115 protein-coding genes (2 of these 115 cut by a window edge) are annotated in these 115,343 nt (G+C 31.2%); 102 read left to right on the top strand and 13 right to left on the bottom strand.

Translation table 11 applies throughout. From position 1 onward, the window contains the following. Positions 1 to 585: the end of a hemolysin family protein gene (locus BUE10_RS16295; RefSeq protein WP_073486739.1), read on the top strand. It extends 690 nt beyond the left edge of the window; the window shows 585 of its 1,275 coding nt (coding positions 691-1,275); its start codon lies off the left edge, out of view; it ends in the stop codon at positions 583 to 585. Positions 586 to 732: 147 nt separating this feature from the next. Next, entirely contained in the window at positions 733 to 1,734 is a 1,002-nt protein-coding gene (gene obgE, locus BUE10_RS16290) for a GTPase ObgE (protein WP_073486737.1), read from the top strand. Positions 1,735 to 1,824: 90 nt separating this feature from the next. Here the strand turns inward: obgE and BUE10_RS16285 are convergent, their stop codons facing one another. From BUE10_RS16285 to BUE10_RS16275, 3 genes are all read right to left on the bottom strand, one after another. After that, on the bottom strand, positions 1,825 to 2,880 hold the full coding sequence (locus tag BUE10_RS16285; RefSeq protein WP_143055978.1) for a hypothetical protein: 1,056 nt from the start codon (positions 2,878 to 2,880) through the stop codon (positions 1,825 to 1,827). A gap of 1 nt (position 2,881) precedes the next feature. Next, positions 2,882 to 3,913, bottom strand: coding sequence for a hypothetical protein (locus BUE10_RS16280; RefSeq protein ID WP_073486733.1), 1,032 nt, complete (start codon positions 3,911 to 3,913; stop codon positions 2,882 to 2,884). A gap of 202 nt (positions 3,914 to 4,115) precedes the next feature. Further along, a complete protein-coding gene (locus tag BUE10_RS16275) occupies positions 4,116 to 4,646 on the bottom strand; it encodes an outer membrane beta-barrel protein (RefSeq protein WP_073486731.1) in 531 nt (176 codons plus the stop codon). A 312-nt stretch (positions 4,647 to 4,958) separates the two neighbouring features. Here BUE10_RS16275 and BUE10_RS16270 point away from each other — a divergent pair, with 312 nt between their 5' ends. Beyond that, the gene (locus tag BUE10_RS16270; RefSeq protein WP_073486729.1) at positions 4,959 to 7,103 is read left to right on the top strand and encodes a S46 family peptidase; all 2,145 of its coding nucleotides are present in this window, start codon (positions 4,959 to 4,961) and stop codon (positions 7,101 to 7,103) included. 283 nt (positions 7,104 to 7,386) lie between these two features. On the opposite strand, the gene BUE10_RS16265 is transcribed toward BUE10_RS16270, so the two are convergent. After that, positions 7,387 to 13,872: an alpha-2-macroglobulin family protein gene (locus BUE10_RS16265; RefSeq protein ID WP_073486727.1), complete on the bottom strand. Its 6,486-nt coding sequence runs from the start codon at positions 13,870 to 13,872 to the stop codon at positions 7,387 to 7,389. A gap of 215 nt (positions 13,873 to 14,087) precedes the next feature. Here BUE10_RS16265 and BUE10_RS16260 point away from each other — a divergent pair, with 215 nt between their 5' ends. After that, positions 14,088 to 15,443 carry a UDP-N-acetylmuramate--L-alanine ligase gene (locus BUE10_RS16260; protein ID WP_073486726.1) on the top strand — a complete coding sequence of 452 codons (1,356 nt, stop codon included), beginning with the start codon at positions 14,088 to 14,090 and terminating at the stop codon, positions 15,441 to 15,443. Positions 15,444 to 15,567: 124 nt separating this feature from the next. Here BUE10_RS16260 and BUE10_RS16255 read toward each other — a convergent pair whose 3' ends face one another. Next, entirely contained in the window at positions 15,568 to 16,200 is a 633-nt protein-coding gene (locus BUE10_RS16255; RefSeq protein WP_073486724.1) for a DUF1287 domain-containing protein, read from the bottom strand. A 106-nt stretch (positions 16,201 to 16,306) separates the two neighbouring features. Here BUE10_RS16255 and radC point away from each other — a divergent pair, with 106 nt between their 5' ends. The 3 genes from radC to BUE10_RS16240 are packed head-to-tail and all read left to right on the top strand — an operon-like array spanning position 16,307 to position 18,429. Further along, entirely contained in the window at positions 16,307 to 16,996 is a 690-nt protein-coding gene (radC, locus tag BUE10_RS16250) for a RadC family protein (RefSeq protein ID WP_073486900.1), read from the top strand. Between the two features lie 3 nt (positions 16,997 to 16,999). Next, on the top strand, positions 17,000 to 17,686 hold the full coding sequence (locus BUE10_RS16245) for a YjjG family noncanonical pyrimidine nucleotidase (protein ID WP_073486722.1): 687 nt from the start codon (positions 17,000 to 17,002) through the stop codon (positions 17,684 to 17,686). Positions 17,687 to 17,688: 2 nt separating this feature from the next. Next, positions 17,689 to 18,429: a hypothetical protein gene (locus BUE10_RS16240; RefSeq protein WP_073486720.1), complete on the top strand. Its 741-nt coding sequence runs from the start codon at positions 17,689 to 17,691 to the stop codon at positions 18,427 to 18,429. A 13-nt stretch (positions 18,430 to 18,442) separates the two neighbouring features. Here BUE10_RS16240 and BUE10_RS16235 read toward each other — a convergent pair whose 3' ends face one another. Beyond that, complete coding sequence (locus BUE10_RS16235; RefSeq protein WP_073486718.1) at positions 18,443 to 19,720, bottom strand: replication-associated recombination protein A; 1,278 nt, start codon at positions 19,718 to 19,720, stop codon at positions 18,443 to 18,445. Positions 19,721 to 19,881: 161 nt separating this feature from the next. Between BUE10_RS16235 and BUE10_RS16230 the strand changes: the two genes are divergently transcribed. Further along, positions 19,882 to 20,655: a rhomboid family intramembrane serine protease gene (locus tag BUE10_RS16230; RefSeq protein ID WP_073486716.1), complete on the top strand. Its 774-nt coding sequence runs from the start codon at positions 19,882 to 19,884 to the stop codon at positions 20,653 to 20,655. 60 nt (positions 20,656 to 20,715) lie between these two features. Further along, positions 20,716 to 21,222: a hypothetical protein gene (locus BUE10_RS16225; RefSeq protein ID WP_073486714.1), complete on the top strand. Its 507-nt coding sequence runs from the start codon at positions 20,716 to 20,718 to the stop codon at positions 21,220 to 21,222. A gap of 2 nt (positions 21,223 to 21,224) precedes the next feature. Here BUE10_RS16225 and BUE10_RS16220 read toward each other — a convergent pair whose 3' ends face one another. The 6 genes from BUE10_RS16220 to BUE10_RS16195 form a co-directional block, all read right to left on the bottom strand. Beyond that, positions 21,225 to 22,025 (bottom strand): DUF2490 domain-containing protein, encoded by an 801-nt coding sequence (locus BUE10_RS16220; protein ID WP_073486712.1) that lies wholly within the window; start codon positions 22,023 to 22,025, stop codon positions 21,225 to 21,227. 41 nt (positions 22,026 to 22,066) lie between these two features. Beyond that, the gene (gene rlmB / locus BUE10_RS16215; RefSeq protein WP_073486710.1) at positions 22,067 to 22,801 is read right to left on the bottom strand and encodes a 23S rRNA (guanosine(2251)-2'-O)-methyltransferase RlmB; all 735 of its coding nucleotides are present in this window, start codon (positions 22,799 to 22,801) and stop codon (positions 22,067 to 22,069) included. An 85-nt stretch (positions 22,802 to 22,886) separates the two neighbouring features. Next, positions 22,887 to 24,068, bottom strand: coding sequence for a hypothetical protein (locus BUE10_RS16210; RefSeq protein ID WP_073486708.1), 1,182 nt, complete (start codon positions 24,066 to 24,068; stop codon positions 22,887 to 22,889). Positions 24,069 to 24,085: 17 nt separating this feature from the next. Further along, on the bottom strand, positions 24,086 to 25,552 hold the full coding sequence (locus BUE10_RS16205) for a SusD/RagB family nutrient-binding outer membrane lipoprotein (protein ID WP_073486706.1): 1,467 nt from the start codon (positions 25,550 to 25,552) through the stop codon (positions 24,086 to 24,088). Between the two features lie 3 nt (positions 25,553 to 25,555). Continuing rightward, on the bottom strand, positions 25,556 to 28,807 hold the full coding sequence (locus BUE10_RS16200) for a SusC/RagA family TonB-linked outer membrane protein (protein ID WP_073486704.1): 3,252 nt from the start codon (positions 28,805 to 28,807) through the stop codon (positions 25,556 to 25,558). An 84-nt stretch (positions 28,808 to 28,891) separates the two neighbouring features. After that, positions 28,892 to 30,595, bottom strand: coding sequence for a BamA/TamA family outer membrane protein (locus BUE10_RS16195; protein ID WP_073486702.1), 1,704 nt, complete (start codon positions 30,593 to 30,595; stop codon positions 28,892 to 28,894). Between the two features lie 183 nt (positions 30,596 to 30,778). Between BUE10_RS16195 and rpsL the strand changes: the two genes are divergently transcribed. From rpsL to ctlX, 37 genes are all read left to right on the top strand, one after another. Further along, complete coding sequence (gene rpsL / locus BUE10_RS16190; RefSeq protein WP_007136570.1) at positions 30,779 to 31,162, top strand: 30S ribosomal protein S12; 384 nt, start codon at positions 30,779 to 30,781, stop codon at positions 31,160 to 31,162. Positions 31,163 to 31,185: 23 nt separating this feature from the next. Then, the gene (gene rpsG / locus BUE10_RS16185) at positions 31,186 to 31,662 is read left to right on the top strand and encodes a 30S ribosomal protein S7 (RefSeq protein WP_056200545.1); all 477 of its coding nucleotides are present in this window, start codon (positions 31,186 to 31,188) and stop codon (positions 31,660 to 31,662) included. 10 nt (positions 31,663 to 31,672) lie between these two features. Continuing rightward, positions 31,673 to 33,829 (top strand): elongation factor G, encoded by a 2,157-nt coding sequence (gene fusA, locus BUE10_RS16180; protein ID WP_073486700.1) that lies wholly within the window; start codon positions 31,673 to 31,675, stop codon positions 33,827 to 33,829. A gap of 11 nt (positions 33,830 to 33,840) precedes the next feature. After that, on the top strand, positions 33,841 to 34,146 hold the full coding sequence (gene rpsJ / locus BUE10_RS16175; protein WP_007803605.1) for a 30S ribosomal protein S10: 306 nt from the start codon (positions 33,841 to 33,843) through the stop codon (positions 34,144 to 34,146). A 403-nt stretch (positions 34,147 to 34,549) separates the two neighbouring features. After that, positions 34,550 to 35,167, top strand: a complete 618-nt coding sequence (rplC, locus tag BUE10_RS16170) for a 50S ribosomal protein L3 (RefSeq protein WP_007803612.1) — start codon at positions 34,550 to 34,552, stop codon at positions 35,165 to 35,167. Next, positions 35,167 to 35,796 (top strand): 50S ribosomal protein L4, encoded by a 630-nt coding sequence (gene rplD / locus BUE10_RS16165; protein WP_053470827.1) that lies wholly within the window; start codon positions 35,167 to 35,169, stop codon positions 35,794 to 35,796. The genes rplC and rplD overlap by 1 nt, the downstream gene beginning before the upstream one ends. 7 nt (positions 35,797 to 35,803) lie before the next feature. Continuing rightward, the gene (rplW, locus tag BUE10_RS16160) at positions 35,804 to 36,094 is read left to right on the top strand and encodes a 50S ribosomal protein L23 (protein WP_012022489.1); all 291 of its coding nucleotides are present in this window, start codon (positions 35,804 to 35,806) and stop codon (positions 36,092 to 36,094) included. A gap of 9 nt (positions 36,095 to 36,103) precedes the next feature. Then, on the top strand, positions 36,104 to 36,928 hold the full coding sequence (gene rplB, locus BUE10_RS16155; protein ID WP_035650459.1) for a 50S ribosomal protein L2: 825 nt from the start codon (positions 36,104 to 36,106) through the stop codon (positions 36,926 to 36,928). Between the two features lie 6 nt (positions 36,929 to 36,934). Continuing rightward, positions 36,935 to 37,213, top strand: a complete 279-nt coding sequence (gene rpsS / locus BUE10_RS16150; protein ID WP_012022488.1) for a 30S ribosomal protein S19 — start codon at positions 36,935 to 36,937, stop codon at positions 37,211 to 37,213. A 6-nt stretch (positions 37,214 to 37,219) separates the two neighbouring features. Then, positions 37,220 to 37,633 carry a 50S ribosomal protein L22 gene (gene rplV, locus BUE10_RS16145; protein ID WP_007803631.1) on the top strand — a complete coding sequence of 138 codons (414 nt, stop codon included), beginning with the start codon at positions 37,220 to 37,222 and terminating at the stop codon, positions 37,631 to 37,633. 5 nt (positions 37,634 to 37,638) lie between these two features. After that, positions 37,639 to 38,397, top strand: a complete 759-nt coding sequence (gene rpsC / locus BUE10_RS16140; protein ID WP_012022487.1) for a 30S ribosomal protein S3 — start codon at positions 37,639 to 37,641, stop codon at positions 38,395 to 38,397. Positions 38,398 to 38,416: 19 nt separating this feature from the next. Continuing rightward, the gene (gene rplP / locus BUE10_RS16135) at positions 38,417 to 38,842 is read left to right on the top strand and encodes a 50S ribosomal protein L16 (protein WP_017495016.1); all 426 of its coding nucleotides are present in this window, start codon (positions 38,417 to 38,419) and stop codon (positions 38,840 to 38,842) included. A gap of 12 nt (positions 38,843 to 38,854) precedes the next feature. Next, positions 38,855 to 39,046: a 50S ribosomal protein L29 gene (gene rpmC, locus BUE10_RS16130; protein WP_008464297.1), complete on the top strand. Its 192-nt coding sequence runs from the start codon at positions 38,855 to 38,857 to the stop codon at positions 39,044 to 39,046. Between the two features lie 17 nt (positions 39,047 to 39,063). Further along, on the top strand, positions 39,064 to 39,324 hold the full coding sequence (rpsQ, locus tag BUE10_RS16125) for a 30S ribosomal protein S17 (RefSeq protein ID WP_007803646.1): 261 nt from the start codon (positions 39,064 to 39,066) through the stop codon (positions 39,322 to 39,324). Between the two features lie 2 nt (positions 39,325 to 39,326). After that, positions 39,327 to 39,695, top strand: coding sequence for a 50S ribosomal protein L14 (gene rplN / locus BUE10_RS16120; protein WP_007803649.1), 369 nt, complete (start codon positions 39,327 to 39,329; stop codon positions 39,693 to 39,695). Positions 39,696 to 39,706: 11 nt separating this feature from the next. After that, positions 39,707 to 40,021 carry a 50S ribosomal protein L24 gene (gene rplX / locus BUE10_RS16115; protein ID WP_007803650.1) on the top strand — a complete coding sequence of 105 codons (315 nt, stop codon included), beginning with the start codon at positions 39,707 to 39,709 and terminating at the stop codon, positions 40,019 to 40,021. 2 nt (positions 40,022 to 40,023) lie between these two features. Next, the gene (gene rplE / locus BUE10_RS16110) at positions 40,024 to 40,575 is read left to right on the top strand and encodes a 50S ribosomal protein L5 (RefSeq protein ID WP_012022484.1); all 552 of its coding nucleotides are present in this window, start codon (positions 40,024 to 40,026) and stop codon (positions 40,573 to 40,575) included. 3 nt (positions 40,576 to 40,578) lie between these two features. After that, a complete protein-coding gene (rpsN, locus tag BUE10_RS16105) occupies positions 40,579 to 40,848 on the top strand; it encodes a 30S ribosomal protein S14 (RefSeq protein ID WP_031456037.1) in 270 nt (89 codons plus the stop codon). Positions 40,849 to 40,952: 104 nt separating this feature from the next. Then, the gene (gene rpsH / locus BUE10_RS16100) at positions 40,953 to 41,351 is read left to right on the top strand and encodes a 30S ribosomal protein S8 (protein ID WP_029272051.1); all 399 of its coding nucleotides are present in this window, start codon (positions 40,953 to 40,955) and stop codon (positions 41,349 to 41,351) included. Positions 41,352 to 41,369: 18 nt separating this feature from the next. Beyond that, complete coding sequence (gene rplF / locus BUE10_RS16095) at positions 41,370 to 41,912, top strand: 50S ribosomal protein L6 (RefSeq protein ID WP_073486698.1); 543 nt, start codon at positions 41,370 to 41,372, stop codon at positions 41,910 to 41,912. Between the two features lie 11 nt (positions 41,913 to 41,923). Next, entirely contained in the window at positions 41,924 to 42,274 is a 351-nt protein-coding gene (gene rplR, locus BUE10_RS16090) for a 50S ribosomal protein L18 (RefSeq protein WP_053470830.1), read from the top strand. A 3-nt stretch (positions 42,275 to 42,277) separates the two neighbouring features. Further along, positions 42,278 to 42,802, top strand: a complete 525-nt coding sequence (gene rpsE / locus BUE10_RS16085) for a 30S ribosomal protein S5 (protein WP_085950926.1) — start codon at positions 42,278 to 42,280, stop codon at positions 42,800 to 42,802. A gap of 12 nt (positions 42,803 to 42,814) precedes the next feature. Further along, positions 42,815 to 42,997, top strand: a complete 183-nt coding sequence (rpmD, locus tag BUE10_RS16080; protein WP_017495010.1) for a 50S ribosomal protein L30 — start codon at positions 42,815 to 42,817, stop codon at positions 42,995 to 42,997. Between the two features lie 11 nt (positions 42,998 to 43,008). Further along, positions 43,009 to 43,461 carry a 50S ribosomal protein L15 gene (gene rplO, locus BUE10_RS16075; RefSeq protein ID WP_017495009.1) on the top strand — a complete coding sequence of 151 codons (453 nt, stop codon included), beginning with the start codon at positions 43,009 to 43,011 and terminating at the stop codon, positions 43,459 to 43,461. Between the two features lie 13 nt (positions 43,462 to 43,474). Then, the gene (gene secY / locus BUE10_RS16070; RefSeq protein ID WP_053470831.1) at positions 43,475 to 44,821 is read left to right on the top strand and encodes a preprotein translocase subunit SecY; all 1,347 of its coding nucleotides are present in this window, start codon (positions 43,475 to 43,477) and stop codon (positions 44,819 to 44,821) included. 7 nt (positions 44,822 to 44,828) lie between these two features. Then, the gene (gene infA, locus BUE10_RS16065; RefSeq protein WP_007136545.1) at positions 44,829 to 45,044 is read left to right on the top strand and encodes a translation initiation factor IF-1; all 216 of its coding nucleotides are present in this window, start codon (positions 44,829 to 44,831) and stop codon (positions 45,042 to 45,044) included. A gap of 12 nt (positions 45,045 to 45,056) precedes the next feature. Then, on the top strand, positions 45,057 to 45,173 hold the full coding sequence (gene ykgO / locus BUE10_RS16060; RefSeq protein WP_002987490.1) for a type B 50S ribosomal protein L36: 117 nt from the start codon (positions 45,057 to 45,059) through the stop codon (positions 45,171 to 45,173). Between the two features lie 2 nt (positions 45,174 to 45,175). Continuing rightward, positions 45,176 to 45,550: a 30S ribosomal protein S13 gene (gene rpsM / locus BUE10_RS16055; RefSeq protein ID WP_012022478.1), complete on the top strand. Its 375-nt coding sequence runs from the start codon at positions 45,176 to 45,178 to the stop codon at positions 45,548 to 45,550. Positions 45,551 to 45,558: 8 nt separating this feature from the next. Next, positions 45,559 to 45,942: a 30S ribosomal protein S11 gene (gene rpsK, locus BUE10_RS16050; RefSeq protein WP_053470832.1), complete on the top strand. Its 384-nt coding sequence runs from the start codon at positions 45,559 to 45,561 to the stop codon at positions 45,940 to 45,942. Positions 45,943 to 46,031: 89 nt separating this feature from the next. Further along, positions 46,032 to 46,637 (top strand): 30S ribosomal protein S4, encoded by a 606-nt coding sequence (gene rpsD, locus BUE10_RS16045; protein WP_029272055.1) that lies wholly within the window; start codon positions 46,032 to 46,034, stop codon positions 46,635 to 46,637. Positions 46,638 to 46,658: 21 nt separating this feature from the next. Next, a complete protein-coding gene (locus BUE10_RS16040; protein ID WP_008464329.1) occupies positions 46,659 to 47,651 on the top strand; it encodes a DNA-directed RNA polymerase subunit alpha in 993 nt (330 codons plus the stop codon). A 62-nt stretch (positions 47,652 to 47,713) separates the two neighbouring features. Continuing rightward, positions 47,714 to 48,172 carry a 50S ribosomal protein L17 gene (gene rplQ / locus BUE10_RS16035; protein WP_073486696.1) on the top strand — a complete coding sequence of 153 codons (459 nt, stop codon included), beginning with the start codon at positions 47,714 to 47,716 and terminating at the stop codon, positions 48,170 to 48,172. A gap of 242 nt (positions 48,173 to 48,414) precedes the next feature. Further along, positions 48,415 to 49,533 (top strand): glutamine-hydrolyzing carbamoyl-phosphate synthase small subunit, encoded by a 1,119-nt coding sequence (gene carA / locus BUE10_RS16030; RefSeq protein ID WP_073486694.1) that lies wholly within the window; start codon positions 48,415 to 48,417, stop codon positions 49,531 to 49,533. 102 nt (positions 49,534 to 49,635) lie between these two features. Next, the gene (eno, locus tag BUE10_RS16025; protein ID WP_053470835.1) at positions 49,636 to 50,928 is read left to right on the top strand and encodes a phosphopyruvate hydratase; all 1,293 of its coding nucleotides are present in this window, start codon (positions 49,636 to 49,638) and stop codon (positions 50,926 to 50,928) included. Positions 50,929 to 51,083: 155 nt separating this feature from the next. Beyond that, positions 51,084 to 52,361, top strand: a complete 1,278-nt coding sequence (locus BUE10_RS16020; protein ID WP_073486692.1) for a citrate synthase — start codon at positions 51,084 to 51,086, stop codon at positions 52,359 to 52,361. Between the two features lie 63 nt (positions 52,362 to 52,424). Beyond that, a complete protein-coding gene (locus BUE10_RS16015) occupies positions 52,425 to 53,339 on the top strand; it encodes a dimethylarginine dimethylaminohydrolase family protein (RefSeq protein ID WP_073486690.1) in 915 nt (304 codons plus the stop codon). Between the two features lie 89 nt (positions 53,340 to 53,428). Continuing rightward, complete coding sequence (ctlX, locus tag BUE10_RS16010) at positions 53,429 to 54,364, top strand: citrulline utilization hydrolase CtlX (RefSeq protein WP_073486688.1); 936 nt, start codon at positions 53,429 to 53,431, stop codon at positions 54,362 to 54,364. Positions 54,365 to 54,440: 76 nt separating this feature from the next. Here the strand turns inward: ctlX and BUE10_RS16005 are convergent, their stop codons facing one another. Further along, positions 54,441 to 55,067 (bottom strand): MarC family NAAT transporter, encoded by a 627-nt coding sequence (locus tag BUE10_RS16005; RefSeq protein WP_053470839.1) that lies wholly within the window; start codon positions 55,065 to 55,067, stop codon positions 54,441 to 54,443. A 151-nt stretch (positions 55,068 to 55,218) separates the two neighbouring features. Here BUE10_RS16005 and BUE10_RS16000 point away from each other — a divergent pair, with 151 nt between their 5' ends. The 56 genes from BUE10_RS16000 to BUE10_RS15725 form a co-directional block, all read left to right on the top strand. Next, on the top strand, positions 55,219 to 55,584 hold the full coding sequence (locus BUE10_RS16000; RefSeq protein ID WP_056200582.1) for a CoA-binding protein: 366 nt from the start codon (positions 55,219 to 55,221) through the stop codon (positions 55,582 to 55,584). 176 nt (positions 55,585 to 55,760) lie between these two features. Continuing rightward, positions 55,761 to 56,381 carry a recombination mediator RecR gene (gene recR, locus BUE10_RS15995; protein WP_073486686.1) on the top strand — a complete coding sequence of 207 codons (621 nt, stop codon included), beginning with the start codon at positions 55,761 to 55,763 and terminating at the stop codon, positions 56,379 to 56,381. Positions 56,382 to 56,451: 70 nt separating this feature from the next. Further along, a complete protein-coding gene (locus tag BUE10_RS15990; RefSeq protein ID WP_073486684.1) occupies positions 56,452 to 57,240 on the top strand; it encodes a polysaccharide biosynthesis/export family protein in 789 nt (262 codons plus the stop codon). 16 nt (positions 57,241 to 57,256) lie between these two features. Then, positions 57,257 to 59,701 carry a polysaccharide biosynthesis tyrosine autokinase gene (locus BUE10_RS15985; RefSeq protein WP_073486682.1) on the top strand — a complete coding sequence of 815 codons (2,445 nt, stop codon included), beginning with the start codon at positions 57,257 to 57,259 and terminating at the stop codon, positions 59,699 to 59,701. Between the two features lie 10 nt (positions 59,702 to 59,711). Beyond that, a complete protein-coding gene (locus BUE10_RS15980; RefSeq protein WP_073486680.1) occupies positions 59,712 to 60,695 on the top strand; it encodes an SDR family oxidoreductase in 984 nt (327 codons plus the stop codon). Positions 60,696 to 60,717: 22 nt separating this feature from the next. Beyond that, entirely contained in the window at positions 60,718 to 62,109 is a 1,392-nt protein-coding gene (locus tag BUE10_RS15975) for a UDP-glucose 6-dehydrogenase (RefSeq protein ID WP_073486678.1), read from the top strand. 85 nt (positions 62,110 to 62,194) lie between these two features. After that, positions 62,195 to 62,659 carry a UpxY family transcription antiterminator gene (locus BUE10_RS15970; protein WP_073486676.1) on the top strand — a complete coding sequence of 155 codons (465 nt, stop codon included), beginning with the start codon at positions 62,195 to 62,197 and terminating at the stop codon, positions 62,657 to 62,659. A gap of 855 nt (positions 62,660 to 63,514) precedes the next feature. Then, positions 63,515 to 64,522: a mannose-1-phosphate guanylyltransferase gene (locus BUE10_RS15965; RefSeq protein ID WP_073486674.1), complete on the top strand. Its 1,008-nt coding sequence runs from the start codon at positions 63,515 to 63,517 to the stop codon at positions 64,520 to 64,522. A gap of 11 nt (positions 64,523 to 64,533) precedes the next feature. Further along, positions 64,534 to 65,580: a dTDP-glucose 4,6-dehydratase gene (rfbB, locus tag BUE10_RS15960; RefSeq protein ID WP_073486672.1), complete on the top strand. Its 1,047-nt coding sequence runs from the start codon at positions 64,534 to 64,536 to the stop codon at positions 65,578 to 65,580. A gap of 43 nt (positions 65,581 to 65,623) precedes the next feature. Next, positions 65,624 to 68,047, top strand: coding sequence for an SLBB domain-containing protein (locus BUE10_RS15955; RefSeq protein ID WP_073486671.1), 2,424 nt, complete (start codon positions 65,624 to 65,626; stop codon positions 68,045 to 68,047). 6 nt (positions 68,048 to 68,053) lie between these two features. Beyond that, a complete protein-coding gene (locus tag BUE10_RS15950) occupies positions 68,054 to 69,118 on the top strand; it encodes a GumC domain-containing protein (protein WP_073486669.1) in 1,065 nt (354 codons plus the stop codon). After that, the gene (locus BUE10_RS15945) at positions 69,118 to 70,092 is read left to right on the top strand and encodes an SDR family oxidoreductase (RefSeq protein ID WP_073486667.1); all 975 of its coding nucleotides are present in this window, start codon (positions 69,118 to 69,120) and stop codon (positions 70,090 to 70,092) included. The genes BUE10_RS15950 and BUE10_RS15945 overlap by 1 nt, the downstream gene beginning before the upstream one ends. A 46-nt stretch (positions 70,093 to 70,138) precedes the next feature. Further along, the gene (locus tag BUE10_RS15940) at positions 70,139 to 71,413 is read left to right on the top strand and encodes a nucleotide sugar dehydrogenase (protein ID WP_073486665.1); all 1,275 of its coding nucleotides are present in this window, start codon (positions 70,139 to 70,141) and stop codon (positions 71,411 to 71,413) included. Positions 71,414 to 71,431: 18 nt separating this feature from the next. Then, the gene (locus BUE10_RS15935; protein ID WP_073486663.1) at positions 71,432 to 71,830 is read left to right on the top strand and encodes a sugar 3,4-ketoisomerase; all 399 of its coding nucleotides are present in this window, start codon (positions 71,432 to 71,434) and stop codon (positions 71,828 to 71,830) included. Further along, positions 71,827 to 72,249 (top strand): sugar 3,4-ketoisomerase, encoded by a 423-nt coding sequence (locus tag BUE10_RS15930; RefSeq protein ID WP_073486661.1) that lies wholly within the window; start codon positions 71,827 to 71,829, stop codon positions 72,247 to 72,249. The genes BUE10_RS15935 and BUE10_RS15930 overlap by 4 nt, the downstream gene beginning before the upstream one ends. Further along, entirely contained in the window at positions 72,242 to 72,799 is a 558-nt protein-coding gene (locus BUE10_RS15925) for an acyltransferase (protein ID WP_073486659.1), read from the top strand. Before BUE10_RS15930 ends, BUE10_RS15925 begins: the two co-directional genes overlap by 8 nt. Positions 72,800 to 72,819: 20 nt before the next feature. Continuing rightward, on the top strand, positions 72,820 to 73,923 hold the full coding sequence (locus BUE10_RS15920) for a DegT/DnrJ/EryC1/StrS family aminotransferase (protein WP_073486657.1): 1,104 nt from the start codon (positions 72,820 to 72,822) through the stop codon (positions 73,921 to 73,923). 2 nt (positions 73,924 to 73,925) lie between these two features. Continuing rightward, positions 73,926 to 75,410: an O-antigen translocase gene (locus BUE10_RS15915; protein WP_073486655.1), complete on the top strand. Its 1,485-nt coding sequence runs from the start codon at positions 73,926 to 73,928 to the stop codon at positions 75,408 to 75,410. Between the two features lie 28 nt (positions 75,411 to 75,438). After that, positions 75,439 to 76,674, top strand: a complete 1,236-nt coding sequence (locus tag BUE10_RS15910) for a glycosyltransferase (protein ID WP_073486653.1) — start codon at positions 75,439 to 75,441, stop codon at positions 76,672 to 76,674. 65 nt (positions 76,675 to 76,739) lie between these two features. Continuing rightward, positions 76,740 to 77,861: a non-hydrolyzing UDP-N-acetylglucosamine 2-epimerase gene (gene wecB, locus BUE10_RS15905; protein WP_073486651.1), complete on the top strand. Its 1,122-nt coding sequence runs from the start codon at positions 76,740 to 76,742 to the stop codon at positions 77,859 to 77,861. Next, positions 77,862 to 78,983: a glycosyltransferase gene (locus tag BUE10_RS15900; protein WP_073486649.1), complete on the top strand. Its 1,122-nt coding sequence runs from the start codon at positions 77,862 to 77,864 to the stop codon at positions 78,981 to 78,983. It abuts the gene before it with no gap. A 4-nt stretch (positions 78,984 to 78,987) separates the two neighbouring features. Next, on the top strand, positions 78,988 to 80,112 hold the full coding sequence (locus BUE10_RS15895) for an EpsG family protein (RefSeq protein ID WP_073486647.1): 1,125 nt from the start codon (positions 78,988 to 78,990) through the stop codon (positions 80,110 to 80,112). A 72-nt stretch (positions 80,113 to 80,184) separates the two neighbouring features. After that, complete coding sequence (locus tag BUE10_RS15890) at positions 80,185 to 81,327, top strand: glycosyltransferase family 4 protein (RefSeq protein WP_073486645.1); 1,143 nt, start codon at positions 80,185 to 80,187, stop codon at positions 81,325 to 81,327. Positions 81,328 to 81,338: 11 nt separating this feature from the next. After that, positions 81,339 to 82,475 (top strand): right-handed parallel beta-helix repeat-containing protein, encoded by a 1,137-nt coding sequence (locus tag BUE10_RS15885; protein WP_073486643.1) that lies wholly within the window; start codon positions 81,339 to 81,341, stop codon positions 82,473 to 82,475. Positions 82,476 to 82,610: 135 nt separating this feature from the next. After that, positions 82,611 to 83,798 (top strand): glycosyltransferase family 4 protein, encoded by a 1,188-nt coding sequence (locus tag BUE10_RS15880; protein ID WP_073486641.1) that lies wholly within the window; start codon positions 82,611 to 82,613, stop codon positions 83,796 to 83,798. Then, entirely contained in the window at positions 83,786 to 84,391 is a 606-nt protein-coding gene (locus BUE10_RS15875; protein WP_073486639.1) for a sugar transferase, read from the top strand. Before BUE10_RS15880 ends, BUE10_RS15875 begins: the two co-directional genes overlap by 13 nt. Continuing rightward, positions 84,378 to 84,998: an acetyltransferase gene (locus BUE10_RS15870; protein WP_073486637.1), complete on the top strand. Its 621-nt coding sequence runs from the start codon at positions 84,378 to 84,380 to the stop codon at positions 84,996 to 84,998. The genes BUE10_RS15875 and BUE10_RS15870 overlap by 14 nt, the downstream gene beginning before the upstream one ends. After that, the gene (locus BUE10_RS15865; protein ID WP_073486635.1) at positions 84,991 to 86,139 is read left to right on the top strand and encodes a DegT/DnrJ/EryC1/StrS family aminotransferase; all 1,149 of its coding nucleotides are present in this window, start codon (positions 84,991 to 84,993) and stop codon (positions 86,137 to 86,139) included. The genes BUE10_RS15870 and BUE10_RS15865 overlap by 8 nt, the downstream gene beginning before the upstream one ends. A gap of 4 nt (positions 86,140 to 86,143) precedes the next feature. Then, the gene (gene rfbC / locus BUE10_RS15860) at positions 86,144 to 86,692 is read left to right on the top strand and encodes a dTDP-4-dehydrorhamnose 3,5-epimerase (RefSeq protein ID WP_073486633.1); all 549 of its coding nucleotides are present in this window, start codon (positions 86,144 to 86,146) and stop codon (positions 86,690 to 86,692) included. Further along, on the top strand, positions 86,692 to 87,540 hold the full coding sequence (gene rfbD, locus BUE10_RS15855) for a dTDP-4-dehydrorhamnose reductase (protein WP_073486631.1): 849 nt from the start codon (positions 86,692 to 86,694) through the stop codon (positions 87,538 to 87,540). The genes rfbC and rfbD overlap by 1 nt, the downstream gene beginning before the upstream one ends. A 67-nt stretch (positions 87,541 to 87,607) precedes the next feature. Continuing rightward, positions 87,608 to 88,492, top strand: coding sequence for a glucose-1-phosphate thymidylyltransferase RfbA (gene rfbA / locus BUE10_RS15850; protein ID WP_073486629.1), 885 nt, complete (start codon positions 87,608 to 87,610; stop codon positions 88,490 to 88,492). 86 nt (positions 88,493 to 88,578) lie between these two features. Then, entirely contained in the window at positions 88,579 to 90,546 is a 1,968-nt protein-coding gene (locus BUE10_RS15845) for a polysaccharide biosynthesis protein (RefSeq protein ID WP_073486627.1), read from the top strand. A 147-nt stretch (positions 90,547 to 90,693) separates the two neighbouring features. After that, entirely contained in the window at positions 90,694 to 91,554 is an 861-nt protein-coding gene (locus tag BUE10_RS15840) for an ABC transporter permease (RefSeq protein WP_073486625.1), read from the top strand. A 49-nt stretch (positions 91,555 to 91,603) separates the two neighbouring features. Then, positions 91,604 to 92,869: an ABC transporter ATP-binding protein gene (locus BUE10_RS15835; RefSeq protein ID WP_073486623.1), complete on the top strand. Its 1,266-nt coding sequence runs from the start codon at positions 91,604 to 91,606 to the stop codon at positions 92,867 to 92,869. Between the two features lie 21 nt (positions 92,870 to 92,890). Then, positions 92,891 to 93,778: a glycosyltransferase family 2 protein gene (locus tag BUE10_RS15830; protein WP_073486621.1), complete on the top strand. Its 888-nt coding sequence runs from the start codon at positions 92,891 to 92,893 to the stop codon at positions 93,776 to 93,778. A 168-nt stretch (positions 93,779 to 93,946) separates the two neighbouring features. After that, on the top strand, positions 93,947 to 94,813 hold the full coding sequence (locus BUE10_RS15825) for a glycosyltransferase family 2 protein (protein WP_073486618.1): 867 nt from the start codon (positions 93,947 to 93,949) through the stop codon (positions 94,811 to 94,813). Between the two features lie 77 nt (positions 94,814 to 94,890). Next, positions 94,891 to 95,814 carry a glycosyltransferase family 2 protein gene (locus BUE10_RS15820; RefSeq protein WP_073486617.1) on the top strand — a complete coding sequence of 308 codons (924 nt, stop codon included), beginning with the start codon at positions 94,891 to 94,893 and terminating at the stop codon, positions 95,812 to 95,814. A 4-nt stretch (positions 95,815 to 95,818) separates the two neighbouring features. Further along, positions 95,819 to 96,667, top strand: coding sequence for a glycosyltransferase family 2 protein (locus BUE10_RS15815; protein WP_073486616.1), 849 nt, complete (start codon positions 95,819 to 95,821; stop codon positions 96,665 to 96,667). 21 nt (positions 96,668 to 96,688) lie between these two features. Further along, entirely contained in the window at positions 96,689 to 97,534 is an 846-nt protein-coding gene (locus BUE10_RS15810) for a glycosyltransferase family 2 protein (RefSeq protein ID WP_073486615.1), read from the top strand. Then, on the top strand, positions 97,531 to 98,418 hold the full coding sequence (locus BUE10_RS15805) for an FkbM family methyltransferase (RefSeq protein ID WP_073486614.1): 888 nt from the start codon (positions 97,531 to 97,533) through the stop codon (positions 98,416 to 98,418). The genes BUE10_RS15810 and BUE10_RS15805 overlap by 4 nt, the downstream gene beginning before the upstream one ends. Next, positions 98,415 to 99,362: a glycosyltransferase family 2 protein gene (locus BUE10_RS15800; protein ID WP_073486613.1), complete on the top strand. Its 948-nt coding sequence runs from the start codon at positions 98,415 to 98,417 to the stop codon at positions 99,360 to 99,362. The genes BUE10_RS15805 and BUE10_RS15800 overlap by 4 nt, the downstream gene beginning before the upstream one ends. A gap of 8 nt (positions 99,363 to 99,370) precedes the next feature. Further along, on the top strand, positions 99,371 to 100,270 hold the full coding sequence (locus tag BUE10_RS15795; protein WP_073486612.1) for an alpha-1,2-fucosyltransferase: 900 nt from the start codon (positions 99,371 to 99,373) through the stop codon (positions 100,268 to 100,270). Then, positions 100,267 to 101,424: a glycosyltransferase gene (locus BUE10_RS15790; protein ID WP_073486611.1), complete on the top strand. Its 1,158-nt coding sequence runs from the start codon at positions 100,267 to 100,269 to the stop codon at positions 101,422 to 101,424. The genes BUE10_RS15795 and BUE10_RS15790 overlap by 4 nt, the downstream gene beginning before the upstream one ends. Then, positions 101,408 to 102,424, top strand: a complete 1,017-nt coding sequence (locus BUE10_RS15785) for a glycosyltransferase family A protein (protein WP_073486610.1) — start codon at positions 101,408 to 101,410, stop codon at positions 102,422 to 102,424. The genes BUE10_RS15790 and BUE10_RS15785 overlap by 17 nt, the downstream gene beginning before the upstream one ends. Positions 102,425 to 102,431: 7 nt before the next feature. Continuing rightward, the gene (locus BUE10_RS15780) at positions 102,432 to 103,070 is read left to right on the top strand and encodes a CatB-related O-acetyltransferase (protein ID WP_159439063.1); all 639 of its coding nucleotides are present in this window, start codon (positions 102,432 to 102,434) and stop codon (positions 103,068 to 103,070) included. Beyond that, positions 103,063 to 103,725 carry an acylneuraminate cytidylyltransferase family protein gene (locus BUE10_RS15775; protein ID WP_073486608.1) on the top strand — a complete coding sequence of 221 codons (663 nt, stop codon included), beginning with the start codon at positions 103,063 to 103,065 and terminating at the stop codon, positions 103,723 to 103,725. Before BUE10_RS15780 ends, BUE10_RS15775 begins: the two co-directional genes overlap by 8 nt. A gap of 20 nt (positions 103,726 to 103,745) precedes the next feature. Next, positions 103,746 to 104,786, top strand: coding sequence for an N-acetylneuraminate synthase (gene neuB, locus BUE10_RS15770; protein WP_073486607.1), 1,041 nt, complete (start codon positions 103,746 to 103,748; stop codon positions 104,784 to 104,786). Continuing rightward, positions 104,779 to 105,912: a UDP-N-acetylglucosamine 2-epimerase gene (gene neuC / locus BUE10_RS15765; RefSeq protein WP_073486606.1), complete on the top strand. Its 1,134-nt coding sequence runs from the start codon at positions 104,779 to 104,781 to the stop codon at positions 105,910 to 105,912. Before neuB ends, neuC begins: the two co-directional genes overlap by 8 nt. 32 nt (positions 105,913 to 105,944) lie before the next feature. Next, complete coding sequence (locus tag BUE10_RS15760; RefSeq protein WP_073486605.1) at positions 105,945 to 107,378, top strand: MBOAT family O-acyltransferase; 1,434 nt, start codon at positions 105,945 to 105,947, stop codon at positions 107,376 to 107,378. Beyond that, on the top strand, positions 107,378 to 108,259 hold the full coding sequence (locus BUE10_RS15755; protein WP_073486604.1) for a hypothetical protein: 882 nt from the start codon (positions 107,378 to 107,380) through the stop codon (positions 108,257 to 108,259). The genes BUE10_RS15760 and BUE10_RS15755 overlap by 1 nt, the downstream gene beginning before the upstream one ends. Before the next feature lie 10 nt (positions 108,260 to 108,269). Beyond that, complete coding sequence (locus tag BUE10_RS15750; protein ID WP_073486603.1) at positions 108,270 to 109,643, top strand: hypothetical protein; 1,374 nt, start codon at positions 108,270 to 108,272, stop codon at positions 109,641 to 109,643. A gap of 6 nt (positions 109,644 to 109,649) precedes the next feature. Continuing rightward, positions 109,650 to 110,786, top strand: a complete 1,137-nt coding sequence (locus BUE10_RS15745; RefSeq protein ID WP_073486602.1) for a glycosyltransferase family 4 protein — start codon at positions 109,650 to 109,652, stop codon at positions 110,784 to 110,786. Between the two features lie 75 nt (positions 110,787 to 110,861). Then, entirely contained in the window at positions 110,862 to 111,977 is a 1,116-nt protein-coding gene (locus BUE10_RS15740; RefSeq protein ID WP_073486601.1) for a glycosyltransferase family 4 protein, read from the top strand. Positions 111,978 to 111,990: 13 nt separating this feature from the next. Next, positions 111,991 to 113,109: a glycosyltransferase family 4 protein gene (locus BUE10_RS15735; protein ID WP_073486899.1), complete on the top strand. Its 1,119-nt coding sequence runs from the start codon at positions 111,991 to 111,993 to the stop codon at positions 113,107 to 113,109. After that, entirely contained in the window at positions 113,106 to 114,179 is a 1,074-nt protein-coding gene (locus tag BUE10_RS15730; RefSeq protein ID WP_073486600.1) for a glycosyltransferase, read from the top strand. The genes BUE10_RS15735 and BUE10_RS15730 overlap by 4 nt, the downstream gene beginning before the upstream one ends. 2 nt (positions 114,180 to 114,181) lie before the next feature. After that, positions 114,182 to 115,343, top strand: partial view of an O-antigen ligase family protein gene (locus tag BUE10_RS15725; protein ID WP_073486599.1) — the 5' portion only. It continues 185 nt past the right edge of the window; only the first 1,162 of its 1,347 coding nucleotides appear in the window; it begins with the start codon at positions 114,182 to 114,184; its stop codon lies beyond the right edge, outside the window.

The raw sequence follows: 115,343 nt of genomic DNA, 5'->3' as shown, positions 1-115,343 counted from the left end.
ACCAAAATAAAAGAATTGGTTGTTCAGGATCTGCATACGGTTTATCCGGTTTACAATGAAAATTATGATGATATTGTTGGTGTTGTAACGCTGAAAAATATATTTGCCAATATCGAAAATGATAATTTTGATTTTGCTGCTATAATTTCTGATGCACCTTATTTAATGGAGCAGACAACGGCTTATAAAGCGTTAGAAAATTTCAAAAAAACGGGTGTTCACTTTGCTTTAGTTTCAGATGAATATGGTGTTTTTCAAGGTTTAATTACTTTGAATGATATTCTTGAAGCTTTGGTTGGTGATGCGTCTGAATTTTATAAAGATGAATTTCAGCTTATAGAAAGAGAAGACGGATCATGGCTGGTTGACGGACATTATTCATTACACGATTTCTTAACGTATTTCGAATTAGACGAATTAACAAACGATTACGAAGTAAACACCGTAAGCGGCATGATTATGACCGAACTTTCGCATATTCCAAAAGAAGGTGAAAAACTAATTTGGCAAAAATTCGTTTTAGAAGTTGTCGACATGGACGGCGTAAAGATTGATAAAGTGCTGGTAAAAGCGCTTAAAGAGTAGAGGAAATAAAATAGTTTTCAGTGGCAGTTTTCAGTTGCAGTTTGTGCTGAAAATCTAGACTGAGACTGAAAAGTAAATAAAATAGAGTTTAGATATAGAATTTAGAGCAATCTGAAATCTAAAATCTAAAATCTGAAATTCAGAAAAATGACAGAAGGAAATTTTGTAGATTACGTTAAGATATATGTTTCGTCCGGAAAAGGGGGAAAAGGATCTACGCATTTACATAGAGAGAAATTTATTGAAAAAGGCGGCCCGGACGGTGGTGATGGTGGTCGAGGCGGACATGTGTATTTAGTGGGAAATAAAGGACTCTGGACATTATTTCATTTAAAGTTTGCGCGTCATATTAAAGCGGGACACGGTGGAGACGGTGGAGGAGACCGCAGCACGGGAGCAGATGGAGATGATAAATTTATTGAAGTGCCGCTGGGAACTGTTGTAAAAGACAAGGAAACCGGAGAAGTGCTTTTTGAAATCACGGAAGATGGTGAAAAGAGAATTCTTGCAAAAGGAGGAAAGGGAGGTTTAGGAAACTGGCATTTTAGAAGTTCGACAAACCAAACTCCGCGTTATGCACAGCCAGGTTTACCAGGCTTAGAAATGGACGTTATTCTGGAACTTAAAGTTCTGGCAGATGTTGGATTGGTTGGTTTTCCTAATGCAGGAAAATCTACTTTATTATCTGTATTGACTTCTGCAAAGCCTAAAATTGCCGATTATCCTTTTACAACCTTAAAACCAAACTTAGGAATTGTAGCTTACAGAGATTATCAATCTTTTGTAATTGCTGATATTCCGGGAATTATTGAAGGCGCTGCAGAAGGAAAAGGTTTAGGACATTATTTTCTTCGCCATATTGAGCGTAATTCAACTTTACTATTTTTAGTTCCGGTTGATACGCCGGATATTAAAGCAGAATATGATATTTTGGTAAATGAATTAACGAAGTATAATCCTGAAATGCTGGACAAAGAACGTCTTTTGGTTATCTCAAAATGTGATATGCTGGATGACGAACTTAAAGCAGAATTGAAAGCAGAATTAGACGTTTCGTTTAAAGATATTCCTTATATGTTTATTTCATCTGTTGCACAGCAAGGTTTGACAGATTTGAAGGATAAACTTTGGAAAATGCTTAATGAATAAAAAAGATAGTTTTCTTAAAACAAAAACCACTAACAAATAATACTTGTTAGTGGTTTTTTTAATTTAGCTAAAAAGTATTTGTGAATACATTTAGTTTTTATAATATTCTATTCTTCTTTCAGCGATTGCGTCTGGAACTTCATTTTTTTGATTAACGTACATTTTGCAAAGAGTCCAGTTATTAGTGTTGTCAAAAGTGTAATCAAATAATATAGAAACAAGTATTTCGTCTCCCACATCGTTATCGTAACAAGTCATAGTTGTAACATTTCCAAAATCATCATATTGGTACACTACCTTGTTGCTGTCTAATTCATTATGGGTATGTTTGCTGTCAACAAGTTTTTCCATTTCAATTACCTTGTTGTTTTTGATTTTATAAGTTTCCTGGTATAGAAACTCCTTCCTCTTATAAACAGTCATTTTAACGAGTTGGTCTCCATTATCATAAACATAATTGACGTTTAAAGTATTGTCGTTATAAATCGCCCGATCATAAAATGCTTCTGTGCTGCGATCGTTATATATGTCAAGCGGAATAATAATCTGCTTTTTAATAATCTGTCCTTTCGGATTGTAGAAAAATAAAGTCCTGCGGTCGAATTTTAAAGAATCTTCTTTTGGAAATTCTTCACTAATATAATCATTAAAATAGAGCTCTTCAGTAATCTTTTGATTTTCTGTTTTGTACTCATATTTCATCTCTTCTTTTGAGTCGTCATATGTATGTGTTCTGTTTGGATTCATTCCGAACAAAAAGTTGCATTGCAGCGCCATTTTCTGTTTATTAAAAAAATCAACTGAATCAATTTGAAATTTAAAAACCTGGCCTTTTTCAAATTCTTCGCTTAAGCTAGAAATTCTTTTATCAGAACGTTCAGTGATCATGCCGTATGTATTGAATTTTTTATAGTATAATTCACGATCATATTCGTCAGTAGCATAATAATTATGAAGCACAGGATTGTATTTTAAAAATAAGTTTGAATCCCAGCGTTTGTCATTAATATCTCTTAAAACTGTTTTCACAGATTTCACGTTGCCTTTTAAACCAAATTTATCCCAGTCATTTTTAAAGATATATTCAGAGCCAACTTGAGCAAAACCATAATTTACGAATAGGAGAGTCAGAAATAAAGTTTTCATTCTATTCATAATAAGTGATTTCTTTGGTTATTAAAGTTTCTTGCTTGGTCTGTTTTTTTCCGTTTTCAGAAAATGTGGTTGAAATATTTAATTTGATCCAGTTTCCGTTTGTATCATATTCATATTTATAAACCCTGTTTTCAATGTAATTGTTTCTGTTAGTAATGGTTCTCTGGCTTATCTGACCATCTTTAAGTATGGCAGAATCGGTTTTAGGTCCTTCTACAAGAACTTGTTTTATTAAAACATTTTTAGGGTCGTAATTATAATTTGCTTTGTAAGCCAGAGTTTTATAAAAACAGCTTTCTTCGATAAGATTATCTTTAAGGTCGTATTTATAGCTGTATTTAACGGGTATTTCTTTTGGAGTAATTAAAAAACTAAGAAGTTCTCCATATTTTGCTTCTTCTATAACTCTGTTTTTAGTGTCATATTTAAAATAAGACCGGGTTCCTATCTTTTTTTTATCCATTTTAGGCCCATAGAATGAATATGTGACAGCTTCTGTTTTTTTACCTGCCGCATTATATTTATACGACCAGTAATCATTACTGAGATAAGAATCCTCTTCTTTTTGAATTTCTTCCTGAGAGATTTTATCTTCTTTATCATTAAACTTTTTAATAAAATGTACTCCCATTGAGCTAGTATAAAAAGATTTTTCAAGTTTTCCTTTATCGTTATAAACCAAGCTATCGCCGCCTATTGTATCCATTGGAAAATAAACCGGAGGATAAAGCTGTACTTTTTTGGTCAGTCTTCCTAAAGGATTAAAAGTTTCATATAAACCATAAATATTCGGGTTTAAAAGTCTTTTAATATTTTGCTGTTTTGGAGTATTTTCGATTGTGAAAAAACAGGTTTTAATTGTTTTCACTTTTCCTTTCAGTCCTCTTTCTTTTAATTGTGTTTTGGATTCAGATTTTTCAATTAGAAATTCCTGAACTATTTGCGAATTTAAATGACCGCTTATGAGAAAAACTATAAGTATAATCTGTTTTTGAAAGCAGTTGTATAGAGATTTTTTTATCATAAAATGAAATATGACTTTTTAAGTTGTTGGATTTTTTGTTTTGGGAAAGATAAAACATTTATTTTTCAAAAATAATTTTTTTAAAAGGTGATGACCACATAAAAAAGAAAACCCGACAATTTCCATTGTCGGGTTTTATACTTTTTGCGCGAAAAAACAAAAAGTATAAAGGATTTTACTTTCTAACTTAAATCCTGTGAAATTATAGTCCAAAGTTTTTAGAGATTCCAATGTTTAAAGTTTTTCCAAAATTGAAACCTAAACGCTGTTCTCTCGCAGTTTCTTTTCCGCTAAGATTATCGTAGCCAATTCCTCCAATAGAAAAATTTAAACCAAATCCGTTTTTCATATTGATAAATAAGGCTGGCGTTAAACTAGCATAAACACCTTTAGTTTTATCAATACTTCTTTCTTGGTATCCAACTCCTAAATCAGTGTAGAAAGAAAATAAATCAGAAAGAGGCACTGAGTAACGAGTAAAAGCGCCAACTCTGTATGCTTCTTCTCTTTTAGATCCAGATTCTTTATAGTTCAGGATTGAACCTTCAACTCCTAAAGTCCATTTGTCTGTAAATTGATATCCTGCTTTTGGAGAAAATTCAAAATTTTCATATTTATCATCTCCAATTTTTTCTGAACCAAATCCAACATTTCCGCCAAGTAAAATTGATCCCTTTTGCGCACTCATCATAGTTGTCACTAATAGTACAACTGCTACTAATAATTTTTTCATTTTTATTTTTTTAATTAGAAAGGCAAATTAAAGGAATAATTATTTGTAAGAAATGGATTAAATTAAATATTTTTAATTGAAGGTTAATTTTTACAATTTTTATTAAGATTTAAAATCATGATTTCATTAAAGCTAGAATTTTATAAGTTTAATTGGCTTTTATCTTTTTATATTCTAATAATTTTTCTTTTTCATCAAATTATGAATTTCGCAAAATCATCTTCATATTTATTTATTATGTTTTGTTTTTAGATCGAATGTTTATTTTTTTTGCGAAAATGAGTTATATTCGCAGTACTTAAACAAAATAACATGAAAAAAATAGTTTTATTCTTGACCATGTGCCTTATGGCTTTTCCTGTAAGAGCTGATGAGGGAATGTGGTTCTTGATGTTTATCGAAAGATTGAACCATAGAGATATGGAGAAAATGGGCTTGCAATTAACAGCCGAAGAAATTTATAGTATTAACCACCATAGTTTAAAAGATGCAATTGTACAGTTTAATGGTGGGTGTACTGCTGAAATCGTTTCTAAAAGCGGACTGGTTTTAACAAATCACCATTGCGGATATAACGCGATTGCAGAACTTTCTACTGCAGAACAAAACTATTTGAAAGATGGTTTTTGGGCAAAAGATAAAAGTGCCGAAATGAAACCTAAATCTTTATACGTTCGTTTCTTTGTTCGTATGGACGATGTTTCTAAAAGGATTTTATCAAAAGTAAATGATACTATGACGGAAACTGAAAGAAACAAAATCATTCAGCAAGAGATTAGTTTAATTGAAAAAGAAAATAGTGAAAACGGAAAGTATACAGTTTCTGTTCGTCCGTTCTTTCAAGGAAATGAATATTACTATTTTGTTTACCAAGATTACACAGATGTTCGTTTAGTGGGAACACCTCCGGAAAGTGTTGGTAAATTTGGAGGAGACACTGACAACTGGGAGTGGCCTCGTCAAACAGGAGATTTTTCTATGTTTAGAGTTTATGCTGATAAAGACGGAAATCCTGCAGCATATTCTAAAGATAATGTGCCTTTACAGCCAAAACATTATTTGCCTGTAAGTATTAAAGGTGTAAAAGAAAATGATTTTGCGATGATTTTGGGTTACCCAGGAAGAACAAATCGCTGGATGCCGGCAGGCGGAATAGAGCAGAATATAAAATATGCTTATCCTGCGTGGGTTGAAGGTGCTAAAACCGGAATGGATGTAATGAAAAAGTATATGGATACAGATGCAACAGTTCGTTTGAAATATGCATCTAAATATGCTTCGACAGCAAACTACTGGAAAAACCGTCAAGGTATGATCGATGCTTTAACAAAAGCGGGAACGGTAGATACAAAATCAGAGCAGGAAGATAAGTTTTATGAGTGGGCAAGCAAACCTGCTAATAAAGATAAGTATGAAAATGTAATTCCTACTATTAACGATTATTACAGAGAAACAAATTTAAAAGCGCGTCACGATAATTACTTAACGCAGCTTTTGCGTACTTCCAGCTATGCGGCTGGTCCTGCAAATTTAGGAAATGAGCTGATTGCTTATTATAAAGAAAATGACGCAAAAAGAGCAGAGATGTTACCGAAGATTAACACAATGATTGACAATATCTATGGTAATTTTTATGCTCCGCTTGAAAAAGATGTATTGACAGCGCAATTAAATTTATATGCTTCTAAAGCTGCTGAATATGGACTTGCTCCGGAAATTGCTAAAATGAAAACTGCTAATAATGGTGACTTTACTGCTGACGTAGCCAAAGCAACTGAAATTAGCTATTTTACAACTAAGGAAAAAGTATTAGCATTTATGGCTGATCCAAAACCTTTGGCAATTGTACACGATCCATTATATATTATTTCTAATGATTTATTGACAAAGTCGCGTGCAAAAACAGATGACCAAAAGAAAGCGGATGATGGTTTTGCAACTGCTTACCGTGAACTTGTTGAAGGTTTAAGAGAATCAAAATTAAACGCAATTAAATATCCTGATGCAAACTCTACTTTGAGATTGACTTACGGAAAAGTTCGCGCTTTACCTGCGGATCCTCGTAACGATGCTGCGATCAACAATTATACAACTATGGAAAGCATGGTGAAAAAGTATAAAGCGGGAGACCAGGAATTTGATTTACCAAAACGTTTGTTAGAATTAAACAAAGCAAAAGATTTTGGACAATATGCTGATAAAGCAGGTTACATGCCAGTAAACTTCTTGACTGATAATGATATTACCGGAGGAAACTCAGGTTCACCGGTTTTAAACGGTAAAGGAGAATTAATTGGAATTGCTTTTGATGGAAACATTGAAGCGATGGCAGGAGACGTAATTTTTGATCCTAAATTACAAAGAACTATTAACGTTGATATTCGTTATGTACTTTGGATTATTGATAAATACGCTGGCGCTAAAAATATTATTGACGAATTGACGATTTCTAAATAATCTCAGTTTCATTATAAAAGTAAACCCGACAGATTTTAAATCTTGTCGGGTTTTTTGTTGTTTTTAATTTTGAAAAAGAATGTCATCCTGAGCGAAGTCGAAGGCTTGTATGTTGTGAAGGGCTTCGACTTCGTTCAGCCTGACATAATGTAATTATGAAAATTTATTGTCACCCTGAGCGAAGTCGAAGGCTTGTGTGATGAGAAAGGTTTCGACTTCGCTCAGCCTGACATTCAGATTCAGTAAACCCGGCAGGTTTTTAAAACCTGCCGGGTTTGTTACATCAATTAACTTTTACCCGAATTCCTTTTGTATGACTCGCAAACTCCGGAGCATACATACTTTGAATTGTGGTAATTCCGTTTGAGAATTCACCGCTGTTATTTACTCTAATATCATATTCTAACACATAAGTCCCTTTATCAATTTCATCAAAAAAGAAATGCGTTGCAGCATCTTTTGTACTTATATAATATTCTAAACTATCTGAGGATTTATATTCTGAAAGAACATTTACGGGCTCAAAACAAGAAGCGCGCATATCTTTTAAATGAACATATTCTGTGTCTTCTTTTGACGTAATAATTAAACGTACCGTAACCAAATCTCCGGTTTTTAAAGAATTTTTTGCTGTAATTCTTTCCAGTTCATCTCCTTTTAAAGTGCTTTTCTTTAGATAAAGTTCTTTTGAAACAGATAAAACGGCTCCCGAATTGTTTTTGATTTTATCCAAATCTTCAAAATACTGCCAGTAAATACCGCCAAATCCCGGAACTTTTGATTTATTCTGAATGCTGATAGAAGCCATTTCTTTTTTAACTTCTTCACCTTTCCAGTTTAATTTGATATAACCAGTTTCGGCTTCTTTTTGATTTTCGGCTAGTTTTTTGGTCATGATTTTTTCGTCACCCAATTTTATAACTGTATTATCTTTTACAGAAAGCCAATCTGTTCCTTGCAATAATAAAGCATAAATGGCTTCGCTGGTTGATTTTGTCGTTGGCCAGTTTTTAGTTTGTTTGTTTTTAAGCAGCCAGATTTTCATCGCATCTACAGATTTGGTGTCTTGCGTAACTTCGGCGAAAGCCTCAACCAATAAAGCCTGAGTTTCAATAGGAGCCTGATACCAATACCAGCCAGATTTGTTGGCAATCCAGTACATTCCCCAATCTTCATTGTTTGAAGAAGTTTCTTTTAGGCTTTCAATGATTTTTTTAGCAGTTTCTTTTTCTCCAAAACGGTTTAAAGTTAAAGCCGCCAATCCTTTTTCGTAAAGTGAATAACCAAGCCATTCTTTTTTAGCTGTTTCGAGATATAATTTAGTAACCTTTTTTAAAGTGTCAGACAATGGATATTTATCCAGATAAAAACTTCTGGTATACAAATAATGAAGGTCAGAATACGGATTAATCCAGATTAGTTTGTCGGTTGTTTTTAAGTTTTTGGTTCTAAAACTATGATAGCCTAAAAATTTATTGTCTAAAAATGGAATTGCTGTTTTTGAAATTTCATTGGTTTTTGCAGTATTGTCTTTACTCAATTTTGCTAAATGACCTAAACCAGCCAGAATATGTCTGGTGATGTATTCACTTTCATAACCGCCGTCAAACCAAGAAAACCCCCCAGATACTTTTTGTTTTTGTTTTAATTTTTCGAATGCAGTTTCCTGAGAAGTTTTCATTTTCTCCAGATCAAATAAAAGCGCAATATTCTTTTTCTTTTCATCTTCATTTTGAGCATCATTTAACCAAGGCGTTTCGGCTAAAATTATTGATTTTAATTCGTCGTTTTCTTCTAGTTTAGAAATTGGTTTTCCTTTTTTTCTCCACTCTTCAAAAACAGTCGCAATTTTCGGGTTACTTGAAATTATTTCTGATGCTAAAGCATTGGCATAAAAACGTGCAAAAGTTTGTTCTGCACATTCGTGTTCGTATTCCATTAAATACGGTAAAGATTGAATCGCAATCCAGGTTGGGTTTGAAGTGTATTCAAACGTAAACTGGTGGTTTCTTAATGTTGTAGAATTATTGTTTTTTAAGTTTTCGAATGTATATTCTTTAGTCGAATTCTCACGAACCCAAACCGGAATGCTTTCTGTAACGAGCATATTGTTGGTCAAAACAGGAATAATGTTTTCTTCTCCATCTGAAAAATTTCCAGATTTTGCCAAAATTTTATATTGAATTCCCTGCAAGCCTTCTGGAATTGTAACAGTCCAATTTACAGTTGTATTTCCGTAAGCAGGAATCGTGAAATTTCGAATGTTTTTTGTGTTTAATAATTTTGCATCGATTGGCTGCATTGTCGCGGCATCAAAAAACTGCAAATTGGCGATTCCGACTTTCGCGTCAGCGGTAACATTCGAGATTTTGGCACTAATAACAATTGTATCTTTTTCTCTAAAAAAGCGTGGAAAATTTGGCATCAACATCAACTCTTTTTGTGTAATAACGCTTTTCTCCAAATAACCGGAAACAGCGTCTTTGTTATGGGCCAATAAACGAAGTTTCCAGGCAGTCAATGCTTCTGGAGAAGTAAAGTTAAAACTCACTTTTCCATTAGAATCTGTTTTTAAATTCGGAAAAAAGAAAGCAGTTTCAGAAAGGTTTTTTCTGGCTTTTACTTGTGTTAAAGCTTCGAGAGCACTCTTTGTTGTAACAATTATTACTCCATTTACTGCTCTGCTTCCATAAAGAGCTGCTGCTTTATCATCTTTTAAAACATCAATTGATAAAATGTCATTTGGGTTTAAATTTTTTATTTCACTTACTATTTGTCCATCAACTACATATAAAGGATTGGCCCCTTTAACTGTTGACGCTCCTCTAATTTGAACGCCTTGTGCGATTCCTGCTAATTGTTGTGAAAATCCAGCGGAATCATAAACAGCATTGTCTTCTGAAAGAACTTCGGAGCTTATAATTTGGGTAGCAGAAGCCATTATTGACTTCTTTTTTTGCGTGCCATAACCAACTACAACAACTTCTTCTAAGTGATTTGATTCTGCTGTTAATTGAAAATTGATGGTTTTATCTTTATAAACAATTGCAGATTGATTTTTATAACCAATATAGGCGAAAACAAGTTCTTCATTTTCTTTTGCTTCAATTTCATAATATCCGTCAAAATCAGTACTCGTGCTTCTTTGCGTACCTTTGATAGTTACGCTCACGCCTGGAAGAGGCAATTGATCCTGATCAGTTACAATACCAGAAATCAATTTAGCATTTAATGGCTTTGTGATTTTTTTTGTTAATTGTCTTTGATATTCTCTTTGTAAATAAATTACATCATTGCTGGTGTTGGCAAAATCAAATCCAAACCAGATTAGTTTTGTGCTTTCATTTTTTAGTTCAATACGCTTAGATGGAGTGTTTAAATTAGGAATTGTGGTATATGTTTTTTCGTAACCTAAAAGCGCTTTGTAACTATGCCCAATATTATATTGATCAAGATTTAAGCTTGGCCAGTTTTTGGTAGTAAATTGATCTAATGAGCTGTCATACATTGATGCTAAAACTTCGGATTCTTTTTTTGCAGCTGTTCCGGTTAATTTAAAAGACCAGTTTTCGTTGCTTCCGGGCTGAATTTTAGTTCGAAATGTTTCTACATCAAATTTAAATTCAGGCTTTTCTCTTTTTAAAATAACAAAAACATTATTGTCAAATTTTTGATTCTCGTATATGCTTGTGAAATCAATTATTACCCCATTTTGAAATTCTTTTTTTATCGGGACCTTAACTAACGCTTCATTATTTTGAAGGTGATATATTTCTTCTGAATATAATTTGTTTTCATAATTAGCCGTCCCAGTAATATATAATTCTGGAAGAACAGAAGTTAGTTTTATTAAAACAAAACCGTCTTTTAAGGCATCTTGATTTATTTGCGTTACATTAAATAAACGACTTGTATCAAATTTGTCACTGCTTTGAAAAAGTCTGAAATTTGAATTACTTTCTATTAAATTACCAAAACTATCTTTTGCAGAAAAGACAATTTTATAGTCACCTGATTTATAATTTGAAATGAAATCTAAAGCCAGAGTTTTGTCTTTTTGTGTATCTATATTTTTAGAATACAATAAGGTTTCGGTTGTTTTTTCTTTTGAATTTTGATTGTTTTCGTATGGAAATAATTTTTCAAAATCAGAATTTGAAATAGATTCTATTTCAGGATTAGGAAATACTCTGCCCTTAAATTTTGTAGAGAATGGGTTGAGATAGTAAATTTTTATTTCTCCTTTAATTGCAGTAAATTCTCCATTTAAATTAGTACTTACAAGTTTAATCTCATTTTTATTTTTAGTCGAGATTTCATTATCGATTACAGCATTTAATTCTAAGTCGTGGTAACCAACTTTTACAAATGTACTGGCATCATGAGTTTCTCCGTTGATATCAGTAACAGAAGCTTTTATTTCATAATTAAAAACAGGCAATAGTTCTTTCTTAGAATTTTTAGCAGGAACGGCTGTAAAATCAATTGAAAATTTTCCTGAGGCATCAGTTTTAGTTTCTTCAACAGCCAAAACTTCATTTTCAACTTCCTGATTATAGAAATGTCTTAAATAAGTCGTATGTCGGATAACAGTATAACTTACTTCTGCATCAGAAATATTACTTCCTGCAAAAGCTTTTGCAGTTCCTTTTACTTTAACTAGTTGATTAAGCTGAAAGCTTTCTTTTTTAGGTTCAAAAGTTACCTCAAATTTTGGACGTTTGTATTCCTCAACCTGAAAATCGATTTGGGAAGTTTCAAAATCTACATTTTCCCAAAATGGATGTTCATCTTTTGTTTTATCATAAACTTTATCATTTTCATAGTCAGTAGGTTCATCGGCAGTAATTAAAAAACTACCTGTCAGGCCAGATTTTGGAAGAACAAATTCACCGGAAAAAGAACCAAACTCATTTGTTGTAACATCAAATTCTTTAATTTCTGTATTGTTAGGGTCTTCAACAATAATTTGAAATGTTGTAAAGGGAACTACAGCCGATTTGTTTTTAATTTTTTGTGTCGCAATTCCTTTATAGTAAACGGTTTGTCCCGGACGATAAATTGCACGGTCTAAATAAAATTCTACTTTTCCTTTAAAATTATTCTGATCCTCATTTTTATCATTGTATTGGTTATTGTAAGCAAGATATTTGTTTTCAATATAAAGAGTATCTTTTGGTGTGTAAACAGTAATTGGCTGATAAGTATACTGGTTAATTTTCTTTTCAAAAACCGCAATTCCGTTTTTATTTGTTAGAACATTAATTGACTGAGATTTGACATTTACATTTTCTAATGGTTTTCCAGTTTTTCGATCTAGAACCTGATACGTTTCCGATATGTCATTTTGAGTTCCTAAAATTATAAAGTCAGAAACTGTAATAGTTTCAAAGGCGTAAGCTTTCCTGTCATTAGAATCAGATTCACTTTCAAAATATACTAAATAAGAACCTGTCTCTAATTGTGGCAGTAAAACTTCTGTTGAATATTCAAAAAAATCTTTTTTATTGGTTAATGTATAAGATTGAGAAATTGCAGGTTTTGTTTTTTGAGTGATTGAATCTCTAATACCATCTCTTGTGATATAAGATTTTGTGAGTTCAATAAGCTGTGTTTGTGAAATTTTGAAAAAAGAAATTTTAAGTTTTTCGATATTTTTATATTGAACAAAAGCGCGCGTGTTTTCGTTATTGTAAACATATTTTTGAAGCTGTATATTTAAATTTTTATACAAAATGTTTTCCTTTTGTTGTATGGCAAGTTTATAAGCATTTGATCTATTGTTGATTTGTAAAATGCTGTCTAAAATTGCAATTGCTTTTATATTATAATCAGGGTTAGTTTTTTTTGAGGCTTTTTGAGATAAAAAAGAGGCTCTTTCTAACTGAATGTTTTGTATTAAAAGCACATTGTCAGTTTTGTTTTGAAGAGCAGCTAAAGCCTGAATGTAATCTTCATCTGCATCTAGAATATTTTTTTTGAGAAACTGAATTCTTCCCCAAATATTTTCGGCAGTTGAATTGTTAATTTCTTGTCTTTGATAGAGTTTTAAAGTGATTTTAAGATTTTCGTTTGAAACAGAATCAAAGTTTAATTTTATAAAATCAGTTGAATTACCTAAAAGATCTTTTTTAGAAGATAAAAAATCGCTTTTTTGAATTTCCCACGAGCGAATTTTTTGCGATTGAAGGTATATGTTTTCTGATATTACATAATTTAATAAATTAAGAGTTTTAAATTTCTCCATAGTTGGATAATCAAAAATAGCTTCGTACTTAGTCAGGGAAGTGTTTTTTAAAACAGTCTCGTTTTCCATAGAACTTTTTAAAGCGAGATCAATTTGAGCATTGAAATTTTTTGCAGTCCAGGTTAGGAAATCATCATCTAGTTCTACGGTATTTGTTCTCTTTTCAATTTGATATTTGTTTCGGGCATAATAATCAGTTAAACATTTTGCGTAAACCAAATTCAAAATTGCTTTTGATAGAACAGAAACGCGGCCAATATCAGTTTTTAGATTATTTAAAATTTTAGTTTGTGCATTTTCATCAACAACCTGAAGGTATTTAGATTGATAAAAAAAGCATTTTATCATTTGAACCTCGTCTTTTTGACTTATTGCTTTTTTATAAATTTTAGAAACAATTTCGTTTGCCGATTTTACTTTCCCTTCATTTTCAAGAGCAATAACTTTGTCCCATCTTTTATCATTTTGCTGTGCAAAAATTACTGTCGAAAGCAATAAGAATACAAATAATATATTTTTCATAAGAGAGTTTTAATCTATAGATGATCAAATTTTAAAAAAGGTTGGGAAGTCGAGAATTATTTCTAAAATATTTTCTCTACAAAGTACTAATTTATCTCTAAAAGGAAATAACACATTTTATATTTCCTTATTTTTGAAAAATAATTATTGGAGTTTTATTAGTTATTGGCTTTTTCGATTAACCAATTAAACAGTTTAACGATTAAACATTTTAAATGAAAACACATTTCATCGCTATAGGCGGAAGCGCGATGCACAATCTAGCATTAGCATTGCATAATAAAGGTTATCAGGTTACAGGAAGCGATGATGCTATTTTTGAACCTTCAAAATCAAGATTAGAGAAAAAAGGAATTCTTCCTGCTGAACTGGGCTGGTTTCCTGAAAAAATCACTGCCGATATTGATGCCATAATTCTTGGAATGCATGCAAAAGCCGATAATCCGGAATTGTTGAAAGCGCAGGAATTGGGACTTAAAATTTATTCTTATCCAGAATTTTTATACGAACAATCTAAAAATAAAACCCGTGTTGTAATTGGTGGTTCGCACGGAAAAACTACCATTACTTCGATGATTTTGCACGTAATGCATTATCATAATATTGAGGTTGATTATATGGTTGGTGCACAGTTAGAAGGTTTTGATACTATGGTTCATTTAACCGAAGAAAATGATTTTATGGTTTTAGAAGGTGATGAATATTTATCTTCTCCTATAGATCGTCGTCCGAAGTTTCATTTATACCAGCCCAATATTGCTTTGATTTCGGGAATTGCCTGGGATCATATTAATGTGTTTCCAACGTATGAAAATTATGTAGAACAGTTTGAAATCTTTATTTCGAAAATTACAAACGGAGGAATTTTAGTTTATAATGAAAATGATCCGGAAGTAAAACGAGTTTCTGAGGCTGCTGCAAACCCAATTCGTAAATTGGCTTATCATACTCCTGAATATACGGTTAGTGATGGTGTAACATTATTAAAAACACCAGAAGGGGATATGCCAATTGAAGTTTTTGGGGCGCACAATTTAAATAATCTTGCCGGAGCAAAATGGATCTGCCAAAATATGGGTGTGGACGAAGCTGATTTTTATGAGGCAATTGCCAGTTTTAAAGGCGCTTCTAAACGTTTAGAAAAAATTGCCGAAGGAAAAGGGAAAGTTGCTTATAAAGATTTTGCGCATTCGCCAAGTAAAGTTGCTGCAACAACTAAAGCAGTAAAAGAACAATATCCAAACAGAACTTTGGTGGCGTGTTTAGAATTACATACCTACAGCAGTTTAAATGCTGAATTTTTAAAAGAATATGAAGGAGCTTTAGAATATGCTGATGTTGCGGTTGTTTTCTATTCTCCAGATGCTGTAAAAATTAAACAGTTAGAAGAAGTTACATATGAACAAATTGCAACTTCATTTAATAGGGAAGATTTAATTATTTATACAAATCCAGCTGAATTTAAAGAATATTTATTCAATTTGAATTTAGATAATTCTGCACTTTTATTAATGAGTTCAGGAAATTACGGAGGTTTAAACTTTGATGAAGTAAAACATTTGATAAAGTAAAACAATTGATAAAGTAAAACAATTGATTGAGTAGTTAATCAGTCAATTTGAAAATTATATAATTGCCGGCTGTTTTTACAGCTGGTTTTTTTTGGAATTTTAGGTTTTCTAATTTGGAATTTTTCTAATTTGGAATTTCTTTAGAATATTTAAAATGTCCCACAATTTTATATTCAAATAAACAATCTTGAAGAACTTGCCCATTACCAACATTATGGACAATTAAATTTCGTTTTCCGTCTTTTGATTTTTTGTTGGTTACTATTCCAATATGAGGCAGTTTATCATTAATCATCCATGTTACAATTTCACCAGTTTTATAATCGTTAGAATTTTGAGTTACGACTAGTTTTATTCCTTTTCTTTCAAAAAAAACTTCCAGATTTGGAACTCTTCTGTGATCAATATTAGTATCGGTTTTAGTCATTCCCCAATTTTTTAAATTCGGATATGCGTCGAAGTTTTCTACCATATCTTCATGTACTTCTTTTTGAAGATCAATTCCTAATTTTCGATAAGAGCGAATAACAACATCGGTGCAGACTCCTTTTTTTGCAGGAACATCTCCGTTAGGATATTGAATTGAAAAGTAGGCCGGATCATAATCTATTGATGGATCAATAATTGAAATTGCAGCTTGAGAGAGTTTTTCCTCAAAATTATTTGGCTGATTTTCATTACTCTCATTTTTTGCTATTTCCTTCTTTTGACAGGATATAAAAAGAAATAGAAGGAAAGAAATACGTAAAATTTTCATTTAGAGATAAGTTAGTTTTTAAAGTTAAACAAATTTAGAAATGATTCAATTTTTTGAAAGATTTTTCTTCTTTTTAATATATATTCGCTTCTTAAAATATATTATTATGGAGGGAGGTCATTTTCCTATTACGAATTGGTCTGAAGATGACAAACCAAGGGAGAAATTAATGCTTAAAGGAAAAGATGCTTTAAGCGATGCTGAATTATTGGCAATCTTAATTGGGTCAGGTAGTCGTAATGAATCGGCTGTTGCATTAAGTCAACGGATTTTAGCTGATGCGGGAAATCTTAATTCTTTAGGAAAAATGTCTATTTCTCAATTAATGCAATTTAAAGGAATAGGAGAAGCAAAAGCAATTACCATTATTGCTGCTTTAGAATTAGGACGAAGAAGAAGAGCAGAGGATACCGTTAAATTATCTAAAATTATCTCAAGTAAAAATACTTTCGAAATTATGCAGCCTATCATTGGAGAATTGTCTCATGAAGAATTTTGGGTGCTTTTTCTTAATAATTCGAATAAGGTTATTTCTAAATCACAATTAAGCAAAGGAGGAATTACAGGAACAATTGTAGATATACGATTGGTTTTTAAATTAGCCTTAGAAAATGGCGCTACAGGTTTGATTTTGTGTCATAATCATCCTTCCGGAAATTTAAATCCAAGTGATGCTGATAAACAAATTACAAAGAAAATAAAAACAGCAGGAGAGATTCTAGATGTTAAAATTTTAGATCATTTGATTATTACTGAAACAAAATATTATAGTTTTGTAGATGAAGGAATTTTTTAATCTATGAATACCAACATTACAGACATTTTTTTTGATTTAGATCACACGCTTTGGGATTTTGATAAAAATTCAGAAATGGCTTTTGATCGTATTTTTAAAAATAATTTCGGAGAAATTAAAATTGAAGATTTTATTAAAAAATATGTTCCCATAAATCAGGAATGCTGGAGGTTGTATCAAAATGATGAAATTACGCATCAGGAATTACGTTATAACCGATTAAAATATTCTTTTGATGCTTTAAATTATTCCATTTCTGATGAAAATATAGATCAGATCGCTAATGATTATATTGAGTTTTTGACCGATAATAATTATCTTTTTGATGGAGCAATTGAAGTTTTGGAGTATCTTAAACCTAAATATAAACTGCATATTATTACAAATGGGTTTGCACACGTTCAAACCAAGAAAATAAATAATGCTTCGCTTGGCGGTTATTTCAGTACCATTACAAATTCTGAATTAGCCGGGGTTAAAAAACCAAATAGTATTATCTTTGACTATGCTGTCAATTTGGCCCAAGCCTCAAAAGAAAACAGTGTCATGATTGGCGATGATTTTGATGCGGATGTTAATGGCGCCTTAAACGCTGGTATGGATGCTATTTTCTTTAATATCAGAAATATTGATGTGCCTAAAAATTTAAAACAAATTAATCATTTACTAGAACTAAAAAAATACCTATAATTATGAAAATAAAAGTTTTACTGGCTTTACTATTTTGTTCGGCTATTGGGTTTTCGCAATCTGTTAACGATTATAAAGCCGTTATAATTCCTCTTAAATACGATTTTATTAAAACAGATAATCAATATCGATTAGCAACGTTAACTAAATCAAATTTACTTAAAGCCGGCTTTGAAGCTTATTATACTAGTGAGCAAGTACCTGCAGGTTATGATAGATGTGAGATTTTGTATATCGATGTAAAAAGAGATAATGCTTTTTTAGTAACAAAACTTTTTGTTCAATTTAAAGACTGCTACGGAAAAGTAATTTATACTTCTGAAACAGGAAAGAGCAGGGAAAAGGATTACGAAGTAGCATACAAAGAAAGCCTTGAAGGTGCGTTTGTTTCTATTATTGGATTGCACTATAAATATAATGGAAAAACTATTTCTTCAACTTCTTCGAGTGTCGCGCAAACTGCAGCTCCAGTTGCTGCTGTTGCAAGTACTCCAGTTGAAAAACCTGTAGTTAATCTTTCAGATCCAAATTTATTGTATGCACAGCCAACAGAAAATGGGTTTCAATTAATTGATAAAACACCAAAAGTGGTAATGAAATTATTGAAAACTTCACGTGCAGATTCTTTTATTGCCATTAAAGATGGAATTCAGGGATCTTTAAACGCAAAAGATAATCAATGGTATTTTGAATATTATCAAAATGATAAATTGATTTCAGAAAAAGTTTCGGTAAAATTCTAAAATATACTATGGTTTAATAGCCATATTTATCTTTCCAACGGTTCTTTAAAAATTCGCGGTTGCTGTTCTCTCTAGAATTGCTCCCCGGATTGTAAAGAACCGTTTCTTTTATAGCATCTGGCAGAAATTCTTGTTCGGCAAAATTATTGGCATAGTCATGCGAATATTTATAATCTTCGCCATAACCTAATTCTTTCATCAATTTTGTTGGAGCATTTCGCAAATGAATAGGAACTGGTAAATCTCCTGTTTGTTTTACTAATTGCTGCGCATTTCCAATAGCCATATAAGATGCATTGCTTTTTGGAGATGTTGCCAAGTATATGGCACATTGACTCAGTATGATTCGGCTTTCCGGATAACCAATCGTTGAGACAGCCTGAAAAGTATTATTAGCCATAATAAATGCCGTTGGGTTTGCATTTCCAATATCTTCACTAGATAAAATCAACATTCTTCTGGCAATAAATTTTACATCTTCGCCGCCTTCAATCATTCTTGCCAGCCAGTAAACTGCACCATTTGGATCACTTCCTCTTATAGATTTTATAAAAGCAGAGACAATATCATAATGCTGTTCACCCGTTTTGTCATACAAAACAGTATTTTGCTGAACCAGTTCAAAAACACGATCGTTGGTAATAACTACATTATCGCTTGGCGAAGCATTAACTACAAGTTCAAAAATGTTAAGCAGTTTTCTGCCATCACCGCCAGAAAGTCGCAATAAAGCTTCCGTTTCTTTTAAAGTAATTTGTTTAGAGGCTAGTTCTACGTCAATTTTCATTGCACGATGTAATAAAGCTTCTAAATCGTCTTTTGTAAATGCATTTAGGATATAGACCTGACATCGGGATAATAATGCGGGAATAACTTCAAAACTTGGGTTTTCTGTAGTTGCGCCAATAAGGGTAATCCATCCTTTTTCAACGGCAGCTAAAAGGGAATCTTGCTGTGATTTACTAAACCTGTGAATCTCATCAATAAATAAAATAGGGTTTTTGGCAGTAAATAAACCACCGCTTTGTTTTGCTTTTTCAATTACGTCTCGAATATCTTTAACCCCAGAATTAATTGCGCTTAAAATATAAAACGGACGCTTAGATTCTTGTGCAATAATTTGTGCCAAAGTTGTTTTGCCAGTTCCGGGCGGTCCCCAAAAAATAAGTGAAGGAATTATTCCTTTTGAAATTTGCTGTGTCAATGAACCATTTGGTCCAACCAAATGACTTTGACTAACATAATCCTCTAATTTCTGTGGGCGAATACGCTCGGCTAACGGTGCTTCCATTTTGTAAAATTACTATTTTCAAAATTAATTTTATTACATGAGATATTATATACTAATTCGATTTTAAAGTTTTAACATATAATAGAATAGCTGACAAATTATCAGTACTTTTTATTTGGATAGTTTTTTGATGCCAGAACATAAATCAGAATCGAAACTATATGAATGATAATCAATTTAAATTTTCAACTGCAGTTATTGGAGTTCCAGTATTTTTTGTGCTTTTTCTTTGGGTTATATACTGGATTCAGATTCGATTTGATTTTGACTTTTATCAAAACGGAATTTATCCCAGAGATTTTTCCGGATTGCAAGGCATATTGTTTAGCCCATTTATTCACGAAAATTTAGAACATTTATATAACAACTCAATTCCGCTATTTGTTTTGCTGACAGCTTTGCAGTTTTTTTATCCAAAACAGTCATTAGGTGTTATTTGTTATGGGATTCTATTTTCTGGATTAATAACCTGGATTATTGGCCGGCCAAACTTTCATATTGGTGCCAGCGGATTAATTTATGTTTTGGTAAGTTTTATCTTTTTTAAAGGAATACAAACTAAATATTATCGTCTAGTAGCACTTTCGTTATCTGTTATTTTACTTTACGGAGGAATGATTTGGTATGTTTTTCCAGATGTAGATGCTGCAATTTCCTGGGAAGGACATTTAGGCGGATTTATTACAGGATTTGGACTTTCTTTATATTACAAAACTTCTGAATATACAAAACCCATAATTTACGATTGGCAGAAACCAGATTTTGATCCATCTCAGGATGCTTTTATGAAGCATTTTGATGAGGATGGAAATTTCGTAAATACAGAAATTCCTGAAGAAGAAATTGAAAATCCTGACGCGTATTTTAATTCCAATATTATTGTGAATTACATTGTAACTAAGTCAGAGCCAGTTGATAAAGGTTCTGAAGGGTAATTTTTATGGATTAAAATGATTAATTTTGTTAAGGACCTTTTAATTTGATTATACCAACTCATGAAAAACGCTTTTTTTTCTGTTTTAATTTTATTGATTTTTGGAAGTACTGAATCTTTTGCTCAATGCGATGTGAAAAATAAAGTACTTGCCGACGGTTCTATGGTTTATTATTTTGACCCGGCAGTTTTTTATACCACAAATTCTAAATCTCTAAAAATAAATATTGTTACCGATAAAGAAAATTATTTTGTTGCTCTTCAGCCCATGCCTTTTCCCGGAAAGAAAGTAGGAAAAGAAATTACAGATGATTTGATCATACACCTAGCTGATAATAATGCATATAAATTAACGCATTATGATACCCAGTATATAAAAAACGACTCTATTATGCAGGTTTTGTATCTAATGGATAAAAAGGATTTAAAAGCATTTTCTGAATTCGAAGCTGTTGTGGCTACTATAAATATGAAGGGGACTGAGTTTATGCGTGATTACAATTTCAAATTACATAAAGATGAAATTGTAAAACAGCTGGCTTGTTTTTTAAAAGAAGAAGAGAAGTAGATTTAATCGTCACTTATAGTTTCTGATTTGTGTAAGAACTTTTTGTTTAGATTCTCAAAAAAATTATTAAATGTAAGAGTGAATGCTGCGGCGTTTATGATTTGATTTCCGTTATCCCTTGGAAGGTATTCGTTAGCATATGTTAGTTCAATTTGTATATTATCTGTAAAAAGATAACCAGCGCCAATATTTAATCTGTTTCTGTCAAAAAAACTAAGACCGGTAACTTTTGTTCCCGATTTAAAAAACAACTCATCGGAGGCAATAGCATATACAACACCTTTTCGTAAAACTTTACTGTTGATGGGTTTTAAGTATTTAATTTGCTGACGATATCGAAACACGTTTTCGTAGTCGTCATCTTCATTTTTCATATGACGAAGTTCGAGCCGCATTCTTGTGCTTAATGTATATCCGGTTTTATGAAAATAATAAATGCCTTGTAAGGCAAATCTCCACTCCGGAGATGCATATTGTCCGATTTCAGGAACGTCCTTATTATTAAAGTACCCGACAAAAGAGGATAATTTCCAACGCGGAGATAGATAGTAATGTCCCCAAGCTCTAAATGATCGTTGTGTATTTTGCTCAAAAATGTTTGGGGATGATTCAGTACTGCTATAACTCGTTCCTAAATTAAGTTCTGTTGACCACTTTTTGGTAATGGTTCTGTTAAATTGAATTTCACCCCAAAACTGATTGTATTTTGTTGTTTGTCCATAGTTCATGGTTGTAATTAGAAAAATTACAATTGCAGAAAAAAAGTTTTTAAATACTATGTTATGAGTGGATTTTGAAGACATTTAATAGTTATTAAGTTGTCATTCTACTTCTGTATGCTTTGTTAACTTCTTTGACGAACTGTTTCGTATAAAAATGCACCACAAGCAACAGAAACATTAAGAGATCCTATGGAACCGAACATTGGTAACTTTGCTTTCTCATCTACGATTTTTAAAACAGAAGGATTTATACCTCTGTCTTCAGATCCCATTATAATAGCTAAAGGTTCATTTAATGATAAATCATAAATGTTTTGATCTGTTTTTTCTGTAGCAGCTACAGTTTTTATTCCAGATCCTTGAAGATAGAATATTGCATCTTTGATATGCTCAACTTTACAAATAGGCACATTGAATACTGCACCTGCAGATGTTTTGACAGTGTCACCATTTACCGGAGCAGAACCTGCTTTTTGAACGATAATTCCATTTACTCCTGTACACTCTGCAGTTCTGATAATAGCACCAAAGTTTCTCGCATCTGAGATTTGGTCTAATATCAAAAATAAAGGTTTTGAACCCGAAGCAATAGTCGACTCTACTAAATGTTCTATATCAATAAATCCAATAGGCGAAATTGTTGCAACGGCACCTTGATGATTATTTGGTGTTAATCTATTTAATTTTTCAACTGGAACATAAGAGAAATTAATATTGGCACGTTTCATTACCTTCATTAAATCTTTCATTAATTCTCCAGAAATCTCTTTTTGTATAAATACTTTGTCAACTTCCTGACCAGCTTGTATCGCTTCTATAATGGCTCTAATACCAAATATTTGATGTTCTTTTTCCATGAGGCAAATATAGGTATAATGTTTATATAAAAAAAAACCACCCCGAATGAACGGGATGGCTTTTCAGTATTATTAAAGAAATATATTATTGTAATAATATTCCTTCTTTGTATGAGAATTGTAATTCTTGACTTGTAGTTCCTTGGATTTTATCAGTAACTTTCAAGATTCCATAATAATCATCACCATCTCTAGTAATTTTGTAAATGATAACGTCTCCAGTTGCAAGATTAGTTAAGCTTGTTACTTTAGCTCCAGCTGTGTAAGCAGCGTCAGCATCAAATAAGTCAGCAGTATCAAAATCTAAAGTTGATTTTACAAATGTAATACCGCTAGTAGCTCCTGCTGTTATACCAAATGGACTAACAAAAGAGATCTCTGATCCAGTAGTTCCTTTAGAGAAGTCAAAACTGTTTGAGTCTGCAGCGTTAGAAATACTTCCATCGTGGTCAGCACCAAACTCTTGATTAACAAATTCAACAGTTGTAGAAATAACATCAGTTTGAGTTCCAGCAGTTACAGTGAATCTGTAAGTGATTTTGTCTCCAACTGCGATTCCTCCGTAAGTAGAATATGGAATTGCTGCAATATCAAGATCTTGATGAGTAATAGGCAATGTTCCTGGTAATGCAGAAAAAGCACCTCCATTTTTTGACCATTGTCCAACTATACTGTTAACAGTTGTACTTGCTTTTTTAACTGGTGCAAAAGTTATGATTACAGGTGTTGGGTCAAGATATTTAATTGTTGATACACCACTTGTAGCGTTAGTAACAGGATCTCCATCAGCATTGTATATCTGCCATACGATTCCTTTTCCAACTGTAAGAGTCCATGTTGCTCTTGTAGTTGTACCATCAGAATAAGTTGAAAGAATTGCTAATGCATAAGTTCCTGTTTTACCTGTTAGAGTAGTTGTACCACCAGAAGTTACAGGAAATACATCAAAGCTTCCTAATGAAGAAGTATTGAAAGTAGCTTTTCCGTCAGTAAGAGTCGCATCTGCAACTTTATCTCCAAATACTATAGGATCTGAAGTAGTTTTAGCAGCGTTCTTATAGATTTCAACTTTAGATATAGTTACACCTTCTTTAGCATAAGTATTAAGAGGCAAATTATAGTTGTTGTCTAAACGACTAATACTTGAAGTTGTTGGAACTGCGTTCCCTCCCGCGGTTGAATATTCTATATTATCATCTGCGGAATCACAAGAAGCTAAAATTGCAATTAATGCGAATGCAGCAATTTGTTTTATAAATTTTTTCATATTTCTAATATTAAATATTAATGTTTATCCCAGAAAAGTTTAGTAGTTACATTATTGTTACCCAATTTTGCAACTGCAGCTTCTAGATTTGCAGCATTTAATGTTTGCTCAATTCCTGGATAAGAGTAACGTTTTGGAACTTCAGTGATATCACCAAAAGTTACTGGAGGCGCTACTAAAGCAGGGAAGTCTAATCTTCTGTAAGAAGTCCAAGCTTCGAAACCTCTGTTAAAATAAGAGATCCATGCTTGTTCTCCAATTTTTTGTTGCCATGTTCCCGCAGCAGTTGCATATGCTACATCAGGTCTTACTAAGTAAGCTGCAATGTTAGCAGAAGAAACTCCCCAATCTTGCATAGATGCTGTAATAGCTGCATTATAGTGAGATGCAGCAGTACCACCAACAGCGATACCTCTTTCTACAGCTTCAGCTAATAAAAATTCTACTTCAGAATAAGTAAGAAGTACTCCAGGATATACAGGATCTTTAATAGTTGCAGTTAAATGAGAGAAATCTCCATAAACGTTAACAGTTCCGTATACACCACCTTTGTATTGTCCTGAACCTGCAGGAAATTCTGTAAAGTATTTTGCTCTTCTTGGATCAGAAAGAGAATTCATTTTGTTTACGAATGTATTAGCTGGCAAGAAATCATCACGACCACTAGCTACTAAATCAAGATATAACGGGTTGTTATTTGTTGTGTTTGTAGTATATGGCATATATGCTCCATCTGTACTAGCTGCAATTAAACCATCAGCTTTTGCTGCTAATGCTTGTGCGCTAGCATAAGTATTATCTGCATCATACATATTGATAGCTAATCTAAAACGTAAAGTGTTAGCAAATTTAGCCCATTTAGCAGTATTTCCAGTAAAAATAAGATCAGCTTCTCCGTAGCTACCAGCACTTTGATCTAATTTATGAGATGCTGCAGTTAATACAGCAATAAGATCTTTGTAGATAGTTTGTGCATCATCATATTTTGGTTGTGGATGCCCATCAATATCTAAAGCTTCGCTATAAGGAACATCTCCAAAAGTATCAACTAAAATAGCATATGAATAAGAAGATAAAATGTCAATAATTGCAATTTTATTATCAAAAACTACTAAACCTTCTGGAGCCCCAGTGTAATTAGCCTTTTGAGATATCAAAAGTGATTTAGCTTCTTTGAAATCTCTTAATACATCACGGTAATAAGTTGCCCAATGACGATCTGGAATTGTACGTCCAGTAAGGTCATATTGTGTTTCTTGTGGATATTGTACTTCAGTCCATTGTTGAGCGTATAATCTGAAAACGTTAAAGTTTACAGATGTACTTGTAACCTGATCCACCATAGTTTTTTCTGCATTGGTGAATAAGAACTCAGGTGAAGTAATGGTTGGGTTTTTTGTGTCTTCGTTCATTCCTCCAAAGTCATCAGAGCATGATGCAAATAAGGTTATAAACGATATTAATATTATTAGTCTATTTTTCATAGCTTAGAATTTTATTGTTAAGTTACAACCAATATTTCTAGTTGTTGGTAAAGAACCGATAGAAAGACCTTGTGATCCTACGTTAGATCCTAATCCACTTTCTGGGTCTGCATCTGGAAGATTTTTTTGAATTATCCATAAGTTAGATCCGATAAGTGAAACTTTTGCATCAACCAATTTCATTTTTTGTACTAATGAAGATGGCAAAGTATAAGTAATGTTTACCTCTCTTAGTTTAATAAAACCAGCATCGTAAACATACTGACTTCTTGGTCCGTTAGTATAAGCATTTGTGATAGCTCCACCTGTTGAGTAAACAGTTCTGGTTGTGTTTGGAGTTCCGTCAGCATATACACCAGGAAGGATTACACCACCACCATTAACAAGTGAGTTTCTTTTTGGAAGTCCAAGGTCATTGTTACCAGCAGTTCCATCACCAAGTCCAGTTCCAACACCGTACCATTGGTCAGTAGAGAAAACATCTCCTCCGTGTTTAGTATCAATTAAGAAACTGAAAGATAAGCTTTTGTAAGCGAATTTGTTACGAATACCTCCAATCCAGTCAGGATTGATGTTTCCAATAATATTGTTTGTTGAAGTGTTAATTACATATCTACCAGTTGATGGGTTAATGATTTTTTGCCCGTCAGCAGTATAAGTGTAATCAGTTCCTTTTAATACTCCAAAAGGTTGTCCAACTACAGCGTTTAAAGTTACAGTTCCTGGGAATGAAGCAATTTGTAAGTTAGAAACTCCATCAGCTAAAGCTGTTACTTCGTTCTCGTTTTTAGACCAGTTTACGTTAATATCCCAAGAGAAATTGTTTGTTTTAACTGGAGTAACATTAAATTGAATCTCGATACCTTTATTTTCAATTGTTGCAGCATTTACGTATTTAGAAGTATATCCTGTAGCAGTTGAGTAAGGAACTCTTACAGCTTCACCATCATTTACGTTTTTGTATAAACTCACATCAAATCCAACTCTTCTGTTTAAGAACTGCATCTCAAGACCAACCTCTGTAGTGTTTGTCTTAATAGGCTTTAAGTCTGGATTGTTTTTAATTGAGTTTACAGAATACATTTGATTATTGTTGAATGGGTCAAATTTAGTGTAAGTATCAACTAATGCTAAAGCAGGAGTTCCAAGTGGGCTTTCAGAGTAACCTCCTCTTAATTTACCAAAAGATAACCAGCTAGCGTTTAAGTTTTTAGAGAATACCCAGCTACCAGAAACTGAATAACTAGTTAAAGTATTGTCATCAGCAGGAAGATTTGAGAAAGCATCTCTACGTGCAGTTGCATCAATAAAGTAAGTATCTACATATCCTAATGAAGCAGAAGCATAGTAACTGTTTACTGATGTTCTTGTTTCTCTTTCATATGGATATGGACTAGCAGAACGTGAGTTTGATAAACTGTAAATTCCAGGAATAATTAAACCTCCTTGAGTAGAAGCTGTAATTTGGTTGAAATAAGTATTTCTTATTGTACCCCCAGCTACTCCAGTTAAGCTAATGTCTTCTCCAAAGTTATGTTTGAAGTTAAGAAGTAAATCATAGTTTTGCTCAGAGAAATTACCATTATAACGTTGGTAACCTGAAGTTTCGTCAAGAGCATTAATACCAAAAGTTTTTGCTACAGAACCTACAGCAACTCTTTCTTCACGTAACTCATCATAAGTATCTGTTGAGATTTTTCCTGTTGCAGAAACCCAGTCAGCAATTTTGTATGTCAAGTTTGCATAACCAATAAAACGGTTTCTTCTATCATTTTGATAGTTTTGATAACGCTCAAAGTATGGATTATTCCAGTAAGCTGGAGCTCCGTTTTCAGGAGATTTTCTGTTCCAAGTAATGTTTTGTTGACCTGAATTGTTATAAGCTTGTTCAAGTTGTTTGATGTCAACGTTAGTCTGCCACCATTGACGGAAACCAGAAACGATATTGTCGCTGTATCCTGTCATGTTTCTACCAGTAGTTTGTTGAGCAGAGAAGTTAGCAAATGTGCTAAGAGATAGTCTGTCAGTAAACTGATGATTTAATTTTAAACTGAAGTTGTTTTTTCTTAATTCACTGTTGATTAATGTACCAGTTTGGTTTGTGTTTGTGTAATTGAAAACAACGTTTGTTTTTTCGTTACCATCTTCAAATGAGATACTGTTTACTAATGAAAGTGAATTTTTGAAGAAAGAATTTGGGTCATTAGCTGCAGCTTTCCAAGGTGTAGCTTTTCCGTAGTTACCGTTTCCTGGGTAAGCAGAGAATGCATCCCATTGGTAAACATTTAATGATGGGTCAAATCTATCTCCAACAGAAGCATCATCTCCCATTGCAACAACTAGATCTGGAGTACCATCACCGTCAATATCTTGCTCACCGAAAGAACCTCCGTAACCAGCTCCGTATTCTTTTTGATATTTCACGAATGTGCTTTTGTCTGGAGAACCTGTTACTACTTCAGATGAAACTGTAATTCCTAATCCTTTTTTAGCTTTACCTTTTTTAGTAGTAATCATTAAAACCCCATTACCAGCTAAATAACCGTATAATGCAGATGCAGCAGCACCTTTTAAAACGTTAACGCTTTCGATGTCTTCTGGGTTAATGTCCATACCATTATTTCCATAATCGTATCCTCTTGCTCCTGAAGACTGAGTAGTTAATCCATCATTTGTATTGTTTCCGTTGTTGATAGGCATACCATCAATAACGATTAACATTTCATTACTTTGACCAATTGCTTTAACCCCTCTGGAAATTGCACTTGTAGAACCACCAAAGTTTGTGTTTCTTGTAATGTTAACACCCGCAACTTTTCCAGAAAGTTCGTTTAAGAAGTTACCACTAGATGTACCATTTCTTAAATCTCCTCCTTTAACCTCTTGTGTGGCGTAACCAAGAGATTTTTTCTCTCTTTTTACACCTAAAGCTGTTGTTACAACAACGCTTTCAAGTTCTTGTGCATCTCCAGCTAAACTTACGTTAACTGTTGATGAAGTTGCAGCTATTTCTTGGGTTTTCATCCCAATGTAGCTAAATACCAAAATTTGGCTTGATGATGCTTTGATAGAGTATTTACCATCAAAATCGGTTTGTGTTCCGGCTTTTGTTCCTTTAACTAATACACTAACACCTGGTAAAGGCATTCCTGCATTATCAGAAACTGTTCCCGAAACAGCTCTTTCTTGCGCAAAAGAAAGTTGCGCAACTAGTACTAATAAAAGTACTAAGAATCCATTGAACTTTAGTTTCATTTTTAAATATTTTGAATTAGTATCGCAAAACTCTTAATAATTTGTTAACTTTCCTAGTAAAATATTTTTTTTTTTCGTTAAAGGTCAAAATTTAACATTATAACATATGTTTATGATAGTGTTATATAATTGTAATTCCTGTGTTTTGTTTCCTCCGTTTGTGAGATTAATATTTATTAATCCATTTGGGGTTTGTATTGAGGTTCCAATTCCAATTCCTATTAATTTTTTTATCTTGTTTGGGTCTGAAACACTTGTCAAGTCTTGATATATTCCATAATCCAAGATTGAATTAATGTAAAGGTTTGATGAAACGATATATCGGTACTCTGTAAGAATGGACGCTGTGAAATTTGCCTGAAGACTATTTTCTAAAAATCCTCTTATTGACCTGATTCCGCCAAATCTGAATAATTCGTTGGAAATATAGTTCTTGCTTTGCAGGTAAAAATTTTGTGAATTTATGTTAATATAGTTTTTTTTGTTGAGCTCAAAATTATAGCCGGCATTTAAATTTATGTAAAATTGTTTGCTTGATCCTGCTGTTTCCGAATCATTATTTGTGTTCCTTTTTCCATAGCCGGCTGCCAAGTTTAAAAATGCTTTTTTAGGCATAAGATAATTGTTGTAATCTGTTTTTTTATATTCGAAAGTTGATGTGAAATACGAATTGTCGAAATCACTAATAGTTGAGTTATTTGTGTTTTGGATGTCGCTTGATTCTGTAGCTTGATATCCCAGATATACTTTGGAGTTGTAATTAATATAATAACCTAAATCGATAGCGGTTTTTGTGTTTTGAAAAGTACTGTCTTGTTTGAATATGTTTAATTGGGCCTTTATCCCGAGTGGTGATTTAAATATGTATGGGATTTCGAGTTTAGTGCTAAAAGTCTTTTGTTGATTTCCATCACTTTTCCAGTATAATGAAAATTGTTCTCCGGCATGAAGTGTGTTGATTAATAGAATGTCAAGATATCCGTTAAGAGTTGCTTTTTTGTTTTCGTCATTTGAAAATCCAATAAAACCGTCAAAAGTGTTTGCTTTTCTTTTTTCTACGTAAGTGTATATTTTGGTAGAATCATTTGTGAAAAGTATTTCAGGGTATTTTGTTTGAGAAACAAACTCAAAATTATTAATGTCTTCGTAAAGCTGTTTTGTTATTTCCTGATTAAATGTTTTATTTAGGTATTTTTTGTTAAGCTGTTTTAAGTGACCTTTCGGAAAAAAGTCGCCAGAATTGCTATTCGCGTAATTTAGAATAATAGAATTTACATTGCGTTTTTTTTCGGATTTAAAATTTAAGTCGGCATAAATTATCAAATTCTTTCTTCGAATATTTTCGAGTTTAATTTTGCTTAGTGCAAAACCGTCTTTTTCAGCTTGGATTATTTTTGCATTTAAATAATTTTCAATTTCAATATAAGGGAGAATTATGGAGTCATTTTGATTTTTAGGAGTATTAAAAAAATGATTATTTATACCTATATATATATGTATGCTTTTTATTCTGTTTTTTAGACTGAAAATTACAGTATATGTACTATCGTTTATTCTGTTGTTTTCTAGTATTTTATTGTCAAGAAAGCCCTTTTTCGAAAGTTTTTCAGAAGTGTTTTTTATTTCGTCAAATAGGGATTTGATATTTGGGTGAGCTGTGGTATAATTTAAGGAGTCGATAATTTTGTTTTCAGCTTCATTTAATCCGTTTATTTTCAGATGAAAGGTTTGAGTGTAAGCAGAAAAGCTTATAAGCAAAAAAAACAATGTATTAAAAAACTGTTTCAAGTGAAAATGTTTTATTTAATTAAAGTGTATGCAAATATCTATTGTTTGTTTGTAAAAACATACTAATAAATAATGTTGTTGAAAATTAATAGATTAACGTTTGTATAGTGAAAATTATTTTATACATTTGCAACCCCGTAAAAAGCGGGAATTTAATAAACATAATAATTTTTAGTATTAATTATGCCAACAATTCAACAATTAGTAAGAACAGGAAGAACTCAGATAACTAAGAAGAGTAAATCGGTTGCTTTAGATTCTTGTCCTCAAAGAAGAGGGGTTTGTACGCGTGTTTACACTACTACACCAAAAAAACCAAACTCTGCAATGCGTAAAGTTGCGCGTGTACGTTTGACAAATGGTAATGAGGTGAATGCTTACATTCCTGGAGAAGGACACAATCTACAAGAGCACTCGATAGTATTAGTTAGAGGCGGAAGGGTAAAAGATTTACCAGGTGTTAGATATCATATCGTTCGTGGAGCGCTTGACACGTCAGGAGTTGCAGGAAGAACGCAAAGAAGATCTAAGTACGGTGCTAAACGCCCAAAAGAAGCAAAAAAGTAATTTAAAACTTTTAAGAAAAAGACATGAGAAAAAGAGCGGCAAAGAAAAGACCACTTTTACCGGATCCAAGGTTTAACGACCAATTGGTAACGCGTTTTGTAAATAACTTAATGTGGGATGGTAAGAAATCTACAGCTTTCAAAGTATTTTATGATGCAATTGATATCATTGAAACTAAAAAGCAAGATTCAGAGAAAACTTCATTAGAAATTTGGAAAGATGCTTTAACTAATGTTATGCCTCACGTAGAAGTACGTAGCCGTAGAGTTGGTGGAGCTACATTTCAAATTCCAATGCAAATTCGTCCAGACAGAAAAATTTCTATGGCAATGAAGTGGTTAATACTTTATTCTAGAAGAAGAAACGAAAAATCTATGGCACAACGTTTAGCGTCAGAATGTTTAGCTGCTGCTAAAGAAGAAGGTGCTGCGGTTAAGAAAAGAATGGATACTCACAAAATGGCAGAAGCTAACAAAGCATTCTCTCACTTTAGATTTTAATTCGTAAGAAATGGCTAGAGATTTAAAATATACAAGAAATATCGGAATTGCTGCTCACATTGATGCTGGTAAAACAACAACTACTGAGCGTATCCTTTTTTATACTGGAAAGTCGCACAAAATTGGTGAGGTGCACGATGGTGCTGCAACAATGGACTGGATGGCTCAAGAGCAAGAAAGAGGTATTACAATTACTTCTGCTGCAACAACTTGTGAGTGGAATTTTCCAACTGAACAAGGTAAGCTTTTGCCTGAGTCATTACCATACCACTTTAATATTATTGATACTCCTGGGCACGTTGACTTTACTGTAGAGGTAAACCGTTCTTTACGTGTACTTGATGGATTAGTTTTCTTGTTTAGTGCTGTTGATGGTGTTGAGCCTCAATCAGAAACTAACTGGAGACTTGCTGATCAATATAGAGTTCCTCGTATGGGATTCGTAAATAAAATGGACCGTCAAGGATCTAACTTTTTGGCAGTTTGTCAACAAGTTCGTGATATGTTAAAATCAAATGCTGTTGCGATCACTTTGCCAATTGGTGAAGAGAATGATTTTAAAGGTGTAGTAGATTTAGTGAAAAACCAAGCTATTATTTGGCATGATGCTACTCAAGGGGCAACTTTTGATATAGTTGAAATCCCTGCTGATATGGTTGCAGAGGTTAAAGAATACAGATCTATTCTTATTGAAGCAGTTGCTGATTATGATGAAAATCTTTTAGAGAAATTCATGGAAGATGAGAACTCTATTACAGAAGAAGAGATCAATAACGCTTTAAGAGCTGCTACTATGGATATGGCTATCATCCCGATGATTGCTGGTTCTTCTTTCAAAAACAAAGGAGTTCAATTCATGTTAGATGCAGTTTGTAAATATTTACCTTCTCCAATGGATAAGGAAGGTATCGAGGGAATTCATCCTGATGATGCTGAATTATTAGAAGAAGATCAAACTAAAATTTTACGTAAGCCAGATGTAAAAGAGCCGTTCGCAGCTTTGGCATTTAAAATTGCTACTGACCCATTCGTTGGTCGTTTAGCTTTCTTCCGTGCTTACTCTGGTCGTTTAGATGCTGGTTCTTACGTTTTGAACACTCGTTCAGGAAATAAAGAAAGAATTTCTCGTATTTACCAAATGCACGCTAACAAGCAAAATCCAATCGAATTTATTGAGGCTGGAGATATTGGAGCTGCTGTTGGATTTAAAGATATCAAAACTGGAGATACATTGTGTGATGAAAAACACCCAATTATTCTTGAGTCTATGAAATTCCCTGCGCCGGTAATTGGTATTGCGATTGAACCTAAAACTAAAGCTGACGTTGATAAAATGGGTATGGCTTTGGCTAAATTAGCTGAAGAAGATCCAACTTTTACTGTTAGAACAGATGAGGCTTCAGGGCAGACTATTATCTCAGGTATGGGTGAGCTTCACTTGGATATCTTAGTAGACCGTATGAAACGTGAATTTAAAGTTGAAGTAAACCAAGGTGAGCCTCAAGTTGAATATAAAGAAGCGTTTACAAGATCTGCAACACACAGAGAAACTTATAAAAAACAATCAGGTGGTCGTGGTAAATTTGGTGATATCGTATTTACACTTGAGCCAGCTGAAGAAGTTGATGGTAAAGTTCCTGTAGGATTGCAGTTTATTAATGCAGTAAAAGGTGGTAACGTTCCTAAAGAATATATTCCATCTGTAGAAAAAGGTTTCCGTGAAGCTATGAAAACTGGTCCTTTGGCTGGTTATCAAGTGGATAGTTTGAAAGTAACTTTGACAGACGGATCTTTCCACCCTGTCGATTCTGATGCTCTTTCTTTTGAATTAGCAGCTAGAATGGGTTATAGAGAAGTAGCTAAAGCTGCTGGAGCAATTATTCTTGAGCCAATCATGAAAATGGAAGTTATTACACCAGAAGAAAACATGGGGGATATCGTAGGTGATATCAACCGTCGTAGAGGTCAGGTTAATGACATGGGTGACAGAAATGGTGCTAAAACTATTAAGGCTGATGTGCCTTTATCAGAAATGTTTGGATATGTAACAACGTTAAGAACATTATCTTCTGGTAGAGCAACTTCAACAATGGAGTTTTCTCACTATGCAGAAACACCTTCTAATATTTCAGAAGCTGTAATTAAAAAAGCAAAAGGTAACGCTTAATTCTTAAGAAAATGAGTCAAAAAATCAGAATAAAACTAAAATCTTACGATCACATGTTGGTAGATAAATCTGCTGAAAAGATCGTAAAAACAGTAAAAACTACTGGAGCAGTTGTAACAGGTCCAATCCCGTTGCCAACTCACAAAAAACTTTTCACTGTGTTACGTTCTCCGCACGTTAACAAAAAAGCGAGAGAGCAATTTGAAGTAATGTCATACAAGAGATTGATTGATATTTATTCATCTTCATCTAAAACTATTGATGCTTTAATGAAACTTGAATTGCCAAGTGGGGTTGAAGTAGAGATAAAAGTGTAATTTTTATTATTATATTTTATATATAAAAGCGAGGCAGAAATGTCTCGCTTTTTTGTTTGTATAAAGTCGGCTTTTGGTAAATGATGAATTTGTCAAAAGAAATGAATTATTGTGATTTTGTTTAAAATGCTTGTTGTTTTGCATTGGTGAAGAGGTTTTTTCTTTAGTAGATGAAGTAATTGTTAAGAATAATATATCTGTTGGTAAAAAGAAGAAAAAATATTTTTAGAACATATTGCGTATTGTGAATACTGGGTTTGATCGTTGGATTTTGATTATGAGCGATTTAATTTTTGTAACTGTTTGGTATATTCAATTTTAATGTATACTTTTGCACTCCCTGTTTGGAAATTTCTGTTATTTTCAAATTGAAGGGAATTTTAGTAATTAATAATTAATATTTATGTCTGGGTTAATTGGTAAAAAAATCGGCATGACTAGCATTTTTGATGAAAACGGGAAAAACATTCCTTGTACAGTAATCGAAGCTGGGCCGTGTGTTGTTACCCAAGTCAGAACCAAAGGTGTTGACGGGTACGAAGCGTTGCAACTTGGTTTCGATGACAAAAACGAGAAACATTCCACTAAAGCGGCTTTAGGTCACTTTAAAAAAGCTGGAACTGTTGCTAAGAAAAAAGTCGTTGAATTTCAAGATTTTGCAACTGAACAAAAATTAGGAGATCTTATTGATGTTTCTATTTTTGCTGAAGGAGAATTTGTAGATGTACAAGGTGTGTCTAAAGGTAAAGGTTTTCAAGGGGTTGTTAAACGTCACGGATTTGGTGGTGTTGGACAAGCAACTCACGGTCAACACAACCGTTTAAGAGCGCCAGGTTCTGTGGGAGCTTCTTCATATCCATCTAGAGTGTTCAAAGGAATGCGTATGGCTGGAAGAATGGGAGGAGACAATGTAAAAGTTCAAAACCTTAGAGTTTTAAAAGTAGTTGCTGAAAAGAACCTGCTTGTTATTAAAGGATGTGTTCCTGGACATAAAAACTCTTATGTAATCATTCAGAAGTAATGGAAGTAAAAGTATTAGATTTCAACGGAAAAGATACTGGAAGAAAAGTTCAACTTTCTGATTCAGTATTCGCAATTGAACCAAACAATCACGCTGTATACCTTGATGTTAAGCAATATCTTGCTAATCAAAGACAAGGAACTCACAAAGCTAAAGAAAGAGCTGAAGTGACAGGAAGTACACGTAAGATTAAAAAACAAAAAGGAACTGGTACAGCTCGTGCGGGAAGTATCAAAAACCCATTGTTTAAAGGTGGTGGAACAATTTTCGGACCAAGACCAAGAAGTTATTCGTTTAAATTGAATAAAGGTTTAAAAAGATTGGCAAGAAAATCTGCTTTCTCAATCAAAGCAAAAGAATCAAATATTATCGTTGTTGAAGACTTTAATTTTGATGCGCCAAACACTAAAAATTTCATTAACGTTTTGAAAGCTTTAGGGTTAGAAAATAAAAAATCTCTATTTGTGTTGGGAGAGTCAAATAAAAATGTATATTTGTCGTCACGCAATTTAAAGGCTTCTAATGTCGTAACTAGCTCAGAATTAAGCACTTACGCTATTTTAAACACTAATAATTTAGTGCTTTTAGAAGGTTCTTTGGAGTTAATCGAAGAAAATTTAAGCAAATAATAGGAGTATGAGTATCATAATTAGACCTATAGTAACAGAAAAAGTAACCAAAGAAAGTGAAGTTCTAAACCGCTTCGGATTCGTTGTTGACAAAAAAGCAAACAAAGTTCAAATTAAGAAAGCTGTTGAGGCTGCTTATGGAGTGACTATCGTTTCAGTTAACACAATGAATGTGAGACCAGATAGATCTACTAAATACACTAAAAGTGGTTTAATCAGTGGAAAGACAAATGCAATTAAAAAAGCAATTGTTCAAGTACAAGAAGGAGAAACAATTGATTTTTACAACAATATCTAAGATAGAAAAATGTCAGTAAGAAAATTAAAACCTATTACCCCAGGTCAGCGATTTAGAGTTGTGAATGGTTATGACGCCATTACAACTGATAAGCCGGAACGCTCTTTGATAGCGCCGATAAAAAACTCTGGAGGTAGAAATAGTCAAGGAAAGATGACCATGCGTTATACGGGTGGTGGTCACAAGCAGAGATATCGTATTATTGATTTCAAAAGAACTAAAGACGGAATTCCGGCTACAGTGAAATCAATCGAATACGATCCAAATCGTACTGCGTTTATCGCTTTATTAGCTTATGCTGATGGAGAGAAAACTTATGTTATTGCTCAAAACGGATTGAAAGTTGGTCAGAAATTAGTTTCTGGCCCAGAATCTCAACCTGAAATTGGTAATACATTACCTTTAAGCAGAATTCCTCTAGGAACTGTTATATCTTGTATTGAGTTACGTCCAGGACAAGGAGCAGTTATTGCTCGTTCAGCTGGAACTTTTGCTCAGTTAATGGCAAGAGACGGGAAATACGCAACAATTAAAATGCCATCTGGTGAAACAAGATTGATCTTGTTAACTTGTTCGGCTACAATTGGAGCTGTTTCTAATTCTGACCACCAATTAGTTGTGTCTGGAAAAGCAGGTAGAACAAGATGGTTAGGAAGAAGACCTAGAACTAGACCAGTAGCGATGAACCCAGTTGATCACCCTATGGGAGGTGGTGAAGGACGTTCTTCTGGAGGGCACCCACGTTCAAGAAACGGATTGCCAGCTAAAGGTTACAGAACTCGTTCTAAGAAAAACCCGAGTAACAAGTATATCGTAGAACGTAGAAAGAAATAATAAGATATGGCACGTTCATTAAAAAAAGGACCTTTCGTTCATTATAAATTAGACAAGAAAGTTCAGGAAAACGTAGAAAGTGGTAAAAATAGTGTAGTAAAGACTTGGTCTAGAGCTTCTATGATTACTCCGGATTTCGTTGGACAAACTATCGCAGTTCATAACGGTCGTCAATTTGTACCAGTTTACGTAACAGAAAACATGGTAGGTCACAAATTAGGAGAGTTTTCACCAACTAGATCTTTTAGAGGTCATGCTGGAGCAAAAAATAAAGGTAAAAAATAAGAAGCAATGGGAGTTCGTAAAAGAGAAACAGCAGATGCGAGAAAAGAGGCTAATAAGTCTATTGCTTTCGCAAAATTGAATAACTGCCCTACTTCACCTAGAAAAATGCGCTTAGTAGCGGACTTGGTAAGAGGTCAGAAGGTAGAAAGAGCACTTAACATCTTAAGATTCAGTTCTAAAGAAGCTTCAAGAAAATTAGAAAAACTATTATTATCTGCAATCAATAACTGGGAGCAAAAAAATAGTGAAGGTAATTTAGAAGAAGCTGGATTATTTGTTAAAGAGATCAGAGTAGATGGTGGAATGATGTTAAAAAGACTTCGTCCAGCTCCACAAGGTCGTGCACACAGAATAAGAAAACGTTCTAACCACGTAACAATCGTGCTTGGAGCTATCAATAACACACAAAGCAATTCTTAAGCAGCATGGGACAAAAGACAAATCCAATTGGAAATAGACTTGGTATCATCAGAGGGTGGGACTCAAACTGGTATGGTGGAAATGATTACGGTGATAAACTTGCCGAAGATCACAAAATCAGAAAGTATATCCACGCTCGTTTATCAAAAGCTAGTGTATCAAAAGTAATCATCGAGAGAACTTTGAAGCTTGTAACCGTTACTATCACTACTGCTAGACCTGGTATCATTATCGGAAAAGGTGGACAAGAGGTAGACAAGTTAAAAGAAGAACTTAAGAAAGTTACTGACAAAGAGGTTCAAATTAACATCTTTGAAATTAAAAGACCTGAGTTAGATGCTTATCTTGTGGCGACAAGCATCGCTCGTCAAATCGAAAGCCGTATTTCTTACAGACGTGCAATCAAAATGGCTATTGCTGCTTCTATGCGTATGAACGCTGAAGGTATCAAAGTTTTGATTTCTGGTCGTTTGAATGGTGCAGAGATGGCGCGTTCAGAAGGTTTCAAAGAAGGTAGAATTCCTCTATCAACTTTCAGAGCTGATATTGACTATGCTTTGGCTGAAGCTCACACTACTTACGGTAGAATGGGTATCAAAGTATGGATCATGAAAGGTGAAGTTTATGGAAAGAGAGATCTTTCTCCACTTGCTGGAATGGATAAAAAACAATCTGGTACTGGCGGTGGTAAAGGTGGAGATGCCCCTAGAGGTAAATCTAACTTTAATAAAGGTGGAAAACCGGACGCTCGTAAAAGAAAGTAAATTTTTAAACTAAAGAAAAATGTTACAGCCTAAAAGAACAAAATACCGTAAGGTACAAAAAGGTAAGATGAAAGGTAACTCTCAAAGAGGGCATGAACTTTCTAATGGAATGTTTGGTATTAAATCTGTACATGAAGATGGAATGTTCTTAACTTCTCGTCAAATCGAAGCTGCGCGTATTGCTGCAACTCGTTACATGAAGAGAGAGGGACAATTATGGATCAAAATATTTCCAGACAAACCTATTACTAAGAAACCTCTTGAAGTACGTATGGGTAAAGGTAAAGGAGCAGTTGAGTATTGGGCTGCTGTTGTTAAACCAGGAAGAATTATGTTTGAAGTTGGAGGAGTTCCATTATCAGTTGCAAAAGAGGCTTTACGTCTTGCGGCTCAGAAACTTCCAGTAAAAACTAAATTCGTCGTTGCTAGAGATTTCGAAGCATAATTTATATTTATTATGAAACAATCAGAAATAAAAGATCTTTCTGCAGCGGAGTTGCAAGAAAAGCTTAGTCAAACTAAGAAAGTATATGCTGACCTAAAAATGGCTCACGCTATATCTCCAATTGCTAACCCACTTCAAATTAGAAGCGTTAGAAGAACAGTTGCAAGATTGGCTACAGAGTTAACTAAAAGAGAGTTACAATAATTGTATTCTGCTGAAAGATGGAAGAAAAAAGAAATTTAAGAAAAGAAAGAATAGGTGTTGTTACTTCGAATAAAATGGATAAATCTATTGTTATTGCTGAAGTAAGAAAAGTAAAACACCCATTATACGGTAAGTTCGTGTTGAAAACTAAGAAATACGTTGCACACGACGAAACAAACGACTGTAACATTGGAGATACTGTAAGAATTAGCGAAACGCGTCCTTTAAGTAAAACAAAATGTTGGAGATTAGTTGAAATCTTAGAAAGAGCTAAATAATTATGGTACAACAGGAATCAAGACTAAAAGTAGCAGATAACACGGGAGCAAAAGAAGTTTTAACTATCCGTGTTTTAGGAGGTACCAAAAGAAGGTATGCCTCTGTTGGTGACAAGATTGTAGTATCTATTAAAGATGCAACTCCTAACGGTAACGTTAAAAAAGGAGCTGTTTCAACTGCAGTTGTTGTACGTACCAAAAAAGAAGTGAGAAGAGCTGATGGTTCTTATATCCGTTTCGATGACAATGCATGTGTTCTTTTGAACGCTGCAGGGGAAATGAGAGGAACTCGTGTTTTTGGTCCGGTAGCAAGAGAACTTCGTGAAAAACAATTCATGAAAATTGTATCATTAGCACCAGAAGTGCTTTAATTCGTTTTAAGATGATAAAGCTAAAAATAAAATCAGGAGATATCGTAAGAGTTATTGCTGGAGACCATAAAGGTGCTGAAGGTAAGGTTTTACGTGTTTACCGTGAGAAAAATAAAGCGATAGTTGAAGGTGTAAACATGGTTTCGAAACATACAAAACCAAGTGCTAAAAACCCTCAAGGTGGTATCGTTAAGAAAGAGGCTTCTATTCAAATTTCTAACATTTCACTAATTGATCCTAAAACTAAGGAAACAACTAGAGTAGGTATTAGAGTAGAAGGAGATAAGAAAGTAAGATTTTCAAAAAAATCTAATCAAGTACTATAGTAATGGCATATACACCTAGACTAAAAGAAGAATATAAGAGTAGAGTAATCTCTGCTCTTAAAGAAGAATTCGGATATACAAACGTTATGCAAGTTCCAAAACTTGAAAAAATCGTTTTGAGCCGTGGAGTTGGTGCAGCTGTATCTGATAAAAAACTTATTGACTATGCAGTTGATGAGTTAACAAAGATCACTGGACAAAAAGCAGTATCTACAATTTCAAAGAAAGACGTTGCGTCATTCAAATTGAGAAAAGGGATGCCTATTGGAGCAAAAGTTACTTTACGTGGTGAAAGAATGTATGAGTTTTTAGATAGACTTATTACTTCTGCTTTACCGCGCGTTAGAGATTTTGGTGGTATCAAAGCTACTGGTTTCGACGGAAGAGGTAACTACAATCTTGGAGTTTTGGAGCAAATCATTTTCCCTGAAATTGATATTGACAAAGTAAACAAAATCTCAGGAATGGATATTACATTTGTTACTACTGCAAAAACAGACAAGGAAGCAAAGTCATTATTGGCTGAATTAGGATTACCTTTTAAAAAGAATTAAGACATGGCTAAAGAATCAATGAAAGCCCGTGAGGTGAAAAGAGAGAAAACGGTAGCTAAGTATGCTGAAAAAAGAAAAGCTTTATTAGAAGCTGGAGATTATGAAGGCTTACAAAAATTACCTAAAAATGCTTCACCAGTTCGTTTGCACAATCGTTGTAAATTAACAGGTAGACCAAGAGGTTATATCCGTCAATTTGGTATTTCGCGTGTAACTTTCCGTGAGATGGCTAATAATGGATTAATTCCTGGAGTTAAAAAGGCATCTTGGTAATCTCGCAATAAGTTACTACTTTTGCAAACCAAAAAATAATTTTAATTGATTAAAGGTTCGGGAGGCGGGTGTCTCCCGAAAACCATAATCGCAATCAAATACATATGTATACAGATCCTATTGCAGATTATTTGACTAGAGTTCGTAACGCTGTGGCTGCAAACCACAAAGTTGTTGAAATTCCAGCTTCTAATCTTAAAAAAGAAATAACTAAGATCTTATTTGATCAAGGTTATATCTTGAGTTACAAATTTGAAACGAACACTGTTCAAGGTTCTATCAAAATTGCTTTAAAGTATGATAAAGATACTAAAGAGCCTGTAATTAAAGATATCCAAAGAATTAGTAAACCTGGTTTACGTAAATATGCAGGTGCTGCCAAATTACCAAGAATCCTTAACGGATTAGGAATTGCAATTGTTTCAACTTCAAAAGGTCTTATGACTGGAAAACAAGCGAAACAATTAAATGTAGGTGGTGAAGTAATTTGTTACGTATACTAATTTTAAAGACTAGATAAGATGTCAAGAATAGGTAAAAGCCCAATTGTAATCCCTGCTGGCGTAACTGTAGAAGTTAAAGACGGTATCATTACAGTAAAAGGAAAAAAAGGTCAACTAACTCAGGAGTTTTCGGACGTAGATGTAAAAGTTGAAGGCGATCAAGTACAAGTAGAAAGATCGTCTGATCATAAAGACCAAAGAGCAAAACACGGATTATACAGATCATTAATCAATAATATGATTGTTGGTGTAAATGAAGGTTTTACAAAAGAACTTGAATTAGTTGGAGTTGGTTATAGAGCTTCAAACCAAGGTCAAAAATTAGATTTAGCTCTTGGATATTCTCACAATATTGTTTTAGAAATTGCTCCGGAAGTAGTTTTAGAAACAATATCTGAAAAAGGTAAAAACCCTATCGTAAAATTAACATCATTTGACAAACAACTTTTAGGACAGGTTGCTGCGAAAATCAGAGGTTTCCGTAAGCCTGAGCCATACAAAGGAAAAGGTGTTAAATTTGTGGGTGAAGTATTAAGAAGAAAAGCAGGTAAATCAGCTTAAAAAATAAGATTATGTCATTAACAAAATCTGATAGAAGACAGAGAATTAGATTCAGAATTAGAAAATCGATTAGTGGTACTGCTGCTAACCCAAGACTATCTGTATTTAGAAGTAACAAAGAAATTTACGCTCAACTTATTGATGATGTAAATGGAGTTACTATTTTAGCTGCATCTTCAAGAGAAAAAGAAATAGGAAAAGGTACTAACGTTGAAGTAGCTGCTGCTGTTGGAAAATTAGTTGCAGAGAAAGCGTTAAAAGCTGGGATCGAAACAATCACTTTTGATAGAGGTGGTTATTTGTATCACGGTCGTATTAAATCATTAGCAGAAGGCGCAAGAGCGGCTGGACTTAAATTCTAATATATTATGTCTAAATACAAAAATGTAGAATTGGTAAAACCAAGTGGTCTTGAACTTAAAGATCGTCTGGTAAGTGTTAATCGTGTTACTAAAGTTACAAAAGGAGGTAGAGCTTTCGGTTTTTCTGCTATTGTAGTTGTAGGTGATGAAAATGGAGTAGTTGGTCACGGATTAGGAAAATCTAAAGACGTTTCTGAAGCAATTGCGAAAGCAGTAGAAGATGCTAAGAAAAATTTAGTAAAAATTCCTTTGAATGGACAATCTGTTCCTCACGAACAAAAAGGTAAATTCGGTGGTGCACGTGTATTCTTGATTCCTGCTTCTCATGGTACAGGAGTTATTGCTGGTGGAGCTGTTCGTTCAGTTCTTGAATCAGTAGGTATTCACGATGTATTATCTAAATCTCAAGGATCATCAAATCCTCATAACGTAGTTAAGGCAACTTTTGATGCTTTATTACAAATGAGAAGCGCTCACACTGTTGCAAAACAAAGAGGTGTTTCTTTAGAAAAAGTTTTTAAAGGTTAATTCAAGGAAATTATGGCTAAATTATTAGTAAAACAAGTAAGAAGCAAAATCAACTGCCCTCTTTCTCAAAAAAGAGGATTAGAAGCTTTAGGTCTACGTAAAATGGGACAAGTTGTAGAGCATGATTCAAACCCTGCTATCCTTGGTATGATAAACAAAGTTAAACACTTAGTTTCTGTAGAAGAAGCTAAATAACAAATACTGTTATGAATTTAAGTAACTTACAACCAGCTGAAGGGTCAACGCACAATCAAAATAAAAGATTAGGTAGAGGAGAAGGTTCTGGAAAAGGTGGTACTTCTGCAAGAGGTCACAAAGGAGCAAAATCTCGTTCTGGTTATTCTAAAAAGATTGGTTTTGAGGGAGGACAAATGCCACTTCAAAGACGTGTACCTAAGTTTGGTTTCACAAACATCAATCGTAAAGAATACGAAGGTGTTAATTTAGATACGCTTCAATTATTAGTAGACAATGGTGTGATTACTGATTCTGTTTCTATGACAGATTTCGTAGCAAATCGTCTAGCTACCAAAAATGAAATCGTTAAGATTTTAGGTAGAGGAGAATTGAAAGCAAAATTAAAAGTAACTGCCCACAAATTTACTGCTACTGCAAAAGCTGCTATTGAAGCTGCTGGTGGAGAAGCTGTAACTATATAACTTATCTATTAAGATGAAGAAATTTATTGAATCAATAAGTAATGTTTGGAAAATCGAAGAACTGAAAAACAGAATCTTAATTACATTAGGATTGCTTTTGGTATATCGTTTTGGTGCACATGTAACGCTGCCTGGAATTGACGCAACTCAATTAACAGGTTTAGCGGGACAAACTAAAAATGGTTTAGGATCTATCCTAGACATGTTTACAGGAGGTGCTTTCTCTAAAGCTTCAGTTTTTGCTTTAGGTATTATGCCTTATATTTCTGCATCTATTGTTGTTCAGTTAATGGGAATTGCGATTCCTTATTTGCAAAAACTTCAAAACGATGGAGAGAGTGGTAGAAAAAAGATTAACCAAATCACTCGTTGGTTGACTATAGCTATTACACTGGTTCAAGGTCCAACTTATATCTATAATTTATACAGAACGTTACCTGGAAGTGCATTCTTACTAGGATTTAATTCACCTGAATTTTTGTTCTCTTCTGTTATCATCTTAGTTACTGGTACAATTTTTGCTATGTGGCTTGGTGAAAAAATTACGGATAAAGGTATTGGAAATGGAATTTCATTATTAATTATGGTTGGTATCCTAGCTCGTTTACCGCAAGCTTTTATTCAAGAGTTTACAACGAGAGTTACCAATAACAATGGAGGTCCAATGTTGTTAGTTATTGAAATTATTGTGTGGTTATTGGTAATCATTTCTTGTGTATTGCTTACAATGGCGGTACGTAGAATCCCGGTTCAATACGCTCGTCGTACTACAACTGGTGACTATGAGCAAGATTTAGCAGGTGGTAACAGACAGTGGATTCCTCTTAAGCTTAATGCTTCTGGAGTTATGCCTATCATTTTTGCTCAGGCAATTATGTTTATCCCTGCAGCAGTAGCTGGATTGTCTAAATCAGACACATCACAATCTATTGTTGGTGCATTTAGTAATATGTTTGGTTTCTGGTATAATTTTGTTTTTGCAACTTTAATTATTGTATTTACATTCTTTTATACTGCGATCACTGTACCTACTAACAAAATGGCTGATGATTTAAAAAGAAGTGGTGGTTTTATTCCTGGAGTTCGTCCTGGAGCTGAAACTTCTGAATTTCTTGATAAAGTGATGTCTTTAATAACTTTCCCAGGATCTTTATTCCTTGCTTTGATTGCTGTGTTCCCAGCTATTGTTGTAAGTATTATGGATGTACAACAATCTTGGGCAATGTTTTTTGGAGGTACCTCATTAATAATTATGGTTGGAGTTGCGATAGACACTATTCAACAAATCAATTCATACTTGTTAAACAAACATTATGATGGTTTAATGAAGACTGGTAAAAATAGAAAAGCAGTAGCTTAATATATTTATGGCAAAACAATCAGCAATAGAACAAGACGGATCAATCATTGAAGCATTATCTAATGCAATGTTCCGTGTGGAGTTAGAAAATGGACATATTGTAATTGCTCATATTTCTGGAAAAATGCGTATGCATTATATCAAATTATTACCTGGTGATAAAGTGAAACTAGAAATGAGTCCTTACGATTTGTCAAAAGCAAGAATTACTTATCGATATTAAAGGATATTCACTATGAAAGTTAGAGCATCAGTAAAAAAGAGAAGTGCCGAGTGCATTATCGTGCGTAGAAAAGGAAGATTGTACGTGATAAACAAAAAGAATCCTAGATTTAAACAAAGACAAGGATAATTATGGCAAGAATAGCAGGGGTAGATATCCCAAAAAACAAGAGAGGTGTTATAGCACTTACCTACATCTTCGGATTAGGAAAAAGTAGAGCTATTGAGATTTTAGAGAAAGCTCAAGTTAGCCAAGATAAAAAAGTTCAAGATTGGAATGATGACGAGATCGGAGCGATTCGTGATGCTGTTTCATTTTACAAAATTGAAGGAGAGTTACGTTCTGAAGTTTCTTTAAACATCAAACGTTTAATGGATATTGGTTGTTATAGAGGAATTCGTCATAGATCTGGTCTTCCATTAAGAGGTCAAAGAACTAAAAACAACTCTAGAACTAGAAAAGGAAAAAGAAAAACTGTTGCTAACAAGAAAAAAGCAACTAAATAATAAGTAATATGGCTAAAGCAACTGCAAAAAAACGTAAAGTTATCGTTGAATCAACGGGTGAAGCTCATGTTTCTTCTACTTTTAACAATATTATTATTTCTTTGACAAATAAGAAAGGTGAAGTTATTGCTTGGTCTTCAGCTGGAAAAATGGGTTTCAGAGGTTCTAAAAAGAATACTCCGTACGCAGCTCAAATGGCAGCAGAAGATTGTAGTAAAGTAGCTCTTGAGGCTGGACTTAAAAAAGTAAAAGTTTATGTAAAAGGACCAGGAAACGGACGTGAGTCTGCTATCCGTTCTATTCATAACGGTGGAATTGAAGTTACTGAGATTATCGACGTTACTCCAATGCCTCACAACGGATGTCGTCCTCCTAAAAGACGTAGAGTTTAATACTCAAAATTTATAGTATAACCTAGATTGAAAATAGATTATCGAAGGATAAGACCTGAATTCATAATCTCAATCTTAAACAATTCAAAATGGCAAGATATACTGGTCCTAGCACAAGAATCGCTCGTAAATTTGGCGAAGCAATCTTCGGAGATGATAAATCTTTCGAAAAAAGAAATTACCCACCTGGACAACACGGGATGGCTAAAAAAAGAGGAAAAAAATCTGAGTACGCTGTTCAGTTAATGGAAAAGCAAAAAGCTAAATATTCTTACGGAATTTTAGAAAAACAATTCAGAAATTTATTCGAAAAAGCATCAGCTACTAAAGGAGTTACTGGTGAAGTTTTATTACAACTATGTGAAGCAAGATTAGATAATGTTGTTTTTAGAATGGGAATTGCTCCATCTAGAAGAGGTGCTCGTCAAATAGTATCTCACAGACACATTACAGTAAACGGTGAAGTTGTTAATATTCCTTCTTACCACCTTAAGCCTGGTGATAAAGTTGCAGTTCGTGAAAAATCTAAATCTTTAGAGGCTATCGAGCGTTCTTTATCAAATTCAAGTCATGTTTATGAATGGATTACTTGGAACAATGATCTTAAAGAAGGAACTTTTGTTTCTGTACCTGCGAGACTTCAAATTCCAGAAAACATTAAAGAACAATTAATCGTAGAGTTGTACAACAAATAATAATTGACTTAGTCGAAATTTATGGCAATATTTAATTTTCAAAAGCCCGATAAAGTTATCATGATCGATTCAACCGATTTTGAAGGTAAATTCGAATTTAGACCTTTAGAACCTGGTTATGGATTGACAGTTGGTAATGCACTTAGAAGAGTTTTGCTTTCAGCGTTAGAAGGTTATGCAATTACATCTGTTCGTATCGAAGGTGTAGATCATGAGTTTTCTACTATTTCAGGTGTTGTTGAAGATGTTACCGAAATTATCCTTAATCTAAAACAAGTACGTTTCAAACGTCAAATTGAAGATATCGATAATGAATCAGTTACAATTTCTGTTTCTGGTAAAGATCAATTAACAGCAGGTGATTTTCAAAAATTTATCTCAGGTTTTCAAGTTTTGAATCCAGACCTTGTTATCTGTAATTTAGATTCTAAAATCAAATTGAACTTCGATTTAACAATCGAAAAAGGTAGAGGATACGTTCCTGCTGAGGAGAACAAAAAACAAAATGCTGCAATTGGAACGATTTTTACAGATTCTATTTTTACTCCGGTAAAAAATGTAAAATATGCAATCGAAAATTTCCGTGTAGAGCAAAAAACAGATTACGAAAAATTAGTTTTTGAAATCAAAACTGATGGATCTATTAATCCAAAAGATGCTCTTACTGAAGCTGCTAAAGTTTTAATTCACCATTTCATGTTGTTTTCTGATGAAAGAATTACACTTGAGGCTGACGAAATTGCACAAACAGAATCGTATGATGAAGAGTCATTGCATATGAGACAATTGCTTAAAACTAAGCTTGTTGATATGGATTTATCTGTAAGAGCATTAAATTGCTTGAAAGCGGCTGAAGTTGATACACTTGGTGATTTAGTATCGTTCAATAAAAATGACCTAATGAAATTCCGTAATTTTGGTAAAAAATCTTTAACTGAACTTGATGAACTTGTTGCAGTGAAGAATTTAACTTTCGGAATGGATTTAGCTAAATACAAATTAGATAAAGAATAATTTACTTCATATTTTGCTCTCCATAGTGGATTGTAGCAAGATGAAGATAAAAAAAACACGTCATGAGACACGGAAAAAAATTCAACCACTTAAGCAGACAGACTGGACATAGAAAAGCTATGTTGGCTAATATGGCTTGTTCTCTTATTGAGCACAAACGTATTAACACTACTGTTGCTAAAGCAAAAGCGCTTAAACAATTCGTTGAGCCTTTAATCACAAAATCAAAAGAAGATACGACTCACAACCGTCGTATTGTTTTTGCTTACTTACGCAGCAAATATGCAGTAACTGACTTGTTCAGAGATGTAGCAGCTAAAGTTGGAGACCGTCCAGGTGGATACACTCGTATCATTAAAGTTGGAAATCGTTTGGGAGATAATGCTGATATGGCGATGATCGAACTTGTAGATTTCAATGAACTTTACAATGGAGGTAAAAAAGAAGTTAAAAAAGCTAAAAGCCGTCGTGGTGGTAAAGCTAAGAAAGCTGAAGGTACTGCTTCTGAAGCTTCTGAATAATTATGAAAGTAATGATTCTATAGAAATCAAGGATAAGCTAATTTTTAGTTTATCCTTTTTTTTTGATTTTTTTTAGAAGAGTAAAATTTAACTTATTTCAGTGTCAAGGTTTTATTTTTATGAATGAAAAATTTAAAAAATCTTGGCAGCACTCTTTTAAAGAAGTAAATTTGCAAAATATCTAATTACAAATGAAACATCAAAAGTTTCATAAGACGATTAAAAACAATACAAATTAAAGAATGAAATACACAACACGACAAAGCGCCATTTTATTACTAAGTGATGGAACTATTTTTCATGGTAAATCTATCGGAATCAGCGGTAAAACTTTTGGTGAAGTTTGTTTTAATACTGGAATGACCGGATATCAGGAGATTTTTACAGACCCTTCTTATTTTGGTCAAATTATGGTTGCGACTAATCCGCATATTGGTAATTATGGTGTTAATGATTTAGAAGTAGAATCAGACAGCATCAAGATTGCTGGTTTGGTTTGTAAAAACTTTAGCTTTAATTATTCTAGAGAAGGTGCTTCTGGAAGTCTGGAAGATTACTTTACGAAACAAAATCTGATTTGTATTTCTGATGTTGATACAAGAGCTCTTGTAAGTTATATTCGTGACAATGGAGCAATGAATGCTGTTATTTGTACAGATGGAACTTCAATTGAGGATTTGAAAAAAGAACTGGAAAATGTTCCAAATATGGAAGGTTTGGAATTGGCTTCTAAAGTCTCTACAACTGAACCATATTTTGTTGGAGATGAAAATGCAGCTTATAAAATTTCGGCACTTGATCTTGGAATCAAAAAGAACATTTTGAGAAACCTTGCAAAGAGAGACTGCTACATTAAAGTTTTTCCATACAATTCAACTTATGAAGATTTAAATTCGTTTAATCCAGATGGGTTTTTCTTGTCAAATGGACCTGGAGATCCAGATCCATTATTTGGAGCGATTGAAGTGGCAAAGAAAATTCTTGCAGAGGATAGACCTTTATTTGGAATCTGTTTAGGGCATCAGGTAATTGCTTTGGCAAATGGTGTTCAGACTTATAAAATGTTTAATGGACATCGTGGAATTAATCATCCGGTAAAAAATATCATTACAGGGAAAGGTGAAATTACGTCTCAAAATCACGGTTTTGCTGTAAATAAAGAGCAGTTAGATAATCACCCTGATTTAGAAATTACACATTTACATTTAAATGATGGGACTGTGGCAGGTATGAGAATGAAAAATAAGAATTGTTTTTCAGTACAATATCACCCAGAAGCAAGTCCGGGACCACATGATTCGTCATATTTATTTGATCAATTTGTTGAGAATATAAAACTAGCTGTGTCTAAAACGATGTAGTTAATAAATAAAGGTGTTTAATAAAGAAAATACGTTTTTAATATTAAATATTTTTCTAATTTCGAAAAAAAATCTATAATCTATTAATAAAAAACAAAAATAATGAGTATTATAATTAAAGTTCACGCAAGACAAATTTTGGATTCCAGAGGAAATCCTACTATTGAGGTTGATGTAGTAACTGAAAACGGAGTTTTAGGAAGGGCTGCAGTTCCATCTGGAGCATCAACTGGAGAACACGAAGCTGTTGAATTACGTGATGGAGGTAAAGCTTATCTTGGAAAAGGAGTTTTGAATGCAGTGAACAATGTAAATACTGTTATTGCTGAGGAACTAGTTGGAACTTCTGTTTTTGAACAAAATACAATTGATCAATTAATGATCGATTTAGATGGGACTCCAAATAAATCAAAATTAGGAGCTAATGCAATTTTAGGAGTTTCTTTGGCTGCTGCAAAAGCTGCTGCTAACGAACTTGGATTGCCTTTGTACAGATATGTAGGTGGAGTTTCTGCTAATACATTACCAGTTCCAATGATGAATATCATCAATGGTGGTTCTCACTCTGATGCGCCTATCGCATTCCAAGAATTTATGATTTTCCCTGTAAAAGCAACTTCTTTTACACATGCTATGCAAATGGGAACTGAAATTTTCCACAGCTTGAAAAAAGTTTTACACGACAGAGGTTTAAGTACAGCTGTTGGTGATGAAGGTGGTTTTGCTCCAAACTTAGCAGGGGGTACTGAAGATGCTTTAGATACTATCAAATTAGCAGTTGAAAAAGCTGGATATACTTTTGGTGACGAAATTATGATTGCTCTTGATTGTGCAGCTTCTGAGTTTTATGTAAACGGTAAATACGATTATACTAAATTTGAAGGCGAAACTGGAAAAATCAGAACATCTGAAGAGCAAGCTGATTATTTAGCTGAACTTGCTGCTAAATATCCAATTATTTCTATCGAAGATGGTATGTATGAAGATGACTGGGATGGATGGAAATATTTAACTGAAAAAATTGGAAATAAAGTACAATTAGTAGGTGATGATTTATTTGTTACTAATGTTGCACGTTTATCTACTGGTATTGAAAAAGGTATCGCTAATTCAATCCTTGTAAAAGTAAACCAAATTGGTACTTTAACAGAAACTATCGCTGCAGTTAACATGGCTAAAAATGCTGGTTATACTTCAGTAATGTCTCACCGTTCTGGAGAAACAGAAGATAATACAATTGCTGATTTAGCAGTTGCTTTAAACTGTGGACAAATTAAAACAGGTTCTGCTTCTCGTTCTGATCGTATGGCAAAATACAATCAATTATTAAGAATCGAAGAAGAGTTAGGAAGTACTGCTTATTTCCCAGGATTAAACGCTTTCAAGATCAAATAATCGTAAGAGTTATATGTTGAAAAGAAACCATTCGTGTTAACGAATGGTTTTTTTTTGGGTTTTAACAAATTCATAGCAGGATTCTTTTTTTAGTTAGTCTTAAATTCCTTAGATTTGATAAATTATTATTTTATAGAATTATTTCCGATTATATTATGTCAAAAATAGCTACATTAGAAGTAGATGGTCAAAAAATTGAACTTCCAGTAATCACAGGAAGCGAAAATGAATCAGCTATCGATATTAACAAATTACGTGATTTAACAGGTATTATTACAATTGATCCGGGATATAAAAACTCTGGATCTTGTAAAAGTGAAATCACTTTCTTAGACGGAGAACTAGGAATTTTACGTTACAGAGGATATTCAATCGAAGATTTAGCAGAAAAAGCTAGTTTCTTAGAAGTTTCTTATCTTTTGATTTTCGGAGAATTGCCAACAGCTCAGGAATTAGAGCAGTTTGAAAATGGTATTAAAAAACATACTTTGGTAAACGAAGAAATGAAAAATATCATTGATGGTTTTCCAAAAACAGCTCACCCAATGGGCGTTTTATCTGCTTTAACAAGTGCTTTAACAGCATTTAATCCGAAAGCGGTTAATGTAGAAAATGAAAAAGAAATGTACGAAGCCATTTGTAAAACAATGGGTAAATTTCTTGTAATTGCTACTTGGACTTATAGAAAATCTATGGGTTATCCGTTAAACTACTACGATAATACAACTGGTTATGTAGAGAATTTTATGCAGTTAATGTTTAAATTGCCTACAGGACCTTATGCAGCAAATCCTGTTGTAGTTGATGCTTTAGATAAATTGTTTATTCTTCATGCAGATCACGAGCAAAACTGTTCAACATCTACAGTAAGAATGGTAGGTTCATCTCATGCTGGATTATTTGCTTCTATTTCTGCAGGAGTTTCTGCTCTTTGGGGGCCACTTCACGGAGGGGCTAACCAAGCAGTACTTGAAATGCTTGAGGAGATTAATAAGGACGGTGGAGATACTGATAAATTCTTGGCAAAAGCTAAAGATAAAAACGATCCATTCCGTTTAATGGGATTTGGTCATAGAGTTTATAAAAACTTTGATCCAAGAGCTAGAATCATTAAAAAAGCAGCTAAAGAAGTTTTAGAGACTTTAGGTGTTGAAGATCCGATTTTAGAAATTGCTAAAAAATTAGAATCAGCAGCTCTTGAGGATGATTACTTCAAATCAAGAAATTTATATCCAAACGTTGATTTCTATTCTGGTATTATTTACAGAGCATTAGGAATTCCAACGGATATGTTTACTGTTATGTTCGCAATTGGCAGACTTCCGGGATGGATTGCACAATGGAAAGAAATGCGTGAAAATAAAGAACCAATAGGAAGACCAAGACAAATTTATACTGGCCATCCTTTAAGAGACTTTAAGTCTAACAAATAAAAAAACTAAAGCTTTACTTAACTGTAAAGCTTTTTTTATCTTTGTCAAAAATATAATAAAGTTATGTTGCAATTAAATGTAAAGAACGAAACGTCAAGATTACGTGCTGTAGTTTTGGGTTCAGCCGTTCATAATGGGCCAACTCCTTCATTAGATGAAGCCTATGATCCTAAATCATTGGAACATATTAAAGCCGGAACATATCCTATCGAAAAAGATATGGTTATTGAAATGGATGCTTTTAATGCTGTTTTTCAGAAATACGATGTAACTGTTTATCGTCCTGAAATGATTGAAAACTACAATCAAATTTTTGCTAGAGATATAGGATTTGTAATTGATGATGTTTTCATAAAATCAAATATTTTACCAGATCGTGAACGCGAGTTAGATGCAATTCAATATGTGATTGATCAAATTGATGCAATAAAAGTTGTACGCCCGCCAGAAGAAGTTCACATAGAAGGCGGCGATGTTATGCTTTGGAACGATCATATTTTTATTGGTACATACAAAGGAAGCGACTACAAAGATTACATTACTGCCAGAACAAATATGCATGGCGTAAACTATATTAAAGAATTATTTCCAAATAAGATTGTGAAAGAGTTTGATTTAGTTAAATCGAAGTTAGAAGCTCGTGACAATGCATTACATTTAGACTGTTGTTTTCAGCCAGTTGGAAAAGATAAAGGAATCATTTACAAAAGAGGTTTCCGTGAAGAAGCAGATTATTTGTATTTGGTAAATCTATTTGGAAAAGAAAACTTATTTCATATTGAAAGAGAGGAAATGTACAATATGTTTTCGAATGTATTTTCGATTGATAAAGATGTTGTTGTTTCTGAGAAAAACTTTACCAGATTAAATAACTGGCTTCGTGCAAACGGTTTTACTGTAGAAGAAATTCCGTATGCAGAAATTGCAAAACAAGAAGGTTTATTGAGATGTTCAACTTTACCATTAATTAGAGACTAAAAATAGTTTTTGGGTTTCAAGTTTCAGGTTTCAAGTTTTTGCAAGACGTGAAACCTGAAACTTAAAACTTGAAACAAAAAATATAAAAAATGAAACAAACAACAAATGCAATCGTAATGATACGGCCTGTTGCTTTCAGAATGAATGAACAAACAGCTGTAAATAATTATTACCAAAAAGTATTAGACGGACTATTGCCAAGTACAGTTAATGCAAAAGCGCAGCAAGAGTTTGATACTTTTGTTGAAAAACTAAGAGCTGTTGGTGTTGACGTGACCGTAATTGAAGATAATTTAGAAACAGATACTCCGGATAGTATTTTTCCAAACAATTGGGTTTCATTTCATGAAAATGGAGATGTCGCACTTTATCCGATGTTTGCAGAAAACCGCCGTTTAGAACGTCGTGAAGATATTTTAGATACTTTGGAGGAAAAAGGTTTTGAGATTTCTAATATAATGGATTACACATCTGCAGAAGATGATGGTTATTTTTTAGAAGGAACAGGAAGCTTACTTTTAGATCGTGCCAATGCAAAAGCATATTGTGCCTTATCTCCTCGTGCTGACGAAGAATTGTTTATTGAGTTCTGTGAAGATTTTGATTATGCTCCGGTAATTTTTGAAGCTTTTCAAACTGTTGATGGTGAACGTAAACTGATATATCATACAAATGTTATGATGTGTTTGGGCGAAACTTTCGCGGTTATTTGTGCAGATTGTATCGATGATAAAAAAGAACGTAAAATGGTTCTTGATAATCTAAAAGACGATAAAAAAGAAATTATTCTAATTACAGAAGATCAGGTTAATAATTTCGCCGGAAATATGTTGGAAGTTCGAGGAACAAACGATAAAAAATATATCGTTATGAGTGCATCAGCTCATCAAAGTTTAACTCCAAAACAAATTCAACAATTAGAAAAACATGCCGAGATTTTAAGTTCAAGTTTGGATACAATTGAAGCTTGCGGTGGCGGAAGCGCAAGATGTATGATGGCTGAAGTATTTTTGCCAAGAAATTAAAACTAATCATAAAATAGAAAAGGGATAGAAACGCTAAGTTTTTATCCCTTTTTTGTTTTATATGAATGGAAACATTTTAAAAATTTCCTTTTATAATATTAACGATCGAACTTACAATATATTGAATTCCAATAGAAATTACAATAAAACCGACAATTCTTGAGATTGCTACAATTCCAGATGCGCCTAAAATTCTTGCCAGATAATGTGCGCTTTTTAGGATAACAAAAATAACCACGGCAATTGCTAAAATTGCAAGACAAGAAAAAATGATTTCCTCCACTTGATGATGTTCCTGATAAAATGCAATTAATAAAGAAATAGATCCTGGTCCAGCAAGCATTGGAATTGCTAATGGAGTTAAAGCAATATCATTTCGTTGCTGTACTTCATTTTCGATTTTTTTATTGATTCCTCGTTTTTTATTGAATTTACCAGAAAGTAATGAAAAACCAGAATTTACAATCACGATTCCGCCTGCAATTCGAAGAGCATCAATGCTTATTCCAAAAAATGTCAAAACATATTGGCCAATAAAAAAAGAGACCAATAAAATAATACCAACATTTATGGCAGTCCATAAAGAAATTCTAGAGCGTTCTTTTTGTGAATCATGCTGTGTTAATCCAACAAAAATGGGAACTGTCCCAATTGGGTTTAGTACTGAGAAAAGTGCAGCAAAGAGGTAAATAAATAAATCCATATAATATTGGTTAGTGAAGTAAAAATAGTCAAATTTTAATATCTGCGTGTAAATTTATATTATGATATTATTTTTTACGGTCAATATTCTAAATCAATAGAATAAATTATGCTCGTCCTTTTTGACTACTTTTGTGGAATATTTAAAGATAATGAAAAATAAAAAAACATTGTTGCTTGGTGCAACCACAAAACCTGATCGTTATGCTTTTAGAGCGATAAATGCATTAACACAAAAAGGACATACAGTTCTAGCAATTGGACAAAACACTGGAGAAGTGGCTGGAGTAAAAATTCACACCAAAGCCGTTCCTGTTAAAAATATAGATACAGTAACTTTATATCTAAATCCTAATCGTCAACGTGATTATTATAATTACATCGTTGAAGCACAGCCTAAAAGAGTAATCTTTAATCCCGGAACTGAAAATCCTGAATTATATCAATTATTAGAATTGAATAATATTGAAGTTGAAGTTGCATGTACGTTGGTTTTATTAGCGACGAATCAATATTAATTTTATCTCAAGTATCATTATATCTTTTATGGCCTCCCGAAATTTTGGGATCGCCATAAAAGGATATCTTTTTTATCGATGCTAAAATAAACTTACTAATAATATTTAATCTTTTGAATGCTGATTTTAGATGTGTCAAAGTCTGCTATAGCATTAAAAGTATTACTTTTGTCGTCATGGAATTTTCATCAAAACTTATTGAAAAAGCGGTCAACGAGATGTCGCAATTGCCAGGAATTGGTAAGCGTACAGCATTGCGTTTAGTTCTTCATTTGTTAAAGCAGCCAAAAGAGCAAACAGGATTTCTATCACAAGCGTTATTAAATATGCGTGAGGATATTAAATTTTGCCAAAATTGCCACAATATTTCAGACACAAAGATCTGTGAAATTTGTGCAAATACTACCAGAAATCATCAAACGATTTGTGTTGTAGAAGATATCCGCGATGTCATGGCGATTGAAAATACTGGACAATACAGAGGGATTTATCACGTTTTAGGAGGTAAAATTTCTCCAATTGAGGGAGTTGGCCCAAGTCAGTTAAATATTTCTACTTTAGTTGAGAAAGTAAAATCAGGAAAAGTGGTTGAAATTATCTTCGCTTTGAGTTCTACTATGGAAGGCGATACCACAAATTTTTACATTTATAAACAAATCGCTGATTCAGAAATTGTAATTTCTACTATAGCCAGAGGGATTTCTGTTGGAGATGAATTAGAATATGCTGACGAAATTACACTTGGGAGAAGTATTTTACATCGTGTTCCGTTCGAAAAAACTTTCAAAAGCAATTAAATACAATCAAATAATATATAGATTTCCTGAAAACTAAAGGAAAAACTATATTTGCGTTAAAATTTTCAAAATGACAAAAAACAGCCTCTATATATTATTGCTGATTAGTACATTATTCACCTCTTGTATTCCACTAAATGATCTTGTGTATTTGCAGGATAAAAATACTTCATCAGAACAAAATAATATTGCATCAGTAGAATCTAAACCTTATAGATTGCAAGTAAATGATGTTTTAAGTATTACTATAAAAGCTATCGATCCTAAATTGGTTTCGATTTTTAATACAACAGAAGCATCTTCTGTTGGTAAATCAGAATCGTCATTATATTTCGATGGATTTACTGTTGATGATCATGGTAATATCAGGATGCCAATTTTAGGAGAAATTAATGTTATTGGTTTTACTTTAGAGGAAGTTCGTGTTAAAATAGAAAAAAAATTGCATGAAGAGTATTTTAAAAGTGAAGCTAACATTTTTCTTACTGTAAAATTAGCAGGATTTAGATATACAATCAACGGAGAGGTTGGAAGTACTGGAACAAAAACATTATTTAAAGAGAATGTAAATATTATGGAAGCTATTGCCAACGCGGGTGATATCACCACTGTAGGTAATAGAAAGGCTGTAACTGTAATTCGTCAAACACCAACAGGTGTACAGATGAATGAAATAGACCTTACAGATGTTAATGTCATGAAATCTCCATATTATTATCTACAGCCAAATGATTATATATATGTCAAGCCTTTAAAACAAAAAACGTGGGGAACTGGACAAACTGGTATACAGTCTATAGGAACCGTTATTACTTTGTTGTCATTGGCTACAACAGTTTATTTGATAATCAGAAATTAAAAATAATTTATTTAAGATGTTAGACATAAAAGATTTTTCCATTTTTGAGAATCATTCAAATTTTGATTTTAAAGGATTTTTATTAAAAATCTTAAGTTACTGGAAATGGTTTTTGGCAAGTTTGATTATTGCTTTTACAATTGCATATCAGGTAAATATTCGAAAAGAAAAAATTTACGGAATGCAGACCATGATTTCTATTAAAGAAGAAAGCAATCCGTTTTTTACATCTAATACGAGTTTAATTTTTAATTGGGGAGGGATTTCAGATCAGGTTAATGGAATTTCTACCATATTGCAATCAAGGTCGCATAATGAGTTGGTTGTTGATAAGTTACAGTATTATATTGATTACCTTGAACAAGGAAAATATAATTTAATTGATTCCTATGGGGCAGTTCCTTTTTATATTGATATAGATAAAACAAAGGGGCAGCTTGCAAATACTCTAATTAGTATTAAATTTCTAAGTGAAAATGAATATCAAATTCAAATACCATTCGAAAGTAATTCAGTTTCGTTAATTACTTATTCTACTAATACTTATAGTAATACTTCTGTACAGCCTGTAACCTTTATTAAAAAATACAAAGTTGGAGAGCACGTTTCTCTGCCTTTTTTAAATTGGAAATTACAAATTAATGATAATCCGGGATTTTATAAAGGAAAAGAATATTTTGTAAAATTTAATGATTTTGACGGAACAGTTTCTCGTTACAAAGGAATAAGTGTAGATAGTGATAAAAATGGCGGATCACTTTTAACTTTAGGAATGCAGGGAACTAATAAAGCCAGAATGGTTGAATATTTAAACGCAACAGTAAAAATGTTGATAAAAATTCAATTAGATGGTAAAAATCAGTTTGCAACCAATACAATAAGATTTATTGATAGCACACTTGTTGCTATGGAAGGCCAGTTGAAACAAACTGGAAATGAATTGAAAACTTTCAGAAAAGATAAAAATATTTATGAAATTGAAGGAGGAGCCGCTAAGTTTTCAGATAAAATAATGGACTTTGATGTTGAAAAAGATCTGGTAACACGAAAAATTGCATATTATAATTCTTTAAAATCTTATTTAAATAATAGTGTTGATTATTCTAGACTACCGGCACCTTCTGTAGCTGGTATAGATGATCCTAATATTGTCACAAATATTTCTAAGCTTATTGCTCTTTCTACGCAAAGATCCGAGATGGCTTACGCTGTAAAAAGTGATAAAATTTTCAAAGATTTTGATAATCAAATGCAAGCTGTTAAAAGTGTTTTGTTAGAAAATATAATTTCAGCTAAAGCTTCCTTACTTTATGATCTATCGCTGGTAAATGCAAAAATTGGACAGGCAGAAAGTACGGTTAAAAGACTTCCTGAAGAACAACAAGAGTTGTTGAAAATTAAAAGGAAATACGATTTAAATGATAATATTTATACCGAATTTCTTCAGAAACGAAATGAGGCAGAAATTGTAAAAGCTTCAAATCTGTCGGATATTCATTTTATTGATCCTGCAAAAGATATTGGTGAAGGATTAATTGGGCCAAAAACTTCTGCAAATTATATTTTAGCATTATTTTTAGGGATATTAATCCCATTAATAATTGTATCTATAATTTTCTTTATTAATAATTCAATTCAAAATACGGATGATATTAGTAAGTTGACAGAAATACCAATAATAGGTGTAGTGGGATTAAATAAAGATGCAGTTAGTTTAGCTGTATTTGATAAGCCAAAATCTGCTCTTTCAGAAGCTTTTAGAGGGATACGCTCTTCGTTACAATTTTTATATAAAAGACAACAGCTTCATGGTTCAAAAACTTTAATGATCACTTCATCTATAAGTGGTGAAGGAAAAACATTTTGTTCCATAAATATTGCCACAGTTTTTGCTTTAAGTGAAAAGAAAACAGTTATCGTTGGTCTCGATTTAAGAAAACCAAGATTAGCAGATGAATTTTCTTTAACAAATCAACAATTAGGAGTTGTTAATTATTTAATTAAGCAAAACACTTTGGATGAAATTACAAATTCAACACAAATTGCAAATCTTGATGTCATACTTTCCGGGCCAATTCCTCCAAATCCATCAGAACTAATTCTAAGCGATGTAATGAAAGAGTTAATAGATGAATTAAAACAAAAATATGATTATATAATTCTTGATACACCACCAGTTGGGCTGGTCTCAGATGCATCAGAACTTGTTCAATATGCAGATGTTACATTGTATATTGTGAGACAGAATTATACTAAAAAAGATATGATAACGTTGCTTAATAATAAAGTAAAAAGAGGAGAATTAAGCAATGCAAGTATTGTTTTTAATGGTTTCGAAAACAAAGCAAAATATGGTTCTACATATGGATATGGTTATGGAGCTTACTCGAATGGATATCATGAAGAAGAAAAACAAAGAGGGTTTTGGAGCTTGATTTCTGGTAAATTTAGAAAAAGATAATTTTGAACAAATGAAAAATTCAATTCAAAATACAATACTGATTACTGGCGGAGCGGGTTTTATAGGTTCGAATCTATCAGAATATTTTCTAGGGTTAGGTCATAAGGTAATTTGCTTAGACAATTTTTCTACCGGCCATCGTCATAATTTGAAAGATGTTATTGAGAATCCAAACTTTAAATTAATTGAAGGAGATATAAGAAATATCGAAGATTGTATTTTGGCAGTTGAAGGTGTTGACTATGTTTTGCATCAGGCTGCATTAGGATCTGTTCCAAGATCTATAAATGATCCGATAACAACTAATGAAGTAAATGTTTCAGGTTTTTTAAACATGTTAGTTGCTTCTAGAGATGCAAAAGTAAAACGTTTTGTATATGCAGCTAGTTCGTCTACTTATGGAGATTCTGAAGGATTACCAAAAGTTGAAGATGTAATTGGGAAACCATTATCTCCTTACGCAATAACTAAATATGTAAACGAGTTATATGCTGAAATTTTCAGTAAAACTTATGGTTTTGAAACAATAGGATTACGTTATTTTAATGTTTTTGGAAGAAAACAAGATCCAGATGGAGCTTATGCGGCTGTAATTCCAAAATTTGTTAAACAATTAATGAATCATGAAAGCCCAATTATTAATGGTGATGGTAATTATTCACGTGACTTTACATATATAGACAACGTGATCCAAATGAATGAACTGGCAATAACGACTCAAAATCAATTTGCTTGTAATACAGTTTATAATACTGCTTTCGGAGATAGAAACACATTAAATGATTTAGTAAAATATTTAAAAAAATATTTATCTGAATTTGATTCAAAAATTGCTGATGTAGAGATTGTATATGGCGTGAATAGAGCAGGAGATATTCCGCATTCATTGGCAAGCATCGATAAGGCAAAAAGTCTTTTAGGCTATAATCCGAAATATTCTCTTCAAGAAGGATTAAAAGAAGCGGTTAGTTGGTATTGGAATAATTTGAAATAAATAAAGATAATAATTATAGTAAATGGAAATTACAAAAATTTGCTGCATAGGAGCTGGATATGTTGGAGGTCCTACAATGGCCGTAATTGCACAAAAATGCCCACATATTCAAGTTACTGTTGTAGATTTGAATGAACAAAGAATTAAAGATTGGAATGATCCAAATACTGATAATATTCCTATTTATGAACCTGGACTTGCAGAAATTGTTGCAGAAGCAAGAGGAAGAAATTTGTTTTTTTCAACAGAAGTAGAAAAAGCAATTGACGAAGCGCAAATAATCTTTATTTCGGTTAATACTCCTACGAAAACCTATGGTAAAGGAAAAGGTATGGCAGCTGATTTAAAATATATTGAGTTATGTGCGAGACAAATTGCAAAAGTTGCCAAGCAAAATAAAATTGTAGTAGAAAAATCTACTTTGCCAGTTCGAACAGCCGAAGCTATAAAAAGCATATTGGATAATACGGGTAATGGTGTACAATTTCAAATTTTATCAAATCCTGAATTTTTAGCCGAAGGAACTGCTGTTACAGATCTATTAAACCCTGACAGAATTTTAATTGGTGGAGACACAACTCCCGAAGGAGAGACGGCAATTAATGCTTTAGTAAATGTTTATGCAAATTGGGTTAGTAGAGATAAGATTCTAACGACAAATGTTTGGTCATCAGAATTATCTAAATTAACAGCTAACGCATTTTTAGCACAACGTATTTCATCTATCAATGCCATGTCTGAACTATGTGAAAAAACTGGAGCAGATGTAAATGAAGTTGCTAGAGCAATTGGAATGGATAGTAGAATTGGGCCTAAGTTTTTAAAGGCGTCCGTTGGTTTTGGAGGGTCTTGTTTTCAAAAAGATATACTAAACTTAGTTTATATTGCTAAGACTTATGGTTTAAATGAAGTGGCAGATTATTGGGAGCAGGTTATAATTATGAATGACCATCAAAAAAGAAGATTTTCAAATAAAATTGTTCAGACTTTATATAATACTGTTGCTGATAAAAAAATTACTTTTTTAGGCTGGGCTTTCAAAAAAGATACAAATGATACACGCGAATCTGCTGCAATTTATGTGGCTGATGATTTAATAAATGAACAGGCAAAGATTTCTGTATATGATCCAAAAGTATCAAGAAATAAAATGCTAAGCGATTTAGATTATTTAGAAACCAGAAGCGCTGAAGAAAATATTAATTCGTTAACAATATTTGAGGATGCTTATGATGCTTGTAAAGATTCACATGCTATAGCAGTATTAACCGAATGGGATGAATTTACAACTTATGATTGGCAAAAAATATATGAATCAATGCACAAACCTGCATTTGTTTTTGATGGAAGAAATATTCTAGATGCTAAAAAGTTAGAATCAATTGGGTTTGTATATAAAGGAATAGGTTCTTAATGGAATTTTCTATTGGGATAAGATTTAATATGAAGAGAGAAGAAAGCGGTTGGTTTAAGGTTTATTTTCAATAAAAATAGAAATTATGAATTGGTATGTGATTTATACAAAACCGAAATGGGAAAAAAAAGTTGCTGAACGACTTACTGAAATAGGAATAGAGTGCTATTGTCCATTAGTAACTAAAATAAAACAATGGTCAGATAGAAAAAAAAAGATTGAAATGCCACTTTTCAATTCTTATGTTTTTATACAATTACCAGATAGCGAGAGAAATTCAGTATTTGAAATAGCGGGAGTTGTGAGATATTTATTTTGGCTAGGAAAGCCGGCAATTGTTCGTGATGAAGAAATTAATATAATAAAAAATAGTCTTAAAGCTTCAAATATTGCCGACGCTTCTGTCTTACCATTTCATGTTGGTGACAAAATAAAACTAGAATCAGGTGCTTTTAATAATCAAAGTGCGATTGTTCAGGAAGTTTCAAACACACATTATATTTTAGTTCTTGAATCTTTGGGATGTGTATTAAAAATTAAATACAAGTAAAATAAATAGGTCTAGTACATAGAGATTTCTTCTTTTGTTATCTTTCTAAAATTATAAAGAGAATAAAATTTCATTATATGAGTTTTATTCTCTGTTTTTTTTGTAAACATTTTATTACACATTGGTTATTAAGGTATTATGGTTTTAAATGTCTCTAATTCTATGTTTTACTAAGTATTGCAAAAAACTGTAGTGAATAAATTGACTTTTATCTTATATTTGCCGAAAATAATTTTACGTAGTCTGGTCTCATTTTTTGTGACTCAGAAGGGCGAAGCCGTGAATTTTAATGACTTGGAGGGAGAAAATAAGAATACCTATTTGAGGTTAAATGTGTTTTTATTTTTTTTTAATCAGATTTTTGCAACACATTAAGGAATTGAAGATGAATATTATCTTAAGGTAGATTATCACAGGATATTCACATAGCTTAAAAAATATTTATTTTAATGATACGTATACGTTAATCTAGATTTCATAATGGTTATTTCAACAATTCAGGCAATTATTTGATCATATAGGGCGCAAGAATTTGAAGATCATTCTGAAATAATTTTAATAGTACTACGTTTAAATGACAGCAAATCGAATTCTTGCTTCGCATATTTGTAAAGCTAATGATAAAAAAAATCTCAAGTACCTAAGCTGAGCTTTATTTTTTTGAAACATCTAGATGTTAAAAATAATAGTTACAATATTTGATGCTATAATTTTAGGAGTAGCATATCAGGAATTTTAAATTAAATTTTTCTGAATTGCAAAAGAGAGCAGTTTATTATATGATGTAAAAAGAAGTTTAAAGTTGCTGGTCATAATAGGCTGTAGTGCTTTTCAACCTTTATTTAATTTAAAAAAATGAAAAAAAAAGAATCGATTATACATGTAATTTTAACAGGAGGAGTAGGAAGTCGATTATGGCCTCTTTCTCGTAAAAGCCAGCCAAAGCAATATTTAGAAATTTTTGAAAATAAATCTTTGTTTGAGATGACAGTTGATCGTAATAGTCATCTTGCAGATAAAGTAATGGTGGTTGGAAATGTAGATAATCATCATTTGAGTGGGAAAGTAATGGATAAAACTAAGACTGCTTATGTAAATATTGTTGAGGCTACTCCAAGAAATACTGCAGCGGCAATTGCTTTTGCAGCATTTGCTTCAAATCCGGAAGACATCTTGATTATAACACCATCTGATCACATTATAGATAAGATGGATGCCTACAATGATGCTATTCAAGCAGCGGTTTTTAAAGCGCGAGACGGTTTTATAGTTACCTTTGGAATTATTCCAACTAAGCCAGAAACGGGTTATGGTTATATAGAATCAAAAGGAGATAAAGTATTATCATTTAGAGAAAAACCAAATAAAACTACTGCAAAAGAATTTATAGCAAGAGGTAATTTTTTATGGAATAGCGGAATGTTTTGTTTTAAAGCAGGAGTTCTATTAGAAGAATTGAAGCAGTTTCAACCAGATGTTTACAACAAATCTAAAGCTGTTTGGGAATCAAGTAAAGATGGTTTTCTCGATTTAGATTTATCGTTAGAAATTCCATCTATTAGCATAGATTATGCCGTAATGGAAAGAAGTAAAAAAATTAAAGTTGTTCCGGCTTCTTTTTCGTGGTCAGATTTAGGTTCGTTTGAATCTGTTTATGAATATTTGGTATCAAAGGATTATCCAATAGATAAAAATGGCAATATGGTTATAGGCTGTGAAAGTCATACAACTTTTTTAGGGTTAAGTAATACTATATTTGTTCATACTAATACAGCTAATTTAATTTTGCAAAAAGAAAATTCACAAGACGTAAAAGATGTGTATAATGAATTAGAAAGGCAAAATTCAGATTTATTAAATTAATTGAAGTTTAAATGAAAAAAATTCTTATAACTGGCGGCGCTGGCTTTATTGGTTCTCATGTAGTAAGGCGTTTTGTGAATAAATATCCAAATTATCAAATTTTTAATTTGGATTCTTTAACTTATGCAGGAAATCTTGAAAATATAAAAGATATTGAAAATAAATCAAATTATACTTTCGTGAAAGGCGATATCGTTGATGAAAGCTTTATTAATGATCTTTTTTTACAACATAATTTTGATGGTATTTTGCATTTAGCAGCAGAATCACATGTTGATCGTTCTATTGAGGATCCTTTAGCTTTTGTAAAAACAAATGTAATTGGGACCATGAATCTTTTAAACGCAGCAAAGAATCAATGGAAAAATAACTTTGAAGGAAAAAGATTTTACCATATAAGCACTGATGAAGTTTTCGGATCTCTAGGAGCTGAAGGCCTTTTTACAGAAACCACAGCTTATGATCCAAATTCACCTTATTCAGCTTCAAAAGCTAGTTCTGACCATTTTGTTAGAGCATATGGAGAAACATATGGCTTGCCATACGTTTTAACGAATTGCTCAAATAATTATGGATCTTATCATTTTCCAGAAAAACTAATTCCACTTTTTATTAATAATATTATTAATAATAAACCATTACCAGTTTATGGTGATGGAAATTATACTCGTGACTGGTTATTTGTGGAAGATCACGCTATGGCAATAGATTTAGTTTTTCATGATGGTAAAAATCATGAGACTTATAATATTGGCGGTTTTAATGAATGGAAAAATATTGATTTGGTTAAATTATTATGCCAAATTATGGATAAAAAATTAGAAAGAATTGATGGTACTTCTCAAAAATTAATTACTTACGTTAAAGATAGACCAGGTCATGATTTAAGATATGCAATCGATGCTACAAAAATTAATAAAGAGCTAGGCTGGAAGCCAACAGTTACTTTTGAAGAGGGACTAGAAAAAACAATCAATTGGTATCTTAATAATGAAAAGTGGTTAGAAAGTGTTACTTCTGGCGCATATAAAGATTATTATAAAAAACAGTATTCTTAAAATATTTGAATAGTTTAGCCTTTAATTAAATTAATAATTAATTATGAAAAAAATAAGATACGTTCTTACTTTAATTTTTATTATAGTCTCATTTAGTATAAATGCGCAAAATATTTTTAAATCAAAAGATTTAAGTACTATAAATGTAGATAACTTATCCCAAGATGATATTGTTAAAATTGATGCACAATTAAAGAGCAACAATATGACTGTTGATCAAGCCGAGCCAATGGCTATATCAAAAGGTATGAGCCAGAATGAGTTTAATAAATTACGAGTTAGGTTAAACAATTTGTCAAATGGACCTGCAAATAATGCTAATAACACTCGTCAAGATATTGAAAATAAAAATAAATTTGGAAGAAATCAAGAAAAAATCTTAAATAACAAAGTAAAAGATTCAATAAATGCATTAATTTTTGGTTCTGAACTTTTTGATAACCCCACATTGAACTTTGAACCAGATTTAAAATTGGCAACCCCAATGAACTATATATTAGGGCCTGGTGATGAATTACAAGTAAGTATTTATGGAGTGCAAGAATATAATGCAAGTATTGCAGTAAATGTTGAAGGCAAAATTACAATTCAAAATGTAGGGCAAATTGCTGTTTCAGGAATGTCAATTGAGGCTGCAACTCATAAAATTAAATCAGCGATAGCAAGAGTTTATAGTACAGTTCAATCTGGACAATCTCAAGTTAGCGTTAGTTTAGGTCAAATACGTACTATCAAGATAACAGTAGTTGGAGGTAAGCAACCTGGCAATTATTCAATATCATCTTTAGCTACAGTATATAATGCTTTACATTTGGCAGGAGGTCCTGGTAAAAATGGTAGTTATAGAAATATTGAATTAATTCGAAACAACAAAGTTTACAAAAATATAGATATCTATAGATTTTTAGTTAAAGGTGATCAATCTGATAATATTAGTTTAAAAGAAAATGATGTTATTCGAATTCCGGCATATAGCCATCGAGTTATTGTTGAAGGCGAAGTGAAGCGTCCGGGAATTTTTGAAATGAAAAACAACGAAACGTTTTCTGATTTATTAAATTTTGCCTCAGGTTTTAACGAGTTTGCCTATACAGCTTCTGTTAATGTTTTACAAAAAACAGGCAAAGAGTTTAAAGTTCATGATATAAACGAAAGTGATTTTAATGCTTATATACCACAATCAGGAGATGTATTTAGAGTTACTAAAATTCTGAATCGATTTGAAAATCGTATTAAAATTGATGGTGCAGTTTTTAGACCGGATTATTATTCTTTCTCTGAAGGAATGAGGGTTTCGGATATTATTGCACGTGCTGAAGGGCTTAAAGAAGATGCATATACAAAAAGAGCTAGGATAATTCGTTTGAAGCCTGATTTAACAACAGAAATTGTAAATATTGATTTGAGTACAGCATTAACGGGTAATCTAGATTCAGATATTGAATTAAAAAGAGAAGATATCATTACAGTTTACTCGGTTTTAGATTTTAGAGAGGACTATAAAGTAACTATCGATGGAGAAGTGAAAAATCCTGGTGAATATGATTATTTTGAAAACCTAACATTAAATGATTTAATAGTTCAGGTTGGTGGGTTAACAGGTTCTGCATCTAAACGAGTTGAAATTGCAAGAATGGTTAAGTCTGATGCGATAAAAGATTCTGATTTAAATAGAGTAGAATTACTTCAATTCGAAATGACCTCTGATAGTAATGAACAAGTCAATAATTTTATTATAAAACCTTTCGATGTTATTAATATTAGAAGATTGGCTGTATATGAAAAACCTCAAATGGTGACTATAAGTGGAGCTGTTATATATCCTGGAAAATATGTCTTGGCGAATAAAAAAGAAACGGTTTACAATATTGTAACAAGAGCCGGTGGGTTAACTTCTGTAGCAAATATTGAAGGGATGAAGATTAAAAGGCCAATTAAACAAGAACAAATTGATAAGATAAAAAGTATTGATTTAAATTTATCTCAAAATGATACTCTAAGCGAGAAATTGTCAAAAAAATTGGAGACGGACTTAAAGTTTTCTACAATTCCTGTTAATTGGGAGAAAATTGTTAAAGACAAAAATCACTTTTCTAATGTTACCTTATTTCCTGGAGATGAAATTATAATATCTACTTACAGTGAAGGAGTTAAAGTTACAGGAAATGTATTACTTACATCTGAAATTCCTTATCAAAGAGGAAAGGGATTTAAATATTATATTAATGCTGTTGGAGGTGTTGATAGTAAAGGCTGGAAGAAAAAAGCCTACATTATATATCCCAATGGTAATGCATCAGTTACAAAATCTTTTTTATTTTTCAGAACGTATCCAAAAGTTACACCAGATTCACAAATTGTTGTTCCGGAAAAACCAGAAACAAAAAAAATGTCAACAGGTGAATGGGTTGGGATTGGCAGTGTGTTAACAAGTTTGGCCTTATTAATTGTTACAGCTTTTAAATAATTTTTTATGAATAATGTAATTGATGAAAGTAACGAGATTTCGTTAAAAGAATTAATAGAAAAAATAAAGGAATGGTTCTTTTTTATGTTATCAAAATGGAAAATTATACTGTTGGCTGGATTTATTGGTGGTTGTTTAGGGATTACTTACTCTATTTTAAAAAAACCTATTTACACAGCTACGCTTTCTTTTGCCTTAGAAGATGAAAAAACGGGAGGAGGTTTAGGTAATGCATTAGGTTTGGCAACCTCACTAGGTTTGGATGTTGGTGGTGAAGGAGGGGGGATTTTTACAGGTTCAAATTTGACCGAATTATTTAAATCACGCAGTATGGTCGAACAAACGTTATTGAATCCTGTTAAAGTTGATGGGAAATTAATTTCTTTGGCTGAGATGTATATCCAAAATAATAATTGGAGAAAAAAATGGGAAGATGATGATAAATTTAAATCATTAAAATTTTTACCTAATACCAAAAGAATTGGTTTTACAAGAATACAAGATAGTATTTTAGGTAAAATTTATGAAAACCTATCTAAAGAAAGTTTAAATGTAGGCCAAAAAGATAAAAAAGTTGCGATTATTACTATTGATGTTTCTTCAAAAAACGAATTATTTGCTAAATATTTTTGCGAAGCATTGGCCAAACAAGTGGGAAAGTTTTATGTTGAAACCAAAAGTAAAAAAGCAAGGTTAAATATGGATATACTTGAAAGGCAAACAGATTCTGTTAGAAGAGAGCTTAATAGTGCTATTACTGGAGTAGCTGTTGCAAATGATAATACTTTTAATTTAAATCCAGCTCTAAATGTGCGAAGAACTCCGTCTGCGAGAAGGCAGGTTGATGTTCAGGCAAATACTGCAATATTGACAGAATTAGTAAAACAAGCCGAATTAGCAAAAGTTGCTCTACGTAAAGAAACTCCCCTTATTCAAATAATTGATTCACCCATATTACCATTAGCAAAAGAACATTTAGGAATATTAAAAGGATTGATTATAGGAGCTTTTATTGCAGCTTTTTTGACTGCTGTTTTTTTAGTATTAAAAAAAACTATAAATACAATTTAATGAAAATTTTAATAACAGGAGGAGCCGGGTTTATAGGTTCAAATTTATGCGAGTATTTTTTAGCAAAAGGAAACCAAGTTATTTGCCTTGATAATTTTTCAACAGGACATAGACATAATATCGAGCCTTTTTTTGCTAATAATCAATTTACCTTAATTGAAGGAGATATTAGAAATCTTGAGGACTGTAAAGCGGCAGTAGAAGGAGTTGATTTTGTTCTGCATGAAGCAGCCTTAGGCTCTGTCCCACGATCTATAAATGATCCAATAACGACTAATGATGTAAATGTTAGTGGTTTTTTGAATATGTTAGTTGCTTCAAGAGATGCTAAAGTCAAACGTTTTATATACGCTGCAAGTTCATCAACTTATGGAGACTCAGAATCATTACCAAAAGTTGAAGATAAGATTGGTAATCCGCTTTCTCCATATGCAATTACTAAATATGTAAATGAATTATATGCTAACATTTTTAGTAAAATATATGGATTGGAAACAATAGGGTTGAGATATTTTAATGTTTTTGGTCGACGTCAAGATCCAAATGGAGCATACGCAGCAGTAATTCCGAAATTTGTTATGCAATTTATGAATTATGAAAGTCCTTTGATTAATGGAGATGGTAACTATTCTAGAGATTTTACATATATAGATAATGTAATACAAATGAATGAAAGAGCCATTTTAACTCAAAATAGTGAGGCTGTTAATACAGTTTATAATACTGCATTTGGAGATAGAACAACTTTAAATGAGTTAGTATATATGTTGCGTGATAAACTTTCAGAGTTTGATTCAAATATAAAAGATGTTGAAATTCTTTATGGGCCAAACCGTGCAGGTGATATTCCCCATTCTTTAGCAAGTATTGAAAAAGCAAAAAGATTATTGGAATATAACCCGGAATATTCAATGGAAAAAGGGCTTAAAGAAGCCGTTAATTGGTATTATAAAAATCTAAAAAAAATAAACTAATAGTAAAAATAGTTTCATTTACTAATTTAAAAGAATAATTACAAATATGAAAAAAATTGCCATTATTGGTTTAGGTTATGTAGGCTTACCATTAGCAAGATTATTTGCTACGAAATATCAAGTAATTGGATTTGATGTTAATAAGAAAAGAGTTGACATACTAAATGCAGGTCATGATTCTACACTTGAAGTGTCTGATGAAGTTTTGAAAGCTGTTTTAGTAGACAATCCTAATAGTGAATCGGGTCTTTATTGTACTTATGATTTAGAAAATTTAAAAGAATGTAATATATTCATTGTAACTGTACCTACTCCAGTTGATAGAAATAACAGACCAGACCTGACACCACTTTATAAAGCAAGTGAAACGGTGGGTAAAGTTTTAAAAAAAGGAGATATTGTTATCTATGAATCTACGGTTTATCCTGGTGTTACAGAAGAAGAATGTGTTCCCGTATTGGAGAGAATTTCAGGGCTAATTTTCAATGAAGATTTTTTTGCGGGTTATTCACCAGAAAGAATCAATCCAGGAGATAAAGAACACACTGTTGAAAAAATCTTAAAAGTTACAGCAGGTTCTACTCCCGAAATAGGAATTGTAGTGGATAACTTGTATAAAAGTGTAATTACAGCGGGGACACATCTAGCGCCGACTATTAAAGTTGCCGAAGCGGCTAAAGTTATTGAGAATTCACAAAGAGATATCAATATTGCCTTTGTAAATGAATTAGCAAAAATATTTAACTTAATGAACATCAATACAAATGATGTATTGGAGGCGGCTGCAACAAAATGGAATTTTTTACATTTTAAACCTGGTCTAGTTGGGGGACATTGTATTGGTGTAGACCCTTATTATTTGGCACAGCGTGCACAGGAATTTGGGTATCATCCAGAAATTATTTTAGCAGGACGAAGATTAAATGATAGTATGGGAGAATATATTGCTTCTCAAATAATCAAGTTAATGATTAAAAAAGGGATAGCTATTAAAGGTACAAATCTATTAATGCTGGGACTAACATTTAAGGAAAATTGTCCCGATATACGTAATACTAAAATTGTTGATGTGATAAGGGTTTTAGGTGAATATGGTATTGAAGTAGTTATATATGATCCTTTAGCAAATCCTTTAGAAGTTAAACATGAATATGATTTAGATGTCTATTCTGATATACCAAATCAAAAATTTGATGCAATAGTTTTGGGGGTAGCACACAATGAATTTCTAAATTTAGATTTATCTAATTTTCAAAAAGAATTAAGTGTTATTTATGATGTGAAGAATTTTTTAAAATCTCATGTAGATGCTAAATTGTAAATATTTAAAGAAGAATTAATGAAGCCAGAAATTATTGATTTTCCTAAAATTCAAGATCCTAGAGGTAATCTTACATTTATGCAGTATTCTAGTCAAATTCCTTTTGAAATTCAAAGGACTTTCTGGACCTATGATGTTCCGGGAGGCGAAATAAGAGGGGGGCATGCATATCATCAGCAAGAAGAAATTTTAATTGCACTAAGCGGAAGTTTTGATGTTATAATTACAAAGGAAGACTGCACTACAGAAAAATTTTCCTTAAACAGAAGTTATTATGGGCTTTACTTGCCAGCAAAAACATGGAGACATATTGAGAATTTTTCTACAAATGCCCTTGCTTTGCATATTTCTAGTAAAAAGTATTTTAAGGAGGATTATATAAGAGATTTTGAAGATTTTAAAAATCTATTTAAATGATAAAACAAATAAGTGTTTTTGAATGTGATCTTTTGCATTTAAAACAAATAGGAGATCGTAGCGGGCATATTACTTCGATAAATAATAGTCTGGAGATACCTTTTGATATAAAACGAATTTTTTATCTATACGATATACCTGGAGGAGAATCTAGGGGGGCACATGCACATAAAGAATGCCACCAATTTTTAGTTGCTGCCAGTGGGAGTTTTGAGGTTTTGTTAGATGATGGTGCAACAAAAAGACAAGTTTTATTAAACAGACCTGATTTAGGTTTACATATACCACCAGGTATTTGGGCTTCTGAAATCAATTTCTCTAGCGGGTCTATATGCCTGGTGCTTGCTTCTCATGAATATAGTGAAGATGATTATCTAAGAGAGTATGACGATTATTTAAAATATATTGGAAATGTATAAAGTTCATCCATTAGCAGATGTTCAAACAAGGGATATTGGAGACGATACTACGGTCTGGCAGTTTTGCGTAATCTTAGGTAGTGCTTCAATTGGAAAAAACTGCAATATTAATTGTAATGTCTTTATCGAAAATGACGTTAAAATTGGAGATAATGTTACAATCAAGTCAGGTGTGCAAATTTGGGATGGAGTTTATATTGAAGATAATGTTTTTGTAGGTCCAAATGTAACGTTTACTAATGACCTGATACCCAGGTCTAAATCATATCCAATAGAGTTTTCTAAAACAATAATTGAAAAAGGAGCTTCAATTGGAGCAAATGCTACAATAGTGGCAGGGAATAATATAGGTTCGTATGCAATGATTGGTGCGGGTAGTGTAGTAACAAAATCAGTATTACCATATCATCTTTTTTATGGTAATCCAGCAAAACATAGGGGATATATAACAGAAAAAGGTATCATTTTAGATTTAAACTTAAGAGATGCGGATGGAAATGTTTATGTTTTTTTTGAAGATAAATTATCTCTAAAAGAAAACCTTATTTAAGAGACTTAAAATAAAATATTATGATTAAATTTTTAGATTTACAAAAAATAAATCTTACACATCAACAAGAAATTGAAGAAAGATTAATTAATACTTTTCGCAGTGGATGGTATCTATTAGGAACAGAAGTTAAAAATTTTGAAGAAAATCTTAAAAATTATATTGGTTCAAATCATGCTATAGGGGTAGCAAATGGGTTGGATGCTTTAAGATTAATTTTTAGAGCATATTTGGAGCTTGGGTTGATGAAAAAAGGAGATGAGGTCTTAGTTCCTGCTAATACATATATAGCTTCCTTGTTGGCCTTATCAGATAATGGTTTAGTTCCAGTATTAGTTGAACCAGACTTAGATAATTATAATATTGATATTTCAAAAATAGAATCTAAGATTACTTCTAAAACTAAAGCGATTTTGATTGTACATCTATACGGACAAATTGTTTTCTCTGAAGAGTTAAAAGAAATCGCAAAAAATAATAATTTAAAAATTGTAGAAGATAATGCACAAGCTATAGGGGCTTCATGGAATAAAATTAAAGCTGGGAATTTAGGTGATGCAGCGGGGTTTAGTTTTTATCCTGGGAAAAATCTTGGAGCTTTAGGAGATGCCGGTGCAGTTACCTGCAAAGATGATGACTTAGCCAAAGCAATTAGAGCAATTGCAAATTATGGGTCAAATTTAAAATACGTGAATATATATCAAGGATTAAATAGCAGATTAGATGAAATTCATGCTGCAGTACTGGATGTAAAATTAAAATATATAGATAACGAAAACCAAATTCGTAGAGAGATTGCGAGCCGATATTTGAAAGAAATTAAAAATAATAAAGTAATTCTTCCAATAGAGCCTGTTGATAAAAAAGAACATGTATGGCATATTTTTGTAATAAGAACAAAAGAAAGAGATGCCTTGCAATCCTATTTGCAAGAAAATGAAATACAAACTTTAATTCATTACCCTATTCCTCCTCATAAACAAGAGGCTTATAAAGACTTGAATCATTTAAGTTTGCCAATTACTGAAGTTATTCATGAAGAAGTCCTTAGTTTGCCAATTAGCCCTGTAATGACTGTAGATGAAGTTTCTAAAGTTATTGAGATCATTAATAAATTTATTTAGATTTGAAAGAAAAGCATTCTTCTTATCAACAGATATTTAAAGCAACCTCAATTTTAGGAAGTGTACAAGTATTTAATATCATTATATCTGTTTTAAGAAGTAAAATTGTAGCAGTACTATTAGGTCCTGCCGGTATGGGAATCGTTTCCATTTTTACGTCTACAATAGGATTACTAGGGCAGATAACCAATTTAGGATTAGGAACTTCTGCTGTTAAGAATATTTCCAAAGCTTCAGAGACCAATGATCAAGAGAAACTTGCAAAAACAGCAACAGTTTTTCGTAAACTAGTATGGATAACAGGTTTATTTGGCTTTGTTGTTGCTTTAATATTGTCTCCATTTTTAAGTGAAATTTCGTTCGGGAATAAAAAATATACATTTGCTTTTGTATTATTATCTATAACATTACTTTTTACACAGGTTAGTACCGGACAAAATGTGATTCTGCAGGGAATGCGGAAAATACAGTATATGGCAAAGGCTAGTGCATTAGGGGCATTGTTAGGATTGATCATATCAATACCTATGTATTATTATTGGAAAGAAGATGGAATTGTTCCGGCAATGATATTAAGTTCAATTAGTATCGTGGTAATTTCGTCTTATTATGTTAAGAAAATTGCTATCCCAAGTATTTCAGTAAATAGCTCTGATTTTAAAAGTGAAGGAATGGACATGCTAAGAATGGGGTTTTTGATAAGTTTTAGCTCAATTATCTTATTAATAGTAGGATATATAGTTCGTATATATATTAATAAAATTGGAGGAATAAAAGATGTTGGGTTATATACAGCTGGATTTGCTATTATTAATACTTATGTTGGAATGGTCTTTACCGCTATGGCATCTGATTATTATCCTCGATTAGCAAGTGTTTCTGACGATAACATTAAAACAAAGAAAACAATAAATGAGCAAGCAGAAATTGCAATACTTATTTTGTCACCAATATTAGTAGTTTTTTTGGTGTTCATTCATTGGGGAATTATATTGTTATATTCAAATGATTTTATTGAAGTTATTCCAATGGTGCATTGGGCAACCCTTGGTGTTTTCTTTAAGGCATTAAGTTGGACAATTGCATTTTTATTTTTGGCAAAAGGAGCATCAAAAGTTTACTTTTGGAATGAAGTAATAGTAAATACATATATGTTGATTTTGAATATGTTGGGTTATTACTATTACGGGCTAACAGGTCTTGGGATTTCTTTTTTGATTAGCTATTTTTTATATTTCATACAAGTTTTTTTTATTTGTAAGATATTTTACGAATTTGATTTTAATAAAGAAATTATTAAAATTTTTTCAATTCAATTTACATTAGCATTATTCTCTTTTATAGCAGTTTACTTTTGTAATATTTATGTGGCTTACTCCGTAGGTTTATTAATTATTCTAGTATCTAGTTGTTTTTCGTTAAATGAATTAGATAAGAAATTAGATATAAAAGGTATAATTAGTAATAAATTTAAGAAGAAGTTTTAATTTTATAAATCGATTGATTAGTAGTTAAATGAATAATGAGAAAATGACAATTGGTTTCATAACTCCGTTAATGATTATTGGAGGTGCAGAAACCTATATAATTAATAAATGTGAATGGTTAATAACTAATGATTTTAATGTAATAGTTATTTCAGAAGGTGGTGAAAATGTCTCGAATTTACCTCAGGGTACAGTTCATGTAAAATTGGAAGGAATAAGTTTACCTCCTTTAGTATTTACAAATGCTCAATACGACAGCTTTAAACAAAATCTAAAGACAATTTTATTAAATAATAGAATAGATGTTATTGAAGCTCATAATTCATACCCAATTGTTCATGTGGCTTCGGTGTATAAAGAAACTAAAATTCCTTTTTGTGTAAATATATTATCAGAACTTTCGTATAGACGTAATCCTTTATTGAAAATTATTACTAAGAAAATGGATAAGTTTGGGCTATTTTATTCACTAACTCCACAAATGAATGAATATATTGAAGGAGCTACGAAATTAAAATTAAATCCCAATATAATACCTATTCCTGTTAAAGCAATTCCGGTCGATAATTCTGTTTCTATTCAAAAATATATTTTATCTGTCAGCAGATTATCTGAAGATAAAGACTATGTAAAATATTTAATTCAGGATTTCTATGAATTGCATAGAAAAAATGAAAGTTTTAAGGAATACAAATTAGTTATTGTTGGAGATGGTAATTTATTCAATGAATTAAATCAATTAGCGCTTAATATAAACGGAGAAATAGATCAGGAAATTATTCAATTAAAAGGAACGGTAGTTGGTAAAGATTTAGAGACATTGTATCAGGAATGTACAATGTTTGTAGGAATGGGAACTACGCTTTTATTAGCAGCTTCATGTGCAAAACCCTCAATAATAGCGGGGTTTACTCCTGAGACAAATAAAACTGCTTGGGGTTTTTGGGGCGAAAATAACTTAGATAAAGAGATAATAGTCATTAATTCTCCAAACGACAGATCTCCAGTAAGCTTTCAGTTCGCGATACAAAGTGTAATAGAATCAGATTCACGTCGTATTAGTGCTGGTAATGCAGCTATTAAAATGTTTAATGAAAATTACGATTATAACGCTATAATGACCTTATGGAAAAGTGAATATGATAAGATTATAGAAGTTTGTAAAAAAAATGAGACAATGATAGAAAAAGAACTTAAAAATTATGAATGGGCAATTCATTTTTATCGCCAAGTTCGTCGAGTAGTTAAGTTTTTTAAGATATAATCGTGTTTAGAATTTTCTAAAGAATAAGATAATATAAAGTAATTTAAATAGTTGTAAATATTATAATGAAAAAAAATTTAATTGTTTTTGGGACAAGGCCTGAGGCTATAAAAATGGCTCCTCTGGTTCAAGAGTTTAAAAAACATTCAGATATTTTTGAAACTAGAGTTTGTGTTACCGCTCAACATCGGGAAATGCTAGATCAAGTTTTGGACTTTTTTAATATTCAGCCAGAATACGACCTGAATTTAATGAAGGCAAATCAAAATTTATATTCACTAACAGCAGATATTATAATCGGCTTAAAAGAAGTTTTGGAGGATTTTAAACCAGATTATGTTTATGTGCATGGTGATACAACGACAACAATGGCAGCTAGTTTAGCATCATTTTATTCTGGAGCTAAAATTTGTCATGTTGAAGCAGGTCTTCGTACAAATTTTAAACGAACACCCTTTCCTGAAGAAATGAATAGACAATTGACAGGAAGAATTGCGGATTATCATTTTGCCCCAACAGAAGCTTCTAAAGAAAATCTTTTAAAAGAAAATATAGGATCTGAAACAATATTGGTAACAGGTAATACGGTTATTGATGCGTTGATTGATAGTTCTAAAAGAGTAGAAGATATCTATAATTTGGAAATTGAAAACTTAAAGAAGATTGTAAAAAAGGATGTAAAAACAATTCTTGTTACCGGTCACCGTAGAGAAAATCATGGAAATGGTTTTATTCGAATTTGTGAAGCTTTAAGAGAAATAGCTTTAATTAATCAAGATGTAGAGATAATATATCCAGTGCACTTAAATCCTAATGTGAAAGGACCTGTTTATGAAATACTATCTGGAATTGATAATATTAAGTTAATAGAGCCTTTGGCTTATCCTGCTTTTGTGTGGTTGATGGATAAATCGTATTTAATTATTACTGATAGTGGTGGAGTTCAGGAAGAAGCACCAAGCATTGGAAAACCTGTGTTGGTAATGCGTGAATCAACCGAAAGACCTGAGGCTGTAATTGCAGGAACAGTAATACTAGTTGGAACGAATAAAGAACTTATAGTGAATGAAGCAAATAAATTGCTCCATGATGCTGATAAATATACAAAAATGAGTGTGCTTCACAACCCTTATGGTGATGGAAAGGCATGCGAGAGAATTGTTAGTTTTATATCAAATTTATCATAAATGAGTAATATTTTAATATACAACCATGATATACAAAAATACCCGCCTATAATTACTGCAATTAAGGTTTTACTTTCTTTAGGTCAGAAAGTTGTAGTTATAGGTTATTGTAGCGATAAAAATACAATCACTGATTTAGAATCTAAAGGAGTAATTTATTTTGAAACAATTATAAATGATATCAAAGAAAATAAAATTATAAAATTTTTTAAATTATATTCTTACAAGAAAAAAGTTGAAGAAATTGTTACTAAAGAATTTAAAAGTGATTCTGTTTTGTGGGTATATGGGAATCAAAATATTTGGCTTCTTTATAAATTGATTTATAGATTTAAAAGTATATTATATTTGTTCGAAACCCCACAATTAAAAGTAGGGCTAAGATATAAAATTTTGAGTCCTTTTCTAGACTATGCAAATACAATGCAAAAAGCTTGGAAAGTAGTATGTTGTGAATATAATAGAGCTCATGTAACAAAAGCATATTTTAACTTGGATAAACTGCCAATAGTAATTCCTAATAAACCAAATTTTGACACCTCAAAATTAAGAGAGATTCTTGAAGGTGAAATTGAAACTCTTTTTTGTAACAAAAAAGTAATTTTATATCAAGGAATTTTTAACTATCCTGAAAGAAGATTAGATGAATTATGTCAATCAATTAATTATCTTCCTGAAGAATATATAGTTTGCATAATGGGAGGGGATGACATCAATAAAAAGAGACTGATGGATAAATACAAATCTGAAAGAGTAATTTTTATGCCTTTTATTTCAGCACCTAAGCATCTAGAGATAACTAAAAAGGCTTATATTGGTTTTTTAAGTTATTTTCCAACACAAGGGTCAATAGAAAATGTAATAAACACTCTGTATTGTGCTCCTAATAAGGTTTATGAATATTCTTGTTTTGGTGTCCCTATGCTTTCTAATGATATTCCAGGACTTTCATTATTATTTGAAAAGTATAATGCAGGGAGAGTAGTTTCTAATTTTACACCAGAAAATTTGGCATCCGCAATTTTAAATATTGATTCAAGTTATCATCAAATAAGCAAAGGTTCTATTGAATTGTATAATTCATTAGATATAACTTCTCTTTTCGAAGAGTTAATAAGCTAGATTTATGGATTTTTTTAGTTTTCCATACCTCATTTTGATTTTAACATATGCCATTATATATATAAACGAAAATAGTAATAAACAAAATAATACAACCAATAATAAGAGAATAAGATTTATAAGTGCTTTTATCTTTCTTATTTTTTTTGGTTTTAGGGGTTATGTAGGAAGTGACTGGTTCAATTATGAATATTATTATTCAGAAACAACATTAGATTCATGGACAATTCAGGATTATGAATTAGGATTTTCTTTTTTTGCTAAACTTTTCCACGATTTAGGTCTTACTTATCATTTTTTTATTTTTTTTATTACATTAATACAAGTCATACTTTGGAATAGATTTTTAAAAACACAATCAAATCAAATAGCCTTATCATATATTATCTTGATAAGTTTGTTTCCTTTATTAATTATTGATTTATTAAGAAATTTAACATCTATACTTATTGCAATACAAGCTATTGATTATATTAATAAAAATAGAAAGTTTAAGGCGGCAATTATAATTTTACTATCAGTATTATTTCATACTACTGGAGTATTTTTCTTCTTACTCTTTTTAATAAATAGACAATATTTTAAAAGAAGTAATTTAATAATTATTTTAATTTTAGGTATAATTGTTTACATTCTGCAGTTTAATTTTTTTAATAGTATTGTAGCATTTATAGGACAACACATAGGAGGAAGATTACAATATTTAGCAAGTACAATTACAGATTCTGATAAGACCTACGGATTAAGATTTGGAATTTTAGAGAAGCTTTTTATATTGGTATTAGTTTTAATGAATTACAATCGAATTGTTAGAAACAAACTTATTAAGCCAATATATTTTAACGGTTTTTTCTGCTATTGTTTCTTACTGCTTTATTTTAGTACATCGGACACTATAATTAATAGATTTTCTTTGCTGTTTTTTTGGGCCTACTTAATGATCCTCTGTAATTTTAAAATATTAATAGGAAACAATAATATGAATTTGATTGTAATATTTATTTGTGTTCTCAAGACTTTTGTAACCTTTAATAGAGATATTTATGAATATTCAAATAATATTATAACAGAGGATTCTTATTACGAAAGAAAAGTAATTAGAGAGAAAGCATACGAAGATAGTATGTAAAGGAAAATTGTCAATTGATGTATGAAATTGTGAGGACCAAAAATATTCAGGAAAGACAAATAAAAAAACAAAATGAAAATAGCAATAAATTGTATTTATTACGAAGCTGGTGGAGGAATCAAAGAATATATTCATAATTTAGTAAAAGAGCTTATAAGCTTAAATAATGATTTTGAATATGTATTTTACATATCAAAAGCTGTTGAATCTACATTTATTGAACTTACGAAAGGAAAAGGAAAAATTAAGATTTTTCCATTTGAATCGAATAAAAAGATAAAGAGAGCATTACTTCAAAAGTATTTTTGGAAAAAAGAAGAAAAGGAAGAGAAATTTAATATATTTCATTCGACATTTTTTCATTCCCCGAAATTTAAAAATGCAAAAGTTATTTTAACAGTTCATGATTTAAGATTTTTAAATTTCCCGAAATCTTATGAATTTAAAAGATATTTTTATCTAAAATATGCTGTCAAAAAATCAATTAAAAATGCTGATAAAATTATAACGATCTCCAATTTTACCAAAGATGAAGTTATTAAATTTTATAAAATTGAGGAATACAAAATAAAAGCTATTCATGAAGCGGTAGATTCTGATGCTTTTGTTTTAAAAAATAATTCAAATGAAAGAATGATTAAGGAAAATTTAGTTGTTTCAAATAAATACATCCTTGCTGTTGGACATCTAGAACCACGAAAAAATTATATAAGATTAATTGAAGCTTTTTTAATATTACCTCAAACTATTCAAGATAACTATAAATTAATTATTGTCGGTAAAAAAAATTATGACTACGATGATATTTTATCGACGATAAGTAAAACCACAGAAGTAATCTATCTGGATTTTATTTCTAGAGATGATTTAGTGTGGCTGTATGCAAATTGTAAAATTCATGTTTTTCCATCTTATTATGAAGGGTTTGGTTTCCCTTCACTTGAAGCAGGATTATTCAGCAAACCAACAATTGGTGCAAATCAAAGTTCAATTGCCGAGATTTCCGGAGAAGGTGGATTGTATTTTGATCCCTTTTCTGTAGAAGATATAAAAGAAAAAATTAAACTTGCTTTAACTGATGAAATTCTTTATTTAAAATTATCATCAAATGCGTTGTTAAATACAACAAAATTTTCATGGAAAAGAAATGCAGTAGACACCTGCGAAATTTATAATCATTTTAGAAATAAAGAGAAAGAATTATTTAGTTTATAAAATATTAAGAAATGAAAAAGCTCATTTTTTTATCCGTATTTTTTGTTATTACAATTTCATGTAATTGTCAGGATAGCAATTCTGCTTTTATTTACAAGAATGTAAATAAGAATTTAATATATAAAGTTAATGTACAGACGAAAGTTGGTAAAATTAAATTTGTTGATATAAAGTCTTATTTGCCAGTTAATTATGTGCAAAATGGATCTGTTGATTATACCACTTATATACAAAAAGGAATAAATGAAAATCAATTTGTAAAATTACCGAATTTTCCAATTTTAATTTCAGAGAAAGGTTTGTCATTAAAAAGTAATTCAATTCTCTATTTTAACCAAAAGTCAAAATTAATAATAACTCCCAACTCCTTACCTAAATATCAAATTTTAGATGTTAGAAATATTGAAAATGTTAAGATCTATAATCCAAAACTAGTTGGTGATAAAAATAAACATAAGGGAGCTGCTGGAGAATGGGGTATGGGCATAAATATTATATCATCTTCAAATATTACAATATACAATCCGGAAATCATAAATTGCTGGGGAGATGGTATATATATAAGTGGTGTGTCAACCAAAGAGTCAGAGAACATATATGTTGAAGGAGGCTTACTAGATAACAATAGGCGTAACGGTATTTCTATAATTAGTGGAAAAAATATAAATATTTCTAACCTATATATAGCTAATACTAATGGTACACTGCCAATGGCTGGGATTGATGTAGAGCCAAATGAAAATGATAATACTTTGGAAAAAATAAATTTAACAAAGATTAATACATTTAACAATGGTGATGCTGGAATAGCAATTATTTTATTAAATATGATAGGGAAAAAATATCATGATGTAGATGTAAATATTAATTCACATAAAGATACATTTTCAAAATATGGATTAATAATGGGAGGGTCAAAAACTGGATATAAATACCCAGATGATATTAAACCGTTAGGAGGATCTGTTAATATTAATAATTCACAATGGAATGATAATTCTGGTAAAGTTTCCATAGCAGCGGATTTTAAATATACCGCAAAATATAAATTTTCTAACTTAAAAATAAAAACTAACGGTAAGGAAGACATTAAAGAAACTGAGTCAAAAACAAAGAAAATAAAAGAACTGGGTTTTACCGTTAATTAAACTAATGGTCGAAAAAATATAGAAGTTATTATTTGAATGATAATTTAAAATAAACTCATACAGCATTCTAAAATTATTAAGAATATTGTTACAAATGTTTATTGGATTTAAAAAAAACATCCCTAAAATTTAGAAATGAATCAAATAATTCAGGGCAAAAGTAAACAGAAGTTAATACGTATTACGACTGTTCCGCTATCACTAAAAACCTTATTAAAAGGACAAAGTAGATTTATGTCTTCTTATTATGAAGTAATCGGAATTTCATCTGCAGGCAAAGAACTGTCAGATGTTAATTTAGATGAAGGAATTCGTGTTTTGCCAGTAGAAATGACTAGAAAAATTTCGCCTGTAAAAGATTTAAAATCCCTTTATGAATTATATAGAATTTTAAAAAAAGAAAAACCTTTTATAGTCCACTCTCATACACCAAAAGCAGGTATTATTTCAATGCTTGCTGCAAAGTTTGCGCACGTACCATTTAGATTACATACAGTTGCTGGTTTACCATTAATGGAAACGACTGGAAATAAAAGAAAACTGTTAAATCTTGTAGAAAAATTAACTTATCGATGTGCTACAAATGTATATCCAAATTCAAAGGGGTTATATGATTTTATAGTAGAAAATAAATTTACAGATAAAACAAAATTAAAAGTTTTAGGGAACGGAAGTTCTAATGGAATTAATACCAATTATTTTGATGTTAACTTAATTTCATTAGAACAAAAAACTTTATTAGCGAAACATTTAAATATTATTTCAACAGATTTTGTCTTTATTTTTGTTGGAAGACTTGTTTCAGATAAAGGTATAAATGAACTAATTAAATCCTTCAATGAAATTAGTAAGGATTATAATAATGCTAAATTAATTCTGGTTGGTTCTTTTGAAGAAGAATTAGATCCCTTGAATTTGGATACTCTTCAGATTATTAATGAGAATTCGAAAATTCTTTCAGTTGGTTTCCAGCAAGATGTTCGTTCTTATTTTGCTATTAGCGATTGTTTGGTTTTTCCTAGCTATCGAGAGGGATTTCCAAATGTTGTGATGCAGGCAGGCGCAATGGGATTACCATCTATTGTCTCTGATATAAATGGTTGTAATGAAATTATTGAAGATGGAATTAATGGAATAATCGTGCCTGTAAAAAATGCCCAATTGATATATGATAGTATGCAAAGAATGATTAGTGATTCAAAATTGAAAAATACTTTAAAAGAGAAATCTAGAGAAATGATCGTATCTCGTTATGATCAAAAAGTCATTTGGGATGCTATTTTAGATGAATATAAAAAATTAGAAAATTTATGTACAAAGTAGTTTTTAAACCTGCACTTGACTTTTTAGTTGCATTTATTGGTTTTCTAATTCTGAGTCCAGTTTTTTTTATAGTAACAATTGGCTTATATTTTGCAAATCAAGGAAAACCATTTTTTTTTCAAGACCGTCCAGGGAAAAGTGGTAAGATTTTTAAAATAATTAAGTTTAGAACCATGAACGAGAAGAAAGATTCTCAAGGAGAATTATTATCAGATGCAGAACGATTAACGAAAATCGGTCAATTTGTTAGAAAAACGTCTTTAGATGAGATACCTCAATTATTAAATGTTCTAAAAGGTGACATGAGTATTATTGGTCCTCGTCCATTGCTACCCGAATATTTACCATTGTATAGCGAATTTCAAAAACAACGACATGATGTCAAACCAGGTATTACAGGTTGGGCCCAAGTAAATGGCAGAAATGCAATTTCGTGGCAGGATAAATTTACATTTGATGTTTGGTATGTTGAAAATGTATCATTTCTGTTAGATTTAAAAATTATTCTGAAAACTTTTAAAAAAGTGATTGTAAGTGAAGGAATTAATGCAACAAATGTTGCGACTATAGATCGTTTTAATGGAGAGTGTTAAATATTTATATGGAGCGAGTGGTCATTGCAAAGTAATTATCGAGATATTAAAAAGCATAAACAATAAAGTTGGAGCAATTTTGGATGACTATCCAAAAAATAATTTTCTTATGGATATTCCTGTAATTGAATTTTCTAAAACAGAAATTTTACCAGAAGATAATATTATTATTTCGATAGGAAATAATGAGACTAGAAAAAAAATTGCTTCAAACATTAATGCTGACTTTGCTGTTGCATTTCACAATAAAGCAATCATATCTGAAAGTGCAAAAATTGATAAAGGTTCTGTTGTTATGGCAGGAGTTGTTATAAATGCTTCTGTAAATATAGGTAAGCATTGTATCATTAATACGGGTTCAATAATTGACCATGATTGCGACATAGCAGACTATTGCCATATTTCTCCCAATGTTTCTCTAGCAGGAAACGTTACAATTGGAGAAGGAACACATGTTGGTATTGGTACTTGCGTTATACAAGGTGTTAAAATTGGAAAATGGACAACGATAGGAGCTGGATCGGTAATAATCGATGACGTTCCAGATTTTGCTGTTGTTGTTGGTAATCCAGGCAAAATAATAAAATATAATCACAAAAATGAATAATTCGAAAATATGGTTGTCATCTCCACACATGGGAGGGACAGAAGAAAAATATGTACAAGAAGCTTTTGATACAAATTGGATAGCTCCATTAGGACCAAACGTGAACGGTTTCGAAAAAGATTTAGAAACATATTTGGGATCAAATGTTCAAGTAGGCGCACTAAGTTCAGGAACAGCTGCTATTCATTTAGGGCTAATTCTATTAGGCGTTAAAGCTGGCGATGAAGTTATTTGCCAGAGTATGACTTTTTCAGCATCTGCAAATCCAATTATGTATTTAGGGGCAACTCCTGTTTTTGTTGATAGCGAAAGTGATACATGGAATTTATGTCCAATCTCACTAGAAAATGCTATTATTGACAGAATCTCGAAAGGAAAAAAACCAAAAGCAATAATTGCGGTTCATCTTTATGGAATGCCTTATAAAGTTGTTGATATTAATAATGTCGCTACAAAGTATAATATTCCTGTTCTTGAAGATAGTGCAGAAGCATTAGGAAGTTATTTTAAAAATAAGAAATGTGGAACTTTTGGCGAAATAGGAATTCTTTCTTTTAATGGAAATAAAATTATTACAACATCTGGAGGCGGAGCAATTGTAACAAAAAAACCAGAGGTAAAAGAAAAAGCAGTTTTTCTTTCTACTCAGGCTAGAGATAATGCACCTCATTATCAGCACAGCGAAATTGGATATAATTACAGAATGAGTAATATCTGTGCAGGTATTGGTCGTGGACAAATGGAAATTTTAGACAAGCATATACAACTTCGTAGAAAAATGAATAATTTTTATGCTAATTACTTTAATAATATTGAAGGAGTTGAGGTTCTTATAGAACCAAATGATGATTATTTTTCAAATCATTGGTTGTCTGCCATTACAATAGATCCAGCAAAATCTAATGGAAAGACAAGAGAAGATTTAAGAGTTGCATTTGAAGCAGCTAATATTGAAAGCAGGCCTCTTTGGAAACCAATGCATTTGCAGCCTGTTTTTGAACAATATCCATATTATGGTAAAAAAGTGTCTGAAAAATTATTTGAAAATGGGTTGTGTCTGCCTTCTGGGTCAAATTTAAGTGATGAAGATAGAAAAAGAATACAGGCAGTTTTAGACGTTTTTTTTAATGTGAAATTTTAATTAAATGAAAATTGAAAAAACATTTATTGAAGGCTTACTTATTGTCGAACCTATTATATTAGGAGATGAAAGAGGTTATTTTTTTGAATCATACAGTAAAGCTAAATTTCAAGACTTAGGTGTTGAAGTTGATTTCATTCAGGATAATCAATCTTTTTCACGATATGGAACCCTGAGAGGTTTGCATTATCAAAATCCACCATTTGCTCAAACTAAACTAGTTCGTGTTTTACAAGGCGAAATAGTAGATATTGTAGTTGATTTGAGAAAAGGTTCGCTAACTTATGGCAAAACATTCAGTGTTTTATTATCAGCCGAAAATAAAAAGCAATTATTAATACCACAAGGTTTTGCACATGGTTTTTCAGTTATAAGTGAAACCGCTTCTGTAATGTATAAATGTGATCAGGTTTACAATAAAGCTTCTGAAGGAGGTATTAAATATGATGATCCTTTATTAAATATTGACTGGGTGATAGATTTAAATAAGGCCATTATTTCAGAGAAAGATCAAACTCTTCCTTTCATTCAAGAATGCAATAGTTTATTTTAATGAAGAATATACTTGTAACTGGCTCGAATGGTCAATTGGGTTCTGAATTGTATGTTTTGTCTTTACAATATTTACGGTATAATTGGGTTTTTGCAGATCGAAGTAAAGTTACACTTGATGATATTAAGTTGTTGAAAGCGCAACTCAATGAAATTCAGCCTGATATTATTCTGAATTGCGCAGCATACACAGCAGTAGATAAAGCAGAGACTGAAAAAGAAATAGCTTTTACAATTAATCATTTAGCTGTTGAATCAATCGCTAAATATGCTGAGGATAATAATATAAAATTATTACACATTTCGACAGATTATGTGTTTGACGGATCTTCATCAACTCCCTTAAATGAAGAAGCTGTAACAAATCCTATTAATATCTATGGTAAAAGTAAAAGAGCAGGAGAAGTAGCTTGCCTTAAAGAAAATCCAAACTCAATTGTAATTAGAACTTCTTGGGTTTATAGCAAATTTGGCAATAATTTTGTTAAAACAATGCAGAGATTAATGCAAGAAAAAGATGAAATTAATATTGTTAATGATCAAGTAGGATCCCCTACCTACGCGGCTGATTTAGCGAAGGCAATTATTGATATTGTTGAATCTGAAAAATGGATACCGGGAATTTACAATTACTCAAATGAAGGCGAAATAACATGGTATGAATTTGCGTTGGCAATAAAAGAGTTTGGCAAATATAATTGTAAAGTTTATGGAATACCGTCATCATCTTACCCAACTCCTGCAAGACGACCAATATTTTCGTTGTTAAGTAAAACAAAGATAAAACAAACTTATAACGTTGATATTCCTAATTATAAAGATAGTTTAGAAAAAATGTTCATTATATAGATTAATCTTAATATTTGTTCCTGCATTTAGTGACAAATTTTTAAAATCTAAAAAACTTAAAGATATTATGAAAGGAATAATTTTAGCTGGAGGTTCGGGGACACGTTTACATCCCTTAACACTCGCAGTCAGTAAGCAGATGATGCCTGTTTATGATAAACCAATGATTTATTACCCATTATCTACATTGATGATGGTAGGAATCAATGAAATATTAATTATTTCAACACCTCATGATCTGCCAAATTTTAAAAAATTATTAGGTGATGGTTCTAATTTAGGGTGTGAATTTAGTTATGCAGAACAAGCAATTCCAAATGGTTTAGCACAAGCTTTTGTTATTGGCGAAGATTTTATTGGGAACGATGATGTGGCATTAATTTTAGGGGATAATATATTCTTTGGAGCTACAATGCAGGAATTATTAAGATCTAATACCAAACCTAATGGGGGAGTTGTTTTTGCATACCATGTTTCAGATCCTGAACGTTACGGTGTTGTTGAATTTGATGGAAATTTTAATGCGGTTAGTATTGAAGAAAAACCAGAAAATCCAAAATCAAATTTTGCAGTTCCAGGATTGTATTTTTATGATAATTCAGTAGTTGAAATTGCTAAAAGTATAAAGCCAAGTGCAAGAGGAGAATATGAAATAACAGATGTGAATAAAACCTATTTAGAAAAAGGGAATTTAAAAGTTGGCGTCTTAGGAAGAGGTACAGCTTGGTTGGATACTGGAACTTTTAACAGTTTAATGCAAGCGGGACATTTTGTTCAGGTTCTTGAGGAAAGACAAGGTTTAAAGGTTGGCTGCATTGAAGAAGTGGCGTGGAGACAAGGGTTTATTAATGATGAACAATTGAAGAGTTTAGCTTTGCCATTAGTTAAATCTGGTTATGGAGAATATTTGAATGAACTTTTAAAACAAAAGAAAAATGGGGTTAAAATTTAATTTTAAATAATTAATAAATTTATAATCCTTTAATTCGTATTTTTGTAAAACAGAGAAAGTCTGTTAAAATTTAATTAAATCAAAAATTGGGTACAGATAAACTAACTAAAATAGCATCCTTTTTGTATAATTCTTTTTCCCCAAGGAATTTGAGAGCAAATATTAATAACCTTAGTTATTTACCAAGGTGGATTATTGTTGCCATAGATGTAATGGTACTTATTTTTTCATTTACATTTACCTATATGCTGTTTGAAGGTACAGCTTTAGGATATATTATTGTTTCTCATGATTTTTATTTTGTTACGAGTTTAATAGTTGTTAATGTTTTCTTCTTTTGGCTTTTTAGAACTTATTCAGGAATTATAAGACATTCGTCTTATATTGATGCAATAAAACTCTTGTTTTCTCAAATGTCAGTTTTAGTGTTTTTTTTGTTTGTCAATCTAGTTTATGAATTATATGCGGGGGAAAAAGCATTTTTAAATACAGCATTATTTATAAATTTAGTATTGTCTTTCTGTGGTTTGTTCTTATATCGTGTAATTGTAAAGCAAACTTTTGAATTGTATTTTTCAGAAAAAACAAATTCAAAACTTATAAGAACTGTAATTTATGGTACAGATGCAAATGCTATTTCAGTTGCAAACGCCTTAAAATTTGAAACCCCATCTAGATTTAAAATTGTTGGCTTTGTAGATAAAAATAATCAAAATGCATCAAAGAGAATGTTAGATCTTCCTATTTTGATTTTAAGAAAAAAACTTCCGGCTTTAATGCGATCTGTTGCAGCCGAAGGAGTTATTATAGCTGATAAAAGTTTGTCAAAAGATGAACAATTAATTATAGTAGATCAATGTCTTGAATTCAATTATAGAGTTTATACAGTTCCTCTAATTTCAGATTGGGAAAATCAAAAAGAGATTTCTCAAAAAGTAAAAAATATTCAGATTGAAGATTTATTAGAAAGAAAACCTATAGTTTTAGATAGTAAGTCGATTTCTAAACAATTGAAAGATAAAACAATTCTTATTACTGGTGCCGCTGGATCAATTGGTAGTGAGATAGTAAGACAAGTTCTTGGATTTAATCCGAAAACGGTTATTATTTTAGATCATGCAGAAACTCCTTTACATAATCTTTGCTTAGAAACATTAAGCATGGATACAACTGCAAAAATTGTGGCAGTTATTACAGATGTAAAAAGTAAAAAAGCATTAGAGAAAGTATTTAAAAATTACAATCCTCATGTTGTTTTCCATGCTGCGGCTTATAAGCATGTTCCTTTAATGGAAGAGAATCCAGCACAAGCTATATTAACAAATATAAAAGGAACCAAAAATCTAGCAGATTTAGCATGTAAATATCATGTCAAAAAATTCGTAATGGTTTCGACCGATAAAGCTGTGAATCCAAGTAATGTTATGGGAGCCAGCAAACGAATTGCTGAGAAATACGTTCAGTCTTTATATTTAAAAAATCAAAAAGAAAATATACCTGGAGTTACAAAGTTTATTACTACACGTTTTGGTAATGTTTTAGGATCTAACGGTTCTGTTGTTCCTTTGTTTACTAAACAAATTGCAGAAGGAGGCCCGGTTACAATTACGCATCAGGATATTATTCGATACTTTATGACTATTCCAGAGGCTTGTCAGTTGGTTTTAGAAGCAGGAGCAATGGGTAATGGTGGTGAGATCTATATTTTCGATATGGGTAAACCGGTAAGAATAATAGATTTAGCAAAAAAAATGATTAAGCTTGCTGGATTTATACCGGATAAGGAAATCAAAATAAAAATAGTTGGATTACGACCTGGTGAGAAATTATATGAAGAATTATTAAATGATACTTCTAAAACGTTACCAACATATCATAATAAAATTATGATAGCTCAAGAAATACAGGACGAATATGAAAATCTGCATACTGATATTGATGAGTTAATTGGAATTGCTGATTTTTATGATAATGAAGATATAGTGGCAAAAATGAAAAAAATTGTTCCTGAATTTAAAAGTATGAATTCTGCTTTTGAAGTTCTTGATAAATAATTCTGACAAATTCGATAGATATATTAAAAAGGTGTTTTTTTAAAACGCCTTTTTCCTTTTTAATTAAATAATAAAAGGCTAAAAATCTTGTTAAATCAAAGGCTGGCTTAACATCTATTATTAAAAATTGATTATATAAAAATATAAATGAATAATAATTCTAATGACTGGTTGTTTGAAATAACACCAAAAAACAAGTTCTTTTCATTAAATTTTAAAGAAATTTGGCAATACAGAGATTTACTATTTCTTTTTGTTAAAAGAGATGTAATTACTGTATATAAGCAAACAGTATTAGGGCCGCTTTGGTACTTAATTCAGCCATTATTCACTTCAATAACGTTTACAATAATATTTAATAATGTCGCAGGTATAAATACTGGATCAGTCCCTCCCTTCTTGTTTAATTTAGCAGGAATTACAGTTTGGAACTATTTTACGGCTTGTTTAAATGGAACTTCTGATACATTTAAGGCTAATGCAGGCATATTTGGAAAGGTCTATTTTCCGCGAATAATTACACCTCTTTCAGTCATAATTTCGAATTTGATTAAGTTAGGCATTCAACTGGTAATTTTCATTGCTTTTTATATTTTTTATTATTTTAAAGGATCCAATTTAAGTTTAAACAATTCATTGTTCCTTTTCCCATTATTAGTTGTCATTATGGGAATTTTAGGATTAGGCTTAGGGATGCTTATTTCTTCTATGGTAACAAAATATCGAGATTTTAGTTATTTGTTAGGGTTTGGAATACAATTGCTTATGTATTTATCCGCAGTAATGTACCCAATGGAGCTTATTAAAGCAAAGTTACCCGCTTACGGATGGATCGTAGAATATAACCCATTAGCATATATTATTGAATCGGCACGTTATATGCTTTTAGGTGTCGGAGAAATTTCAATATTAGGATTAAGTTATACAATAACGGTCACTATAGTTATTTTCTTTCTGGGTGTTTTAATTTTTAATAAGACAGAAAAAAGCTTTATTGATACAGTCTAGACTTATATTTTCAGACTGTATTTTATATAATTAACATTTAGTATTATAATTGAAAAAAGATATTATTTTAAAAGCCGAAAATATCTCTAAACAATATCGTTTAGGAGAAGTAGGAACAGGTACGTTAACTCACGATTTAAATAAATGGTGGCATCAAATTCGTGGTAAAGAAAATCCATACTTAAAAATAGGTGATACTAATGACCGCTCTACAAAAGGAACTTCAGAATATGTTTGGGCTTTACAAGATATTAATTTTGAAGTAGAACGTGGAGAAGTATTAGGAATTATTGGTAAAAATGGGGCTGGAAAGTCGACTCTTTTAAAAATACTTTCAAAAGTAACGGCACCTACAACTGGGAGTATAAAATCTCGTGGTAGAATCGCATCATTATTAGAAGTAGGAACTGGATTTCACGGAGAGATGACTGGTCGTGAAAATATCTTTTTGAATGGTGCCATTCTCGGAATGACCAAAAAAGAAATTGCATCTAAACTTGATGAGATTATTGAATTTTCAGGCTGTGAACGTTATATCGATACACCTGTAAAAAGATATAGCAGCGGAATGACCGTTCGTCTTGCATTTGCAGTTGCAGCTTTTCTAGAGCCTGAAATTTTAGTTATAGATGAGGTTTTGGCTGTTGGAGATGCTGAATTTCAGAAAAAAGCAATTGGTAAAATGCAGGATATTTCTAGAGGAGAGGGAAGAACCGTTTTATTTGTTAGTCATAATATGGCAGCAGTAAAGAGTTTATGTACAAGAGGAGTTATTTTAGAACACGGAAAAGTAGTTTTTGAAGGAGAGATTGAAAATGCTGTAAGTTATTATCTTGGAGGAAATACTGAAACAATGAACTCGAGAACATTTGGTCATGAATATGATTTTCCGGTTTTTAAATTAATCGAAATTTCTTTAAAAAACTATGGAAGAAATTCGGATGACGTATTGCGTGAAAATGAATTAATTATTCTAAATACAAAACTAGATATAAAAATAAACGAACCAGAAAGATATCATATAACTTATCATTTGCATAATGAAATGGGTGAAGCTATGTTTTCATTTTCTAATGCAGGATCATTTTCTTTAAAGAATGGTATAAATGATATAACTTGTAATTTTCCAATATCTTTTTTTCAATCTGGGCAGTACTTTTTGTCTCTTTTTATTGTTGAAGATTCAAAACAACCAATTTTTATTGAAAGTGATGTTATTGCTTTCACAGTAGTAGATGCTGGTAGAGAATTAGGAACTTATATGGGTAGGGAACCGGGATATATAAGACCACAATTTGAATGGAAAATAGAATAATATTTAAATAGAAATACGACAATGTCAAAAAGTATAAAAGTCAGCGTATGCATGATAACTTACGGTCACGAAAAATTTATTGAAGAAGCAATAAATGGTGTCTTAATGCAAGAAGTTGACTTTCAGGTTGAATTAATTATTTCTAATGATGCCTCACCTGATAGAACACATGAGATTGTAAATTCAATTATAGGAAACCATCCTCGAGGCAATTGGATTAACTATATAAAACATGAGTCAAATATTGGTATGATGTTAAATTCTCAGTTTGTATTACAAGCTAGTAAGGGAGAATTCATTGCAATTTGTGAAGGAGACGATTATTGGACTGATCCTTTGAAGTTAAAAAAACAAATTGATTTTTTAGAAGCAAATCCTGATTATGTAATGTGTTTTCATCGTTGTCAATTTCTTACACTTGAAAATGGTAATCTTAATCTTTTTAATCAAAATCTAAAAATGATCGATTATGAATACAATTTATATGGATTATTATACTATTGGAATATTCCTACTGCTTCTATTGTCTTTAGGAATGTCTTTCTTAAAGAAGAAAATGTTTTTCCTCAAGAATTTTTGAATGTTAAAAGCGGAGATATAGCACTTGCATCTTATTTATTTCAATTTGGTAAATTTTTTCTTTTTAAAGAAATGATGTGTGTTTATAGAATCTTTGGATTAGGAGTGTCTGTAACACATAAAGATTTTAGAATGATTCATTATAGAGCAGAATTATATTGTAAAATAAATGAATATTACAATTTTAAATATGAAAGAGAAATATACAAAGCATTGCACGATATAATGAATGTATATGAACCAACTTTATGTATGGAGAAAAAAAGGTTAACAAATTTTTCAACAAGAAAGTTGATTAATGATTTATTTAGCCTATTAAAAAATAAATAGCTAAAAGGCGGATTTGTTTTTATATTATTATTCTCGGCTTTAATTGTTGAGTTTTGTTAATAAAAAAATAAAAATAACCACTTGTAAGAGAAATATTTTATGAAGCCTCAGTTTGATATGGCTATGATAAAAACAATATAAAAAATGCCAAATACGAATTAAAAAGATATGAAAATACCATTAGTATCCATCTGTATTCCAATATATAATGGAGCATTGTTTTTAGAAGAAGCTTTAAATTCAGCTATTAGCCAAACATATCCAAATTTAGAAATTATAATTTCTGATGATCATTCAGTCGATAATAGTCTAGAAATAGTAGAAAGTTTTAAGAATATAACACAAATTCCATTTTATATATACAGCCATATACCAAATGGTATTGGAGCTAATTGGAATAATTCTATTAAATATGCGAGTGGAGATTATATAAAATTTCTTTTTCAAGATGACTTAATGCGTTCAGATTGTATTGAAAAAATGATGGAATTAGCCGTTTCAGATAATGACATAGGATTGGTTTATTGTAAAAGAACTATTTTACATGATCCAAATAATTTAGAACACAAAGCTTGGGTTAATTATGGAGGAGTATTACACAAGAAATGGCAGTATTTAGAAATTAATGAAGGTGTTCTAGATGGAAAAAAATATTTATCAGATTTATATCTAATGAACAGTCCTCTAAATAAAATTGGTGAGCCTACAGCTGTTTTATTGAATAAAAAATGTTTTCAGAAAGTTGGTTTATTTGATGAAAATCTTAAACAAACTTTAGATATTGATTATTGGTATCGCTTAATGAAATACTATAAAATTGGATTTATAGATAAGGAATTGGTTTCCTTTCGATTACATAATGATCAGGCATCTTCTGTAAACCAAAGAAATCAAATTGATGAAACTGCTTTACTCACGCAAAAATTTTATAAATCTCTTTTTTGGTGTTTTCATCCTAAAAAGAGATGGAAACTTTTTAAAAGCCATAGTTGGATAGGAAATTCAGTAAGATATCTTAAAGGGATTTTTAAATAAAAAAGTGAATCATTGAAAACGAAACTAAAAGATAAATTTTACTTTCGTAAAAGTGCATTTTTAATATATTTAAAATAATGAAGATAAGTATAGTCATTGTTACCTATAATGGTATGAAATGGATTCAAAATTGTCTAGATTCTATTCTTGAAAGTACCTTATTACCAGAGATCATAGTTGTTGATAATTGCAGTACAGACAATACGAAAGATTTTTTGAAAAGTAATTATTCTCAAAAAATCAAACTCATTGAATCTAAAGAAAATGTAGGATTTGGACGGGCTAATAATTTAGGTATTTCGTTAGGACTTGAATTAAATAGTGATTTCATTTTTTTATTAAATCAAGATACGGTTATACAAAAAGATACCGTTGAGAAACTCTTAGAAGTATCAAATAGAAATTTAAACTTTGGGATAATAAGTCCGATACATTCAGATGGATCTGGCGCTTTATTAGACGTTAGTTTTTTATATTATATAAATCGTCAAGGCGAAAATTTAATTTCTGATTCTATTTTAAACAAAGAGATGAAAGAAATTTACGAGGTTGAAATGATAAACGCAGCAGCTTGGTTTATTCCTAAAAAAACTTTTGAAATTGTTGGAGGATTTGATCCTATGTTTTTCCTCTATGGCGAAGATGATAATTTTTGTCAAAGAGTATTATATCATAATTTAAAAATAGGCATTACACCAAAAACTATAATTAAGCACGATAGTGATAATAATTATACAGTTAATTTTTCTAAAGGTTCTGAAAAATATTATAATAAGTTTTTAAACAGAATCAGAATACAATATGGAAATGTGAATTCAGAAGATTATAGAAAAATTAATAAAATCAGAAGACACTTTATTAAAGAAGCAATAGTTAGTTTATTAAAATTAAATTTTAGTGAATATCAAATTAACAAAACTAAATACAAACTCATAGACAGAAAAAGTATTGAGTTAAGCGTTTTGAATAACAGAGAAACCGGGAAGAAATATTTAGCTTAAAAGTATGGAATCAAATTTTAGTTTTCTAGTATCTGTAGTTATACCTTGTTATAATGATTATAAATATATTCATGAAGCAATAGACTCAATTAATAATCAGACACATAAAAATGTTGAGATTATTATTGTAGATGATGGTTCAGATATCGTTACACAAAATGTTCTCAAAACAATAAAACAAGAAAATATAACGATTCTATATCAAAAAAATTCAGGTCCTAGTGCAGCAAGGAATACTGGAATAAAGTTAGCTAAAGGAGATTATATTTTAACATTAGATGCTGACGATTATTTTGATCCTGATTTTATTTCAAAAGCTTTAAATATCCTTACAACTAATAATAAAATAGGTTTAGTAAGCTGCTGGATAAAGGTTTTTACTGAAAAAGGTATTATAGAAAGATTTAAACCAGAAGGCGGAGATTTGAAAATACTAATTTTAGGAAATGGGGCTTCAGCAGGAAGTGTGTTTTTTAGAAAACAGTGCTGGATAGATGCAGGAGGTTATGATGAAAACATGAGAAAAGGTTATGAAGATTGGGAATTTAATATCTCAGTAGTAAAAGCCGGATGGAAAATTGAAATAATAGAGGAATATTTATTTAACTATAGAAAAAAGATTCGGTCAAGAAATTCACAAGCTGATAAATTTCATAAATACGAACTTTGGAAGTATATTTATACAAAACATAAAGATCTATGGAATAATTACCATGAATTAATGATTGAAAATCTTTTTTCGCAAATGGAACTTTTAGAATTAGGTTCGCACAATCTTCGAAAAACAGTCGACTTTAAATTAGGAAAAACAATCTTGATGCCCTTCAGATTTATTAAAAATCTTTTATTCTAATTTTAAAATTAAATTGATAAAGTGAAAAATACAAAATTAGTTTCAATCGTTATACCTTGTTATAATGACAAAGATTATATTCAGGAAAGTGTAAATTCAGCTTTAAACCAAACCTACAAAAACATTGAAATTATTATTGTAGATGATGGCTCAGATCAAGCTACAAAAAAAGTCTTAGCAGGTATTAATCATGAGAAGGTAAAATTAATTACTCAAGAAAATAGAGGATTAAGCGCAGCCAGAAATACTGGAATAAAAAATGCAAATGGAGAATACATAACTGCTTTAGATGCTGATGACCTTTTTGAAGATATTTTTATTGAAAAAGCAGTATCCGTTTTAAATCTTGAATCTACAATTGGGGTTGTAGGCTGCTATTCAAACTATTTTGTAGGGAATAAAAAAATAATAAGCAAAATTTGTCCGGAAGGAGGCAGTATTGAAAATTTCTTATTTTGCAATAATACCATGGCAAGTTCTTTATTTAGAAAAAAATGTTGGGTTGATGCTGGAGGTTTTGATGAAAACATGAAGAAAGGATATGAAGATTGGGAGTTTTGGATATCTGTTACCAAGCAAAACTGGCAGATACACATTATAAAAGAGTTTCTTTTTAACTATAGGAAAAAGGAAAATTCAATGCTTCAGACAACCAATCTTTTGCATGAAGAGGAAAATTATCAATATGTATTAAATAAGCATAAAGATTTATATATAAAAGATTTTGACAAAACGATAGCGTTTTTGCAAAAAAAAACTTTGAAATATAAAACGAATGAAATTAAAAGATTAAAATCTATCAATTATAGAGTTGGAAATGCAATTTTAAAACCTTTAAGGTTTTTAAAAAAAATAATTTTAAGATGAAAAAAGCTATTTATAAATTGGTTACAAGATTAGGATACAGAATTGAAAACAAAAAACAGGATCAAAAGAGAAGAGTTTTATTTTTATCCAAATTTAATATTGAAACAGGTTTACAATTAGCGGTCAAAGCATTTCCTTTTATTCAAAGTCTAAACGGGCTCTATGATGATTTAAAACTTAAAGACTACAAAGAAGGAATATTATTAGAGTTCGAAAATTTAAAAATCTATGTAGAAACGTATGAAGAAATTTTGATTGTTAATGAGATATTTGTGAAAATGGATTATAACTTTTTTGTCAATGATAAAGTAGTTTTAATAGATATTGGAACTAATGTTGGAATAGCATCTTTGTTTTTTTCCAGATTTAGTAATATTGAGAAAATATATGCATTTGAACCCGTTGACGATACTTATAAACAAGCTTTGTTAAACTTTAGTTTAAATAAAGATATGGTAAAAGTGAGCGATTTTCAAAACTATGGTTTAGGAAAAAGTGACAGGAATGAAGTTTTTCTTTTTAATAAAAATGTGAAAGGCAATACAGGAGTAAGAGGAAAAATGAGTTCAAGTTTTGATGCTTCGGAAGTTGTAGAAAAAGAAGTCTTAATAAAAAAAGTTTCATCTGAAATTGAAAGGATAAAGAAAGAAAATCCATTGAGTAAAATTGTCGTAAAGATGGATTGTGAAGGTGGGGAGTATGAGATTTTTGAAGATTTACAGGAGTCAAACAGTATTCAAAACATTGATTATTTTCTTTTAGAATGGCATGATAAAGGAAGTAAACCAATACATAAAGTTTTAAAAGAAAATGGATTTGGGTATTTCTCGCAAAATTTATCTCACAATGCGGGAATGATTTATGCTTTTAAAAGTAAAATATGAAAGAACCGTTAATTTCGATAATTATACCGGCTTATAACCGTGCTTCTTTGATTGGAGAAACTTTAGATAGTATTTTAGTTCAAACTTATAAAAATTGGGAATGTATTGTTGTTGATGATGGTTCAGTTGATAACACCGAAAATATTGTTGCAGAATATGTAAAAAAAGATAATCGTTTTCAATTTTATAGAAGGCCCGAAACTATGAATAAAGGAGCTAACTCTTGTAGAAATTATGGATTTAGCCTCAGCAAAGGAGAATGGATAAAATGGTTGGATAGTGATGATTTGATGTATATAGATACTATGGCTATTGAATCAAGATTGATAAATGGTTATTCTAACATTGTACTATCACCCCTTGTACTTTATGATTTTGGTAAAAAAGAAGAAATTAAAAAAAGTAATATTTTTTCATCTAATTTAATTCATGATTATTTCATTGCTAAGGTTGCTCTTTACGTTTCTGGCCCTCTGTGGGAAAGAAAATTTTTAAATAAACAAGAGTACCTTTTTGACGAAAAAATATCTAATGTAGACGATTGGGATTTTAATATGAGAATGTTGTACAAAAAACCAATAATTCGCTACAACGAAAAACCAACAATTCTTTATCGTATGCATGACAATTCATTATCAAATGAAATAAGGAAAGGGAATAAAATAGAAATAATTTCGGTTTTAAATGCTTTAGAAAAACATTTGAAATTGATCAAGATAAATAAAATTACACCTTATAAACCCTTACTTCAATATACTATAAAGTACTATAAAACAACTATTTATAATTCGTTATTAGCAAATAAAAATTATTCGTTTTATATATACTCTCGTTTAGTTAAAATTCATTTTTTTAATTTTTACAATTTTAAAGAATTGGCTAAAGTCAGTTTGGGGTTTTTAGTCTATAAAGTTTGTAACAAAGGATATGTGTTTTTTAAGTAAGAATTGATATGTTGATATTTAATAGTTTAGGCAGAAAAGGAAATCTAGGGAATCAATTGTTTCAAATTGCTTCAACTGTTGGTTTGGCTGTAAAACATAATAAACCATTCTCATTTCCTGAGTGGGAGTATGAGGAATATTTTGATTATGAATTACCAAAGCAGGACAAAAATAAAAAGCTAATTCAGATAGTTGAGAAATCATATGAGTTTCATGATTTCGAAATTGGTAATGAAGATTATGATATAAATGGAGCATTACAATCAGAGAAATATTTTGATATCGAAACAACTAAAAAAATGTTTAAGTTCAAAGATATTTTTGTAGATGATTTAACAACTAAATATAGTCATCTGTTTAAAAATAATCCCATTTTTATATCTGTAAGACGAGGCGATTTTGTTCATCACCCTCATTATTATCAATTACCGTATTGGTATTATATTTTAGCTTTAAAAAATAATTTCTCTGATTGGGAAGAACGAGATTTGATTTTTATGAGTGATAATATTAATTACTGTAAGAGTCATTTTAAGTTTTTAAAAAAGGCTGTTTTTTTAGAAAATCTTTCAGCTGCAGAACAATTAATTTTAGGAGCTCAAGGCACAGATTTCATAATAAGTAACTCAACATTTTCATGGTGGCTTGCATGGTTGGGCGAAAAAAAGAATAGTAAGATTGTTAGACCGGTAAAGAATTTTAGAGGCTCATTTGCAAAACTCAATAATGATAAAGACTTTTTTCCTGAAAGATGGCTTTCATTTGATTACAAAAAGTATTGTATGAAACCAACAAACTCTAGATTGTTTATTCAGGAAGTTTATTTTCAGTCAAATGATTTTATTTGTCAAAAAGCAGCAATAATTACTGATGTAATTAATAGAATTAAAAAACGAATTTCCAGATGAAAATTCTCTTTATTTCAATGCATTCTATTCATACTGTGCGATGGATTGAAAACTTAAAAGAATCTGAATATGATCTTTATTGGTATGATATTCTTGGAAAAGGAAAGCTGGAAACATTACCAACTGTAAAACAATTTATAGAAACAAAAAAGAGAAAACTTCCACATATAAAAGGAGAATATAGCTTTTCAAAAAAAATGCCTGGATTGTATGGTTATATTCGTCCTTTTTTGGAAACTACTGAAAATGAAGTACTCGAAAGAATTATAAAAGAAATCAATCCAGACGTTATTCATAGTTTTGAAATGCAATCAGTTTCTTATTCCATATTAAAAACAATGAATAAATTTCCTGAAATAAAATGGATATATTCATGCTGGGGTAATGATTTGTTTTATTATCAGAATTTTCAAAATCATAGAAACAAAATTAAGAATGTTTTAAAGCGGGTAGATTACTTACACACAGATTGTTTAAGAGATTACGAAATTGCTAAAGAAAATGGTTATAAAGGCATACATATTGGAGTGATTCCTGGAGGTACAGGCTACAAAATAAAACAGTTTAAAGTTTATAAGAAACCAATTAAAGATAGGAATATAATTTTAGTTAAAGGCTATCAAAATATATTTGGCAGGGGATTAAATATCATTAAAGCTCTTCAAAAATTAAAAACAAAAATTGAAGATTACGAGATTTTTGTCTTTGGAACTCATGTTGTAGTTGAAAAATATATTATTGAAAATGATTTAGATTATAAAGTTTATAGTCGGCATGATTTGACACACCAGCAAATAATGGAATTAATGGGCAGTTCAATATTATATATTGGAAATAACATTTCAGACGGTATGGCAAATACTTTACTGGAAGCAGTTGTTATGGGAGCTTTTCCTATTCAATCTAACCCTGGGAATGTTTCGGCAGAAATTATAAAACATGGAACAAATGGTCTTTTAATTGAAGATCCTGAAAATATTGATTCTATTGCTCAATTAATTATTCAAGTTATTGAAAATAAAGAAATGCTGATCAATGCCTACGAGTTGAATAACAAAATTGCTCTTGAAAAATTAGATTATAATATTAATCAACAAAAAGTAATAGCTTTATATAAAAACCTTGAAAATAAATTAAGTGAGAGTAGGCTTTAACCCAAATAAAGACAAACTTCAACAGCCAAATGATTTTTTTCATCAGGTCATTATTCCTGTTTATATACCTAATAATGAAGGTTATTTTAAAGACAGTCTCAAGATTTTTGAATATTGTCTTGAATCATTATTTAAGACAAGTCATTCAAAGACATTTATATCAATAGTCGATAACGGAAGCAGCGTTGAGATTATAAATTATTTAGATAAATTATATAAACAAGGCAATATACATGAATTAATACATACTCATAATATTGGAAAACTTAACGCTGTTTTAAAAGGAGTTTCAGGTCATAATTTTGAAATAGTAACGATCTCCGATGCCGATGTTCTTTTTTTAGATAATTGGCAGGAAGAAACATATAAAGTCTTCGAAGCATTTCCAAAAACGGGTGCTGTGTGTCCAACTCCATCTTCAAAAGTATTAAAACAACATACTTATAATGTATTGTTTGATAATTTCTTTTCAAAAAAATTAAAATTCACCTTAGTAAAAAATCCTGAGGCTATGTTAAAATTTGCAGAAAGTATTGGAAATACAAAATTTTACAAAGAACATCATTTAAAATATAATTTGACTATTTCTGCCGGAAAAACAAAGGCAGTTTTGGGAGCTGGCCATTTTGTAACTAGTTATAAAGGAACAATTTTTAATAAGCTAAATGAACGTTTTACTAATTTTGGACTTGGTGGAGAAAGCGAAGAAAAATTTCTGGATAAACCAGTAGCAGATCAGGGATATTGGAGATTGTCAACAGAAAATAATTTTGCATATCATATGGGAAATGTTTTGGAACCTTGGATGCAGGAACAATTGAGTCAGTTAGAAGGAAATCAACAAAAAGTTAGCCCTCCTTATTTAAAAAAAATATCTGTTTCAAAATTCTCGAATCTTATTAAAAATAAAATTTTAATGAGAGTTTTGATAAATAAACGCATCTGGACATGGTTCTTACAATTTAAAGGACTGAGTAAAGAAATCTCAAGAAAATATTAATATGTTAATGAAGTTAAGATTATTTGTTCGAAAATCTTTGTATTATTTTTTGAATACTGCTGTAAAAACAGATAAAGTACTGCTTTCTGGTTTTTCAAGAGGTCTTCAAAATGTAAATTTTGGAGGAAAAAACGCAGTACCTGATAAATGTAACTTTTCAGGAAAAATAAGCATTGGTTACGCAACGACATTAGGATATAATAACTTTTTTGCTGGTAATATTAAAATTGGAAAATATTGTCAGATAGGTACTGATGTTGCCATTCATGCAACAAATCATCCTATACATCATCTTACAACTTATATTAATTATAATTTGTTTCAAGGAGATTTAAATCAATTTAAAGAAGAAAAGGAAATACAAATAGGACATGATGTATGGATTGGGCACAATGCTATAATAGTTGGAAATATTACTGTCGGAAATGGAGCAATTATTGCGGCAGGTTCTGTTGTTACTAAAGATGTTTTGCCTTATTCAATTGTTGGTGGAGTTCCTGCAAAACAAATTGGTAAAAGATTCTCTGAATTAATAATTAGGGAAATTGAAGAATTGGAATGGTGGAATTTTTCAGAATCTGAGTTAGAAAAAATAAAACCTCTGTTTTTTAAAGATTTTCAAAATAAAAATAGTATTTATGAATAAGACTATTGCTATAATCCCTGCCCGTGGAGGTTCCAAGCGCATACCTGAAAAAAACATTCAGTTTTTAGGAGAATTACCTCTGCTTACTCATTCGATATTATATGCAAAAGAAAACAATGAAGTAATAGATGATGTTTATGTTTCGACTGATGATGCTGAAATAAAAAAAATAGCACTGCAATTTGGAGCAAAAGTTATTGATCGTCCCATTTCTCTTTCGGGGGATTTAGAGCCAACAGTTTCAGCATTAAAACATGTTTTACAATCAATTAACTCAGATGTTGAAAATGTTGTTTTATTACAAGCTACAAATCCATTACGTCCTCAAAATTTATTAAAAGAAGTTTTTGAAAAATATCAAAATGATAATTTAGACAGCATATTTACTGTTTCAAGAAATCATCAAAAATTTGGAAAAATTGTAAACAACAAATTCCAGCCGTTTAATTACACTATCGGGCAGAGAAGTCAGGATTTAGAACCACTTTTTTTTGAAAACGGATTACTTTATATTTCAAAAGCTTCCTTAATTCTAAAAGATATTATTATTTCAGAAAATGCATTTCCATTCGAAGTAAATCATATTTTTGCACAAATTGATATCGATAATTCCGATGATTTAGATTATGCAAGATACTTTTATCAAAAACAATAAAACCCCAAATCCTAAAAATAATGAATCCATATATAGAAATAGCAGGTCGTAAAATTGGACCAGATTTTCCACCATTAGTTATTGCTGAGATCGGAATCAATCACGAAGGCTCTTTAGAAGTAGCAAAAGAAATGGTTGATGCTGCATACAGAGCAGGAGTTGAGATAGTAAAACACCAGACTCATATTGTAGAAGATGAAATGTCTGGCGCAGCAAAAAAAGTAATTCCAGGAAATGCAGATGTTTCTATTTACGAAATTATGGAAAGATGCTCGCTAAATGAATCTCAAGAACTAGAATTGAAAAATTATGTCGAAAGCAAAGGCATGATTTTTATTTCGACACCTTTTTCAAGAGCAGCTGCAGAAAGATTAAAAAAATTTGATATTCCGGCTTATAAAATTGGTTCTGGAGAATGCAACAATTATCCTTTGCTAGAGCATATTGCTTCATTTGGAAAACCTGTAATTTTAAGCACAGGAATGAATACAATAGAAAGTATTCAAAAAGCTGTTGCGATTTTTGATAAACACAACATTCCAGTTGCTTTATTGCATACTACAAATTTATATCCAACACCAATTCATTTAGTTCGTTTTGGAGCCATGGTCGAACTTCACGAAGCTTTTCCAGACAAAGTATTAGGATTAAGCGATCATACTCTTAATAATAATGCTTGTTTAGGTGCAGTAGCGCTTGGGGCAAGTATTTTAGAAAGACATTTTACAGATCATATGCAACGAACAGGTCCGGATATTGTTTGCAGTATGGATGAAAAAGCATGTGCCGAATTAATTGTTTCAAGTGCAGAAATTGCCTTAATGCGAGGCGGAACTAAAAAACCTGCTCTTGAAGAACAAGTAACAATTGATTTTGCTTTTGCTACCGTTTGTGCTATAAAAGCAATTAAAAAAGGAGAGATTTTATCTAAAGAAAATATTTGGGTTAAACGTCCCGGAACTGGTAAAATTTTAGCAGAACACTTTAATGATTTAATTGGAAAAACTGCTGTGAGGGATATTGAAAATGACGAGCAATTAGATTTTACTGATTTTGAGTAATCCGCCAAAAAAAATATTATTTCTTACCGGCACCCGTGCAGATTTCGGGAAAATAAAATCTCTTATTCAAACTCTCGAAGAACAGCAGGATTTTGAAACTTTTGTTTTCGTTACCGGAATGCATCTGCAGGAAATTTATGGCTATACATTGATCGAAATAGAACGTTGCAATTTTAAAAACGTTTTTACTTTCGAAAATCATACGCACGAAACTACAATGGATTTGACATTGGCAAAAACCATTGAAGGTTTGTCAAATTATTGTAAAACCATAAAGCCAGATATGATTGTCGTGCATGGAGACAGAGTAGAAACACTTGCCGGAGCCATAGTAGGATCATTAAATAATATTTTAGTAGCTCATATTGAAGGCGGTGAAGTTTCCGGAACTGTTGATGAATTAATTCGTCATAGTGTTAGTAAACTAAGCCACATACATTTTGTATCAAATAAGCAAGCCGCAAAAAGGTTGCAGCAAATGGGAGAGGTAAAAGAATCTATTTTTACCATTGGTTCGCCAGATATAGATATTATGTTTTCTAACAATCTGCCTTCTCCTGAAACAGCAAAACAATATTATCAGATTTCTTTTAATGATTATGCACTTGTAATGTTTCACCCAGTTACAACAGAGTTCAATTCGATGAAAGAGTATGCCGTTACTTTTGTTGACTGTTTATTAAAAGATAATCGTAACTATATTGTTATTTTTCCAAACAATGATTTGGGAAGCCAATTCATAATTGACGAATTTAAAAGACTGGAAGGAAATAAAAGATTCAGAATTTTCCCATCATTGCGATTCGAATATTTTCTAACATTATTAAAAAACAGTCAATTTATAATTGGCAACAGCAGTGCAGGAATTCGCGAAGCTCCTTATTATGGAATCCCAATTATAAATATAGGAACCCGTCAGCAAAACAGAGCTGTTCATGCAGATATTATCAATGTCAATTATTCAAAGAAAGATATTCTTGAAGCTCTTTCTAAAATAGATTCTCACAAAGTTCAGGTTTCAGATAATGATTTTGGAGAAGGAAATAGTAACGAATTGTTTTTGCAATCACTAAAGAAAAACGATATTTGGCAGCTAAATCACCAGAAACAATTTAGAGATATATAATTCTCGGTTTACAAATACCATTTTAAGTACTTATGTTTTTTAACTCCATAGCATTTGCTATCTTTTTACCAATTGTCTTTTTCCTGTATTGGTTTGTTTTTAACAAAAACAAAAGCACCCAAAATGCTTTATTAATCATTGCCAGTTATTATTTTTATTCTTGTTGGGATTGGAGATTTCTGTTTTTATTGGTTTTCTCAACTTTTCTGGATTATTACACAGGAATTCAAATTGAAAAAGGAAAATCAGAGAAAAGCCGAAAATTTTGGTTTTGGTTAAGTATTTTGGTCAATCTGGGATTTTTAGGAGTTTTCAAATATTATAATTTCTTTGCCTCTTCATTTTCAGAATTATTAAATTCAGCAGGAGTAAAAGCAAGTCCATTTTTACTGAATGTTATTTTGCCTGTCGGAATTTCATTTTATACTTTCCACGGACTTTCTTATGTCATCGATATTTATTTTAAAAGAATAAAAGCCGAATATAACTTTGTAGATTATTCCTTATTTGTGAGTTATTTTCCACTGCTGGTTGCCGGACCAATTGAAAGAGCAACACACTTACTCCCAGAAATAAAAGTTAAGCGTGAATTTGATTTAGAAAATGCAAAACAAGGAGTTTATCAAATTATTTGGGGCTTAGTAAAAAAGGTAATTATTGCAGATACTTGTGCGCCTTATGCCAATGCGGTTTTCGATAATTATACTTCAATGAATTCCTTCTCACTTATTTTAGGAGCTGTATATTTTGCTTTTCAAATTTATGGAGACTTCTCAGGATATTCAGACATTGCACTCGGTGTATCCAAATTGTTTGGTTTAGATTTATTGCGAAACTTCAATTATCCTTATTTTTCAAGAGATATAGCAGAGTTTTGGCGTCGCTGGCATATTTCACTTTCTTCTTGGTTTCGAGATTATTTATATATCCCGTTAGGAGGAAGTAAAGGCGGACTTTGGATGAAAATAAGAAACACATTCATCATTTTTGTTGTGAGTGGTTTTTGGCACGGTGCAAACTGGACATACCTAGCCTGGGGATTCATAAATGCAGTTTATTTTCTGCCATTGCTTCTATCAAACAGTAATCGAAATAACATGGACACAATTCAGCTCAAATTTAATTTTGATTCTGTAAAAGTATTCTTAAGCATACTTTACACCTTTGCATTAACCTGTATTGCTTGGGTATTTTTTAGAGCTAAAACAATTACAGATGCTGTTTTGTATTTAAAGCGAATTATTACCAGTAAAGATTTTAGTTTTCAGTATTTAGATAACGAGCGTTATAGTTACGAATTGTTACTTATGATTGGAATATTTGTTTTAATCGAATGGAATAATCGCAGCAAAGTAGAACCACTTTCTGGAAAATGGAGCACCTTAAAAGTAGCGTTGGCAATCTTAGCCATTATGGCTTTCGGAACTTTTTCAGATTATAAAGAATTTATATATTTTCAGTTTTAATGAAGAAGTTTTTAATTTATATCGCTAAAATTATTTTAGTAACCGTTTTAATTGCATTTCTATTAGATGGTTTGTATACTTATGTTTTTATGCGTTCTAATAATAGAGGAAAAATTGAAAAGGTATTCAATTCAAAAGCCCAGAAATATGATGTTGTTTTTTTAGGATCTTCAAGAGCAAATAATCATTTTGTGGCACAAATGTTTGAAGACAAAGGACTAAAAGCATTCAATTACGGAATGAGCGGCGGGCATTTATTTGAGGCCTCTTTGATGTTGAAATTAATGATTGAAAGAAAATACGAAATCAAAAATGTCATCCTTGAAGCCGACTTGAATTTGTCTAATGAACATCAGGCAGAAGGGATTTCTGCAAGATTCCTGCCTTATATTCATAATTCAGAAGTTATTAAAGATCACTTTTCAAATGAAGCAGATTTTAATGAACTCTATTACATTCCATTTTATAGATATATTAAATATGATGGCAAAATAGGGTTTAGAGAAACTTTTTTTATTTCAATTGATAAAAAAACAAACGCTTTAGATAATTTGGGTTATTATCCTTTGGTAAAACATAAAAATGGCAATATGAAAAATAATATTGTCAATTTAAACCCATTAAAACACAATAAATATTACGAAGAAATTAAAAATATTTGCAAAGCTAATAACATTAATTTCATTTCAGTGATGACACCAATGTGTGAAAATACTAAAGGAATGAATTACTTTGATAAGGTAAAAAAAATATATCCTGAAATTCATAATTATGAAAATGTTGTAATTGAAGATAAATACTTTGCATCCTGTGGCCATATGAATGATGCTGGTTCAAAGAAGTTTACGGAAAGAATTTTAAAAGATTTTTTTAAGAAATAATCTTTTTTCGATGGAAAAAAATAAAATAGTATTGCTGTTTCCTGATGGAGTTGGAATTAGAAATTATCTTTATTCTAATGTTTTCAGTAATTTAAAAAAAGATACAATTCTGTTTCATAATTTCGATCCAGAAACCATAACAGCTATTAAGAAAAACATTCCAATTAATGAGGAATTTTTAATTCCATCCTATAGGGAGTCTGTTAGAGAAAAGTTTTTAAGAGAATTAATTTGTCTGTCAAGATTATATTACAACAATTCTAAAGTTAATAATCCAACCTTATTAACAAATTGGAATTGGAAACAGAAAGGATTTTCAAAAAAGATATTCTATAAGGTAATAGAGTTATTATCAGTCTTTTTTAAAAAGTATTCAAGCATTTTAAAACTTGAAAAAATGTATCAGAAAGCTATTCGTCAAAATTCATTTTACAATGAAGTAAGAAATATTCTGAAACATGCCCAAATTGATCATGTTTTCTGTTCACATCAAAGAGCATTAAATGCAGCTCCAATTTTTGCTGCAGCAATTGATTTGGGAATTAAAACAAGTACTGTGATTTATTCTTGGGATAATTTGCCTAAAGCTCGGTTAGCATTGCGTGCAGAGAATTATTTAGTGTGGTCTGATTATATGAAAAATGAATTGAAACTATATTATCCTGAAATTCCAACAGAAAATATTCATATTACAGGAACTCCACAGTTTGAGTTTTACGATGAACCAAAAAATATAATTGATAAAGAAATTTTCTATCAGAAATATAATTTAGATTTAAACAAAAGAATTATTTGCTTTTCTGGGGATGACACTAAAACTTCTCCAGATGATCCAAGTTATTTGAAAGATATAGCCGAGGAAATTATCAAAGCAAATTTGCAGAATGAATATCAAATTTTATTAAGAAGATGCCCGGTTGATTTCTCAGGAAGATTTGATAAGATCGTAGAGCAATACAAAGATTTAATTAAAGAAGCACCGCCCTTATGGTATTTCAGTAAATCAAAAGAGTGGAATACAGTTTATCCAACTTTCGACGATGTAAAGTTGTTAGTAAGTACAGCATTTTATTCTGATATAGTTATAAATGTTGGTTCTACTATGGCTTTTGATTTTGAAATGTTTAATAAGCCCTGTATATTTATTAATTATGACCAGTCAAATAAAAACGTGAAAGATTGGTCTGTAAAAACCATTTATCAATTTCAACATTTTAGAAGTATGCCAAATGAAAATTCCATTATTTGGTTGAATAGTAAAGATGAAATTGCTCAAAAGGTTGTTTTGCAGATAAACAAGAATGTTGATATGATCCATTGGAAAGAAATAATACTTGGAGATTATAAAAATGCATCTAATAATATTCGCAAAATAATAAATTAGATAGATATGCACATCTGTTTCATAACTAATGAATTTCCAAAAAAAGGGCATCCCCATGGAGGAATAGGCAGTTTTGTTAAAACGCTGGCAGTTTCGTTGGCTAAAAAAGATTTTCAAATATCAGTTATCGGAATTAACTATACTCCAAATAATGAATCTGAAATTGTAGAAGGAATAAATGTTTATCGATTAAAAAAAAGCACAATAAAAGGATTTTCCTGGTATTTTAATTCGAAGGCACTGAATAAAAAAATTAAAGAGATTCATAAAGAAAATCCGATACACATCATTGAATCTTCTGAACTTGGACTTGCTTTACTTTCTAAAATAAAAGATATAAAATACATTATCCGTTTACACGGAGGACATCATTTTTTTGCTGAAAGTGAAAACAGGAAAATTAATAAATGGAAAGGATTTCAGGAAAAAAAATCTTTTAGTAAAGCAGATGCTTTTATTGCCGTTTCTCAATATGTAAAAAAACATACGGAACAATATTTAAGCTATAATAATAAACCAATAGCTTACATAAGCAATCCTATTGATACAGATTTTTTTCAACCAATAATTGAAAATGAATCTGACAACAAGATTGTTTTTGCTGGAACGGTCTGCGAAAAAAAAGGAATACGCCAGTTGATTCAGGCTCTTCCATTCGTTAAGAAAGAATTTCCGAACGCAACATTAGAAATTTATGGTAGAGATTGGTTTTTTTCAGATGGCACATCCTATATAAAAATGTTGAAGGACAAAGAATTAATAAAACTTGGAGAAATTTCTAAAAGTATTAATTTTCATGGGGCTATTCCTTATTCTGATATTCCGAAAGCATATTCAAGTGCTTCGGTTTGCGTATTCCCTTCTCATATGGAAACTCAGGGATTAGTTGCACCTGAAGCAATGGCTATGGAAAAACCAGTTGTTTTTACAAAATTGGGACCTGGTCCTGAGGCTATAGAAAATTATAAGACTGGATTATTATGTGATCCTTACTGCCCAAAGGATATTGCTGAAAAAATCATTTGGATTTTATTTAATAAACAAGAAGCAAAAGAAATAGGTAAAAAAGCCAGAGAACAAGTTCTTAAAAAATATGGACTCGAAAATATCGTTTGTCAAAATATTGATTTTTATAAAATGTAATTTTGTATAGAAAGCATTCGAGGTATGATTCACAAGCCGAAGATGTGAATTTGACAGTTTTAATGAAATATAAAAATGAAAACAATTTTAATTGCACATAATTATACCAAGGGGTCATTTGCTTATATGAGTTATTGTTTAGCTCAAAGTTTGGCTAATGATGGCAGAAGAGTTGTCTTTATATCTCATAAACCTTTTTTTAGTAAACCATTCAGAGAAAATATTGATAAGGGAGAGTTATTAGTTTATTCTTGGCCAACAGAAAACCGACCTGTTAAAATTTCTGATGCGCTTTGGTATGCAAAAATTTATCTTAAATACAAGCCAAGTATTGTAATAAGTCATTTTGTAAATGTTAATATTACTACAATAGTCTCAAAAATACTTTCGTTAGGAAGAGTTAAAACCCTTCCTTATTATCATACATTATCAAGTCAAATTAATGAAGATGTTTCGGTATCATCTTTTAAAAAGAACCTTAAAAAAAACAGAAAGAAATTACTTTATAAATGGTTTGCTGACTTGATAATATGTCCTTCAGATTTTGCTAGGGAAGATTTGAAGAAATATTTTCAATGTAAGAATAGTGTAAAAATTCTTAACCCAATGAGAGATAGATTCAGTGGAAAAATAGTTATGGATTCGAATTTTATTGTAATTTCTTATTTGGGACGTTTAGAACCCTCAAAAGGAATTATTGAATTAATAAATGCTTTTTTAGCTTATAAAAAGAAGTTTCAAATGTCGAAGATTATTCTAAATATTGCTGGAAGCGGAAGTCAATATGATCAAGTATTGAAATTATGTAATGTTAATACGGATATAAATTTTCAAGGAGCATTATCCTATAACGAAATAGATCAGTATTTAAACAAAAGTCACTACACAATTATACCGTCAAAATTTGATAATTTACCAACAGTTGGTTTGGAGTCAATGATGAACCATACACCACTACTAATTTCAAATAATACGGGGTTGACTAAAGAACTTAAAGATGAAATAGATTGTTTTAAATTTAATCCAACTTTAGAAGGAATGATCTCATTATTTGAAAACGTTGAGAATAATTTTGATAATCACATTAATATGGGAATCGAAGCAAGAAAAACATATTTGAAAAAATTTGGAACAGATAGCTATTGCACAGTAATGAAAAAAATAATTGAAACCTTATCAGTTATTAAATAAAAATTCAAACTCCATGAACTTTACCATCATTACTCACGTTATTCATTATAAAGATGATTCGCTCTTATTAGGCTATGGACCTTATATTAGAGAGATGAATATTTGGTTAAAACATGTTGATAATGTTACTATTGTAGCTCCTTTTAGTAAAGAAAAAGGAGGGAATATTGATTTGGCTTATCAACATTCTAAAATAAGTTTTAATGAAATACCTGCTTTAGCATTTAATCGTCCTTTACGGATTTTAAAAAGCATGCTCAATTTACCCTTGATAATCTGGAAAATATTTATGGCAATGCAAAATTCTGATCATATTCATTTACGCTGTCCTGGAAATGTAGGATTGATTAGTTGTTTCGTTCAGGTTTTTTTTCCTAATAAAATAAAAACAGCAAAATATGCAGGAAACTGGGACCCAAAAAGTAAACAGCCTTGGACTTATAATTTGCAAAAATATATATTAAATAATACATTTTTAACCCGAAATATGCAGGTTTTAGTGTATGGCGAATGGGAAAATCAATCAAAAAATATAAAGTCTTTTTTTACGGCAACTTATTCAGATTATGAAAAAGGAGTAATACAAAAGAGAAACTTAAACCTGGGAGCAGAATTTGTTTTTGTGGGAAGTTTAGTTACAGGTAAAAATCCAATGTATGCTTTAAAACTAATAAATGGTTTAGTTAAAAAAGAAACCAAGGTTATGCTCAACATATTTGGCGAAGGACCGGAAAGAAATAATATAGAAAATTATATTCAAGAAAATAAGCTTGAGGATTTGGTTTTTTTACATGGGAATCAAAATCAGGATATTATAAAAGATGCTTATAAAAGAAGTCATTTTGTTATTTTACCATCAAAAAGCGAGGGTTGGCCAAAAGCTGTTGCTGAAGGAATGTTTTGGAGTAATGTTCCCTTGTCTACAAACGTTTCATGTATATCATATATGCTTGATAAAGGTAAAAGAGGAATTTTGCTGGAAATGAATTTAGAGAAAGATTTGGTGCGAATTGAAAATTTACTTTTAGATCAAACCAATTATATTAAAATAGGTAAGTTAGCTGCTGAATGGTCCCAAAATTATACTACTGAGGTTTTTGAAACTGAAATAGAAAAACTGATTATAAAATGAGAGTTGTTCAAATAATAGATTCTTTAGAAGCAGGCGGGGCTGAAAGAATGGCAGTAAATTATGCAAATGCCTTATCTGGAAAAATAAAATTTTCAGGCTTAATAGCTACAAGGAAACAAGGCCAATTGGTTAAACAGATAAATGGTAAGGTATCTTATTTGTTTTTAAATAAAAAAAAAGCGATAGATATAAAAAGCACTTTTAGACTGCGAAAATATATAAAAAGCAATAAAGTTGAAATTATACATGCTCATGGTTCTTCATTTTTTATTGCAGTTTTAGTAAAATTGACTTTGCCAAGAATTAAAATATTTTGGCATGATCATTACGGAACCAGAATAAAAGAATCAAAATTTAAAAACAAAACCTTAATTTCTTTGTCTCTTTTTTTTTATTCAATTTTTGTAGTTAGTAATCAATTGAAAGAATGGAATAAAAAAAATATGCTATGTAAAAGAGTAACCTTTGTTCCTAATTTTACCACCGAAAAAAATGACTTGGAAAAAACTACCAATTTAAAGGGAATAGAGGGAAAAAGGATTGTTTTTTTAGCAAATTTAAAAAATCCTAAAAATCATATTTTAATTCTAAAATCTTTTTTTGAATTAGGATTAAAAGATTCAGATTGGAGTTTGCATTTAATAGGAAAAGATTATTTTGATGCTTATTCAGAATCCATAAAGTCATTTATCAAATCAAACTCTTTAGAAAAACATATACATTTGTATGGCGAAAGAAATGACATTCCTTATGTTTTATCTCAAGGAACAATTGGAGTTTTATCCTCAACAGAAGAAGGTTTTCCGGTAACATTGTTAGAATATGGTTTAGCAGGTTTAGCTGTTGTTACTACAAATGTTGGTTATTGTTCTGAAATTATAAAAAATGATTATTCCGGTTTATTATTTAACCCGGAAAATGAATTGGAAGTAAAATCTCAGTTATTAAAAATAACAGGAAACGAACCATTAAGAAAGAGAGTTGTCAAAAATTTAAAACAATCAATACTTAATAATTATTCAGAAGAAGAAGTAATTAATAAGTTGATACTTTTGTACAAAAGTAATTAATCATGAAAAAAACATTATCATATAGTCATCTTGTCTTGATTCATGCTGCTATTGCTTTGGCTATTTTTGTTGTGCCTTTTTTATCTAAAATTTATGGGCTTCTTGTACCAGTATTAGGACTTCTATTTATTGTTAGAAATAAAAATAAAAATAATGAAGTACTTTTAGTAGTAGCCTATTTAGTAGGTGTTGAGGTTTTCTTGAGGATGACAGGAGGTAATTTTAATAATGAATATGTCAAGTTTCTCGTTATCTTTTTTATGCTTATTGGAATGATCTACAGTAATTTTTCGATAAACGCATCAGTATATTTGGTTTTTTTATTATTATTAATTCCAGGTATTTTGGTTACAACTGTCTCCGAAAATCTAAATACAGACATTAGAAAAGCTTTAGTTTTTAATTTATCAGGCCCCCTGTGTTTGGCAATTGCATCAATTTATATGTATAAAAGAAGGATATTATTTTCCAACTTACAAAATGTTCTAATTGTTATGGGCTTACCTATAATTACAACAATCACATATTTATTTTTATATAATCCAAGTGTGAGAGATGTTGTAACAGGAACGCAGTCGAATTTTGAAACTTCAGGAGGATTCGGCCCTAATCAAGTTTCAACAATTTTGGGATTGGGAATATTTATATTTTTTTCACAATTTGCTCTTTCTTCAAAGTCAAAAAAAGAAATAGTCTTAAACAGTATTTTGTTAATATTTGTAAGCTACAGAGCAATAGCAACTTTTTCAAGAGGAGGAGTAATAACAGGAGTGGTAATGATTATTTGTTTGTTATTCTTACTGTATTATTTATCAAATAAAAGAGGAAAAAATAAAGTAGGTCTAATTTTATTACTTATAAGTGTTCTTGGAATGGGGATTTGGAGTTATACTTCATCGCAAACTAGAGGGCTTATTGAAAAAAGATATGCGAATAAAGATGCTAAAGGACGAGAAAAGAATGATCGTTTAGGAGGAAGAGAAGCTATTATTGGTGCTGATTTAGAATTGTTTTTGGAGAATCCGATTTTAGGAATTGGTGCAGGAATGGGAAAAGACATAAGAAAAGAATCACTAGGACAATCAGTTGCCGCTCATAACGAAATATCGCGTATGTTAAGCGAGCATGGTTTATTTGGAATTTTTGGTTTTTTGATTTTGTTTA

The sequence above is a fragment of the Flavobacterium sp. CF108 genome (assembly GCF_900129795.1).
Taxonomy (GTDB): Bacteria; Bacteroidota; Bacteroidia; order Flavobacteriales; family Flavobacteriaceae; genus Flavobacterium.
The sequence above is the reverse complement of the archived record's forward strand: the minus strand, read 5'-3'. Positions and strand labels throughout refer to the sequence as shown.

What these genes read in the sequence shown, in the direction of transcription:
- BUE10_RS15900 (WP_073486649.1), top strand. Translation starts at nt 77,862, where the DNA reads ATGAGTAATATTTTAATATACAACCATGATATACAAAAATACCCGCCT.
- BUE10_RS15750 (WP_073486603.1), top strand. Translation starts at nt 108,270, where the DNA reads ATGGAAAAAAATAAAATAGTATTGCTGTTTCCTGATGGAGTTGGAATT.
- BUE10_RS15925 (WP_073486659.1), top strand. Translation starts at nt 72,242, where the DNA reads ATGTATAAAGTTCATCCATTAGCAGATGTTCAAACAAGGGATATTGGA.
- BUE10_RS15870 (WP_073486637.1), top strand. Translation starts at nt 84,378, where the DNA reads ATGGAGAGTGTTAAATATTTATATGGAGCGAGTGGTCATTGCAAAGTA.
- BUE10_RS16200 (WP_073486704.1), bottom strand. Translation starts at nt 28,807, where the DNA reads ATGAAACTAAAGTTCAATGGATTCTTAGTACTTTTATTAGTACTAGTT.
- BUE10_RS15805 (WP_073486614.1), top strand. Translation starts at nt 97,531, where the DNA reads ATGAAAAAAGCTATTTATAAATTGGTTACAAGATTAGGATACAGAATT.
- rpsD (WP_029272055.1), top strand. Translation starts at nt 46,032, where the DNA reads ATGGCAAGATATACTGGTCCTAGCACAAGAATCGCTCGTAAATTTGGC.
- BUE10_RS16210 (WP_073486708.1), bottom strand. Translation starts at nt 24,068, where the DNA reads ATGAAAAAATTTATAAAACAAATTGCTGCATTCGCATTAATTGCAATT.
- wecB (WP_073486651.1), top strand. Translation starts at nt 76,740, where the DNA reads ATGAAAAAAAATTTAATTGTTTTTGGGACAAGGCCTGAGGCTATAAAA.
- BUE10_RS15910 (WP_073486653.1), top strand. Translation starts at nt 75,439, where the DNA reads ATGAATAATGAGAAAATGACAATTGGTTTCATAACTCCGTTAATGATT.
- BUE10_RS16220 (WP_073486712.1), bottom strand. Translation starts at nt 22,025, where the DNA reads ATGTCTTCAAAATCCACTCATAACATAGTATTTAAAAACTTTTTTTCT.
- BUE10_RS15755 (WP_073486604.1), top strand. Translation starts at nt 107,378, where the DNA reads ATGAAGAAGTTTTTAATTTATATCGCTAAAATTATTTTAGTAACCGTT.
- BUE10_RS16230 (WP_073486716.1), top strand. Translation starts at nt 19,882, where the DNA reads ATGAATGATAATCAATTTAAATTTTCAACTGCAGTTATTGGAGTTCCA.
- rfbD (WP_073486631.1), top strand. Translation starts at nt 86,692, where the DNA reads ATGAAGAATATACTTGTAACTGGCTCGAATGGTCAATTGGGTTCTGAA.
- rplW (WP_012022489.1), top strand. Translation starts at nt 35,804, where the DNA reads ATGAGTATCATAATTAGACCTATAGTAACAGAAAAAGTAACCAAAGAA.
- rplR (WP_053470830.1), top strand. Translation starts at nt 41,924, where the DNA reads ATGTCATTAACAAAATCTGATAGAAGACAGAGAATTAGATTCAGAATT.
- BUE10_RS15940 (WP_073486665.1), top strand. Translation starts at nt 70,139, where the DNA reads ATGAAAAAAATTGCCATTATTGGTTTAGGTTATGTAGGCTTACCATTA.
- BUE10_RS15800 (WP_073486613.1), top strand. Translation starts at nt 98,415, where the DNA reads ATGAAAGAACCGTTAATTTCGATAATTATACCGGCTTATAACCGTGCT.
- infA (WP_007136545.1), top strand. Translation starts at nt 44,829, where the DNA reads ATGGCAAAACAATCAGCAATAGAACAAGACGGATCAATCATTGAAGCA.
- rplO (WP_017495009.1), top strand. Translation starts at nt 43,009, where the DNA reads ATGAATTTAAGTAACTTACAACCAGCTGAAGGGTCAACGCACAATCAA.
- BUE10_RS16245 (WP_073486722.1), top strand. Translation starts at nt 17,000, where the DNA reads ATGAATACCAACATTACAGACATTTTTTTTGATTTAGATCACACGCTT.
- BUE10_RS16240 (WP_073486720.1), top strand. Translation starts at nt 17,689, where the DNA reads ATGAAAATAAAAGTTTTACTGGCTTTACTATTTTGTTCGGCTATTGGG.
- rplQ (WP_073486696.1), top strand. Translation starts at nt 47,714, where the DNA reads ATGAGACACGGAAAAAAATTCAACCACTTAAGCAGACAGACTGGACAT.
- rfbA (WP_073486629.1), top strand. Translation starts at nt 87,608, where the DNA reads ATGAAAGGAATAATTTTAGCTGGAGGTTCGGGGACACGTTTACATCCC.
- BUE10_RS15975 (WP_073486678.1), top strand. Translation starts at nt 60,718, where the DNA reads ATGGAAATTACAAAAATTTGCTGCATAGGAGCTGGATATGTTGGAGGT.
- radC (WP_073486900.1), top strand. Translation starts at nt 16,307, where the DNA reads ATGGAGGGAGGTCATTTTCCTATTACGAATTGGTCTGAAGATGACAAA.
- rfbB (WP_073486672.1), top strand. Translation starts at nt 64,534, where the DNA reads ATGAAAAAAATTCTTATAACTGGCGGCGCTGGCTTTATTGGTTCTCAT.
- rpsH (WP_029272051.1), top strand. Translation starts at nt 40,953, where the DNA reads ATGTATACAGATCCTATTGCAGATTATTTGACTAGAGTTCGTAACGCT.
- BUE10_RS15885 (WP_073486643.1), top strand. Translation starts at nt 81,339, where the DNA reads ATGAAAAAGCTCATTTTTTTATCCGTATTTTTTGTTATTACAATTTCA.
- BUE10_RS15865 (WP_073486635.1), top strand. Translation starts at nt 84,991, where the DNA reads ATGAATAATTCGAAAATATGGTTGTCATCTCCACACATGGGAGGGACA.
- rplB (WP_035650459.1), top strand. Translation starts at nt 36,104, where the DNA reads ATGTCAGTAAGAAAATTAAAACCTATTACCCCAGGTCAGCGATTTAGA.
- rplE (WP_012022484.1), top strand. Translation starts at nt 40,024, where the DNA reads ATGGCATATACACCTAGACTAAAAGAAGAATATAAGAGTAGAGTAATC.
- BUE10_RS15730 (WP_073486600.1), top strand. Translation starts at nt 113,106, where the DNA reads ATGAGAGTTGTTCAAATAATAGATTCTTTAGAAGCAGGCGGGGCTGAA.
- ctlX (WP_073486688.1), top strand. Translation starts at nt 53,429, where the DNA reads ATGAAACAAACAACAAATGCAATCGTAATGATACGGCCTGTTGCTTTC.
- BUE10_RS16205 (WP_073486706.1), bottom strand. Translation starts at nt 25,552, where the DNA reads ATGAAAAATAGACTAATAATATTAATATCGTTTATAACCTTATTTGCA.
- rpmD (WP_017495010.1), top strand. Translation starts at nt 42,815, where the DNA reads ATGGCTAAATTATTAGTAAAACAAGTAAGAAGCAAAATCAACTGCCCT.
- rplF (WP_073486698.1), top strand. Translation starts at nt 41,370, where the DNA reads ATGTCAAGAATAGGTAAAAGCCCAATTGTAATCCCTGCTGGCGTAACT.
- rpsJ (WP_007803605.1), top strand. Translation starts at nt 33,841, where the DNA reads ATGAGTCAAAAAATCAGAATAAAACTAAAATCTTACGATCACATGTTG.
- BUE10_RS15945 (WP_073486667.1), top strand. Translation starts at nt 69,118, where the DNA reads ATGAAAATTTTAATAACAGGAGGAGCCGGGTTTATAGGTTCAAATTTA.
- BUE10_RS15930 (WP_073486661.1), top strand. Translation starts at nt 71,827, where the DNA reads ATGATAAAACAAATAAGTGTTTTTGAATGTGATCTTTTGCATTTAAAA.
- carA (WP_073486694.1), top strand. Translation starts at nt 48,415, where the DNA reads ATGAAATACACAACACGACAAAGCGCCATTTTATTACTAAGTGATGGA.
- BUE10_RS16285 (WP_143055978.1), bottom strand. Translation starts at nt 2,880, where the DNA reads ATGAAAACTTTATTTCTGACTCTCCTATTCGTAAATTATGGTTTTGCT.
- BUE10_RS16255 (WP_073486724.1), bottom strand. Translation starts at nt 16,200, where the DNA reads ATGAAAATTTTACGTATTTCTTTCCTTCTATTTCTTTTTATATCCTGT.
- BUE10_RS15780 (WP_159439063.1), top strand. Translation starts at nt 102,432, where the DNA reads ATGAAGTTAAGATTATTTGTTCGAAAATCTTTGTATTATTTTTTGAAT.
- rpsN (WP_031456037.1), top strand. Translation starts at nt 40,579, where the DNA reads ATGGCTAAAGAATCAATGAAAGCCCGTGAGGTGAAAAGAGAGAAAACG.
- BUE10_RS15825 (WP_073486618.1), top strand. Translation starts at nt 93,947, where the DNA reads ATGAAAATACCATTAGTATCCATCTGTATTCCAATATATAATGGAGCA.
- neuB (WP_073486607.1), top strand. Translation starts at nt 103,746, where the DNA reads ATGAATCCATATATAGAAATAGCAGGTCGTAAAATTGGACCAGATTTT.
- BUE10_RS16005 (WP_053470839.1), bottom strand. Translation starts at nt 55,067, where the DNA reads ATGGATTTATTTATTTACCTCTTTGCTGCACTTTTCTCAGTACTAAAC.
- BUE10_RS15820 (WP_073486617.1), top strand. Translation starts at nt 94,891, where the DNA reads ATGAAGATAAGTATAGTCATTGTTACCTATAATGGTATGAAATGGATT.
- rpsM (WP_012022478.1), top strand. Translation starts at nt 45,176, where the DNA reads ATGGCAAGAATAGCAGGGGTAGATATCCCAAAAAACAAGAGAGGTGTT.
- BUE10_RS16000 (WP_056200582.1), top strand. Translation starts at nt 55,219, where the DNA reads ATGAAAAATAAAAAAACATTGTTGCTTGGTGCAACCACAAAACCTGAT.
- rpmC (WP_008464297.1), top strand. Translation starts at nt 38,855, where the DNA reads ATGAAACAATCAGAAATAAAAGATCTTTCTGCAGCGGAGTTGCAAGAA.
- BUE10_RS15875 (WP_073486639.1), top strand. Translation starts at nt 83,786, where the DNA reads ATGTACAAAGTAGTTTTTAAACCTGCACTTGACTTTTTAGTTGCATTT.
- rplP (WP_017495016.1), top strand. Translation starts at nt 38,417, where the DNA reads ATGTTACAGCCTAAAAGAACAAAATACCGTAAGGTACAAAAAGGTAAG.
- rplN (WP_007803649.1), top strand. Translation starts at nt 39,327, where the DNA reads ATGGTACAACAGGAATCAAGACTAAAAGTAGCAGATAACACGGGAGCA.
- rpsK (WP_053470832.1), top strand. Translation starts at nt 45,559, where the DNA reads ATGGCTAAAGCAACTGCAAAAAAACGTAAAGTTATCGTTGAATCAACG.
- BUE10_RS15760 (WP_073486605.1), top strand. Translation starts at nt 105,945, where the DNA reads ATGTTTTTTAACTCCATAGCATTTGCTATCTTTTTACCAATTGTCTTT.
- rfbC (WP_073486633.1), top strand. Translation starts at nt 86,144, where the DNA reads ATGAAAATTGAAAAAACATTTATTGAAGGCTTACTTATTGTCGAACCT.
- fusA (WP_073486700.1), top strand. Translation starts at nt 31,673, where the DNA reads ATGGCTAGAGATTTAAAATATACAAGAAATATCGGAATTGCTGCTCAC.
- BUE10_RS16235 (WP_073486718.1), bottom strand. Translation starts at nt 19,720, where the DNA reads ATGGAAGCACCGTTAGCCGAGCGTATTCGCCCACAGAAATTAGAGGAT.
- obgE (WP_073486737.1), top strand. Translation starts at nt 733, where the DNA reads ATGACAGAAGGAAATTTTGTAGATTACGTTAAGATATATGTTTCGTCC.
- rplC (WP_007803612.1), top strand. Translation starts at nt 34,550, where the DNA reads ATGTCTGGGTTAATTGGTAAAAAAATCGGCATGACTAGCATTTTTGAT.
- BUE10_RS16015 (WP_073486690.1), top strand. Translation starts at nt 52,425, where the DNA reads ATGTTGCAATTAAATGTAAAGAACGAAACGTCAAGATTACGTGCTGTA.
- recR (WP_073486686.1), top strand. Translation starts at nt 55,761, where the DNA reads ATGGAATTTTCATCAAAACTTATTGAAAAAGCGGTCAACGAGATGTCG.
- BUE10_RS15970 (WP_073486676.1), top strand. Translation starts at nt 62,195, where the DNA reads ATGAATTGGTATGTGATTTATACAAAACCGAAATGGGAAAAAAAAGTT.
- rplV (WP_007803631.1), top strand. Translation starts at nt 37,220, where the DNA reads ATGGGAGTTCGTAAAAGAGAAACAGCAGATGCGAGAAAAGAGGCTAAT.
- BUE10_RS15950 (WP_073486669.1), top strand. Translation starts at nt 68,054, where the DNA reads ATGAATAATGTAATTGATGAAAGTAACGAGATTTCGTTAAAAGAATTA.
- BUE10_RS16020 (WP_073486692.1), top strand. Translation starts at nt 51,084, where the DNA reads ATGTCAAAAATAGCTACATTAGAAGTAGATGGTCAAAAAATTGAACTT.
- BUE10_RS15955 (WP_073486671.1), top strand. Translation starts at nt 65,624, where the DNA reads ATGAAAAAAATAAGATACGTTCTTACTTTAATTTTTATTATAGTCTCA.
- rpsL (WP_007136570.1), top strand. Translation starts at nt 30,779, where the DNA reads ATGCCAACAATTCAACAATTAGTAAGAACAGGAAGAACTCAGATAACT.
- BUE10_RS15815 (WP_073486616.1), top strand. Translation starts at nt 95,819, where the DNA reads ATGGAATCAAATTTTAGTTTTCTAGTATCTGTAGTTATACCTTGTTAT.
- BUE10_RS15830 (WP_073486621.1), top strand. Translation starts at nt 92,891, where the DNA reads ATGTCAAAAAGTATAAAAGTCAGCGTATGCATGATAACTTACGGTCAC.
- rpsQ (WP_007803646.1), top strand. Translation starts at nt 39,064, where the DNA reads ATGGAAGAAAAAAGAAATTTAAGAAAAGAAAGAATAGGTGTTGTTACT.
- BUE10_RS15745 (WP_073486602.1), top strand. Translation starts at nt 109,650, where the DNA reads ATGCACATCTGTTTCATAACTAATGAATTTCCAAAAAAAGGGCATCCC.
- BUE10_RS15920 (WP_073486657.1), top strand. Translation starts at nt 72,820, where the DNA reads ATGATTAAATTTTTAGATTTACAAAAAATAAATCTTACACATCAACAA.
- ykgO (WP_002987490.1), top strand. Translation starts at nt 45,057, where the DNA reads ATGAAAGTTAGAGCATCAGTAAAAAAGAGAAGTGCCGAGTGCATTATC.
- BUE10_RS16260 (WP_073486726.1), top strand. Translation starts at nt 14,088, where the DNA reads ATGAAAACACATTTCATCGCTATAGGCGGAAGCGCGATGCACAATCTA.
- BUE10_RS15775 (WP_073486608.1), top strand. Translation starts at nt 103,063, where the DNA reads ATGAATAAGACTATTGCTATAATCCCTGCCCGTGGAGGTTCCAAGCGC.
- BUE10_RS16225 (WP_073486714.1), top strand. Translation starts at nt 20,716, where the DNA reads ATGAAAAACGCTTTTTTTTCTGTTTTAATTTTATTGATTTTTGGAAGT.
- BUE10_RS16040 (WP_008464329.1), top strand. Translation starts at nt 46,659, where the DNA reads ATGGCAATATTTAATTTTCAAAAGCCCGATAAAGTTATCATGATCGAT.
- eno (WP_053470835.1), top strand. Translation starts at nt 49,636, where the DNA reads ATGAGTATTATAATTAAAGTTCACGCAAGACAAATTTTGGATTCCAGA.
- BUE10_RS15735 (WP_073486899.1), top strand. Translation starts at nt 111,991, where the DNA reads ATGAACTTTACCATCATTACTCACGTTATTCATTATAAAGATGATTCG.
- secY (WP_053470831.1), top strand. Translation starts at nt 43,475, where the DNA reads ATGAAGAAATTTATTGAATCAATAAGTAATGTTTGGAAAATCGAAGAA.
- BUE10_RS15965 (WP_073486674.1), top strand. Translation starts at nt 63,515, where the DNA reads ATGAAAAAAAAAGAATCGATTATACATGTAATTTTAACAGGAGGAGTA.
- rplD (WP_053470827.1), top strand. Translation starts at nt 35,167, where the DNA reads ATGGAAGTAAAAGTATTAGATTTCAACGGAAAAGATACTGGAAGAAAA.
- BUE10_RS16280 (WP_073486733.1), bottom strand. Translation starts at nt 3,913, where the DNA reads ATGATAAAAAAATCTCTATACAACTGCTTTCAAAAACAGATTATACTT.
- BUE10_RS15795 (WP_073486612.1), top strand. Translation starts at nt 99,371, where the DNA reads ATGTTGATATTTAATAGTTTAGGCAGAAAAGGAAATCTAGGGAATCAA.
- BUE10_RS15880 (WP_073486641.1), top strand. Translation starts at nt 82,611, where the DNA reads ATGAATCAAATAATTCAGGGCAAAAGTAAACAGAAGTTAATACGTATT.
- BUE10_RS15935 (WP_073486663.1), top strand. Translation starts at nt 71,432, where the DNA reads ATGAAGCCAGAAATTATTGATTTTCCTAAAATTCAAGATCCTAGAGGT.
- BUE10_RS15990 (WP_073486684.1), top strand. Translation starts at nt 56,452, where the DNA reads ATGACAAAAAACAGCCTCTATATATTATTGCTGATTAGTACATTATTC.
- BUE10_RS16275 (WP_073486731.1), bottom strand. Translation starts at nt 4,646, where the DNA reads ATGAAAAAATTATTAGTAGCAGTTGTACTATTAGTGACAACTATGATG.
- BUE10_RS15740 (WP_073486601.1), top strand. Translation starts at nt 110,862, where the DNA reads ATGAAAACAATTTTAATTGCACATAATTATACCAAGGGGTCATTTGCT.
- BUE10_RS16270 (WP_073486729.1), top strand. Translation starts at nt 4,959, where the DNA reads ATGAAAAAAATAGTTTTATTCTTGACCATGTGCCTTATGGCTTTTCCT.
- rlmB (WP_073486710.1), bottom strand. Translation starts at nt 22,801, where the DNA reads ATGGAAAAAGAACATCAAATATTTGGTATTAGAGCCATTATAGAAGCG.
- rpsC (WP_012022487.1), top strand. Translation starts at nt 37,639, where the DNA reads ATGGGACAAAAGACAAATCCAATTGGAAATAGACTTGGTATCATCAGA.
- rplX (WP_007803650.1), top strand. Translation starts at nt 39,707, where the DNA reads ATGATAAAGCTAAAAATAAAATCAGGAGATATCGTAAGAGTTATTGCT.
- BUE10_RS15895 (WP_073486647.1), top strand. Translation starts at nt 78,988, where the DNA reads ATGGATTTTTTTAGTTTTCCATACCTCATTTTGATTTTAACATATGCC.
- BUE10_RS15985 (WP_073486682.1), top strand. Translation starts at nt 57,257, where the DNA reads ATGTTAGACATAAAAGATTTTTCCATTTTTGAGAATCATTCAAATTTT.
- rpsS (WP_012022488.1), top strand. Translation starts at nt 36,935, where the DNA reads ATGGCACGTTCATTAAAAAAAGGACCTTTCGTTCATTATAAATTAGAC.
- BUE10_RS15980 (WP_073486680.1), top strand. Translation starts at nt 59,712, where the DNA reads ATGAAAAATTCAATTCAAAATACAATACTGATTACTGGCGGAGCGGGT.
- BUE10_RS16265 (WP_073486727.1), bottom strand. Translation starts at nt 13,872, where the DNA reads ATGAAAAATATATTATTTGTATTCTTATTGCTTTCGACAGTAATTTTT.
- rpsG (WP_056200545.1), top strand. Translation starts at nt 31,186, where the DNA reads ATGAGAAAAAGAGCGGCAAAGAAAAGACCACTTTTACCGGATCCAAGG.
- BUE10_RS15790 (WP_073486611.1), top strand. Translation starts at nt 100,267, where the DNA reads ATGAAAATTCTCTTTATTTCAATGCATTCTATTCATACTGTGCGATGG.
- BUE10_RS15840 (WP_073486625.1), top strand. Translation starts at nt 90,694, where the DNA reads ATGAATAATAATTCTAATGACTGGTTGTTTGAAATAACACCAAAAAAC.
- BUE10_RS15890 (WP_073486645.1), top strand. Translation starts at nt 80,185, where the DNA reads ATGAAAATAGCAATAAATTGTATTTATTACGAAGCTGGTGGAGGAATC.